We start from the raw sequence: 115,343 nt of genomic DNA, 5'->3' as shown, positions 1-115,343 counted from the left end.
GCTGAATCAGTATTACGGCGAGGCGGACGAGGACGACTGACCCCCGCTCACGAACGCGTGCAACTGATCCGATGGATACGTGAAGCCATGAACGCTGGCGCACGTCTGCTCCCCGCTTGTCGGGAAGTAGGGTTAAGCCTGAGCACCTGGCGGCGCTGGAATCACCAGGCTGAAGACCGTCGTCCCACGGCAGAGCGTCCGCGCTGCTGCACCGCACCGTGTTACGTGAACGGTGTTACCGCCATCCGTTAGTGTTACATGCCGACAATGGTGCGCCGATGAAATCCCAGACGCTGAAAGCGAAACTGGAAGAACGGAGCATCACGGGTTCGCACAGCCGACCACGAGTCAGCAACGATAATCCGTATGTGGAGTCGCTGTTCAGAACGCTAAAATATGTTCTGTCGTGGCCGTCATCAGGCTTCCTGGATCTGGCTGAAGCCCGGCGTTGGGTGGAGGGCTTTAGCCGGTGGTATAACAAGGAGCATCGGCATGGCGCGATCGGTTATGTCACACCAGAACAACGGCATCAGGGAGAAGATATAAGCCTGCTGGCAAAACGAAAAGCCTTGTATGACATGGCTAAAAAAGCCCGACCGGAACGGTGGTCAGCCTCATGCCGTCAGTGGCAGCGGGTAGATGTAGTAATGTTGAATCCAGACAAGCCAGAAACCGGGCTAAAATCTGCAGCGTAAAAAACGAATAAGGGTGTCAACTTCGTTGACAGCTACCGGTTGCCATAGAACCTTGTTTGCGTGATTGACCGCGCATGTAATACATCGTTGTCCAGTATTCGAACACCAATGTATTACCCCGGAAGAAAAGTCAGAGTGAGTGAGGTTGGGGGGTAGCCTTTACCTGTTCTATCTGCGATATAAAAATAATTATCCTAGTAGGATTACTCTTAATATAAAGACAAAAATTTCATAATGATAGATTACAGTACAGCCACGAAAGATCAGTTAAAACAAGAATTTTTACGCTTGACTAGAGTGGCCTCAGCCGTGCCTTTTGGTACGAAAACAGAGTTTTTCCATCGGCCCAGCATCCTCAATGTAGGTAGCAGCCTTTGGCCGTAGCCAGTGGAATAATGAATGGCAACACCTGGCTTGTCGATGAAAGAGAAAGGGAATTAGTCTAATTGGACTTTGATGGAGCATCGCTCACAGACGGAGAAGAACCAGCTAATTCTCGAAGAATTACGTTAACAACGTAACGCCTTCACTTTCTTCGAAATATACAGATTTAGCAATGACTGAGCATCACGCAAACGCCGCGCTATTTTATTTAAATGGAACTGACGTATCGATTCCCGACATCAACACGTTAGTATCACATCAATGATTTACAGCACTGTTTAAAATAATGGCAGTGATGACTCCCGTAGTAGCCGCAATCAACACATAATTCCCGTCGATGTAGCTCCAATAGTGGCCTGAAGGTGGCTGCTGAAGGCCCCGGGCGCGCCAATCATGAACCCGATAACGTTGCCCTTGAAAATGACTGGGCATTGGTCGTCCTTTTCTGAAATCATGACCTTTCCATGTAAAATGATCACGTTCAATAGCGACAGGTCCGCTATGATGCTTTCTATCATTACCATTATTATGCCTGTCTGCCTCTGCCACATGAGCGATGGGCTTATGATTAGGTCCAGTTTCACCATAAGGATAGCTCCCAGGCGACCGCATCTGTTCTCGATTATCCAACTGATCGGCCCAGGATATCGTGGAAAAAGCACTACTCCCTGCAAATACCATCATTACAAGTGCCAACATTTTTTTCTTCACTATATGTTCCTCAATTTGCTAACAGCCACCTAATCTCTCAGATAATAATATCTATTAAAAAGGCTCAAGAATAATGAAGAAATATCCTAAAAATTAATCAATTAACGACAAAAAAAAATCCATATTGATTATTTTCAGTTTTTTACATCATTAAAAAATAATGGAAAGGATGCCAGTACGTGCGCAGATAAAAGATAGGAAATGGCACTCACGCCGATGTTCTGAAACCAACTTTATCTATGAAAAAATACCGCTGGTATTAGTCCATCACTTATCCAGCAAATAGTGATAAATAAAACCAGCGGCTTCAGTTGACTTGGATTATTATTGCGCTTTAGGTGCCGGGGTTCCTTGGTTTAGACGATTGTCAAAATTTGCATTGAACTGCTTTTTCTGCTCAGGAGTCAGAATATTGTACATATGGTTTTGTTCTTCCAGACGCTGCATCATACGCGCTTTATTAGCTGTTTCCATGCTATCCACGATGCTCTGCGCTTTCTGCTTATCGAAATTATCGCTAGCTATGATATTATGTAATTGACGACGTTCTTCAATTGAAGGCCATTGTCTATTATTTCTATAGCCTTGCATGAATTTCTGCATTTCTTGCTGTTGCTCATTAGTCAAATTCATTCCGTTAAACATCCTGTTATGTGGTGCCCATTGTCCACCACATGGGGATTGTCCCATCATGTTACCAGAACCCTGTTGACCATAAAAATTACCATGAGCATCAGCAATACCCACAGCACCTAATGCCAGTGCAGAGGCAACTACAATAGCGGTAAATTTAGACATAATATATTCCTCGCGTTTCAGTTTTAGTTATCAACACATCGTATTAACCTATGTGACTCAGTATAGCCCTCTGAGCTTAAGGTAATGAGAGAAACGGTAAATATGTGCAAGAATAGTACTCACAATTACGTCAATTATGGAGAATATGGAAATACTATGTAGGTCATGATTGGAATATACTGATGACGAAAAGAATGGCCATGATGACCCATATATATCTTACACTGCCTTTTATATTACCCCCCAAACGTCAGACTGGATGATTGGATGATTGGATGATTGGACCCCAGCATAATTACTGGCGAAGGTTTTTGCAGCAGAAACCGATTTCAGGCTGTAGCTATAGTTAGATGATGGTGACCACTTGCTTTGTGATGAAGTCTGGTTGGTAATAGATGGCGTGCTTCCCGTATCAGTGAACGTTCCGGTTCCTTTATCATCCAACATGCCATTTGTACTGCTGGTTGTGTCAAAATAGTTATACCCAGAAACAATTTTGGCATCCTGAGCCAACGTAAAGCCCAGGTAATAATTTTCAATATAGTTATTGTAAGCATAAAAATAACTATACCGCATCAAACCGGGGGCACGAACATAAATATCATTAAAATAGCAATGACAAATAGTTAAATGAGAGTAGTTATCATAAGTAGAGGAATAACCGCCACCATCTGCCAGCGTATAACCATCGCCGGAGAAAGTCAGATGATCACGCCAATATTTATTACCATGTGACAAATAAATTTGAGTATCATCATTAGCATTAATAGTGTTTGCATGCTTAATAGTAAGGTTCTGAAAAATTATATTCGTTTAACTTGACGCAGCCCTGAAATGAATATTAGTCAATGTATTATTTGAATAGGATCCAATAATAGACTTATTGGTTTCCATTGTGACTTTTGTTAAAGAACTTGCGGAAATGCTCGCATTAATGACCAATATTTTCGAAGTCGGTACCAGCAATATGCGTTTTTAATACACTCAGGCTAGTAATTGAAACGACAGTACCACCAGCACCACTCGTTGTGCTACCCGCTTTTGCAAAACCAACCATATCTGCAGTGCCATTATTAGGATATGACATAACTATACTCATGTACTAATTAACAAATAGTAAATAATAAAATGAAACAAAAGCTTTCATTTGCAGGTATCTGATTTATCAGACAAGAGAACACGACAATAGTGCTTACGCATCCTCATAACTATATTATGCCGTTAATTACCACACAACAAATTCGATAATAAAAAAAAGAACATTGATAAAATAAAGAAAAGGATGTGTAAGGATAATGAATTTGAATCGTTAGTTTTTCAAAAATGCTACAAATTAATAGTCAGTTAATATTATCTAATAGGCATAAATGTGAATAATTAACAATGCAAATAGAAATAGAAATAGAAATAGAAATAGAAATAGAAATAGAAATAGAACGATTATCTAGACAAAGACATCATTGTTTTTAGATAAATATCACCGATGCCCACAATCATGGCAGAGTACGGACAAAAGCAGACGCGTCCTTCGCCAACGCATCAATATGCATTCGAATTATATTAACCTTTTGCAGCAAAGGATTACGCTCGGGCGAGGCATCTATTGCATTCACTTGATTAACGAGTAGGCTAATTTGCGCACACAAATCAGCCTCCCGTTTCCTGGCCTGTATCAATTGCAAATGAAGATGCTGATTATCACGCTGCCAAACTTGCTGTTGCCTCTGAACACTGTATTCCAATGCTTCCAATGCACTTTCCAAGCGGGCGCCTAACTCTTCAATATAAGACATAGAGATTCCTTCATTTACTTATCCAGCGAATTATAATGATTGTCTAGCATGACAACAAATGATCTCAACGCGTCAGACTTCATCATCGGTAACTGCCAACGAAGTTGACACCCTTATTTGTTTTTACGCTGCAGATTTCAGCCCGGTTTCTGGCTTGTCCGGATTCAACATCACTACCTCAACTCGTTGCCATTGACGGCATGAACTTGACCACCTTTCTGGTCGGGCTTTTCTGGCCGATTCATATAATACTTTTCGTTTTGCCAACAGTCTTATATCTTCCCCCCGATGCCGTTGTTCTGGTATGACATAACCGATGGCGCTATGCCGATGCTCCTCGTTATACCACTGGCTGAAGCCTTCGAACCAACGCCGGGCTTCAGCCAGATCCTTGAAGACCGACGAGACAACGTGTATCAAGCCGCGAGAGCAGCGAGCCGCAAACGTTGGTCACGGCAAACGCGGAACTGGCACCGGCAGGATAGCGTCACGTTAAACCCAGAGCGGGAAAAACAGGCCGTCTAAATTAACCTGGAATGACAACTTCATTGACACTTACCGGGGTGTTGCTAGGATAACGCCTGTGCGAAAGCTTTTTCCACAGTCTGAAAGTGGCGTTTATCCACGGAGAACGGTTCAATACGCGCCAAGAGATGAAAACAGCGGTATTCGGGTACACTGAAATTGATTACAACCGGCATCGACAGCATATGCCAATGGCGGGTTGAGTCCGATACAATTTGAGGAAAGAAACCTCGCTTAAGGCTATGTCCAACGTTACTGGGCAAGATCAGTTAGCAGAGGTAGTAAGAGACCGGACAAAAAGGAGTTATTTATGTTTTTCGAAATGCGAACTTATACAGTAAAAATAGGTCAATTGGCAAATTATATAAAGCTGTTCGAAGATGTAGGTCTTCCTATAATATCTAAATATTCAAAGCTCATTGGCTACTGGCAGACAGAATCAGGGGAATTGAACCAAGTCATTCACATTTGGGAATATGAAAGCCTTGATGAAAGAATTCAAAAACGTCGAAAACTTTATCAAGATGATGAATGGATTACTCAATTTATTCCATTAGCCCTACCAATGCTAGAAAAACAAGAAAGTAGAATTCTTATACCAAGCAATTTCTCGCCGATTAAATAAAAATCATCATGTGAACAGTCCACATCAAGAACTGTTCACAAATAATATATTTATCAATTTTCGGCACTTCGCTTTTCCAAAGCATCCCGATAACGCTGTTGCTCAACAATATTGATGTTTGGATCAAACAAAACACTTCGTCCTTTCACAGCAATATCATAATCAATTTGAGATTGTGTTTCATATTTCTTGGTAGGCTTATAATAGTCTGGTTGTGTGGTTGATGATGGCGCGAAAGAACCAGAATATAACTTATTCCCAGCACATCCAAGATAAGCCAGCAGACAGGCAAACAAGAAGAAAAATGGCCATGCTGTATTGTATCCATTAAGCGTGTATCCACTACCGTTCCCAAATAAAAATACGCCATGAAACCTTACGGCATAGATAATCAAAAACGATGACAGAATAACAGCCCGGCTTTTCCCTATGGATGAATACTTACGCACAAATTTAACCGTTGGAACCAGCATGACCATAAACAGTCCAATAGCGGCAAAGACCAGCCATATCGGGAACAGCCCGTATTTTTGCGTGGTGTTCTGAGATAACGTGAGCAGCGACAGCACCAAGAAAGCATTAAGAAGATAGAACCTTATCGCCACAGAGACTTTCACGTTCTTTTACGACTTTCTCAGAAACAGCACGGGAGCCATTGCTGGTATATTCATCGGCAGACCAATGAAAAACGCCCAATGCATAGAGTTCATAGCGTATTTTCCTGAAATTACCGCGCCTGCCAGCCATTATTGGTTTTCACCAGAACAATTTTGACTCTTCCGGCTGAGCCATACCTTTCACACCTGAGAAAGCATCTTTAGCGTGCCGAGATGCTTCGCGCATTCGTATGCTGCCTCATCCAGACTTTGAAGAGGTTAGAAGGTCTGATTGTCAGCAACACTGATATAAGACCGTAAAAAAGGGATGTGGACGATTTTCTGGACTCTCAGGAGATTGTTTATGTATTCATTCGAGGAACGGCTCAGTGCCATTGAGCTTTACATTAAGTATGGGCGAAAGGCTGCTATGGTTGTTCGTAAACTGGGTTATCCCTCTGAAAGAAATCTTAGGCGCTGGGTATACGAGTGGGAAGCTACCGGTAATGTAGTCGACAAAGAATGATGAAAACCCCGTTATTCAGACGTGCAAAAACACGCTGCTGTTGAGAACTATCTTAATCACGGCTATTGGCTTTTACCCGCAGAACGCTTGGATACCCATGTAGTGCGCTTCTGATACGCTGGATTGACGAGTTGTACCCCGCCGTACTACTGAGTGGAGTGCCGGTTTTACCACTATAGTTGCCTGGTATTAGTGATTATCTGTTCAGGTCAGGGACCGAGGTGAGAGTTATACCGGCCACTGCTGGGTGTACCTTCTTTTTGACGGTGCGGATATATCACAAGGGCTGGATGCCCGCCAGGCGATTCATCAGTCGACCCGACGGCATTGAACATTTAAGCTTGGCGACGTTTATCTGCTGTTTTCACTGCCTTTAACACCACGAATTTAGCATTACTGGCGACGATCTCGCAGTTACCGAACAAGCGCTTCAGCTTGTGAAAATAATCAAGATGGCGGTTGCCGACAATGCGCAGTTCACCGCCAATGTCCAGACAACGCCGGGAATCACGGAACATCTGCCAGGCAACGCTATCAGTTACCGCCTGTTGTTGATGGAACGGAGGGTTACACAGTACGACCTGAAGACTCTCGCGCCCAATCCCCGTCAACGCATGATTGACGGCGAAACCACATCGATCACGGTCCTGTGGCCGATTGATTTCCACATTCATACGACTGGAAGCAATCGCCATATAAGATTCGTCAAAAAAGCTGACATAAGCCTGCGGATTAAGCGCTAGCGCACCAAGGCCGATTACGCCATTACCACAGCCTAAATCCACTATTTTTCCTTCGACTTGCTGTGGCAAATGCTGCATAAAAAAACGGGCACCAATATCCAGATTATTACGAGCAAAAACATTGGCATGGTTATGGATGCAATACCCATACTCTTCTATCGGCCATGTTATTGTAAGTGACTGCTCACTCACTTCATGCATATCTGGTTGGCAATGGATCAGGCGAGCTTTTTTCCACGCCAGAGAGGTGCGGGTCGGTCCCAGAATCTGCTCAAATAGTTGCAGTGTAGAAGTATGAATGTCACGTGCCTTGGCACTGGCAATAACCACCGTTTGTGGCACAACAACTTTTTGTAGCATTCGTAATTGATGCTCAAGCAATGCCAACACTTTAGGAATCTTAATCACCACCAGCGCGGGTGCAGATGGCAATTCAGTCAGGCTATCCAGCAAAGTTACCGAATCCTCACTATAACCATTCAGTAATAGATTATGATGTGTCGCCAATTGGCTTAAATACGAATCGCTGATGCAATAAGGTGACTGGGCCTGAAGTCCACAAGCCAGTGCGCCAAACGCATCATTAAAAATCAACTTTGGCCCAAGGCCAATGGACATGGAAGCAATCTCCCGCAGTAAAAATTCATCTGCAGCTTCCCATGCCTGCAACACCGTATCGTCCTCAATGTGAGGATAACGGGCCAGCGTCAGGTTATGTGTTTCCAGATTGAGTTGGCTCATCGCCTCTCCTATCATGCAAAATTTTGTGCCGTTTATCCCTTAAAACGATACAACAGTAAATGGTTTTCTCCGCCCTGCCCGGTAATTGGCTTTAAGAGAGCATCAGTATCGTAAAATTGCCTTGAGATTCCATCATGATAATCTAGATTTATACTTACCTGTCAGAACCGTATGGTGAACCATAGTGATACGTTTTGCTATTGTAGGAACTAGTTGGATAACCCGTCAGTTCATTGATGCCGCCCATGAAAGTGGGAAAATGAAATTGACCGCCATCTATTCACGTTCACCAGAAAATGCCCGACAGTTTCAGACCGATTATTTGGTTGATGGTCTATACACATCACTGGAAACCTTGGCTGGCTCTGACATCATTGATGCAGTTTATATTGCCAGTCCAAATTCCTTGCACTGCGAACAGTCTCAATTATTCCTGCGTCATGGTAAACATGTCATCTGTGAAAAACCGCTGGCATCAAACCTCAATGAAGCGGAGCAGATGATTGCCAGCGCCAGGCAGCATCATGTGGTGTTATTCGAGGCGTTTAAAACCGCCTATCTACCAAATTTCAGTGTAATTACTCAGGCCTTACCGCGTATCGGACGGTTGAGAAAAGTGGTTCTCAATTACTGTCAATACTCATCCCGTTACCAGCGGTATCTGTCAGGCGAGAATCCCAATACGTTTAACCCGGCCTTTTCCAACGGCTCAATTATGGATATTGGTTACTACTGTCTGGCGTTTGCGGTTTCGCTGTGGGGCAAGCCACGTAGTGTACAGGCCAGCGCCACATTACTTGAAAGCGGTGTCGATGCCCATGGCAGCGTCATTCTCAACTATGGCGACTTCGATGTGAGTATTGCACATTCCAAAGTCAGTCAATCCGCTATTCCAAGTGAAATTCAAGGTGAAGACGGAACACTGGTCATTGAAAAGCTATCGGAATGTCAGCAGGTATTGTTAGTTTCCCGTGATGGGAAACGGCTGGATCTGTCTCAACCGCAACATATTAATAGCATGCTGTATGAAGCCGAAGTCTTTAGCACCTTGGTCGCCAATAGTGAGGTTAACCACGTTGCACTGGCCCGTTCCCGCGCCGTAGCTGCGCTGTTGACGGAAATACGTCGGCAGACAGGGGTAGTATTCCCGGCCGATACCCTCACCTCCGTCAGCGGAAAGTAATGTCACTATCGCGACACTTCAGCAAAGTGAACAAATTTCATCCACTGACGGACAGCTACTGCATATCTCCAACGCCGGTCTTTCCCCTGATAACGCGCTGACTATCATGGCTATCGTCCTCCTGTAACGGAGACTTTTTACGTATTTTATTGTGCTTTCTGTCCAAAAAAACGCGACTTCCCTTCCCTCAAACTTATATTTTCATATACTGATACACGCAAACGCACTTGGTAACAGGTCATGAAGTCATCCAGTTCCGTCAGAGAAGGCAAGCCTGTTAATCACAATCATTCCTCACAAGCGGTACCACCGTTAATATTATGAAAACACAATCAAGATTTTTTAATTATCTGATTCAGGGAAGTCTGGTAAAACAGATCCTGATAGGACTGGCACTTGGCATTATTTTGGCCTCGGTTTCCAAGCCAGCGGCCATTGCAGTAGGGTTACTGGGAACATTGTTCGTTGGGGCACTTAAAGCTGTAGCACCGGTATTGGTATTGATGCTGGTTATGTCCTCTATCGCCAACCATAAGAAAGGCCAGAAGACCAATATCCGTCCAATTTTGGCGTTGTATATCATAGGTACACTCTGTGCAGCATTGGTGGCAGTAGTTCTGAGCTTTCTTTTTCCGTCCGTACTGACACTCCACGCACAAGCGACCGATGTGGTTCCGCCATCAGGCATCGTCAGTGTCCTTAAAGGCTTGCTGATGAATGTGGTGTCGAACCCAATCAATGCGCTGCTGAATGCTAACTATATCGGCATTCTGGTATGGGCTGTAGGTCTGGGTGTCGCATTACGTCATGGTTCTCAAACCACCAAAACCGTTGTCACTGACATATCTCATGCGACGACATTTATCGTGCGCGTAGTTATCCGTTTTGCTCCGCTAGGAATATTTGGCTTGGTCTCATCCACACTGGCGGCAACCGGCTTTAGTGCTCTGTGGGGCTACGCCCATCTGTTGGCTGTTCTGATCGGCGGGATGTTGATAGTTGCATTAATTACCAATCCATTGATTGTTTACTGGAAAATCCGGCGTAACCCATATCCACTGGTCTGGACCTGTCTGCGTGAAAGTGGGGTAACCGCTTTTTTTACCCGTAGCTCTGCCGCTAACATTCCCGTCAATATGGAACTGTGCCGTAAACTGAATCTGGATGAAGACTCCTACTCTGTTGCGATTCCGCTGGGTGCCACCATCAACATGGCGGGCGCAGCGATTACCATCACAGTGCTAACATTGGCAGCTGTTCATACACTGGGCATTCAGGCCGATATCCCTACGGCTTTGTTGTTAAGCGTAGTTGCATCCATTTGTGCCTGTGGTGCTTCGGGAGTCGCTGGCGGTTCTCTATTACTGATTCCGCTGGCATGCAGCATGTTCGGTATCTCCAACGATATCGCTATGCAAGTGGTGGCGGTGGGATTCATCATCGGTGTATTGCAGGATTCAGCAGAAACTGCCGTCAATTCATCCACCGACGTAATATTTATCGCGGCAGTTTGCCAGGCTGAAAACACTCACCAGACAGAGCAGGAGCGTTTGGACGTACTGTAATCTTTTCCAGGGTAAGGGACTTTTCCTTACCCTGTTCTACATGCTGATCAGGCATGTTTCGATACTTGTTTTTCCACTTTAAACGGATCGATACCTCTTCGTTGCATACGTCGGAAACGAATAATATTAAAGCCATTCATCAGCAGGAAACTGCTTTCAATCAATGATCCGCCAATCGATCCTAACCAGATATTGTGCATAACCCACATTGCTGTGGCACACCATATAATGCAACGTGTGGTCAAGCCATGAGTACGAAACAATGCCCAGGTGCTGGCTACGGTAGCGATAATAGGCAGTAGCTCCATCGGATGCTTTAACTCAGACAAGCCAAACACCAGTGTCAGGACGATAAAGACAAACATCACCGCAATATTGTTAGTTTTCAGAGTAATGAGTGTGCGGATGGAATTCAGCGTGGCACTGATGCCCGCAGAATTTGCCCCCATTAGAAAAAAATGACAACCAATAACCACACTGTAAAGCGAGAGCTGAGTTTTGAATTTTTTATCGTCACGGTTGAAAAACATGGTGATACCGACAAAAAAAGCCAGTACCCCTACTGCCTGGGCAAACCAGTAGTATGTCATGATCCCTGCCTTGGAAAGTGTGACAAAAACGAACGGCGCTTTACAAAACGCCGTTTTATTTTATTCGGAATCGGATGGGTTTACAACGTCACACCACTCTTGAATATTGCCAGTTCGCGGAAATCATTGACTTCGTTTCTGGTTTGTTTGCCATTAGCGATCTCAACAATCAAATCCACAAACTGCGCCAACAACTCATCCATTGGCATGCCATGAATCAGGCGACCCGCATCAAAATCAATCCAGTGTGGTTTTTTCTTCGCCAACTCGCTATTGGTCGCCAATTTTACCGTTGGAACGAAACCACCATAAGGCGTACCCCGCCCGGTACTGAACAGTACCATATGGCACCCGGCCCCAGCCAGAGCGCTGGTCGCTACCGCATCATTCCCCGGAGCACTAAGTAGATTAAGGCCCGGTGTATGTAACCGCTCACCATACTTGAGGACATCAACAACATTACTCTGTCCAGCTTTCTGCGTACAACCCAATGACTTCTCTTCCAGTGTAGTAATACCACCAGCTTTATTACCTGGTGAAGGGTTCTCGTAAATCGGCTGATCGTGGGCAATGAAATATTGCTTGAAATCGTTGACCATATTCACCGTTTTCTCAAACGTTGACTCATCACGACAGCGACTCATCAGGATACGCTCTGCACCAAACATTTCCGGCACTTCCGTCAATACGGTCGTCCCGCCATTGGCTATCAGGTAATCAGAAAAACGGCCCAGCAGCGGGTTAGCGGTAATCCCGGATAACCCGTCAGATCCACCACATTCCAGACCAAACTTCAGCTCACTGAGTTTACCAGCTTCACGGCTATCGTTGCGCATAACCTGATAAAGCTGATGCAGACGTTCAACGCCGGCTTCCACCTCATCATCCTGTTGCTGACAAATCATAAAATTGACGCGCTCTGCATCATATTCACCCAACGTGGTACGAAAAGTATCAACTTGATTATTTTCGCAACCCAGACCGATGACCAATACCGCACCAGCATTCGGATGACGTACCATGTTCTGCAACATGGTGCGGGTGTTTTCATGATCCTGCCCCAATTGTGAACAGCCAAACGGATGGCTGAACAGATAGACACCATCAATCCCCTGAGCATCATTTGTTTCTTTCAGAAAACGCTGCTGAATCTGGCGGGCAATACCATTCACACACCCAACAGTAGGTAGGATCCACAATTCATTACGAATACCGACCCCCCCATTTTTGCGGCGATAAATCTGTACCTCACGGTCATCCATCTGTGCCGGCAGAGAGATAACCTCCGGTTGATACTGGTATTCATCCAGATCGCTCAGGTTAGTCTTGGCATTTTGCGAATGGATGTGCTCACCGGGAGCAATAGCGACCAATGCATGACCGATGGGCAACCCATATTTAATAATCATCTCCCCCGGCATAATGGTGACCAACGCAAACTTATGTCCGCGTGAAACGGGCTGTGCCAACGTTAAGGTGATATCATCAATCGTTACCGTTTCATCCTGCGCCAAATCGCGCAAGGCTACGGCAACATTGTCCAAAGAGTGAATTTTAATGATGCTTTGCATGGATAAGCCTTTTGCGATTAGCAGTAACTCTCTAGCGCCGCACGCATACCGCGTTCAACGATAGATTGCAGTTGTTCAGTCACCTGCTCCACCAGTCTCGGCACATTAATCAGGTCCTGTTCCCAATGTTGAGCATTACCTAATACCGCAGTAACCACTTGTGCCAAGGTAGTAGTATTGTCTTTTACGCCACTCCATAGCGCCTGATAATGTTCCAGCCACTGCGCATCATCCTGTAATGGGTAACTCTCTCCGTTACGCTCGCCACGGTAAAAAGCGATCAACGCCGCCAGAGCAAAAGTAAGACGATGCGGCAACTCTCCGTTACGCTCACGGTAGGCCAGCAATTGCGGCAGGATACGGGTACGGAATTTTGTCATGCCGTTCAGGGCAATAGACAACAACTGATGCTGAATAAACGGGTTTCTGAATCGGCTTAATACCGCTTGGGCAAACGACATCAATTCGTCGTGCGGTAAATCCAGTACCGGGACAATTTCTTCGGCAATGGTTCTTTCCACAAATTTACTAATCTGGGCATCATTCATGGCCTCACCAACAGTATCCAGGCCCGCCAGAAACGCAACCGGTACCAGCGCTGTATGAGCACCATTGAGAATCGCCACCTTACGTTCTTTGTAGGGTTTGATGTCATCTACGATACGTACATTCAGGTTCAGTTTATTAAGGCGTAGTTCTTCCGCCAACCACTGTGGTCCCTGAATTACAAACAGATAAAAATATTCGGCAGTATCCAGGAATGTATCCTGATAACCCAGTTCCTGTTGCAGCGCCTCGACTTCGGCTCGCGGATAACCGGTGACGATACGGTCGACGAGCGTAGAGCAGAACGTATTATGTTCATTCAGCCAGACAGTGAACGCCGCTGGCAGATCCCACTGCTTGGCATAACGCAATACCAGCTCTTTCAGTGCTACACCGTTGTAATCGATCAATTCACACGGCAGTAATATCCAGCCTTTGTCCGCTGCTCCGGCAAAATGGTTGAAGCGCTCATACAGCAACCGAGTCAGTTTGGCCGGGAAGCTGGCAGGTGGCGTATCGGTAAGACGGTCTTCAGCGTGATAGCTAATACCTGCTTCTGTCGTATTAGAGAAAACAAAACGAATGTTAGCATCATGCGCCAACGCCAGATATTCATCGAATTGGCGGTAAACATTAATTTCACGATTAACAGAACGAATCAGCCGCGGTTCACGTACCGCGTCCCCTTGTTCGTTAAGCCCACGGATAATCGTGGTATACAGACCATCCTGAGTATCAAGAGCAGGTGGGAAATCAGTGTCTATCGGACGAACAACCACAACACCCGCATCCAAATCAGTATGTTCGTTTAACAAGTCCAGTTGCCAATCGATAAAAGCGCGAAGGAAATTGCCTTCACCAAATTGAATGACGCGATCAGGGTGATGACGCCCAGGAAAATCACGGCGATTTAACGTTTGCATTAACGATGCTACCTCATGACATGAATAACAATCAGGGATAGGGTTGATACAAACCATCACTACCCCAGAACAGAAATCGTGGATAGGGCACCATTAATGATGCCCGTTTTTACCCTTACAACTCGATGGCGAAATAACGCTTGGCGTTATCAAAACAGATGTTTTTTACCATTTCGCCCAGTAGCGGCAGGTCAGCTGGCGCCTCCCCGTTTTCTACCCAATGGCCAACCATCTGGCACAGAATGCGGCGGAAATACTCATGGCGGGTATAAGAAAGGAAGCTGCGGCTGTCTGTCAGCATACCAACGAAACGACTCAACAGGCCTAACTGAGCCAACTGCGTCATTTGACGTTGCATACCGTCTTTCTGGTCATTGAACCACCAGCCGGAACCGAACTGCATTTTCCCCGGCATACCCTCACCCTGGAAATTACCAACCATCGTACCGATTACTTCGTTATCCCGCGGATTCAGGCAATATAGGATGGTTTTCGGCAGCAGATTTTCTTCATTTTGTTTACTAAGCAGACAGGACAGTTCCTGGGCTAACGGACGATCGTTGATCGAATCAAACCCCACATCCGGCCCCAACAGCTTGAACTGACGTAGGTTGTTATTACGCAGTGCACCAATGTGATACTGCTGGACCCAACCGCGGCGTGCGTATTCCGCGCCCAGCCATACCAGTACAGCTGTTTTGAACTGCGCCACTTCATGTTCATTCAGGGTTGCACCGGACAGACGACGCGCCAGAATGCTATCCAGCGTGGTCTCATCCGCTTCGGCGAACAACACAACATCCAGTGCATGATCAGATACTTTGCAGCCATGCGCAGCGAAGTGATCCAGCCGCTTGGTCAATGCTGCCTGCAAATCACTGAAACGACGGATATCGGTATCAGACACTTCACCAAGCTTCACCATATAATCATTGAAGGCCGGTTGTTCGATATTAAACGCTTTGTCTGGTCTCCAGCTTGGCAAAACCTTAATAGAGAAACTGCTATCTTGGGAAATCGTTTTGTGATGCTGCAAATCGTCAATCGGATCGTCGGTAGTACCGACCATTTTCACATTCATCTGCTGCATAATGCCGCGAGCCGTAAATTCATCTCGTTCCAGCAAGTCATTGCCACGCTGCCAGATAGCTTTGGCTGTCGCCGGTGACAACAGCGTACCTGTGATACCAAACGGACGACGTAATTCCAGATGGGTCCAATGATATAGCGGATTACCGATGGTGTGAGGAACTGTTGCTGCCCAAGCCTCAAATTTTTCCCAGTCGCTGGCATCACCGGTACATAAACGTTCCGCCACGCCGTTAGTGCGCATAGCACGCCATTTATAATGGTCACCCTTCAACCAGATGTCATACAAATTTTTAAAACGATAATTCTCAGCAATCTGCGCCGGCGGCAAATGACAGTGATAATCAAAGATAGGTTGATCAACCGCATATTCATGATACAGACGGCGAGAAAACTCGGTGTCTAACAAAAAATCTTCACTCATAAACTGGGGCATGTTTCGCTTCCTCACAATGCTTTTACCAACCAACGTGGTTGTTCTCACAAAGATATCACACCAATTATGTTCGATAACTTATCTCATTAGTGAGGTCATGATCGCAAAAAAAAGGCATTCTGCCGTAAAAAGCCGCATTCCCTATGCATAAACCCACTTTATGAACACATCAGGACCAATTTTTTTATTCCGTATGAAAATAATGGTTTTGTGATATCACTCAATTTTTAAATTGGTATGACAAATTATTGTAGCGCTGTATGACACAGGGATTCAATCTCAATATTGTCAACAAGGTTGGTTTTCCTACTAAGAAAACGATGACGTAGATAACAAGACAACGATGCAACCCGCCATTCGGACAAAAAATCACCGCATGGTTTAACGCTCGGTAGCTGCCATGGTTTACATCTTTATGTCGGAAATGATGTTTTAGTGGAAAGTTATACCAGCGAGTCGACAAAAAAAACTATTCATCCCGTCACTTTCGGCGTGGTTTGTACAACATCGTGGCAGTACTTGTTCCGCTACGGTGATTTAACTCGGAGAGATTTTTGAAATGCGTAAAATTAAAGGGTTACGCTGGTACATGATCGGCCTGGTTACCATCGGTACCGTACTCGGATATCTGACGCGTAACGCAATTGCTGTCGCCGCACCAACGTTGCAGGAACAACTTCATATTACTACCCAGCAATACTCCTACATCATTGCTGCCTATTCTGCCTGTTATACCATCATGCAGCCCATCGCAGGCTATGTACTGGATATGCTTGGCACCAAAATAGGCTATGCCGTGTTTGCCATCTTATGGGCGCTCTTTTGTATAGGAACCGCACTGGCAAACAGTTGGGGTGGGTTGGCTGTTGCTCGTGGCGCGGTCGGTATGGCTGAAGCAGCCATGATTCCAGCAGGTTTGAAAGCCAGCAGTGAATGGTTCCCGGCCAAAGAGCGTTCCGTCGCCGTAGGCTACTTCAATGTAGGTTCTTCTATCGGTGCAATGATCGCTCCACCACTGGTGGCCTGGGCAATTATCATGCATAGCTGGGAGCTGGCGTTTATCATTACCGGTGTATTAAGTCTGGTCTGGGCATTAAGCTGGCTCTATTTCTACAAACACCCTAAAGATCAGAAGAAACTGAGCGATGAAGAACGGGATTATATTCTGAGCGGTCAGGAAGCACAGCACCAAACCAACAACGCCAAGAAAATGTCGGCCTGGCAGATTATACACAACCGTCAGTTCTGGGGTATCGCCTTACCGCGTTTTCTGGCTGAACCGGCCTGGGGTACATTCAACGCCTGGATCCCGTTGTTCATGTTCAAGGCATATGGCTTTAACCTGAAAGAAATCGCCATGTTTGCCTGGATGCCGATGCTATTTGCAGACCTGGGCTGTGTTATCGGTGGTTATCTGCCCATGCTGTTCCAGAAATATTTCAAGGTTAACCTGATAGTCTCCCGTAAACTGGTCGTCACCATGGGTGCCGTGTTAATGATCGGCCCAGGGATGATCGGTTTGTTCGCCAGCCCTTATATCGCTATCGCACTTCTATGTGTCGGTGGTTTTGCCCACCAATCACTTTCTGGTGCGCTGATTACCTTGTCCTCAGATGTGTTTGGTCGTAATGAAGTTGCTACTGCTAACGGTTTAACCGGTATGGCAGCATGGACGGCAAGCACAATGTTTGCTCTGGTGGTGGGTGCGCTGGCGGATACGATGGGCTTCAGTCCACTATTTGCCGCACTGTCCGTGTTTGACTTGCTGGGTGCCATCGTTATCTGGACCGTACTGCAAAACCGCCCAGCAGACGAAGTCGCTGCAGAAAAAACCATATTACATGCTGCGCACTAACACTGATAAATTTTAGTTTCCTGCCTTTCATCCGGTATCATCTGATGCCGGATGAACCTTCCGCATATATTTTTACCACAATGAATAACTGTGACCCGTGATGTTGGTTGCAACTGAGGATAAGTGGTATAACAAATTATTTCAGCGTTCAACAAAGATAGTATCCGTAGCACTAATAACCAATTAGAGCTCGTCATCTATCTAAAGGCAGGCATCATGGCACTCACAGAATCTCGACGACTTTATCAACAATTAGCAGCAGAATTAAAACAGCGTATTGAAAACGGTGTTTATCCGGTTGGCGAAAAATTACCGGCTGAACGTTATATTGCTGAAGAAATGAATGTCAGCCGCACAGTAGTGCGTGAAGCAATTATCATGCTGGAAGTTGAGGGTTATGTTGAAGTCCGCAAAGGTTCAGGTATTCATGTCATGTCCAATCAACAACGCCACCTCTTGCCTTCCAGCAGTGAAACCGAATTTATTACCGCCGGTCCGTTTGAGCTGCTTCAGGCCCGTCAATTGATCGAAAGCAATATTGCGGAATTTGCGGCGACACAGGTGACTCGGCAGGATATCTTACAATTGATGGAAATCCAGGAGTACGCCCGGCAGGAAGACCGCTTCCGCGATTCAGAGTGGGATCTGAAGTTCCATGTACAGGTTGCTCTGGCCACACAAAACTCAGCAATGGCGACCATTGTGGAAAAAATGTGGAGTCAGCGTGTGCATAACCCCTACTGGCGCAAGTTGCACGAACACATTGACGATCGATCCATTGAAAGCTGGTGTGAAGAACACGATCAAATTCTGAAAGCATTGATCCGTAAAGACCCTTATGCCGCTAAGCTCGCTATGTGGCAACACCTGGAAAACACTAAGCAGATGCTTTTTCGTGCCACTACCGATGACTTTGAGTTCAATGTTGATCGCTACATGTTCGCTGAAAATCCAGTAGTACATCTCGATCAAATGCCCCACAGTAAACTCTGATTTTTCCCGTTTTTGCTCCATCTTTGTGGGGCAAAACATTCATTAATCATCTAGTTTTGTCAGTAAGTGTAAATATTACATGGTTCACCTCTCCTCTCCCAATAAACCGCGCCTCATAGACCTTCCAACGTAATATTCCCCTGTCTCATTTCCACCTATTTTGTTACAGTTAGAACTCCTTTTTTACGATTAATCGGCCGTGATGGCATAAAACCGCTGAAATAAGATGTCGCTTTCAATCAGGAAGACTAAAACACTATGTATCAGCGACATTGAGCGTAAAAAATACAACACCATCGGTTAATGAAATGAACAACAGAATTAATAAAACATGCCGAGACATACGAAATACGCCGCCCGATGAATAGAAGATTGATTACCCTAACGTGGTCCCATCAATGCCGCAGTACAGGAATACCGGATGGATATAATTAAAGAACTTTTGCACGCACTTTGGCACCAGAATTTCGAGGTACTTGCCAATCCAAAATTGATCGGCACAGTCTATCTATTGCTATTTTTGATCCTGTTTCTGGAAAACGGTCTACTACCTGCTGCTTTTTTACCTGGTGATAGCCTGCTGATTTTAGTCGGTGTGTTGATTGCTAAAGGCACGATGAATTATCCCTTTACTATCCTGTTACTGACTACCGCCGCCAGCCTCGGGTGCTGGGTCAGTTATATTCAAGGGAAATGGTTAGGGAATACGCGCATTGTTCAGGGTTGGCTGTCACATTTGCCTGCACATTATCATCAACGCGCACATCAACTTTTCCATCGTCACGGTCTTTCAGCACTACTTATTGGCCGCTTTTTGGCATTTGTGCGTACACTATTACCCACTATTGCAGGGCTGTCCGGCTTGAATAGCACCCGCTTTCAGCTGTTTAACTGGATCAGTGCATTACTGTGGGTATCCATTCTGGTTTCATTGGGTTTTGCGTTAGGGAAAACACCGATATTTCGGAAATATGAAGATGAGCTGATGTTCTGCCTGATGTTACTGCCACTGTTGTTACTCTGCATCGGGCTCGCTGGATCGTTAATCATTCTTTGGCGTAGGAAACGAGCCACCAATGCTGGAAAAGGAAATTGAGATGATCGCCCACTGTCTGAAACACAAATATGTCTGGCGTATCCTGTTGATCGTGTTACCCGCCATTATCCTGACACCTTCGTCACGACACCCACAGGATGATGCGATGTTACACATCACGCCTCAGTATCAGGGCGCGACACTTCCTGATGGTTTTTATATCTACCAGCGGTTGAATGAGCGGGGCATCGGTATCAAAAGCATTACGCCTTCCAATGACAGCATTATTGTTCGCCTTTCTTCACCAGAACAAAGCAGTGCAGCACGTGAAATATTGAGTATGTCGCTCCCTCAGGTGAATGTGGTTACACAGGCACCAGATCCAACACCTTTCTGGCGACATAAACTCATTCAGCAACAGTCCAAGCTGGGCTGATTTTCTCAACCTTACACCTGTTTTTTCTCTTTAGATCATTCTTGGCGTCTTGTTCCTATCTTCCTGTTTTTTTGCCCACAGCATTGCCTGCTATCAGCACTGTATTGACTGTCCGTTTTACTGCGTTCTATTGGAATTATCATGATGAGCGACCAGGCAAGTCGAGAAATTTTGAACTATAGTTAGGTTTTAAGATTCATCATATTAGGGAGTTTTCACATGACTCAAGAATCAAGCTCTGACCAATTACGCGCGGAATTGCGCTCATTGAGTGACACACTGGAAGAAGTGCTGCGAACTTCCAGTGACAAATCCAAAGCTGAAATGGAAAAGCTACGCGGAAAAGCAGAAACAGCGCTCAAAGAATCACGTGAACGACTGAATAATGCCGGAGAACACATCGCCACCCAGACTCGTGAAGCAACGGAGCACGCGGAAGAATACATTCGTCAGAACCCCTGGACTGGAGTGGGGATCGGTGCAGCTGTCGGTATTGTACTGGGTATACTGTTGGCTCGCCGCTAGTACTATGACAGAACAACAACGACAAGGTCCTGCCAGCAGCGCCATCACCTCAGCCCAGCGCATCATTACGATTATAGTCGGAATGGTAGAAACCCGGGTCCGGTTAGCGGTCATTGAGTTGGAGCAGGAAAAAACAGCGCTGATCCAGTTACTGTTAGTGGTCGAGCTGACACTGCTATTTACTGTCTTTGGCTTAATCGGCTTAATTACACTGATAATATGGAGTGTAGAACCTCAATACCGCCTCATGACTCTTGGCTGGATTACTGGAAGTCTGTTTATTCTTGCGCTGATCGGTGGAATATGGACGCTTAGGCATATTCGTAAATCGACACTGCTAAAAGCAACCCGCAAAACGCTAGAAGCTGACCGAGCATTGCTTGAAGGCAAATCAAAATGAACCGTCGTCTACAGTTAGAACAGGAAAAGGCACATTTGCTCCGCACCATTGAACAGCAACGTCTCGATCTGTCTGCTGAAAAGACACGGTGGCTGTATTCCACCCGCCACGCTGACCACTATTGGCGCATGATGATGGACGTACGTAAATACCTGATATTAGGATCTGGGCTCGCGGTGCTGTTAGGCTTCAAACACCGTAGACGGTTAAACCGATGGTTACGCAAGGCGGTTCGTATTGGGGAAGCGATAATACTTATTCGAAATACCTTCACCAACCACTCGTGACACCTGCTTCATTGTTTCTGCATACTACCTATATCTCCCAGATATAGGTACTTTCTCTTATCGCCCGCATAAATAGTCAATTTTTCTGAAAAAAAACGACAGTTTTACTTACTGGCTTATCGTTTCTCCTACATCTAATATCATCATCGCCTGTTACAGGTAGCCTCTTGATATACGCTATTGCTGGATGAATGACTTATAACATCGTACCGGCTTGCACAAAATAATTGGAGATAATGTTGATGAAAAAATTAGACAATAGCCTGCTGCTGATCGCTCGTATTTTAATGCCAATACTCTTTATTGTTGCTGGTTACGGCAAACTTGGTGCCTCGTACGCGGCAACTCAGCAATATATGCAGGCTATGGGTGTTCCCGGTACGCTGCTTCCATTAACCATCCTGCTGGAGCTGGGTGGTGGGCTGGCAGTATTGTTCGGTTTTCTAACCCGTACTACAGCACTATTCACCGCTGTCTTCGCCCTGCTGACCGCTTTTCTCTTCCACAGTAATTTCGCTGTAAGCGTAAACCAAGTAATGTTCATGAAAAACCTGACCATTGCGGGTGGTTACCTATTGCTATTCGTGACTGGCCCGGGTGCTTTCAGCATTGACAACTTACTGAATAAAAAGTGGTAGAAACGGCATTACCCCCGCCGGTATTGCCTTTATTTTACAAATACCATGGTGGTAAACAGATGAACGTTGCTGTCATGGTTTCATGTATTTTCAGGAAGGTATTCAAAATGGGACAATTAGTTGATGGTGTATGGCACGACACATGGTATGAAACTCGGTCGACCGGTGGTCATTTCAAGCGCCCGGAAACATTTTACCGCAACTGGGTTACACCTGATGGTAAACCAGGCCCCACAGGCAAAGGTGGTTTTAAGGCTGAGTCCAGACGTTACCATTTATACGTGTCGCTAGCCTGTCCCTGGGCACATCGCACACTGCTATTCAGAAAATTAAAAGCACTGGAAGAACACATTGAGGTCTCGGTAGTACATCCGTTAATGCTGGACCAAGGCTGGACATTTAATACTGACTTTCCCGACACAACAGGAGACAAGCTTTATCAGCACGAATTCCTTTACCAGCTCTATCTCCATTCACTGGCTGATTACAGCGGACGCGTTACCGTTCCCCTACTGTGGGACACGCAACAACATACTATTGTCAGCAACGAGTCCGCTGATATCATCCGCATGTTTAACAGCGCTTTTGATGATATGGGTGCTGCACCTGGTGACTACTATTCGCCAGCGCTGCGTCAGCAAATCAATGAGTTAAATGAATGGATTTATCATCAGGTAAATAATGGTGTCTATAAAGCAGGGTTTGCAACCAGCCAGGCTGCTTATGATGATGCCGTAACCAACTTATTTTCTGCATTGGATAAACTGGAAAACAGGCTCAGTTATCAACGTTACCTGACAGGTGAACGACTCACAGAAGCTGACCTTCGCTTATGGACAACACTGATCCGTTTTGATCCTGTGTACCATACCCACTTCAAATGTGACAAACACCGCATAACTGATTACTTCAACCTGTACGGTTTCGTAAGGGATATCTACCAACTACCTGGCATCGCCGAAACAGTAAACATGGATCATATCCGTCACCACTATTACCGCAGCCATCCCACCATCAATCCACACGGCATCATTTCCATTGGTCCCGAAAGATCATTTTCTGATCCACATGATCGATCCACCCGATTTTATGAAAAATTTTTAGGATAACCGGGGAATAGGGAAATCAAAAACACCCGTATAGCCTCTTGAATCTACCGTGCAATGTAGATTCAAGAGAGTTATCTACAAGTAGTAAAAGGAGTACCCGATGCTCCTTCTACTTAATGATGAATAACCATCACTTCTGAATAAGCAATTTTGGAATCTCACGTAAAAACCAGGACTTTGCCTCACCCATACTATCCCGTCGCCACGCCATAATAATCTGACTTTCAAATGTGTTCTCTGGACTGACAACACGCAACCGTCCCTCAGCGATATCTTGAGCCACCATATCATAAGGCATAGTTGCCACACCTAACCCGGCCAGCAGTGCACGGCGTTTATCATCCATAGAACTTACGGTAAGACGAGGTTGTTTATCCAACAGTTGTACTGTCAATACCGGACGTTCACGCGCAGTATCCGCAATAGCAATCCCCCGGTATTTAACACGAGTAACCTCGGACAACGGCTCTGGTTCATCATGAATTGGATGGTCTGGACTTGCTACACAAACACTTTTCATCAAATACAGTTTACGTGTATTGATTTCAGATGATGCGCGGAAATGCATGTCGGGTGCGATGACAATATCGGCCCGACCTTGTTCCAGACATTCCCAGGCACCAGCCAGCACCTCCTGAATTAGCGACACCTGGGTGTTGGCCTTCAAGGACAGCTTATTCAGTAACGGAAACAATCGTTCAATCGGAACCAGTGCTTCAATCACAATCGTTAAATGCGTTTCCCATCCACGCGCCAGTGCTTCTGCATCAGTGGTGAGCTTATCCGCCGCATCCAGCAAAATACGTCCGCGTTCCAGCAGCATCCGACCAACATTGGTGAATTTGGTACGATGTCCGGAACGGTCAAACAGAACCACATCCAGCTCATCCTCCAGTTTTTGCATGGTATAACTCAGGGCTGAAGGCACCCGCCCCAATTCGTCCGCTGCAGCGGCAAAGCTTCCCCGACGGTCTATGGCATCCATGACCCTTAAAGATTCTAACGTTAATGCCCGCTCTTTTGCCATTTTATACTCATTCAGAATTTTTGAACGTACAGACCAGATTAACTGGCTAGCAATCCAGCGTCCAGCCAATTACTATCTAATACATGGATAATTTTACAGGCCGAAGACCATGATCATTAGCAAAGCAGCAGAACATTGCGGTCAGGCTGACTATGGCTGGTTACAGGCACGTTATACATTCTCTTTTGGTCACTATTTTGACCCCGAACTACTAGGTTATGCTTCTTTGCGCGTGCTTAATCAGGAAGTCCTTGCCCCTGGCGCGGCTTTTCAACCTCGAACCTACCCACAAGTAGATATTCTCAATATTATATTGCAGGGGGAAGCCGAGTACCGCGATAGCAACGGTAACCATGCCAGAGCAAAAGCAGGCGATGCGCTATTATTGGCCACGCAGCCCAATGTCAGCTATAGCGAACATAATGCTTGCCATAAAACATCACTTACGCGCCTGCAATTATGGCTGAATGCCTGCCCCACACAAGAAAACCGCACCTTGCAACGAGTCTCTCTGGATAAAAAAGGCTGTCATTTGCTGGCGTCACCTGAAGAAGCTCAGGATCAGCATAGTCTGTACTTACGTCAGCAAGTATGGATCTATCATCTGGATCTCAATATCCACGAGCAAAACACCATTACACTAAACGGTAATCGCGCTTATTTACAGTCAATAAATGGAACAATGCGAATTAATGGCATCACGCCAGAAAATAGCAGAACGTTGCATTGTGGTGATGGTGCCTTTATCCAGCAGGAAGCCAAAATAACCGTTCTGGCGGAAACGCCAATACGAGCGCTGCTCATCGATCTGGTGGTCTGATACTCGGACCAGGTTGTCTTTTCGGTATTTTTGTCCAGGCATGATAAGATAAATCATAATGCTCTCAGACTCGCTTCGGGGTTACTGCAATGGATTCAATCAATCCGGTAAAACTTCTTGCCTTGGCCGAACAGCTTTGTCAGCAGCGCTGCGTGCGCCTGACACCTCAGCGGCAGGAGGTTCTGCGTTTGATGGCGCAACAGCCTGGCGCTATCAGTGCTTACGATTTACTGGATCTGCTCCGTGTTTCTGAACCTCAGGCAAAACCACCTACAGTTTACCGTGCTCTCGACTTTCTACTGGAGCAGGGATTTATTCATCGAGTCGAGTCCACTAACAGTTATGTGTTATGCCATCATTTCGAAGAGCATAATCACACATCCGCATTATTTATCTGTGACCGATGCGGCCAGGTAACAGAGCGACAAACAGTCGGTGTTGAGGAAAATCTTCAGCAATTGGCTAAGCAGTCAGATTTCATTTTGCGTCACAGTGTGGTGGAGGCTCATGGATTATGCAGTGCATGCCAGCAGGTTGAATCATGCGACCACCGAGAAAATTGCAATCACGATCACAGTATCACCACTAAAAAACGATAGTTGCGGCTCAATTTTCCTATCCCCCGAGTATCCCACGGTGAACCACACAATCAGTGTCCGCTAAGTACTGGAGGATTATTCAAAATTTATATTTTTGGAGAACGCTTTAGAAAGTAAAAACTGTAATATGAATTGCTGAAATAGATGGCTGGTAAAAGGGAGGGAATAAGTAAAATAACGGCATCTCACTTGAAGACGCACCCGCCCATATTAGAAGAGCGAGCGCTACATTTTAAAGGCCGAGATGAATAAAGGAAATGAAGGAATATATCAGTTCCAATCGCTGTTACGAATGACACCAACCGCCAGTCCTTCAATAGAAAAACTCTGTTCACGCAAGTCAACAACGATAGGTTTGAATTCTCTGTTTTCCGCCAGTAACTGTATGATGTTACCTTGTTTTTTTAGACGTTTAACAGTAACTTCGTCATCAATACGCGCTACAACAACCTGACCATTATATACATCTTGCGTTTTATGCACGGCCAGTAGATCACCATCCAGAATACCGATATCTTTCATCGACATTCCGCTGACTCTTAGCAAAAAATCCGCGCTCGGTTTAAACATGGATGGATCAACCTGGTAATGGCACTCAATATGCTGTTGAGCCAGCAAGGGCTCACCGGCCGCAACCCGGCCAATCAAAGGCAATCCAAGATCTTCTTCTTCCATCAACAAGCGGATACCACGGGACGCGCCGGTAACAATCTCGATCACACCCTTGCGTGCCAGTGCCTTTAAATGCTCTTCTGCGGCATTAGGAGAACGGAATCCCAACTGCTGCGCAATCTCTGCCCGTGTAGGCGGCATACCGGTTTGTGAGATATGATCACGGATAAGATCATAAACCTGCTGTTGTCTGGCTGTTAACTCTTTCATCCCGCCCCCTGGTTGTTTATACAGTTTAGCTGTGAGTATATACAGGGAAGGTGTCGATGGGAACCGTGATATTGCCATTCAGCGCTTTTTTCTCCGATTCTGGAAGCCGTCATGCAAAATGATTCCACAGTAGTGAGATCCAGACGACAGCAGCCAACAAACAGGCGACGAAAACAGCTGCCGAGCCAATATCTTTCGCCCGTCCCGATAATTCGTGATACTCCAGCCCCACTCTGTCGACTACCGCTTCGATAGCGCTATTGACCAATTCAAATAATACAATCAGTACAACTGACCCGATGAGTAATAGCCTTTCAATTGTTGAAACTGGCAGCCAACAAGCAATAATAATAGAGGCAAGAGTGAGTAATGACTCCTGACGAAATGCAGCTTCATGCCGCCAGGCCTGCTTCAACCCCTGGAGGGAATATCCCGTTGCTTTGATAATACGGACTATTCCAGTTGCTTTATTCATACTTACTCCATTCCTTTATTCGTGATTGAACGCAATTTTAACGCGCTATCATCGTCTCATCACCACAGATCTCCAGTGAGGTTTCTGGTATCCTTGCGGCGAGTTGCTAACAAGAGGCTTCTGGTTGTTATGTCAGGTTGGCGTAGAATTTACTATAACTTACTGAATTTCCCCCTTAAACTCTTGGTAAAGAGTAAGATTATCCCTCATGATCCTGTCGCTGAGTTGGATTTAGATCCTTCACGTCCGGTTTTCTATGTGTTGCCCTATAACTCTAAAGCGGATCTACTAACGCTGCGGACTAAATGTCTGGCGCTGGGGCTACCAGACCCTTTACAACCATTGGTTATTGATGGTGAAGAGTTGCCCAGCTACGTATTTATTAATGATGGTCCACGAGTATTCCGCTACTACGTCCCCAAGCAGAAATCCATAAAACTGTTTCACGACTATTTGGATCTGCATAGTAGTAACCCGGCGTTAGATGTACAGATGGTGCCAGTTTCAGTGATGTTTGGTCGCTCGCCAGGTCGCGAAAATCAACATCAAGCCACACCACACCTGCGTTTGTTAAACGGCATTGAGAAATTTTTTGCTGTTTTATGGTTAGGACGTGATAGTTTTGTCCGTTTTTCCAGCCCAATATCGCTCCGTTATATGGCGACAGAACATGGCACTGATAAAACCATCGCTCATAAGCTGGCCCGAGTTGCGCGAATACACTTCGCCCGCCAACGTTTGGCCGCTGTCGGGCCTCGGCTACCAGTAAGGCAAGACCTTTTCAACAAATTATTGACGTCAAATGCCATCACCAAAGCAATTGATGATGAAGCTCGTGTAAAAAAAATCCCCCATGAGAAGGCACAACAGAATGCCATAGCGTTGTTGGAAGAAATTGCCGCGAATTTCTCTTATGAAGTGGTACGATTGTCGGACCGGGTGTTGAGCTGGACCTGGAACCGCCTTTATCAAGGGATTAATGTTCACAATGCTGAACGGGTACGCCAACTGGCGCAAGACGGTCACGAAATTGTTTATGTCCCCTGCCACCGCAGCCATATGGATTATCTGCTGCTCTCCTATGTGCTTTATCATCAAGGGTTGGTGCCACCCCATATTGCTGCTGGCGTTAATCTGAATTTCTGGCCAGCTGGCCCGATTTTCCGCCGCCTGGGCGCGTTTTTTATCCGCCGTACTTTCAACAACAAACTTTACTCTACCTTGTTCCGAGAATACCTGGGTGAACTATTCACGCGTGGTTATTCCGTAGAATATTTTGTCGAAGGTGGGCGTTCCCGTACCGGACGACTGCTGGAACCTAAAACCGGCACGCTATCGATGACAATTCAAGCTATGCTGCGTGGTGGTACCCGAGCAATCACCCTGGTGCCTGTCTACATCGGCTACGAACATGTGATGGAAGTGGCTACTTATGCCAGAGAACTTCGTGGCGCCACTAAAGAAAAAGAGGGTTTCATACAGATGGTGCGTGGTTTACGCAAACTACGTAATCTCGGACAAGGGTATGTGAATTTTGGCGAACCCCTGCCTTTAATGACTTACCTAAATTCGCACGTACCACAATGGCGGGAAGCCATTGATCCTATAGAAGTCCAGCGCCCAAGTTGGTTGACACCCACAGTGCAGGACATTGCCATGAATATCATGGTCCGCATTAATAATTCGGCCGCGGCAAACGCCATGAACCTATGCTCTACGGCGCTGTTAGCTTCTCGTCAGCGTGCTTTGACCCGCAAGCAGATGGAAGAACAGCTGGAGTGTTACCTGCAAATACTGCGTAATGTTCCTTATGCTACCGACATCACCGTTCCCAACAAAACAGCGGCCGAACTGCTCGACCATGCATTGAGCATGGATAAGTTTGAAGTCGAAAAAGATAATGTTGGTGACATTATCATTCTCCCGCGTGAACAAGCGGTATTGATGACCTACTACCGTAACAATATCCAACACTTGCTGGTATTGCCCTCGCTGATTGCCAGTATCATTATCCATCATCGAACGGTTACCCAGACAGAACTGTTGCGTCAGGTCATATTGGTTTACCCACTCCTGCAAGCTGAACTTTTCTTGCACTACGAAAAATCCCAGTTGAGTGATGTATTGGCTGCACTAACAGAAGAACTGGCTAGCCAGCGCCTGATTTTGATAGAAGAAAACGGGTTGGTACTGAATCCAACACGGATAAGAACACTTCAATTGCTATCGGCGGGTATTCGCGAAACCCTTCAACGTTACGCCATTACACTCTCATTACTCAGCACAAATCCGAGTATCAGTCGCGGTATGCTGGAAAAAGAGAGTCGTAACATGGCTCAGCGCTTGTCAGTATTGCATGGAATCAACGCACCGGAGTTCTTTGATAAAGCTGTTTTTTCCACGCTGGTTAACACGCTGCGGACAGAAGGTTACATCAATGATACTGGCGATGCCATTCCGGAAAATACGTTGGAAATCTATAGCATCCTGAGGGACCTGATCACCCCAGATGTCAGACTGACAATAGAAAGCGCCAGCGCGTCAGAGAAATCGGCAACACCGGAAATCCCTCCATCAGTGGCATAAAGCCACATATGACTGCGGTAGTGTCCCTACCGCAGTCATTCGATTACAAACCGAGCAAAATGCCAGCAAACAACACCATACCAACATAATTGTTATTTCTGAAAGCACGAAAACAACTTTCACGCTCACGCCCGGCAATCAATCTCTGTTGGTAAGCAAACAATCCGGCCGCAATCAGCACTGACCAATAAAATATTTCACTTAATCCGGCCAGATGCCCTAATGCCAACATGGCCATCAGCGTGAACAACTGTAACAGCCCGACAATCAATGTATCATGACGTCCGAAAAGAATAGCGGTCGACTTGATGCCAATCTTCAGGTCATCGTCACGGTCCACCATGGCATATTGAGTATCGTAAGCGACAGTCCAGCAAATATAAGCCAGGAACATAACCCAGCAGGACACCGGTAATGACTCGCTTACCGCCGCATAAGCCATCGGAATAGACCAGCCGAAAGCCATCCCCAGCACAAATTGGGGAAGATGACTGACGCGTTTCATGAAGGGATAAACCCATGCCAGCGCCAACCCGGCCACAGAAAGCCAGATAGTCATATTATTCATGGTCAGCACCAGCCCAAAGGACAGCAATACCAACACGATAAACAGCACTTTAGCGGATTGCTCACTGACCGAGCCACTTGGCAATGGCCGCGAAGCAGTGCGTTTGACATGGCCGTCAAAATGACGATCTGCATAATCATTAATCACACATCCTGCTGCACGCATCAGAAACACGCCGGCCACGAACACCCATAGTATCCAAGGTTGTGGTACTCCCCGCCCAGCCAGCCACAACGCCCATAGGGTTGGCCATAATAACAGCAGAGAACCTATCGGCTTATCAATGCGCATTAAACGGCAATATGCAACCCAGCGTCCTGCCGTTAAACTTCTTTCCAACTCGGTATTCTCCTCTCTGCTGGTCAGAATGTTTTACTGACCATCGAATAAAGTGGGGCATCCGGTAAAAAAAGCTCAGTGATCAACAGCGGATTACCGGAAAGTACCAGGCATGAACGACGAACCCAAAGTGAACCACAACGCCCGAGATGGATAAAATTACGCTTCGGTGGACCTTGCAAAAACAGATAGCGTCCCAGTGGCGTATTACCTATCTGTGTCAGATCTATCTCAGCCTCTTCCAACGTTTGCTGTGGTATCACAGTGCGACCAAATAACCAGGGTTTCCCATCCCCGAACAGCGTCACTTCACGCAACCAGTAACGGTTGCTTAATGGCAACAGTGGTTGTTCATTCTGCACATCAAGTGTGGAGATAAAATGTTCCGTACTCACGCGTACTGAAAGACGAAGGCAATGCCGTTCCAGACGACGCGTCATAGAATCATTATAGATTAACCAATCAGCAACCGTCGCGGGTACATCAGTAGGCTCACACCACTCCACTGAGCGTAGCTGTGCCAAAGCCTCATCAGACATTTTTCCCTGCTCCACCCGATATGTTTAGTAAATAAAATAAACGCGATCCATTGTAGCGCAGAATAACGGGCTGATAACACGGTCTGAACCAATTGTTAGTAATGTGAATACTATTTGTACAATATTTAACGTGTCAACCAGTGTGGATGACATGGGTCCGAACATGGACCTGTGATATCAACGATGAACCTGAATGCAAGAGGGGAAACGTAGCTAAAACAGACCAAATAAAAAACACTACCCGACCTACAGACCGGATAGTGTTTTAATTGTGACAAAACAGAATGCAGCGGATATTACCGTGTCGCCATCAGTCAGTAGACGGCGACAGCAGTTATTACATCATACCGCCCATACCGCCCATACCGCCCATGCCACCGGCTCCGCCTAAGTCAGCTTTGTCGTCTTTTGGCAGCTCGGTCACCATACATTCAGTGGTAATCATCAGACCAGCAACAGATGCGGCATATTGCAGAGCAGAACGAGTTACCTTGGTCGGATCCAGGATACCCATTTCGATCATATCGCCATACACTTCAGTGTAAGCGTTATAGCCATAGCTACCTTCACCCGCTTTCACCTTGTTAGCAATAACGGAGGCTTCTTCACCCGCATTAATCACGATCTGACGCAAAGGTGCTTCCATTGCACGCAGTGCAACTTTGATACCTACGTTCTGATCTTCGTTTTCACCTTTCAGGCCAGACGCCGTGACAGAAGATGCCGCACGAATCAATGCCACACCACCGCCAGCAACTACGCCTTCTTCAACTGCCGCACGAGTAGCATGCAACGCATCTTCAACACGTGCTTTTTTCTCTTTCATTTCGACTTCAGTCGCAGCGCCAACTTTGATAACTGCAACACCGCCAGCCAGTTTGGCCACACGTTCCTGTAGTTTTTCCCGGTCATAATCAGAAGTGGCTTCTTCAATCTGCTGACGAATCTGGGTAACACGACCTTGAATAGTTGACTCATCACCCACGCCATCAATAATGATAGTGGTATCTTTGTTGATCACTACACGTTTAGCCTGACCCAGATCTTCCAGCGTTGCTTTTTCCAACTCCAGACCGATCTCTTCAGAAATTACAGTAGCGGCAGTCAGAGTAGCGATGTCCTGCAGCATGGCTTTACGACGATCGCCAAAGCCTGGAGCCTTAACGGCAGCCACTTTCACAATACCACGCATGGTGTTCACTACCAGAGTAGCCAGTGCTTCGCCTTCTACGTCTTCAGCGATAATCAACAGTGGCTTGCCGGCTTTTGCGACAGCTTCAAGTACCGGGAGCATTTCACGGATATTGGAGATTTTCTTGTCAGCCAACAGGATATATGGGCTTTCCAATTCAACAGAACCGGTTTCTTGCTTATTGATGAAGTAAGGAGACAGATAACCGCGGTCAAATTGCATACCTTCAACCACATCCAGTTCGTCTTGCAGACCGGTACCTTCTTCAACGGTGATAACACCTTCTTTACCCACTTTCTCCATGGCTTGTGCAATCAACTTGCCCACAGTTTCATCGGAGTTAGCAGAGATAGTACCTACCTGAGCAATAGCTTTGGAATCAGAGCAAGGCACAGACAGTTTTTTCAATTCTTCAACTGCAGCGATAACCGCTTTATCTATACCGCGTTTCAAATCCATCGGGTTCATACCCGCAGCAACGGCTTTCAGACCTTCATTAACGATGGACTGGGCCAAAACGGTAGCAGTCGTGGTACCGTCACCTGCTGCGTCATTCGCTTTAGAAGCGACTTCTTTCACCATCTGGGCACCCATGTTCTCAAACTTGTCTTCCAGTTCGATTTCACGCGCAACGGATACGCCGTCTTTAGTGATAGAAGGTGCGCCGAAGGATTTGTCCAGAACGACATTGCGCCCTTTCGGACCCAGAGTAACTTTCACTGCATCAGCCAGTACATTCACGCCGCGTAACATTTTTACTCGTGCGTCATTACCGAATTTTACGTCTTTAGCTGCCATTGGTTATTTCCCTTAAATTCGTTCAGTTCAGATGATTACACGCGATTAAGCTTCAACAATTGCCAAAATGTCGCTTTCAGACATGATCAACACTTCATCGTTGTCGATCTTTTCTGTCTTAACGCCATAGCCATCATTGAAAATAACGATATCGCCTACTTTCACGTCCAGAGGTTTGACCTCACCATTTTCCAAGATGCGGCCATGGCCGATGGCCAAGACTTCACCACGGGTGGATTTACCCGCTGCAGAACCGGTTAAAACGATACCGCCAGCAGACTTGGACTCGACTTCTTTGCGCTTGACGATTACGCGATCATGTAGTGGACGAATTTTCATTGATAGCTCTCCTTTGAGAAAGTCCATATCAGTTTAGGTAAACGCCGGATATGCCATCATACCCGGCCTTGTGGAGTTGTAAGTGGGGACGTTTCCATGCGCTTCAAGGGAGGAAATAAATTTTTTTTGCTTTAAACCTGTATTTTTCACGAAGAGCACAAAAAGCAAGCTAAATTCAACCAAATATCAGTGATTATCTCGATCATTATCGCGGGGTTCGATACGGTCATTATGTTCCTTATCCTTCCGCTGATATTCACCTTCAAAAGTATTTCCTTCAGAACCTGATGTGCCGGTTCCTGTTCCGGAACGAGCGCGCCAGATATACAGATGAGGCATCAGTTTCAGTGTCAGATGCTTTTGCACCGGTGGCAATAACAACATCAAGCCAAGAAAATCGGTGAAAAAACCGGGAAGCAACAACAAGAAACCAGCCAGCACCAGTGATACACTTTTTACCATTTCCACGGCAGGACTTTCGCCCGCTTCCAGTTTCTGCTGCATCTGGAGAAAGGTTCTCATTCCCTGATTACGAACCAGGGATACCCCTACACAGGACGTAAACACGACCAACAGTAATGTCATCGCCACACCAAAGACTTCGGCGACCCGGATAAAAATGGAAACTTCGATGTAAGTAAAAAAGAAAATCAGTAATAACGGTAACCAGCGCACCCGTAACTCCTGTGGTTAAAATTCGATGCGCCAACAGGAAATACTCCTCCGAATGACATCGTCGTAATATTTTACACAACGCACCGTAACAAACGACTGGAGGAAAGATTCGATCAGTCGTTAAGATAACGAACCATATAACGAAAGAAATGGTAGCTCGGTAGCGGATTTTCAACCTGCATGCGACGAGTTTTTTTACTCTTAGTGGTAAGTCGTGACTATTATCACAGTTCGTAGCGAAGGAGGAACGTGTATCTACAGATAGTGATCCATTCGACGAAATTTCTCACTTAGCCAGAATATCATCACGATAACAAAGGCAGTTATGGTCAAACATTCTGAAATTGTTATCCACGGTAACACAATAGGTGAGCATAAATGCTAACCGACAAAAGAATAAGAGAAGGCTTCTATGTCAGATAACATTCGTATTGAAGAAGACCTGTTAGGTACCCGAGAAGTCCCCGCCGATGCATATTACGGTGTTCACACCCTCCGAGCTATTGAAAACTTTTATATTAGCAACCAGAAAATCAGCGATGTTCCCGAGTTTGTACGCGGTATGGTGATGGTTAAAAAAGCCGCAGCATTGGCAAACAAGGAGCTGAAGACCATTCCCCACCAGATTGCCGATGTTATTGTCAAAGCCTGTGATGAGGTGCTGAACAATGGTAAATGCATGGACCAGTTCCCTGTTGATGTGTTCCAGGGCGGCGCGGGCACGTCTCTCAACATGAATACCAACGAAGTGCTGGCCAACATCGGTCTGGAACTAATGGGACACAAAAAAGGGGAATATCAATATCTTAACCCAAACGATCATCTCAACAAATGCCAATCTACCAATGATGCCTATCCCACGGGGTTCCGCATCTCAATATACAATGCCATTCTGAAGCTGATTGATGCAGTCACACAGCTGGGTGAAGGCTTTGAACATAAAGCCAAGGAATTTGAGAACATTCTGAAAATGGGTAGAACCCAGTTACAGGATGCCGTCCCGATGACATTGGGACAAGAGTTCCACGCATTTAACATATTGCTGAAAGAAGAAAATAAAAACCTGTTGCGTATCGCCGAGTTATTACTGGAGGTTAACCTCGGGGCTACCGCTATCGGTACCCGACTGAATACCCCGGATGGCTACCAGCATTTGGCGGTCCAAAAGCTGGCTGAAGTCAGCGGTTTGCCTTGTATCCCCGCAGAAGATCTGATCGAAGCCACCTCTGATTGTGGTGCTTATGTCATGGTCCACAGTTCACTGAAACGCCTGGCGGTGAAACTTTCCAAGATCTGTAATGACCTGCGTCTGCTCTCTTCAGGCCCCCGCGCAGGCCTGAATGAAATCAACCTGCCGCAATTGCAGGCGGGTTCATCCATCATGCCAGCCAAAGTCAACCCGGTGGTACCCGAAGTAGTCAACCAGGTGTGTTTCAAGGTCATAGGTAACGACACCTGCATCACTATGGCGGCAGAAGCAGGTCAATTACAGCTTAACGTAATGGAGCCAGTCATTGGCCAGGCCATGTTTGAGTCTACCCATATCCTGACCAACGCTTGTTACAACCTGTTGGAAAAATGCGTGAATGGTATCACCGCCAATAAATCGGTGTGTGAATCCTACGTGTTCAACTCTATCGGGATTGTGACGTACCTGAACCCATTCATTGGCCACCACAATGGCGACATTGTGGGAAAAATCTGTGCAGAAACCGGTAAGAGCGTGCGAGAGGTAGTACTGGAGCGTGGGTTGCTGACTGAAGCCGAACTGGATGACATATTCTCGATACAGAACCTGATGCATCCGGCTTACAAAGCAAAGCCTTACACAGATGAAAACGAACCGTCATAAGACCGCGCCATAAGCCATGTAAGGCACGACAGTCCCGCACCGACTGCGTGCCTTTTCTATAAGGCAATATAGGCTGTGTGCCCGGCATTGTCCGTGGTGCCATCGCTGCCCCAATTGCTATCTATCAAAACAAAGGGGCTAGTCTAGATAACTATAAGCGGCAACAAACATTTTTAAATTTTCCCATCTTATCAAGGAGCATAATCATGCTTACCATGGAACTCATTGTTGTTCTGCTCGCCATTTATCTGGGCGCTCGTCTCGGGGGGATCGGGATCGGTTTCGCCGGTGGCATTGGCGTACTGGTTTTAACACTCGGTTTCCACATAAAACCCGGCGTCATTCCCTTTGACGTGATTGAAATCATCATGGCGGTTATCGCCGCTATTGCCGCCATGCAGGTTGCTGGAGGGATGGATTATCTGGTCAGCCTGGCGGAAAAACTGCTGCGCAAACAGCCCAAATATGTCACTTTTCTGGCACCGTTAGTAACCTATTTCATGACGCTGCTGGCAGGAACCGGTCACACAGCATTCTCCACGCTACCGGTCATTGCGGAAGTCGCTAAAGAACAAGGTATTCGCCCTTCCCGGCCGCTCTCTATCGCCGTCGTCGCATCGCAGATTGCCATTACCGCCTCCCCCATATCTGCTGCTGTGGTTTTCATGGCCAGCATCCTGGAGCCTAAAGGCGTCAGTTATTTGGCACTGTTAGGTATCTGCATCCCCACCACGCTGACTGCCATCATGCTAACGGCTATCCTTACCAACTTTCTCGGTAAAGATCTAAAAGACGATGAAGTCTATCAGGAACGTCTTCGCAAAGACGAAGTGACGCTACGCGGCAGTAGTAAACTGGTGTTAAAACCCCGAGCAAAACTGTCTGTTCTTCTGTTTCTCATCGGTATTGTCGCCGTGGTGCTTTATGCCACAGCTATCAGTGATACTGTCGGCCTGATCAGCAACCCGGTATTACCGCGGAATGAAGCCATTGTGGTATTTATGCTGACCATTGCCACGCTAATTAGCTTGACTTGCAAAATCGACACCGCACAAGTTCTCTCGGCCAGTACTTTCAAATCCGGCATGAGTGCCTGCGTGTGCGTTATGGGTGTGGCCTGGCTGGGTGATACTTTCGTGAAAGCACATATCACCGATATCCAGAGCACAGCGGGTGCACTGCTGCAAAGTTATCCGTGGATGCTGGCAGTAGTTTTGTTTTTCGCCGCCACCCTGCTCTACTCTCAGGCGGCAACAACTAAAGCCCTGATGCCTGCGGCCTTATTGCTCGGCGTATCACCAGTGACTGCGGTAGCTTCTTTTGCTGCGGTGTCAGCGCTGTTTGTACTACCGACTTACCCAACTCTACTGGCGGCGGTCGAAATGGATGACACTGGCTCAACCCGTATCGGCAAGTTCGTGTTTAACCATTCATTCCTGATCCCAGGGGTTGTGGCAATTGCACTCTCTGTCATCTTCGGATTTATCCTTGGCAATATTGTACTGTAATTGGTCTGCGGATCGGTATTGAGGTATCGATCCGCTCTTACGCTCATCATCCGGGCAAGGTATAGTGTCTGGTGTTCAAACTCCCATCGCCGAGGTCACCATGTCCGAACAGATTGTCTGTGATGCGGTTGTCGTACTCTGTACCGCCCCCGACGAAAACAGTGCACACGCATTGGCCACTTCTGCGTTGGAAGCCCATCTGACAGCCTGTGTCACGTTACTGCCAGGAGCGACATCGCTCTATCATTGGGAAGGGAGGCTGGAACGACAGCAGGAAATTCAGTTACTGCTTAAAACCGATGCTCAACATCAGCAGTTACTAATCGATCACCTAAAGCAACATCACCCTTACCAAACACCGGAACTTCTGGTGATACCGGTTACTGGTGGTGACAACGATTATCTCTCATGGCTCAACGCATCTTTACGCTGATTGTTCTGTTCTGCGCAGCAGTTTTCACCACTGACGCTGCGGCACAGAGCCCATTCGGACAGAATACACAATCACAATTTTTGCCGGTGGATCAAGCATTCGCCTTCGACTTTCAACAACATGGCTCGCAACTCACACTGCAATGGCAGATTCACCCCGGCTACTACCTTTATCAGCAACAGATCAAGCTGGTCGCTAAAAATGCCACCTTGGGAAAGGTAGATTTACCCACTGGGATTAGCCATCGGGACGAATTCTTTGGCGAGGTTGCCATTTACCGGCAACCATTGTCCTTGAATATTCCATTGACTGCCGCCCAGCAAGGCGCGCTGGTCAGAGTAACCTATCAGGGATGTGCCGATGCCGGATTTTGTTATCCACCGGAGACCCGTGAAGTACCACTCAGCGCAGTCAACGCAAGTAATACCAACCCACTGCCCAGCGCGGAAACAAAACCTGAAGCGCCATCCAGCACCACTGAGAAACCCGAACTGCCGTTTTCACCATTATGGGCTCTGCTGATTGGTATTGGTGTCGCATTTACACCGTGTGTACTGCCGATGTATCCGTTGATATCCAGTCTGTTACTCGGCAACCAGCAACGTCTCTCCGCGAGACGGACATTTTTACTCGCCATGACCTACGTACAGGGCATGGCGCTCACCTACACCATGCTTGGTCTGGTGGTGGCCGCCGCCGGGTTGCGCTTTCAGGCTGCACTGCAAAACCCGTATATGCTCATTGGCCTGTCATTGCTTTTTATTGCGCTGGCACTTTCCATGTTCGGGGTCTACAGCCTGCAATTGCCGTCTTCATTGCAAACCAAACTAGTGGAATGGAGCAACCGGCAGCAACAAGGCTCTCTGGCAGGTATTTTCTCCATGGGAGCGTTAGCAGGGTTGATCTGCTCTCCCTGTACCACTGCTCCGCTTAGCGCTCTGCTGCTGTATATTGCCCAAAGCGGTAATCTGCTGGCCGGGGGCGGTTCTCTCTACCTGTATGCATTGGGCATGGGGCTACCATTGATAGTAGTGACACTATTTGGGAATCGGTTACTGCCCAAAAATGGCCCCTGGATGGTGACGGTTAAAGAAGCATTCGGTTTCATTATTCTTGCGTTACCGGTGTTCCTACTGGAACGGGTACTGGGAGACGACTGGGGATTACGCTTATGGAGTCTGCTGGGTGTTACGTTTTTCGGCTGGGCTTTTATCCTCAGCTTACGAAACCACACAGGCTGGATGCGGGGAGTACAGATATTATTACTATTGGCTGCATTGGTAACCGTGCGCCCGTTGCAGGATTGGCTATTTGCTCCAGCCCAGACAGCGGACAACACATCGACAAAAAGCCTATTTGCGCCAGTACGCAACCGAACTGAATTACAGACGGCACTGGTACGCTCTGGTCGGGCGACTATGCTCGATCTGTATGCAAACTGGTGTATCGCCTGCAAGGAATTCGAAAAATATACCTTCAGCGATAGCGCTGTTCGACAGCAGCTGAAAACAATGCAGCGACTACAAATTGATGTAACCGCTAACAGCAAAGAACAAAACGCGTTGTTGAAGCAATATCAGGTACTCGGCCTACCCACTATTTTGTTTTTTGACGCCAGTGGCAAAGAAATATCCGGTTCACGGGTAACCGGCTTTATGAATGCCAAACAATTTCAGTTACATTTGCGCAAACTGGGGCAATAAACAACAGTACGCGTTATCGGATACCCATCGTCAGAAGGAGGCGTTATGCAGCGAGAAGAAGTTCTGGAACACGCACTTATTTTGCTGGAACAGCACGGTTTAGCCGTCACAACGCTGGATATGCTGGCAGACAGATTGAATATGACGACCGATGAACTGCGTCCTTTCTGGCCAGACTGCGAAGCGTTACTGTACGACAGCCTGCGTTATCACAGCCAGCAAGTAGATATTTGGCGCCGCCAGGTGCTGTTGGACAGCACGCTCAATACCCAACAAAAATTACTGGCTCGATATCAGGTACTGCATAAATCGGTACAACAACAGCGTTATCCTGGTTGCCTGTTTATCGCGGCATGCAGTTTTTTTCCTGATGTTGAACATCCTATTCACCAGATTGCGGAACAGCAGAAGAAAGCATCTTACCAGCACACTAAAACGCTACTGGAAACACTGGAAACCGACGATCCCGAAATGGTTGCCCAACAGTTGGAATTGATTTTGGAAGGTTGTCTTAGCAAATTGCTGGTAAAACGCCAGTTGTCTGACATTGCCATCGCAAAACGGCTGGCAGAAGACGTATTACGCCTGGCATTGTGCCGCAAGAATGGGGCGCTGACCTGAGTCACAGTGTCGATGCAGCTTAAAATCAACGCCTCTGGCTGAAAAGTCAGCAGTCGGTGTTATTTCCCCAAAACAGGCTCACAAAGCCGTTGACGCCACACCACCAATACGGTTTAATGCGCCCCGTTGCCCGGATAGCTCAGTCGGTAGAGCAGAGGATTGAAAATCCTCGTGTCCTTGGTTCGATTCCGAGTCCGGGCACCACTTATTTAGAAACGGACGTCTACTGACGTCCGTTTTGCTTTATAAAGTCAACAAGTTATCTACTTTACTCCCTTCACTAACGTTCGCTAACATTCTTCAACATCCACATTGTTTTGATGGTATATCTGTTAGTATTGTTAGTTCGATACGTTTTGTACCATCACAGGGAGGGGTAACAATGGCTCTCACTGATGTCAAAGTAAAAAATACAAAGCCCACTGACAAGCCTGTAAAGCTCACCGACAGCAACGGCTGCATCTTCTGATTCATCCCCTAATGGGTCCAAATATTGGCGTCTACAATACCGTTTTGCAGGAAAACAAAAGCTACTGGCTCTTGGGGTCTGCCCTGCCATATCACTTACTGATGCACGCAACCGCAGAGATGATGCCAGAAGATTAATTGCTGCTGGTATTGACCCCGCCGAAAAGAAAAAATTAGATAAGGTTGAGCAAAGCGGCGCACTTGCTTTTGAATCCGTTGCCAGAGACCTGGCATGCAAGCAACATCAAATGGTCAGAAACTCACGCTGAAAAAGTGCTAAAAAGCCTTACCAACCATGTATTCCCTGTTATAGGTAAACGAAACATTGCCGACCTCAAAACTCGCTACCTACTACAGCCAATTAAGGCGGCTGAAAAATCCGGGCATCTTGAGATTGCAGCTCGTCTCCAGCAACGTATCACCGCTATCATGCGATAGATACCTAAAAGCAATAATTCGACAATTAATGCTCGCTTTACAAATCAGGAATAAACCCTTCTTCACGCAGGACCTTAATCACCCCACGAATCAGATATGAGTTAGAAAACTTCGCCGTATAGGAACGAGCCCCTTCTTCCACGGGCTGGAGCAGTCCCCGGTCAATCAATTTACCAAGTTGATAAGTCACCTGCGCCGGTTTTAGGTCAGGTAAAGCTGCGCGTAGATCACCCGCTTTTATCGTCCCTAGCTCGACAGCCCGTTTCAGTACTTTAGATTCCAACGGGTTTATTAGCCCTCTTTCAGATGAAAAGTCGATCGCCGGATACAGTATTTTTGTACTCAAAAAAGCATGGTTTGTCAGTTGATCGACTTTCTTCAACTCAGATGAAATTCCCGAAAGTACATATAAACACCATTCTTCTAAGCCCCGCTCTGTTCCCTTATCCGCTAACGACAGCATGGCGTAATAACGCTCACGATCATTACAGAATACCGCTGTCGGATTAAGGACCCGGCCACCTGACTGCACATTAAAACCATACTTGATCAATAACGCATAGGTCAGCAGTCTGACCGTGCTGCCATTACCGTTGCCAAAGGGGTGTATCCAGCCGAAGCGGTGATGCACCAGCGCAATTTTCATCAGATCATATTTTGGTTTATCAGCACGGTTAATAAAGGCGGTCAGTTCTGACATATAGTCAGAAACATGGATATGATCCGGCGGTAAATGGTCAGACTGAGCGATGCTGACGTTATGTTGCCGATAGGCACCAGGCGTTTTATCACCTTCCTGTTGCAACCCGATAACCGCCAGACTATGTAGCTCGCGGATAAAATATTCCGTTATCTCATCAGCATTCTTTAGATGCTCGTCGATGAATTCCATCGCAGCTTCAATATTGTTGATTTCTTTGAGCTGATCCGTCGAACTCTGTGTTCCTTCAACTTTGCTTTCAACATAGTCGGCAAGCGTGGTGTGGTTTCCCTCAATCCTCGCAGAGCCAAGACTCTCCAGCATGTGGAATACGGCCTTCAACTGCGCGAAAAGGATAGGGTGAACATCCGTTTCCAGCCTCAGATGCCGGAGTAACTCCAGTTCCGTCAGCACATCGACCAAAGGGGAGTCAAAACTGGGGTTCAGGAGCGAGAGTTCAAAGTGATTAAATTGAGCCATGATATGTAGTTATCTCAAACCGAGCATGACGACATCTCAAAATGATAGAAAAAATACCAATATAATCAATAGATTATAGGTAACCCCATTTTTTATTATCTCAAAAATAACAAATCCAACATATCAAACCTACGTTTAAAAGATCTTCAATGCAGAGAGGAACAAGCCATTGCCTGCATAGGAGATGAAACCACGGTTTTAGCGCCGTTAACCGCAAAACGCCCATTCATCGTGATAACCATCACAAAAACAAAGCGATTTTTTATGGGGGCTTTCGTGGGGGCGCTGCTTACGATAAATATCAACAAAATAGATAATTAACAGCAAGTTAATCGTGAGTATGATCCCGAGTCCGACCATATTTTTGTTTTGGGGCGTTCCTATCCGTCCGGGAACATAGAAAAATCAGTAAGTTGATAAAAATCTAGAGTCCCCCCCCGAGGTACTACCCGATTTTTTACATCCTTAGTTTTTTAGGGGGCTTAATTGAAGGGCCTGTCGGTTCGATAAACTACGGAACCCCAGCCATGCCTCTGACTGATACCACCATCCGCAACACCAAGCCGCTCGATAAACCTTACAAACTCAGCGGCGTACAGGGTCTGTACCTGTTGGTTAAACCCAACGGTTCAAAACGGTGGCACCTCAAGTACAGCTTTGGCGGTGAGCAAAAAGATCTCATTGGACGATATTGTCGAACAAGGGCTTGAAACTCTGGTGCGTGAAAAACAGCAGGTGAAAATTCTAGTGCAGTTGCTGATATAGCGCATGTTTACCCCATGCTGGGGGAGTATCCGCCACCAGGTTTGCCATACACGTATTAACGCAGGCCGCCGCCAAAGGATATGCCCGTGCAGGCATTATGATGAATGCCTGCTTCCCAGGCGTTGTCGATACCAATATAGGGGTCGAGATCGACCGGCGGTTTGCGGAGGTTAACGGTACGCCGGTTAGCGAAACCTACAAAAATTCGTCGACGGCGTTGCGCTCGGTCACGCGTAACCGCCAGAGGATATGGCCGTGCTGGTGGCGTTCCTCGCCAACAACAATGTGGATTAGATTACCGGCCAATTTATCCTGAACAACAGCGGCCTGATTTACCACTAAGTAACAAAGGGCTAACGGGTAGTAAAAGGTGCTGCCCGCTGGCGTACTATCTCCCCCAGCGCCACACTGACCTGCTGGCATAAAGCCTGCTGTCGTTCTAGGTTGGCATTCATCAGCGCCGCCATATCAACAGTTTTTGCGGCATCATAATGATGACCGCTGCCAATCTGCTGTTCAAAATCATTAGCCCACTGGTGTACCTTGGGCAAATCCACCGCTACCAACAACACCGCGTGTGCCAGCACGATGTGCCGCCGTGGTTCGCCAGGCTCCTGTCCGGGCAACGACTGCCAGTATTGTGCAGTACCGGAAATTTTGCGCGCCGTAGCTTCGGTGCCACAGGCCAGGTTAAAGCGGCCGTCGCAAAAGGAGCCACTCACTGCCTGAAAGTGGCTGGCAATGCCAAAGGTTTGCAGCGTATCACGCAATATTTCACATAAGTGAAGATAAACCGGCGTTGCCGCTTCTCCCAGACTTTGCTGTATCGGGTAAGCCAGGCTGAGGTTGATAATGCCCGGCCCCTGAGGCACCAAGCCACCGCCGGATTTGCGCAGGAAAACGGGGCAGCCCTGTGCAGCAAAGCGTTGACGCACCTGCTCTAAAAGCGCATAGCGGGTGTAGGTGCGCGGTGCAACCAGCGCCTGCGGCGCCTGCCAGATTTTAGCCACCGCGGTGCCCGCCGCCGCATAGCCAAACAGCTCGTCCTCGGCGGTTGTGGGATCGTCACAGTGTTGTAATTGGTTGTGCAACCAGTGAAAAAGGCCGCAGCGTGCGGTTGCGGCCGATGAGTGCGGCATTCGTTCACCATCCAGTTGTTAAATGGCGCCCAGATGTTGTAGCAGTAGCTGGTTAACTTCCGCTGCCTTTTCCATCTGCGGCATATGGCCAGCAGCACTGAGGATCTCTACTCTGGCATACGCCTGCGCCTGTTCTGCGTGTTGTACAGGGATAATCTGATCTTCCGCGCCCCAAATCAACAGTAGTGGTATGCCAGCGTCATCCAACTTCAGGCCCGGTTGCGTGCTCTGCCTGCCATCGGCAAAGAGGCTGTTTTGCAAGGTAGTGAGTGCGTCGCCCACGCCGTCCAGCCGTTTGTACCTGAGCAGATCGTCCAACATTTGCCGGCTAACCAGCGCGGGATCGGAAAACAGCAGTTCAACCACCGGTTTCAGATCCCGACGCACCTGAGCGTTGATAAAGCCTTCAGTGTAACAGTGATTAATCTCCTGGCCGAAGCCGGCGCTGCCGATCAATGCCAGTGAGCGCACGCGCCCGGGATGACGCACCGCCAGTTCGGCGGCGATAGCGCCGCCCAGCGAATGGCCCACCTGGTGGGCGGTGGGCAGTGACAGCGCATCCATAAAAGCAGTGATAAAGTCAGCCAGATCGTTCAATTGGGGACCCGGTAATTGGGTGGCTGATTGCCCGTGCCCTGGCAGATCGAGCGCTATCACCCGGTAGTGTTCGGCCAATGCGTCCAGGTTGAACAACCAGTTGTCCAGATCGCCGCCGAAGCCGTGGATAAACAGCACGGTTTCTTCGCCTGCGCCGCGGCTAGCGTAACGGATACGTAGGCCGTTTACTGTGAGAAAAGCGGCGGCCGCCTGCTCGTCTTCGCTCTCCTCCTCGCTGTCGGGCGGAGTTTCCCAGGCGGCGATAAACGCGTTGATGTCCTCTTCGCCGATCTGCGATGGCGCCAGCACACCCAGTAGAGCTTTCACCGGCAGAATATCACCCGGTTCTGCCACTTTGCGCCGCAGAATACCGGCATCGGTGGCTTCAACCGCATTGGCGATTTTGTCGGTTTCTACATTGAGAATCGCCATTCCCGGAGTGATCTCACTGCCTTCGTCAACCAGCCATTCATTGACTGTGCCTTCACGCATTGATAGCCCCCACTTAGGCATGACAACGGGAATAATGGTGTTATTGCTCATATCAAAGTTCCCCCTTATGGCTAAGCGTATGCTGTACAGCACTGATAATGCTGTCTACGCCAGGCAGGTAGCGGTCTTCCAGCGCCGGAGAGAAAGGAACCGGGGTATGCGGGGCGCTAATCATCTGCGGCGGCGCTTTCAGTGCGCCGAACGCATGCTGCACCACCTGGGCGATAATGTCGGTGGCAATGTTACAGCGCGGGTGGGCTTCATCCACTACCACCAGGCGACCGGTGTTTTCTACCGTTTCGATAACGGTATCGAGATCCAGTGGCGAGAGCGAGCGCAAATCGACAATCTCGACGCTGACCCCCTGTTTCGCCAACTGTGCGGCGGCGTCGAGGGCACGGTGCACCATCAGTCCATAGGTGATGATAGAAACATCGCTACCGTCGCGCACGATACTGGCTTCGCCAAATGGAATTGCATACGGGTGCTCAGGGACGTCGCCCTCCATGCCATACAGGTTTTTATGTTCACAGAAGATCACCGGATCATTATCGCGGATGGACTGGATCAGCAACCCCTTGGTGTCATACGGGGTGCTGGGGCAGATGACCTTCAGCCCGGGAATATGGGTAAACAGCGGCGTCAGCATCTGGGAATGCTGCGCGGCGGCACGAAATCCGGCACCGACCATGGCGCGGATCACCACCGGTGTTTGCGCCTTGCCGCCGAACATATAGCGGAATTTGGCGGCCTGGTTGAAAATTTGATCGAAACACACACCCATGAAGTCAATAAACATCAGTTCGGCGATCGGGCGCATACCGCAAGCGGCGGCACCGATGGCCGCGCCGACGTAGGCCGATTCCGACAGCGGGGTGTCCAGCAGGCGATCGCCATGCTTGGCGTATAGCCCTTTGGTAACGCCGAGCACACCGCCCCAGGCATCTTTTTCCCCGTCAGTTCCCATGCCGCCGACGATATCCTCACCGAGCATAATCACGCTGGGATCACGCGTCATTTCCTGGTCTATCGCTTCATTGATAGCGAGCTTCATACTAAGTTTACGAGCCATGTCCATTCTCCTCTCGGGTGAAATTATCGTCAGTAGCTGACATAAACGTCGGTTAATAAATCGTCGGCGCTGGGATCGGGTGCAGCTTTGGCTTCTTGTACCGCCTGTTCGATTAGCGCGGCCACTTCACGATCGATGGCGTGGAACTCTTCAAGGCGGAGGATCCCGCTCTGTTGGACGTGGTTGATAAAATGCTTCAGGCAATCCTGGTGCTTGCGAATCGATTCCAGTTCGTCCGGTGCTCGGTAAGTTTGCGCATCCCCTTCAAAGTGACCGTAGAAGCGCACCATTTTGCACTCAAGCAGCGCAGGACCGCCGCCGGCGCGCGCATGGCGGATCAACTCACCGGCGGTTTCGTAGACGGCGAAAAAGTCTGTGCCATCGACGGTGACACCGGGGATACCAAACCCGGCGGCGCGATCGACATAACTATCTACCGCGGTGGCGTACTGGCGTGATGTAGCTTCGGCATAGCCATTATTCTCGATCACGAACAGCACTGGCAGGTTCCAAACCGCAGCCAGATTCAGGCTTTCGAGAAACGTCCCCTGATTGGCGGCACCATCGCCAGCGAAGCTGATGCCGATTTCACCCTTGCCGCGGAATTTGGCTGCCAGCGCCGCGCCGCACACCAGCGGTGCGCCCGCCCCTAAAATGCCATTGGCGCCCATCATGCCTTTGCTCAGGTCAGCAATATGCATTGAGCCGCCCTTGCCGTTGCAAGCGCCGCCAGTTTTACCGTAAATTTCTTTCATCATGGCGATAACGTCGACACCTTTGGCAATGCAGTGCCCGTGACCACGGTGGGTACTGGCGATGCGATCGCCATCGGTGAGGTGGGACAAAATACCGACCGCCGTCGCCTCTTCACCAGCATACAGATGGACAAAACCAGGAATGTCGCCGCGTGAAAAATCGACGTGTAACCGCTCTTCAAAATCTCGGATGGTACGCATGCGGCGATAGGCGCTCAACAAGGCTTCGCGAGTGAGCGGCAGGGAAGCAGAGTGTGGATTATTATCGGTATTGTTCATAGCCATCTCCAGACAGTGAGTGGTGATTAAAGTGGGCCGTCGCTACAGCTGACGGCGGCTCGTAATAATTTGTGTTCTGCGGCGTAATGCAGGCAGGCTTCGATGTTGAGGGCGCAGAAAGCGTGTTCGCGCAGCGTGATCTGTACAATGTCCTGTGGGCCGAACATCATTTCACGTTCGCCGTCCAGGGCGATGACACCCTGTCGCAAATGCGGGGTGCCTGCGACGCCATGTTCGATGCGCTGCCAGTGAACGATGGGTACGTTACGCACCAGGCCTGGCGCCAGCGGGGCCAGCAGTGTTCCAGCGCCGGTGCCGAAAGTGACGCTAAGCCCGCCGGATGCATGGCGGCCAAGCGGCATCAATAAGCCGCCGATGGAAGACAGGCCCACGGTATGGGGCTCGGCAAAACACAGATAGAGCTGTGACAACTGTTCGGGGCGCCACACCGAACGGGCGCCAACGAACTGTTCGGCCAGAATTGCGACGTCAACAATGGCGATATCGTGGCGGGCATCGGGGCGACCAGCATTGATGGTGATATCCAGCCGTTTGTTCCATTGCAACACCTGTGCATTGGGAACTTTTCCGCTGGCATACAGCCCCACCGCCAGCCCGACGATAGTGGGTTCGCGCAGTTCCGGCCAGGCGTTATTGGTGCCAGTCGAGATACCGGCAATCGGTACGTTGCCGCACTCTTTCGCTACCGCCCGATGGGTACCGTCACCACCGAGAACCACGATGGCACGGGCTCCTCCGGCGCACATCATGCGGGCTGCCTGTAGGCTATCATTGACCGTGGCGCTAACGGCAAGCGGCAACCAGCTTAGCTGGGGAAGAGGAATGTCATGGCGCTGCGCCAACATGCGGGTGAGGATCGCCTGCAATCCTTCTCGATCCGGCATCATACGCACATCACCGATGCCGACAGCACCCAGTGCGGCCAGTAGCCGGAAAATTAAGTTGGCGCGTTCAGCCAGCGTCAGACTGCCGGCATGGCCTACCACGCGGCGGATATCACGGGCCGAAACCGGATTGGCGATAATGCCGACCCAAGCGGTGGATACGGAATTTGTACTGGCGGAGCCATTTACAGGATCAGACATAGGGGAACCTCTTGTCATCAACTGCAATCTCTATGGCAAATTTCGGGCCAGGTTTTATTATTGTTTTGAATCAGTGTATTAGCGGTTATTTCCCGACGGACACCGGCCGGAGCAATACAGGTGTCACCGGCCAGTTGATACAGGTCAGTTGTACGTGTCCGTTTGGTTTGGGGAGCGGATACCCAAACGCTGCATGCGGCGGTAGAGCGTCATCCGGCTGATCCCCAACTGGCGGGCGACCGCGCTGTGGTTCCACTGTGCCGCACGCAGGTGCTGTATCAACGCAAGCCCCTCGGGGCAGGTGGCAGGTGGTGATATGTTATTCTGAAGAGCGGTTTTGCCTGTTTCGGTAGGTGGCAGCGGCCGGGTGGACAGGTGTAGCTCCTCGGGCAGATCTTCGGGGTGGATACAAGCGTTTTCGCAGATAGCACAGGCGTATTCCAATGCATTGCGCAGTTCGCGCAAGTTTCCCGGCCAACGGTGGCGGTGCAGATGCACCCTGGCCTTGGCGGTGAGCACACAACGCTTTCCTGCCAGCATGTTGTCAATCAGCCAGTCCAGATCGCTGCGCTCACGCAATGGCGGCAAAATTATGCGGGCGCCGAGCAGCCGGTAGTAGAGATCCTCACGGAATGATCCTTCAGCGATCAGCCGTTCCAGCGCACGGTGCGAAGCGGATATCACCCGGATATCAACCGGTATCGGGCGAGTGGCGCCCACCGGCAGCACTTCGTGCTCGGACAGCACGCGCAGCAGGCGCGTCTGCATTTCCAGCGGCATATCGCCAATTTCATCCAGGAACAGAGTACCGCCATCAGCGTCCTGAATCAGCCCACGGCGCGGTTTATTACCCGCGCCAGAAAAGCTACCCGGCATGGCACCGAACAGTTCGCTTTCAATCAGGGTGGGAGGGATTGCCGCACAATTGACGGCGATAAACGGCCGCTGGCGACGGTTGCCCGACTGGTGCAATGCCCGGGCAAAAAACTCCTTACCGCAGCCGGTTTCGCCATGGATAAACAGATTAACCGGGGTATCCACCAGCTTCATCGCACGCTGTAACTGCAACTGTAACGTCGGATCACCGCCGCTGATGGCTCTTAACGGCGCGGGCAAGCTGGCTGATGCGCCGGCCACGCGCCAGCCGCGACGGTTGATCGGCGGTTGGGCGGTAAGAAACAGCGTGTTGTCACTGTTAACCAGATTGATGGTGCGTTGCCGCAGGCCCTCGGTATGCATATAGTCCGGCAGCTTATCGAAGCTGGCGTTGAAAACCTGTTCAAAGTGCAACCCCAATAGCGGGCTGGCCGCATGCTGTGCCGACACAGGCAAACCAAGCTCATTTTGCAACAGTCGCCAGGCGTCATGGTTATGCCCCACGATTTTGCCGCTGGCGTCAAAGGCGAGCAGATAGTCCGGGTTGACGTTAACCAACGAGTATGACGCGCTGAACTTAAGCATCCAGTCGCTGCGGTGCAGGTGCTCAAAATAGGCGTTTTCAATCTGGCCGGCGTAAATGCGGGCGATTTGCAGCGCCAACTGCTGGCTGGTTTTGGGCTGCGGCGAGTTAAGCGCCGAGATATCCAGTACGGCATGCAGTTGCCCTTGCGGATCAAACAGAGGCACTGCGGTACAGGTCAGTGGGATGTGGGTAGCGTCGAAGTGATCGCCCTGGTGCACCGTCAACGCTTCGCCAGAGGCCAACGCAGTGCCAACGGCACAGGTGCCGGCGCTGGCCTCTGACCATTCAGCGCCCAGAAATAGCCCCGCGCGCCGCAGGCTGATTTCAGTATTGGCGTCGCCGAGATAATCAACGGTGATACCTTTGGCATTATTCAGCAGAACCACATAGCCGGCCGGTGCAATCTGCTGAAAAAGTCGCTCCATGCCCTGATGGGCGATACGGCGAAACTCTTCCAGATTTCCCTGGTGTTCCCGCAATTCGTGCCAGGTGAGAATGCGAGCATCCTGCATGCGGCCAGGGTCGAGCCCATGATCGTTAACGCAGCGTAGCCAGGAATCGCGGATGAGCCTATCGCAGCACTGCAAGGTTGTTGAGACGGTGTTTCCGTTAATGGTTTCGACTACCGCGTCAATATGATCACGCTGGTGTTGATTCACGGTCGTGTACTCCTGAATTGCGTTTTGCCCACAGCGCCAAAACGGATATCAAGATGAGCAGTAATTGTCTACCGCTATTTATTCACTTTTTATTAACAATAAATTAACAATGCGAGTATTACAGATAGCCGCCGTTTTTTCTGTGATCGAATGCAAAAGGCAGTTATTGTGCAGGGCACTGACCGTTAAGCCAGGCATTTTTCTGATAGTTACAGGTAATGACTTTAAGGCTTTTAAATTCATGCCTCGCATGGATTTAAACATCGCCTCAATGCAATGAATCAGGCGTGCTTCAGATAATCTTTCAATATCCGTTACCTCATTTACTCCTGGTTCTCTTGCATATCTGTGGGTTATAGCCGAGATCAGCTATTCATCTCTAAGTAATTAAATCGAAGAAAGGAAATATTATGAGCAAGTACAATCTTGTTATCAAACGTACACAGCTTGTCTGTCCCGGCACACAGACAGAGGGTAAACCGGTAAATCAAGCCTACCCTGCTGCATTTACGCCGATATGGGCGATACCGGTAGCATGATGATTACGTGTTCAATGCGGCGACGTGCCCCACGATGATCAGGCACGGGCTACTGAGATCTTGTGCCAATCGAGCCAGCGCTTGCAGTGTCCCCCGAACCACCCGCTGCGATGGCAGCGTCCCCTGTTCAATCAACGCTACTGGCATATCACCCGGCACCCCCTGAACGTGCAGCTGCGCCTGAATCGCCGCAGCCTGATGCAGCCCCATATAGAACACCACCGTCTGCTCGGGATGGCCCAGCCCCTGCCAGTCTGGCAGTTCTTCACCTCGCGGATGACCGGTAACCAGCGTCAGCCGATGAGCACAATCCCGATGAGTCAGCGGGATCCCGGCCGCCGCCGCGCAACCCGCGGCGGCAGTAATTCCTGCCACCACATGGACCCGAATACCCTGCGCCGCCAGACTTTCCATTTCCTCGCCGCCGCGCCCGAAAATAAAGGGATCACCACCTTTGAGCCGGACTACACGCCGTTTAAGAGCGGCCTGTTCAACAAGCAACGCGATAATCTCACGCTGGGCAATACAGTGGTGGCCAGCTTGTTTACCGGCAAAGATCCTCTCAGCCGATTCAGGAATCATCGCTAAAATCTCCGCCGAAACCAGTCGGTCATACACCACCACATCTGCGCTGTGTAAATACCGCAATGCCTTTAGCGTCAATAGTTCCGGGTCGCCTGGTCCGGCACCAACCAATGCGACCTCACCGGGCTGAAGTGGTGTTTGATTTAATCCACTCATCGGCCATTTAACCTGCATACGATTTGATGTGAATATTGCCGACTGTTTCATCCTCGGCCCAATACATCTGTTCTGCCACCATGGCGCCCGGATTAAGCTTAACGCCCTGTAGTACCCGTTCCTTAAAGCGCTTATAGCCGCCGCGATCAATCAAGTGGCCCATATGCAGGTATACTGGCTTACCATCAAGCATCTCTTTTTCAAACTCAAAGATGTTTGGAATCATCTGGGTGATCACCTCTTCGGTGACCCAATTGAGGAATATTTTACCAACTCGCGGAGTTTTCTTACTGGTCCGTCCGCCAAGGCGTACCTGATAAAGCTGTTCCGGTTCGCGCTGCCAGGCCAGCGTCGGGCACGCCAGTACACATTCACCGCAACCGATACACTGAGATTCCTGTTTCACAGCCTTACCATTTTTAAGTGACAGGCATCCCACCGCATGGTGACCGCAACTGGCCACACAGGCCCCGCAACCAATGCAACGTTCGGCGTTAAAGCGCATCCGCGCTACCCCAAGTATCCCAACATCGCACATGGTGGCTTTGGCGCAGTCATTGGGGCAACCGGCCAATACAATTTTTAGGTGATAAGGGCTCGGATAGATCAGCTTCTCCAGCCGACGGGCCAGCCCAGTGGTATCGGTATTACCTTTCTGGCAGATTCGATTACCCTGACAGGCCACAATATTACGCCCGCCAATGGCCTGATAACCGGCCTTGGTATCGTCCACCGGAACCTCACACAGTTCCATCTCGATTTCGCGAATGAAGGGTTCCAGTGCCGCATTCACTTTATCCATATCCTCATAACGGATCCCCGGCATCGCCAGTTTTTGCCGTGTGGTCAGATGGATCTGCCCGTTGCCATAGGTTTCGGCGATATACTGGGCAACGGACAACAAATGTGCCGGCAATATTCCCCCGGGAATCCGGACGCTGATCATCGCCTCACCGCGGACTTTGGACAGTCGGAATTCGTTTTGTGCCCGGGCCTTGATAATATCTACATCAACACTCATGACGGCTCCCCCCTAGTCGATTAAGTGCCGTGCATCGGCATAGTTAAACACCGGCCCATCGACACACACATACACCTTACCGATCCGGCAGTGGCCACATTTTCCCGTGGCGCAGGCCATTCGCCGTTCATAATCAACCCAGATCTGCGCTGGCGCGATACCACGCTCCAACAACATCCGAACGGTAAACTGAATCATAATTGGGGGCCCGACCACGATCGCCTGCATCTGCTCGATATCCGATAGCGGCAACGTCGCCAAAACATCCGTCACCCGACCAATCTGGAAGCGTTCATCCGCCTCCCCTTCATCGAGTGTCAGAATCAGATGGTCAACGTTAGACCAATTCGCCATCTCCTCACGATACAGCACGCTTTGGCGGTTTTTATATCCGAGGATCATATCCAGTTGGCTGACCAACCCCGGATGTTCATTGAAATGGCGCAATAACCCTTTGACCGGAGCGACTCCCGTGCCGCCAGCGACCACCAGCAGCGGACGGCCATAAAACCGCTCCAGCGGATAGCCATTACCATAACTCCCGCGGATCCATACCGCATCGCCCACATCCAGTTGGAACAAGGCCGACGTTACCTTACCAACGTCGCGGATCAGCAGATCCATCCAACCCGGACCACAATCTGAAACTGAAATAGGGGCTTCGCCAACCAGTGGCAGAGAAACTTCAACAAACTGGCCAAACCGAGCCGGCAAATCCGTACTGATCCGAAAATTCCACTCCAGTTCCGTGTGCTTTTCAATGGCGAGGATAGTGCATGGCTGGGGCATCAGGCTGTCCTGAACGCGTTCGCACTGACATTGTTCACTCATGATTTGCCTCCCCGACCAGTGCCTGACGCACCGCGTCCGTCATTCGGTTGAGCACGGCTGAAAACTTAATATATTGAGGGCAGCGATCATCACAGCGACCGCAGCCAACACACATATGCTCAATCCCAAAGCGGTCCTTGAAGTCGTTGACTTTATGCAGCGCCCGGTAACGCAATCGCGTCCCGGTATTGGCTCTGAACCCATGGCCACCGGCCATATCACTAAAGCCCGGCACCATGCAGCTGGCCCACTGTCGACGGCGCTCGCCGCGTTGTGGCTGCTCCTGATAGGCGACATCAAACACACTGTAGCACGTGCAGGTCGGGCATCCCGTCGTGCAGCGGCCACAGCCAATACAGCGTGATTGATAGTCCGCCCAAAGCGGATGATCCACCAAGATATCGCGGATTTGTTGCGGATCATCGCAAACACTGTCGGGTAACTGCACTTGTTGCAGGTTTTGTTCAACAAACTGAACCTGGTGTTCACAACGCTGCCCTAAGCCATCAAGATAACCAGACAATCTCTCATCATTAAGTGTCAGCCGTGCGCCGGTCGCATCAAAATGTACGGCGGCCGCATAATCATCGGTGCGGTTGGTCCCCATAGATACACAAAAACAGTTCTCAAACGACTGCTCACACTCCATGAGCACAAACTGGATCCGATCACGAATCGCCTGATAACGGTTATCCGCTGCCGGTCCGTTGTGCAGATACATGGCATCCAACCGCGACATCGCATGAATATCGCATGAGCGGGCGAATATCAGTAATGGTCGAGTGTCCGTTTCAGCAATCTGAATAGTTTGCTGGTCGAAATAGAATAACGTTTCCGTTATTGGCGTGATCACCGTATTTGGCGACATATGTGATTTTTCCCGCCAGACTATCTCATCAAAGTGACTGACAGGTTGATAAATAATATTGTCGGTATCGGAAAACCGACCGCCTCGATATTCGGCTTTAGGCGCATAGACACGCCAGGATTCATTCAACCGTTTTAATAATTGACTAAATTCATCAGCAGTAAGTTGTATCGCCATAACCTGCCTCATGTGTGGATACAGAAATAAATAATCTGTATTTAAACTATTCCTGAATCACATGGCAGACCAATGGAAAAAAGTGATATACAAACTCACTATAATCGATAGATTAACAATCACTTAGAGATATTAACAATAGATACTGAATATATCCTAACCGGTGCTAACCAATATTCTGGAGAGACTAAAATCCGGATCATTAGCTAATGAAGCCAATATTCAATGTTTCACCAGACTGAAATAGCGCAGCGAAAACCACGCTACTTGTCATTATTTATTAGCCAGTTCCGTGGTACGTTTTACCGCTGCCAGTACGCTGCGTTGCAAACCAGCGGCAAAGTCACTGTTATTAAGTTCGTACAAGCCATGCATACCGACGCCCGCAGGAGAATTGTTGATATCCAATAGCTGACGCGGATGGCGACCGCTAATTTTCAGCATTTCAACCGTTCCCACCAGATTTTCATAGGCGACCTCGGTTGCCTGCACACGAGGTAAACCGGCCAGCACACCGGCATCCACCAGCGATTCGATAAAATAGTACACATAGTTAGGTCCGGCGACACCATAACCAGTAAAGACATCCAGCAGGCGTTCCTCCAGCAACATCACCTTGCCAAAACTTTCCAGAAACGCGTGGAATGGTTCAGCCTGCACATGGGCATTCAACACCGCGCCGCTGTAACCATAACCAGTATCGGTCAGCGTATTCGGTATAACACGGGCAATAGCGCGTTTTTCACCCAACAGCTCGGTCAACGTCGCCAACGTGACACCGGCAATAATCGAAATAACCGTGGCATGCGACGCGGCATATTGACAAATTCTCTGCGCCACGGCCGGAATATCATCCTGTGGACGTACCCCCATCACAATATAGTCAGCATTGGCCAGCGCCTGTTCCCCGCTTAGTCGGGAGGAGAGCTGATAGCGGGTTTGCAATGTGGTAATACGTTCAGCATCAATATCTTCAAGGGTGATCTTTTCAGGGGAAAGGTTACCGCTGTTGATAGCGGCGCGGATAATAGCCTCTGCCATCTGCCCGGCACCGATAAAATGAATCTGACTCATCATATACTCCCGCAATCAGTGTTAAGTGAATAAACGGTCTTCAGTGATCTCTCCACCAGCGAAACCCAGACCCGGATCCCATCGGCGATAATCCCGTCATTAAAATCGTAAAACGCATTGTGCAGTGATGCTGATGGCGATACGCCATCCGCTCCCAGCCAAAAGTAGGCACCGGGACAGGCCTGCAACATATAAGAGAAATCCTCAGCCGCCATTGACGGCGGATTATCCCAGTTCACCCGCGATTCCCCCAGTGCGGCGATTGCTGCATCCCGCAGCGTGAGTGCCGCCTCGGGATGATTCGCGGTGACCGGATAGCCATACTGCCAGTGCAACTCGCCATTTACCCCGAACGATGCCGGTAAAGTGGTGACCAAATCAGCGAAGAGCGCCAATACTTTTTCTCGTGTGTCGGCTTGCAGGCAACGCACCGTACCAGAAAGAACCGCCGTATCTGGAATGATGTTCATCGCATCGCCGGAATGGATCTGCGTGACACTGACCACTGCGGTTTCCTGCGGTGAGATTCGTCGTGAAGTGATAGTCTGCAACGCCAGTATCAACTCTGCTGCCGCGATAATAGGATCGATCCCCCGATCCGGCATCGCCGCATGGCAGCTTTTCCCGGTCAGTGTGATACAAAAACTATCGTGCGACGCCATCATCGGACCAGGATTTACCGTGACGTTCCCGGCAGTCAGCCCAGGCCAGTTATGCAGCGCATAAATCGCCTGCATTGGGAAGCGCTGAAACAGGCCCTCTTCCACCATCATCTGACCACCACCAGCGTTCTCTTCCGCAGGCTGAAACACAAAATGTACCGTACCGGAAAAACGCCGGGTTTCACTCAGATAACGAGCCGTCGCCAGCAGTATCGCCATATGCCCATCGTGACCACAGGCATGCATGCAGTTAGCGGTAGCGGATTGATGATCAAACGTATTTTTTTCCTGAATGGGAAGTGCATCCATATCCGCCCGTAAGCCGATACTGGGGCCATCACCATTACGCAGCGTTCCCACCACCCCAGTTTTCGCTATCCCGCGCTGTACTTCCAGGCCAAAAGATTCCAGTAATGTTGCTACCCGCTCTGCGGTGTCATGTTCATGCAGGCCAATTTCCGGCCGGGTGTGAAAAGCCCGCCGCCAGTCAATGGCCTGTGCAAGAATGTGCTGGGGAATGCCGATCATCACTGAACTTCCCGTTGGCTGACGTCAATAAACTCAAGAATGATATTGCCAGTGACTTCTGGCGCGACCAGTATTCGTCCCGGCGCACAGCAATGCGGCAACTGGTTGATCTCCAGGATATCGGCCAGCGCGCAAATATCCCGTGTACCGATAGTAATGGCGATGGCATGGGGTTTGGTATTGGTGGATTGCGGCAGGGCGATCCCATCATACATATCCGCGGCCTTATCAGGATGCACGGCTCGCAGCAGCCCGGAGTGAGTGTCGGCGATCAACATATCCGCCTGCCAGGTAACACGATCGCCATAATCCTTGCGCCAGCGCGATTCCAGTACGGCCAGCTCTTCATCCTGTGCCATATAGGTCACGGCTTCAATACGGGTTGCGCCGTTGGGATGATGACGCCATTCTTCGACCCAAATCAAATCCGGACGATGCTGCTGACAAATAAAAGCGGACGCTTCCGGATAGTCGGGATCGATCAGTAATCCGATGGAAACCACCACTTCATCCGTCTGGCCGTTATCCATAATGATTTTACGACGAAAATCCATCAGTCCCTGCTGATGTGGATGCTGTTTTACCAGGCGAGCATAATCACCACAGGCATCCTTGCTATGCAGGGCAATCAACGAAACACCATCTTCACCCCGATCAAGAAATGCCCCCATCTGGTGGCCGAAACAAAACCCATTTACCGCATTGGTACCGAATTTAGAGGCATCATTTACCCCTATCAGCTCAATAAAATTGTCACCAAACATCATAAAGCAGGTGACTGTACCCCACGGGTGATAACTGACCGGTGACGGGGAAAACCCCATTTTACGGTAGTTGTCTAATGCCTGCTCATAGTGGTTCACGGTAACCAGCACATGGTCAAGACTCAATGTCGCTTTCTGGCTAATATTCATGGTCATATTCCTTTCCCTGAAAAAATTTCAGGATTTACGCATCAATGTATTTCACCGGCCATTATTTCCCTTGACTGAAAATAATGTTTTTCACCGGTAACAGCAGGCTCCCTGATGGGCGCAATCAATAACACTTCATCGTTTGCATTGATGAAATAATAACAAGATATATATATTCGCTATCCTTCCAATCGCAGGTACGTTGACTGCACTCTCGCCTCCGAATCACTTACTTGAGTGAATTCATCAGGGTTTCTTCGCTTGTCGCCGTCCTGCCATCCGAATTATTGAGAGTATAAATACATGCCGTCTCATTTATTACCGGCAATAGCACTCCTGACGGCAGATAAATATATCTGCCGGGTATTTTATTTTTTAGATCATTCTCAGATTAATTTTCTAAAATAAATCCGCGCCAGTCCCTCTTTGGTAACTTCAACAGCATGCTCCGCACTGAGTGAAACGTGTGTTTCAATTAACGGTATCCCTGTTTCCACATCGCGCTGACGTAATGCCGCGATAATTTCCACGTGTTCATCGTAAGCGTTGTTACGTCGACTCGGGGTTTCCAGATCGATCCGACGAAAGAAACGAATCAAAGAATTCAGGCCATCAAGCGTTTCATACAATCGGGAATTCTTGGCAATTCTGGCAATCGACATATGAAATGCCTCATCAGCCTCGGCGACTTTTGTCCAATCGGTGATGGTGTCAGGGTCTGGCAATTCACGGCAACTCTGTTCCCAGATAGCCACCGTCTGCGCAATGTCACTGTCGCTGGCTCGCTGGCAGGCAAAGCGGAACGCGGCCTGTTCAATCACCGCCCGCAATTCATAAAGCTCGCGCACACCATCGGGCGTGATATCCCGGGAATAAAACCCGCGGTTAGGAACAAAGTTCATGAAGCCATCTTGCGCCAAACGATTCAACGCTTCACGAACTGGCGTACGAGAAACCCCCAACCGACTGGCCAGCTCAACCTCATTGACCCGTTCACCGGGCTTGAAGTGATAATCAATCGCCAGCGCTTTCACCACCTCGTAGACTTTTTCAACACTGTCCGCGCTCCGCGCGGTTTTCTGGCTGACTGACACGTTATATCCTCTTTATGGTTCACCAACGGTTAATCACATTTTACGCTTAGGTCATCTTATTACCGTGGCAGAGAAATGGTTACATTGCCCTTTAATTCAATTCATAGCATGGCTGAATTCATAACACAATCATAATGTGAATACACTTCTATCTACACATTAAAATCCAATCCTGCCACTATAAAAAGTCATTGCCAGAGAACAGGTTAAATCTATTATTTTCTTTTCTTATTACTCACCGGGTGATTAATCACATTGCACCATAATGAATTCCACCGCACCAAACAGAAGCAGATCTGTCTTTCACTAAAAACCATATTCAGCCTTTTTTTTCTCTTTTTTCTGTCGCGAATAAAAAATAATGATAGGTGAAAATCTCCGTCATGGCATATCTATTCCTTGTTATTTCAAACAATCTTCTAGCGATATTTCACTTCTCTCAATGCCCGCTTAGCCAGAATTCCACCTGTTTTTTCTGAGATGGCATAACAATTGCTGTCTTTTGAATAATCAAAGTGTATTCACTTCATCATTCACTTTGTTATTCACTTCAAGATAACAACCTGAAGTGGCTTGAATACAGCAAAGCACACCACGCGGGTGGTGATTGATGACAACACGGCAACGCCCCACATGATGACAGCCGCCATAAACGCTGCCTCATTTCATCCAGACAGGAGACGCAGTATGACAGTGCACATTCGTAACGCTTTCTTTGCTTCAGCGCTGATGAGCAGCGCACTTTTTGGCTTATCCAGACCCGCGATGGCCGATATCACTGTCGGTGCCATTCTGCCGTTGACCGGTACCAGCGCCAGCATTGGTGAAGATCAACGCCGTGGGGTGGAACTGGCGGTTGATCAGGTCAATGCCCAGGGTGGCGTCGACGGGCAAAAACTGGCGGTGATAGTCGAAGATTCTGCCGGCAACCCGGTTACAGCGTTAGATGCCGTGCGCAAACTAACACAAGTGGATCATGTACCACTGGTGGTCGGCGCCTTTTCTTCCAGTGTCACTATTCCGATCGGGCAGTATCTGGTGAAAAACCATTTAGTGCACATCAACATCTCTGGCACTAGCACAGATATCCGCAAAATAGGCAAGTTCTCCTACAGTGTTATCGGGCTCGATGATCTGTCCGCCCGCTTCTCCGCCAAAGATGTCTATGCCATGGGTTACCGTAAAGTCGCTTTCATCGCGCCGAACGGCGCTTATGGTCAGGGTATGGCGGAACAGTTCACCAAGTTCTTCCAGCAGCTAGGGGGCAAGGTCGTAGCCAAAACACTGTATACCAGCGGCCAGTCATCATATCGGCGTGAGTTGGAGCAGTTATCTCGCTATAAGCCTGACGTCTATGTTTACACGACTTACGGCCAGGATGCGGTAGTCCTCAACCGCGAGTCTTACGAGCTGGGACTGAATAAAACCCCTTGGTATGGCATGTATCTGACCATGTGTACAGCCAATTCACCGGCACAATACACCCAGGGGAAAATGGGGATGGAAGTGGCCGGACTGAGTGACAAAGGCCAACGCTATACCGAACAGTACCGCAAGCGCTATAACGAAAACCCAAAATCCGCCTATGGCAGTTATGCCTATGACAGCATCATGCTCGCTGCTGCCGCCATCAACAAAGCAGGTAGTGCCGACCCCGCCGCATTGCAGACAGCGATGCTAGCAGTGGCGCCGCACTTTGTCGGTGTGACCGGACCACTGAATCTGGATGCTGATCATATGCGCCAGACACAACCATACGAAAAAGTGAAATCAGTAAACGGTGCCCTGGCACCTCGTTAAACGGCGAGTGAGCCTGCTCACTGCACGATAGCCCTGTACAGGAAAGCATTATGTTCCAGTTCATGCTTGATACATTAATACGTACCGCCGATCTATCCTTGATTGCGCTGGGATTAAGTCTGGTTTACGGCCTGGTCCGGTTCGCCAATATTGCGCATGTGCAATATGCCATGGTCGGCTCATTTCTGACCGCTGCGCTGTTGCGGATTGGAGTGCCGTTTCCACTGGCGGTGATCATCTCCAGTGGCTTATGCGGCGTCATCGCCATGTTATTACACCACTGGGTATTCCGGCGCCTGGTGAAAGCGGGTTCCGCCAATGCCATGATCGGCTCACTGGCGGTGTCGATGATCATGCTGGCCCTGGTTTTGGGCATTGCCGGTTCGTCACCGGTGGGCTACGGCCTACCGATAAGTCCGGCACTCTCGCTGGATGGCACCCGCGTATCGGGTGATCAACTGTGGACAATCGCCATCACCCTACTGCTGTTATCAGGCTTTAGTTGGTTGTTGTTTCATTCCACTCTGGGCCGCGCTATCCGCGCACTAACCAGCAACCGCGATTTGGCGGCAGCTTCCGGACTTAATGCTAATGCTATCGTGCATGTGGTTAATCTCATTGCCGGTGCACTGGCCGGACTGGGCGGCTCTTTACTGGCTATGAACTCCAGCGCTTATCTCAATCAGGGTAATGATCTGCTGTTGCCCGTGCTGGCTTCCGCCATTTTGGGCGGATTGGGTAATCCAATGGGCGCGGTGCTGGGTGCCTTGTTGATCGCCGTGACGGAAACACTGGTGACCAACCTCAATTTTGGCTGGCTGACCGGTGGTGGTTTGGCATTTATTCCAGTGACTTACATCAATGCCGCCTCATTCATCATACTGTTGCTGGCACTGTTGTTGCGCCCGTACGGCTTATTTAACCGGGAGGTTCGCCGTGTTTGACTTTCTGCTGCATATCATCACGATTGCCGGTATCTATGCACTGGTCGCACTGTCTTTGAACATACAGGCGGGCTATGCCGGGTTACTGAATTTTGGTCACATTGCATTTGTGGGCATCGGGGCTTATGCCGCCGGGATAGGCGCACAACTGGGCATACCTTTTGTGCTATCCGGTGCCATAGGCATTGGTCTGGCGATGCTGTCAGGCGCTGGCATGGCCGTTCTCGGGCGTCAGCTGGCCGCCGATTATTGGGGGATCGCCACGCTGGCGGTGGCAGAAATCATTCGCATTGTGATCATTAATGAAAATGAACTCACTGGGGGCGCACAGGGTATTGGCAACATTGCCGCCCCCTGGTCCAGCGGATCGCAGCAAAGTGACAGTATCATTTTTGCCATTGTTATCCTGCTGGTGCTACTGCTGGTTACCCTGCTGTCACTACAGATAGGTAAAAGCCGATTCGGGCGCGCTCTACGTCTGATGCGAGAACAACCACAGCTCGCCACCTGTATGGGTTATCACCTGCAATGGCTGAAATGCCAAACACTGATGTGCAGTGCAGCAATCGGTGCTCTCGCCGGCATATTGCTGGCCTGGTACACCAGTTATGTCAGCCCGGATTACCTGCTCTCCTCCGAAACGTTTCTGATCTGGAGCATGGTGATGATCGGCGGTATTGGTAATGTTGCCGGGGTATTGATCGGCGTATTGGTAGTAGAAAGCCTGTACAACTTTATTCCTTTTGCCAAAGACATGTTTCACATCAGTTCTGATATCACCGGAGCGCTTCGACTAGGCATGGTTGGGGTTATTTTGCTGGGCTGTTTATTAGGACGGGCGGGCGGGTTACTGCCGGAACGACTGAGGATAATACCATGACGCCATTAATGCAGGTTGACGCCGTATGTAAAGCCTTCGGCGGCAACCGTGTACTGGAAGGGGTGACGTTTACCCTGAAACAGGGAGAAATTCTCGGCTTGCTAGGCCCCAACGGTTCGGGAAAAAGCACCCTGTTAAACGCTATTTCCGGTTTCACGCCCATTGACAGCGGCACCATTACTGTCAGCGGGCAGCGTATCGACCGACTGGCGACACACCATATTATTGAAACGGGTGTTGCCCGCACGTTCCAACTACCGGCAATGCCAGAAAAAATGACCGTGATGGAAGTGGTGATGGCTGCCGGGACACAACAGCACGGCTTTTGGGGCAGCCTGTTATCGTTACCGGCCACCCGGCGGGCAGAACAAGCCGGCAGAGAAAAAGCCGGGGCATTAATCGACGAGCTGTTACTGACACAGGTACGTGATCTCCCCGCTGCCGCCTTGTCTGGCGGACAGAAAAAACTGCTGGGGATCGCCTGCGCCCTGATGGGGAACCCCAAAGTTTTGATGCTGGATGAACCCATGGCGGGCGTTCACCCCAATCTTCGGCGTGATATTGTCGAGACACTGCTGCGACTGAACCGTGATGGCCTGTCGCTGGTGGTCATTGAACACGATATGCATTTTATCCGCGAACTTTGCCAGCGCTGCATCGTGCTGGACAGAGGAGATATCGTCGCCAGTTGCCGTCCGGAGGAACTGGCGGACAATCCACAGGTACTGGAAGCCTATCTGGGGCGCAACACGCAAGTATTACAGGAGGCGGTATGATTACGCTGAACGAGGTGATCGCTGGTTATACGCCGGGTATCGATATTCTACAGGGCATTTCCCTGCACGTTGAACGGGCAGAGATCGTCACATTACTCGGCCCCAACGGTTGCGGCAAATCCACCCTATTGAAATGCATTGCCGGTTATTTACGACCACGCCGTGGTCAGGTCATGCTTGATGGTCAGGATGTCAGTCAAATCCCGATTCACCGTAAAGTTCGTGAGTGCTCACTGGGGTTCGTACCACAAACAGACAATGTGTTTAACAATCTGACTATCAAGGAAAATCTGCAAACGGGCGGCCAGTTTTTATCGGATACCGAACGCCAGCAACGCATGGAAGCGCTGTGCGAACGCTACCCATTACTGCGCAAAAAATGGCGAGCCACCGCATCAGCACTCTCCGGTGGAGAACGTCAGATTCTTGCCCTGACCCGTGCCCTGATGCCGAAACCCGCCACTTTGCTGCTGGATGAACCTTCTGCCGGGTTATCACCGAAAATGCTCAGCGATGTCTTTGCAGCGATTCAGGACATCCGGCGCCAGGAAGATGTAGCTATTCTGATGGTGGAGCAAAATGCGATGGAAGCATTGCATATCTCTGACCGTGCCTATGTCCTGGCGCTGGGCAAAGTCGCCCTGACTGGCAATGCTGATGAATTGTTATGCGACCCCCGCATGCGGGAATTGTATTTGGGAGGCCGGGCGGCATAACGGAAGCACAGACGCAGTAAAGCTGATCATCATAGTAAGTAAGTGCTTACACAAATGACAAATACCATGATACTTAAACGATAAGGCGGCTATGCCGCCCCAGACCGTTGACAAACCTACGTATAGCGTCAGAACGGTGATAATGAGAGAGAAGAGTAAAGCATCCGCGCCAGGGATGGCGCGGCTTGAGCTTACAGGGAGGGACTTGCAGCGTCTTTACGATCTTCTCATTATCGCCGCTATATAGACGTTGTCATCAAACTCAGGCGGCTATGCCGCCCCATCGTTTATGATGGGTTAAAATGTCTCCCAGCCATCCTGACTGACTGGGGTTTTGATCACAGATAACGACGGTGTTTTCAGTAATACCCGCTTTAGGGTTGGCGATATGGAAACCTGCCCCTCGGTCGACAATTCGCTATCAAGGCGGAAAGCAGATACGGCCTGATTTAATCTTTCTGCCTGTTCAGTCAGAGATGCTGCGGCTGATGTCGCCTCTTCCACCAGCGCGGCATTTTGCTGCGTCACATTGTCGATGGAATGGATCGCCTGCCCGACTTGATCAATACCTTTGCTTTGCTCCTGCGAAGCAACAGAGATCTCCGCCATAATATCTGTCACGCTAGTGACCGCGTTCACAATCTCCTGCATGGTGTCACCCGCTTTACCTACCTGCTCAGAACCCGTTCTGACCAGAGAAACCGATTCGCTGATCAGGCCTTCAATCTCCTTTGCCGCCTCGGCACTGCGCTGCGCCAGTGTTCGAACCTCACCGGCAACCACGGCAAAACCACGCCCTTGTTCCCCTGCCCGAGCCGCCTCTACCGCCGCATTGAGCGCCAGAATATTGGTCTGGAAAGCGATACCATTGATAATGTTGGTGATTTCGGAGATTTTTTTCGAGCTGCGATCAATGTTTCCCATGGTTTGAACCACACCGGCGACAATATCACCGCCTTCGCGGGCTTTGCCGGACGCATTGCCTGACAATTGCGTGGCATGATTCGCGTTATCCGCATTATGTTTCACCGTAGACGTCAACTCCTCCATGCTGGCAGATGTCTGTTCCAATGCCGACGCTTGCTGTTCTGTCCGAGCGGACAGATCGGTATTCCCTGCCGAAATCTCGGTAATTCCCTGATAAATTGACTCAACCCCCTGGCGCACATTACTGACGGTTTTTACCAGCGATTGCTGCATATTTTGCAGATAATGCCCAAGTTGCCCTATCTCACCTCGTCCCCATTGCATCAGCGGCATTGTCAGGTCGCCAGAAGAAATATGCTCGATACGGGTCACCAAATCTTTCATCGGCTGGATCACGACACGACTCAGACACAGGAAAGTAAACAGTGAAACCAATACTGCGGCCACAAAACTCCCACCCATCACCATATAACCAAGCCGTGACTCACTCTGCGCTTTGCTATTCAGGATTTCTGCCCGTTGGGTACGGATAGCCACCACCTTCAACAACACCTCATTGTATGCAAGATCCAGCTTACGGGTCTTTTTCCATTCAATATCAATAACATCAGCATAGCGACCATTTTTTACCGCATCCAGCATGGGTTTAAGGCCAGTATTAACATAATCGTTATAACGTTGCTGCAACGCCTCATCCAGCGCGGCATCTGCCGGGGTTTTTACTGCCCGTCCCTGGTAGGCCGCAAAGCTCTCTGCCGACTTTTTCAGCCGTGTTTCGGCCTGGGCAATACTGCTATTGGCCGTTTCCATGTCGCCTTCACGTGCAGCCGCAGCCGCCTGAATCAACATTAGCCGGGCAGCACGCAAGTGATTCGAACTATTTGAAACACCCATCCGTACCTGTATTTCAGCAGTAACATCGTTAAGAGAATGGTTACTCAGCATCAGAAAGTGAACGGCAAAGCCGATCGACACAGCAAACAAGAGCAGGATGAGACCAATAATGGCGTTAAACAGAGGCATCAGTCGCCAGTTATGCCAAAAACTCATATCTGACGAACCCGATGAAATGGCTGAAGTATTCAATGTCTTTTCCTTTTCAAATAGAATAGCTGCCTGAATAAAATCAAAGTGGTCTGGCCGCCAGAGAACACAATCCATTGATTTAAAAGAGATTATAAAAAACAAGCATGACTGTATATAGATAAATGCCAGAATAATAGGGTCATTATTTTGGCAATATCACAATCACTAAGAGTAATACTTACAGCACCATATAATAGAGTAGCTATGTGGGTATTTGCCCACTAACTTAATAGATTTAAAAGTTCAGAAAAACGGAAAAAATAATGCGTTACGCGGAATTAACATAATTAAGTGATTCAAATTTATTCCAATCACTTCTTCACCATAAAATAATAAGGATGATAATATTAACCAGTACTGGCAGTACAATACATATTCAAGCAATGGCTTGTCGCAGATAAAAGCACCATACTTGGATAATAAAAAAAATAAAATACCGTAAAAGTCAAATAAACCGGAACCATGGTCCATTTTAACCATGACCATAAGCATGGTATATCTTATTACCCCAAAACAGGCGTAAGATTAATAAAATGATAAAGCCGTTATATATCTATCAACATGATCACATATTTTATTTTGATCTTTGCTACAGCGATATCTGCATTAGCAACCGACATGCTAGTTCCGGCATTGAATATTATCAAGGAAGATCTCTCTGTCAGTTATTCTACCGTACAGGCCACAATCAGTCTCTTTCTGATATTTTTTGCTGTCGGACAATTATTAGCGGGCTACTTATCTGATCGCGTAAAAAAACTGTATGTGCTTAATGGTGGAATGACTGTTTTTATCATCGGCAGCATTATTTGCAGTTATGCTGATAATGCCGCTGGATTATTGGCCGGACGGGCTCTACAGGCTATCGGTGCCAGTACGGGCCCGATTGTTGCACGGTCACTGGCGAAAGAGTGTTATGACGGCAAAAAACTTCAGCGTGTCATTGCTGATATTGCAACCGCCAGTGCAGTGATACCGCTTCTCGCGCCAGTATTGGGTGGTCAAATGGTGGAGCCGTGGGGATGGCGTTCATTGTTTTATTTTATGGCGCTATTTGGGGCAGTCACCATACTGCTGAGCTTATTCGCACCATTTAGACATCAAATAGCAGCGGCAACAGAACAAACATGTAATTACAACGATCTAATCCATAACCGTGCTTTCATTCATGGCACGTTGATCGTCACACTGACATTTTCCGGTTTGCTGTGTTTTATTTCTTTATCACCGGTGATCTATCACATCAGTATATTTTCATCACCCGCTTATTTCTCGTTTATTTTCTTTGGTGCGGTAGCCTGCTATATGCTGGGAACCCAATTAGCAAAAACAACAATCGCACATAACGTATCAATGGTTATCTCCGCACAAATCATCAGTGGTTTATTATTCCTTTTCAGTGGATTATTTTTCCCGGAAAGCCTGTCATTACTGATCATTGCTGGCATCGTTTTTAATATCGCTTCTGGTGTTATCTATCCGCAAGGCCATACCCAGGCGCTCAATGTCAATATAAAAATAGTTGGCACAGCCACTGCAATTACCGGGTTTACTCAAATGATCATCGCCGCTGTGCTCAGCTACCTTGCTGGTCTGGTTACTGACTATGTTCCACGAACAGATATTGTGCTGGGACTGTTTATTATTATTATTACTTCAGGTCAATTTTTATTTATTTTTAAATCAAGGGGAAAAACCGATGATGTAAATTGTCTTAATTAACAAAAGGAATAATTATGAACAATTGGCAAGCAAAAAAAATACAACAATCTAGAACCCATCAGAACCGGGCTTTCAATGAACATGTAAACGAATTGGAAGTTTCAGAACGACACGGTAAAGTAATTACGCTGAGCGATGGCCGACGTATGGTTGAATTTGTTTCCTGCTCTTATTTAGGATTGGAAACACATCCTGATCTTGTCGCAGCAATACATAAAGCGGTTGATAAATTTGGCGCTCAACTTTCCGTTGCCAGAACCCGAATCAAAGTCGATATTTTTAATCGCCTTGAATCATTGCTTTCGTCTATTATAGCAGGGGTGCCGGTATTATCATTTAATGCAGTAACCCCCTGCCATTTGGCTGTATTACCTTTATTGGGTTCAGGGGAATTACCTCACTTTACTTATAATAAAGGTCCGATATTTCTTTTAGATAAAACGGCCCATGCCACCATGCAAATCAATCGGGGATTATTATTGCAGTTCGGTGAAGTCCGTCGCTTTGATTTTCAGGATACTGACAGGCTGGAAAGCGAGTTTGCCGGAGCCGAGTCAAAAGGCCTGACGCCCGTATCCATTTCCGACAGTGTTGGTTCTATGGGTGGAGTGGCGCCGGTAAACCTTCTGCTGCATCTGGCTGAAAAACATAATGGCTATGTCTATCTGGATGATGCACACGGAACCAGCGTTTTCGGCAAAAACGGGGCGGGATATGTGATGGAATGTACCAATAATCACTTCCCCGAACGCCTTATTCTTGTGGGTTCTCTATCGAAAGCGTTCGGCTCTCATGGCGGTTTTGTCGCCTGCCAGAAAGAAGACACTCATCTATTTATCAAGCAATTTGGTACGACCTATGCCTTTGGCGGCCCACCGTCACTGCCAGGTATTGCCGCATGTGTTGCCGCTGCCGAGCTGCATTTAAATGGTGAAGTCACCAGGCGCCAACAATTGTTGCAAAAAATGATCAACGTCTTTGATGAGGCGTTCAACGCACATCACGTCATTAATCACAACGCGCTGATGCCAATACGTGGGCTGTTTATCGGCAACGAAGATCGCGCCATTTCAGTTTGCGCGGCACTTCACGACAAGGGATTTGCAACGACAGTTGCCATGTTCCCAACCGTTGAACAGGGCAAGGCGATGTTGCGTTGCGCTATCTCAGCCAACCATAGTCCGGAACAAATCAACGCTTTCGCCTCCGCGTTTAAAGACGTGTTAGCGGTTCATTGATTCGTTCGTCCCACAGGACTGATGCGGCGTGTAATCAGCCCTGTGGTCGGTTCCGCACTAAACGTCAGTCAGGTTTCGTTGAACGCCCGGAATAATACTTCATAATTACCGTTTCGCTGGGCAAATCGGAAGGGTTGCGCCCGCTGCACCACAATTTCACCGGCAGTTGGCTGTGAAGATAATAACATCATGGTTTCACTGATAAATGCCTGTAATGGCATCGCCTGAGGATCGAACCCCCACTCGCCCTGTAAGCCGGTTTGTACCCAGGGAGGAATGATTTCAATCACCTGCACCGGGCTATTACGTAATTGGCAACGCAGTGATTGAGTGTAAGAGTGCAACGCCGCTTTGGTGGCACAATACGTCGGTGTGATAGCCTGCGGCAGGAAAGCCAGCTCAGAGGTCACGTTCAGAATTGCCGCCTGAGATTGCCGCATCAATTGAGGCAATAAGGCGGTGGTCAGATAAATCGGTCCCAGCAAATTGGTGGCTACCGTTTCCTCCACCGCTGACAACTGTGGACGAATAAGGTCTTCCCGGCGCTGAATTCCGGCGTTATTGATCACTACATTCAACTGAGGATATCTGGCAGTGAGAGAGGCGACGAAAGCGCTCACGTCACTGGCGTTGCGCTGATCCAACACTTGATAACTCATACCCGGATTAGCTGCTGCCGCTTGTTGCAGCGGCGTTTCGTGGCGACCCGCAATAATCACCTGATTTCCTGCCACATGGAACGCTTCTGCCAACTCCCGGCCGATACCAGAACCACCGCCAGTAATCAGTATCGTATTACCCGTCATCCTCATTGGTCGCTCCGTACTCACCTGCCGCTTTTAAGCAGAATATTACGCCATGATCGCCTCTCGCTGCATATATCTGTCACAAAAACAGCGTGATGGCGTTATCCACCACGCAGGTTGGAATTCAACAGCAAATAAACGTGGTCACATCCCGCTCACGCATCCGGTAAATACCACGAAAACAGCGCCCTGCCGGGTAATCAGGAGCCAGTGCAGTGCGCAATTCCAGCGTAAAAATCTGTTTAATGATATCTAGTTCGACCATTCGGACATCCAGAAAATCAAAATAGCGCTTCACATGTGGATACAGCGCCTTATACAAGCTCTCCTTTGCCGAGAAATTCAGCGTCAACATCTCAGTAACGGTGATCTGATCCTGTGAACGCAGCCAGTTGTATTCAACCTCATCCACGATACCTGGCCACAGGCTATCCGCCCGTTCAGTAGTCATCACAGTTTCAACGTCCAGCCCGATACAAGAGAAGGTCTCACTGTGGAAATGGGCGGCACAAAATGCGCTGTCCACATTGTGACTCAGTGAACCTGACACCGTTGCTGGCCATTGCGGAGAACGATCACGCCCGTTTTGCAGGACAAAGCCACTAATACCGAGACGTTCCAGTACCTGTTTCGCCAAATAGCGCCCCGCCAGAAACTCTGCCCGTCGCTTGGGTACCGAACGCTCCATTTCCGCCGTGAGAGGAATGCCAGCGAGGAAGAACATATCGTCCCGATACGCCGGCAGGTAAAAATAACAGCGAGCACTAAACCCTGGATAAATGGTGTTGTTATCAGCCAGGTGGAATGTCATCCACTCTATTTCTTTAATAAAATCAGAAAGCATGTCACTAAACTCTCAACCGGTATGTCGAACCATCCGGTTATGTTGCTACACCACAGGGAAATGCAGGATGATAAAACTACACCTCACCCGAGGTTCGACTTACAAAGCCAGAAAAAAACCCGCAATACTGGCGCTCATTAAATTGGACAACGTACCTGCCGCTACCGCTTTCAGCCCTAGTCTGGCAATATCATGACGGCGTTGAGGCGCCATACTGCCCAACCCGCCAATCAAAATAGCAATCGAGGACAGGTTGGCAAATCCGCACAACGCAAAAGAGATAATCGCCTTGGTATGCGCTGACAAAACCTGCAACCCGGAGGCAGTCACCACATTATCCGGTTTCAAGTAAGCACTAAAATTCATGTAAGCCACGAATTCATTGAGTATCAGTTTTTGTCCAATGAATGAACCCGCCACCATCGACTCATTCCACGGCACCCCAATCAGGAAAGCTATAGGCGAAAAAATCCAGCCGAGGATCATCTCCAGCGATAACTGCGGAAAATTGAACCAGCCGCCGACACCGCCAAGAATACCGTTAAGCAGCGCGATCAACGCAATAAACGCCAGCAACATAGCACCAACATTCAGTGCTAACTGCATACCGGAAGCCGCACCGCTGGCAGCAGCGTCAATGACGTTGCTCGGTTTTTCTTCATCCCCGACAAAACTGCCGATCACATCCCGGTCATGCGTTTTTTCAGTCTCCGGCATGATTAACTTGGCAAACAGCAATCCACCCGGTGCCGCCATAAACGATGCGGCAATCAAGTATTCCAGCGGCACGCCCATCTGAGCATAACCAGCCAATACTGACCCAGCGACAGACGCCAACCCACCACACATCACGGCAAACAGCTCAGACTCAGTCATATTGGCAATATAAGGACGAACCACCAATGGTGCTTCGGTTTGACCAACAAAGATATTTGCGGTAGCAGAAAGCGACTCCGTACGCGATGTTCCGAGTACTTTCTGTAAACCACCGCCTAGAACACGAATCACCCATTGCATAATGCCCAGATAATAGAGCACCGCTATCAGTGAAGAGAAGAAGACGATAATGGGCAGAACCCGGAGGGCAAATACGAAACCGCCGCCACCAAAGACCTCAAACATTTTGCTCGATACCAGACCACCAAACATGAATGAGATTCCCTGGTTGCCGTAGGAGATCACATTGGCGACGCCTTCCGACATGCCGTTCAGGACTTCGCGTCCCAACGGAATATATAATACCAAGGCACCAATCCCGACCTGAATCAGAAACGCACCACTGACAGTACGACGGTTAATGGCCTTACGGTTGCCGGAAAGCATGACCGCAATCAATATCAGCACAGCCATACCCAACAGACTCATTAAGAGTTCCATGCGAAATTCCCTGTAGCGAGAGTGAACATAAAAATACCCGCCCAACAAAGCGGGAATACAGCCTGCCAATGGTAGCAGTTGATAACAAACACCCACGACGCAACATAGGCGAGTGGGATGCCACAAACTCATACAACATCAGGCAAAGAAAAACATCAGATAATGAGAGTCATCACCTTTTTTTGGCACAAAATTTCATTTTAGCAAAGATTTCCATACGAAACTCCCGCTCTACGGCCATTAGCCACAAAAGAAAAATAAGTTATAGTTATGAAAATAATACCGGGAAACCGAGGAAAAACCAGAAAAGCGACAGATAGCACTCATTGGCAGGACACCGTCAACGGGAAAAGACGGTGAGTATTCTCATATAATACCGCCGCAAGCACCTCTGGCGATTCAGTACGCAGATCACATAACGACTGAAATACGGAACGGATACGTTCAGGTCGGTTAGGTTCCCCTTGATAACCACACACGGGCATATCTGGCGCATCAGTTTCCAGTAGCAAACGATCCAGCGGCAAACGGGCGATAGCCTGCCGTGTTTTATTGGCTCGCGGATAGGTAATGACACCGCCGACGCCAATATAATATCCCAATCGAATAAACGCCTGTGCCTGTTCAAAACTGCCCGAAAATCCGTGCACCACCCCGGTACGTGGCAGTTGAGCCTGTTTCAATAATGCGGCCAACGGATCGTGACTCCGGCGTGAATGCAGAATAACGGGCAAATCGTATTGCTTGGCCAGTTCCAACTGAGCGTTAAGGAAGACGCATTGCCGTTCAAACTGCGGATCGTCCCGGTAAAGATCCAAGCCTATTTCACCAACCGCAACCAATCGGTGGTCACGATCATGAAGCCGAGATTCCAGCAGCGCCAAATCTGCCTCGTGATGACGCTCAATATAAAGCGGATGTAACCCAAGTGCCGCATACAACACCGGCCAGCTGTGGGCCAAATGCAGGATACGATCAAAATAATGGGACTCAACGGCAGGAATAATAATTCCTTCGACACCAGCTTGCGCCGCACGATGCAAACTTGCCACTTCGTCCGCCGCAAAAGGTGGAAAATCAAAATGACAGTGGGTATCAATAAACACAACAGACGCGGACTGCGCAATGTTAATGGCAATATCTGAAGATGCAGGAATAGCTGAAACGCGGGTTTGCAATGTTTAAACCTTCAGGACAGTGCAGGATAAATCGAGGATACCTTTTTTAGTACGTCATCGTCATGCGCTTATAACACATCGGAAAGCAATTCGTGATCGTCCGCTAACCCGACTGCACAGCCGAATCGACGCTTCAGGACAATAACGGGCCACGCGCCAGAAGCATACTGGGTGAACATGACGGCACGGAAGACATGCCATCATTGGCCGCAATATCACGGACTCGCTATCCACGATAGGCAGCCCGCATCCGACCCGGCCTTAGGATTTTACTGTGAGATCGTTTTTAACACTCTTAACGCCATCAACCGATTTTGCTATTTTTTCAGCACGATCAGACTGCGCTTTGTTACCCACCTGCCCTGTTAACTGTACGACACCATCAACAGTTTCCACTCTGACATGGCGTGAAGGCACAATGTCATCCGCCAGCAATTTGGCCTTGATCGTACTGGTCGTCACTGCATCCCCGGCATAGGACATCAATGATTGGGAGCTGGCATCCTTTACTTGAAGCTTGTCGCTGACCGACTTAACACCTTCCGTTTTAGTGGCAATTTCTACGGCGCTGATGGCCAATTTCTGACTGGTCACAAAACCGCTGAGTGTTACCACTCCCTGGGTTGTTTTAACAGAAATATCATCACTGTCGAGGGTTTTAGACGCCAATAATGCCGCTTTCACTTTCGCGGTGATCGCGCTGTCATCAACATAACCAGATGCCGTCTGGACCGAGCTATCGATTTTATTCCCTGTGGTTTCTGCGATATTTTTCGCTTCTTGCCCGATAGTTTCCTCCGCTAGCACATAGCTACTACCGGCCAGAACCGTCACCAAAACAACCGCGATCCGCGATAGTGCAATCTTGTTAGTCTTTTTCATCAACATCGTCCTTACAGTTATCCTGTTTCATCAACAGGTTTCACTAACACCTTCCCGCCAGGATAGGCCGTCGTCATTAGCCTTGTCCCATCACAACAAACAGATTATAGAATTACAAAAAATAAAAAAATTAATATAAGAATCCACTCAAAGTCACATTGGCAGTCAAAAAAACCAGACCGCCCTACACGCAATTAACTATAGACGACAAAAAACAAAAACCCAGGCCGTTTATGAGAAAAAAACATTTAGAGAACGATTTAAGATTTGTCTGTGAATTAACTCAGTGGGAAAGGCAGGAAGGGAAATGCAGTTAATGTAATGATTATAAAAAAAAATAATAATACACAGGCTGATAACGGGAAAAGTCATCAGCCTGTCATCAACAAGCTTAGTGTTCGCGGGTCTTATGAAACTGGACCTCAGGATAACGTTCCTGAGTCAGGTTAAGGTTTACCATGGTGGGTGCGATGTACGTTAAATTATCACCGCCATCCAACGCCAGATGCTGTTCATTCTTGCGTTTAAATTCTTCAAACTTCTTAACATTATTACACTCCACCCAGCGCGCAGTGGAAACGTTGACCGATTCATACACGGCCTCTACGTTGTATTCAGTCTTCAGGCGCGCCACCACGACATCAAACTGTAGCACCCCAACCGCCCCGACAATCAGATCGTTATTGATTAACGGCCGGAACACCTGCACAGCCCCCTCTTCGGACAGCTGTACCAACCCTTTCAGTAACTGCTTCTGCTTTAACGGATCACGCAGCCGAATACGACGGAACAGTTCCGGCGCAAAGTTAGGAATACCGGTGAACTTCATATCCTCACCCTGGGTAAAAGTATCTCCAATCTGGATCGTGCCGTGATTATGTAACCCGATGATGTCGCCAGGATAAGCTTCTTCCACATGGGAACGGTCACCTGCCATGAACGTCAAGGCATCAGAGATAATAACGTCTTTGCCCGTACGCACCTGACGTAGCTTCATGCCTTTTTCATACTTACCGGACACTATCCGCATGAACGCCACGCGGTCACGGTGTTTCGGGTCCATGTTAGCCTGAATTTTGAACACAAAACCGGTGAATTTTTCTTCACCAGCGTTCACCACACGAACGTCTGTTTTACGCGGCATCGGTGATGGCGCCCAGGACACAAGACCATCCAGCATATGATCCACGCCGAAATTGCCCAACGCAGTACCAAAGAATACTGGCGTTAATTCCCCGGACAAAAAGTCTTCTTCATCAAATTCATTGGAAGCGCCTTTTACCAGATCCAGCTCTTCACGCAATTGAGCCGCCAGGTCTTCCCCGACCGCCTTGTCCAGATCCGGGTTATTCAACCCTTTGACAATGCGTACTTCTTGAATGGTGTGCCCCATACCACTCTGATACAGATAGGTTTCATCTTTATAGAGATGATAAACACCTTTGAACAACTTACCGCAACCAATCGGCCAGGTAATCGGCGCGCACGCAATTTTCAATTCCCTTTCAACTTCGTCCAGCACTTCCATCGGATCACGGATATCCCGGTCCAGCTTGTTCATAAAAGTCAGGATCGGCGTATCGCGCAGACGCGTAACTTCCATCAACTTGCGAGTACGATCTTCAACCCCTTTTGCCGCATCGATCACCATCAGACAGCAATCCACTGCGGTCAGAGTACGATAGGTATCCTCCGAGAAATCCTCATGCCCTGGTGTATCCAGCAAATTGACCAGACACTCGTGATAAGGAAACTGCATTACAGAGGTAGTAATAGAAATACCGCGCTGCTTTTCCATCTCCATCCAGTCGGATTTGGCATGTTGACTGGACCCACGCCCTTTTACCGTGCCGGCGATCTGAATGGCCTGCCCGAGCAACAGTACTTTTTCAGTAATCGTCGTTTTACCGGCATCGGGGTGAGAAATAATAGCAAAAGTCCTGCGGTGGGAAATCTCTTGCAAAAATGAAGGATTTGACATCTTTTTAAATCTTCTATTTTAAATAGCGAGTTATATAAAGTTCTAATGGAGTCTACTGCAAATCGCTCCAAACATGGCCTCGTTTTATGAGGCCCAATTGGCGCTTATTCTTACTGATCTTGGCAGTATAAACAATCAAGGATGAGATAAATGCGCTCAAGGCTTAGTGTGGAAGAGAGTGTAGACAAGTCCAATAAGCAAGCTGATTACGTTGATTTGGTGTTATTGCATCGCTGATCACACGGAAGTAAAACCTCTTTTGGGTAAAGCGTGTTGACATCGACCACAGAGAATTACCAGTAGCACTGATAAACATGGATACTATCCAACCACTGCCAGTATTACTCTTTCTTAATATGTTCTGACGGCGCCGCCTGCTCATCTGTATCTGCATCGGCATCTGTAGGCTCGTCCTGCACTGATGTATTGGCTGTGAGTAGATAAGGAGACTGCTGCCAGCGGGTACGTCGGTTTTGCAACAATGTTCGTGCCAGAATGATCCCTATCGCCAATGCCAGAAGAATCATTAAACGCAGAATATTGGTGGTGTTATCTACCTGCGTGGCTTCTGTCACCAATACGTGAGTATCCAGCGTGATACGCAGGAAACCTATCGGTCCGTCTTTACCATTCACGGGTTCCACTAGTTGATGATTAAAGTAGCTGCCTACCCTATTTCCATCCAGCGCCAACCGATCCCGGACATCAATCTTTTCGCCGGATCGCGCGACCAGCGTCCCATCCTGCTGATAAATTGCAGCGTCCAGAATACGGCTATGATCCGTTAAGTTCTTTAGCATGGCGTTGATTTTCTGGCTATTATCATCACTACTTTCCATCAAGGGCGTCAGTGTATAAGCCACCTGTTTTGCCAATGTGCGCGCCAGTTCTTCAACCTGCTCTGAACGTGCCATCTGATGGTTCAGGCTGAAGTAAGAAGCTCCCTGCATCAATATGACCAGCAGAGCCAAACAAATCAGAACGATGGCTGTGCGATGTAAACGAAATTTTATCCGGGTCCGAACCATGGGAATACCTACGCGATTTGGATACTTTAATGTTGCCAGAAGCGCCGACGATAGGATAGCTTGTTGCGTTGATTTATGATCGTCCTTTTTGTGACCATCCAACACACCATCAATTCATCGTTACCCGCTGGAAAGGATTTACCCATGTCGAACCATTTAACCTATCGAGATCTACCGACAGAGATCAACTGTTGGCCGAATCTGCCGCTCTCACTGAGCGGCGATGAAGTCATGCCTCTCGATTATCGGGCTGGCTACACTGGTTGGTTGCTGTATGGGGATGTGCTCGATAAATATCTACTCTCCCGGGTTCAGCAACACCTTGGCGATCCACTGGTCATCGTCAGCGCCTGGAGTGTAGATGATTATCAGGTGGTGCGACTGGCCGGTATATTGACACCTCGCGCCACCAAAGTCGCCCATGAACTGGGGCTCGATGTCGCTGAAATGGACAATACGCCCAGTCTGCGCGCGCCAGGTTTACTGGTGATGGATATGGACTCAACGGCCATTCAGATTGAGTGTATTGATGAGATTGCCAAACTGGCCGGTACTGGCGAGATGGTAGCCGATGTTACCGAACGGGCCATGCGTGGTGAACTGGATTTTGCTGCTAGTCTGCGCCAACGGGTAGCAACCTTAAAAGGTGCCGATGCCAACATACTGCGTCAGGTCCGGGATCGTCTGCCTTTAACACCCGGACTGAAAGTGATGGTGAAACAGCTACAGGACGCTGGCTGGCATATTGCTATTGCCTCTGGTGGCTTCACCTATTTTTCCGACTATTTGCGTGAAGAGCTCGATCTGGTCGCCGCCGTGGCAAATGAGATGGGTATGCGCGACGGTAAACTTACCGGTGAAGTGGTTGGCCCGATTATTGATGCCAGATATAAAGCGGATACGCTACGCCAGTTAGCAGAAAAGCTGGAAATACCGGTGAAACAAACTGTGGCTATCGGCGATGGTGCCAATGATCTGTTGATGATTAAAGCTGCCGGACTCGGCATTGCTTATCATGCCAAGCCCAAGGTTAACGCCCAGACATCAATCAGCATTCGTCATGCTGATCTGACCGGCGTATTGTGTATCCTGAGTGGCAGTCTTCGACACGAAATCCGTTAATTTATCGAGGTAATCCGTGGCAAAAGCAGCCAAACGCGCATTTGTGTGTAATGAGTGTGGCGCCGATTATCCACGCTGGCAGGGGCAGTGCAGTGCCTGCCAGGCCTGGAACAGCATTACTGAAGTTCGCCTGGCCGCGGCCGTATCCTCATCGCGAAACGACCGTTTCTCTGGCTACGCCGGAGAGAACGCCGGCATCAGCCGGGTACAAAAGCTTTCCGACATCAGTTTGGAAGACCTGCCGCGCTTCTCCACTGGATTCCTGGAGTTTGACCGTGTACTCGGTGGTGGTGTCGTTCCCGGCAGTGCCATTCTGATTGGCGGAAATCCGGGAGCCGGCAAAAGTACGCTGCTGCTGCAAACGCTGAGCAAACTGGCCGGACAGATGAAAACATTGTACGTCACGGGTGAAGAATCCCTGCAACAGGTGGCAATGCGTGCCCATCGTCTGGGATTACCGACTCAGAATATCAATATGCTGTCGGAAACCAGCATTGAGCAGATCTGTCTGATTGCCGAACAGGAACAACCCAGACTGATGGTGATCGACTCCATTCAGGTGATGCATCTTGCCGATATCCAGTCCTCCCCCGGTAGTGTGGCGCAGGTGCGGGAAACCGCAGCGTACCTGACGCGCTTTGCCAAAACCCGTGGTGTCGCCATTATTATGGTCGGGCATGTGACCAAAGACGGTTCGTTAGCCGGCCCGAAAGTACTGGAACACTGTATCGACTGTTCCGTCATGTTGGACGGCGATGCCGATTCTCGCTTCCGTACCCTGCGTAGCCATAAAAATCGCTTCGGTGCGGTTAATGAGCTGGGCGTATTTGCAATGACGGAACAAGGATTGCGGGAAATCAGTAATCCATCGGCTATCTTCCTCAGTCGCGGCGATGAAGTGACTTCCGGCAGTTCGGTAATGGTGGTATGGGAAGGCACCAGGCCATTATTGGTGGAAATTCAGGCACTGGTAGATCACTCCATGATGGCTAACCCACGGCGAGTAGCGGTAGGTCTGGAACAAAATCGTCTGGCTATTCTGCTGGCGGTGTTGCACCGTCACGGTGGTTTACAGATGTCTGATCAGGACGTATTTGTGAACGTCGTTGGGGGTGTGAAAGTCACCGAAACCAGCGCTGACCTGGCACTATTGCTTTCACTGGTCTCCAGCCTGCGTGACCGGCCACTGCCGCAAGATTTGGTAGTGTTTGGGGAAGTCGGCCTGGCGGGAGAAATTCGTCCGGTACCCAGCGGTCAGGAGCGTATCGCCGAAGCATCAAAGCATGGTTTCAAACGTGCGATTGTGCCTTTCGCCAACATGCCGAAAAAACCACCCACCACTATGCAGGTATTTGGTGTAAAAAAACTGGCCGATGCGCTGGCGATACTCGACGAGCTGTAACGGTGTATTTGCTTTGGATTGTCGTGGGCACTCTGTGATATTTTGTTTAGTTAGCTAAACAGGAGTGTCGGACAATGTCACCATACGATTATCTTAAATCTGCTATCAGGCAAAAAGGATGCACCCTACAGCAGGTAGCTGATGCCACGGATATGACAAAAGGCTATCTCAGCCAGTTAATCAACGCCAAAATAAAAAGCCCCAGCGCCCAAAAACTCGAAGCACTACACCGTTTCCTCGGGCTTGAATTCCCCTATCAGCAAAAAAGCATCGGCGTGGTGTTCGGTAAATTTTACCCGCTACATACCGGCCATATTTATCTGATTCAACGCGCTTGCAGTCAGGTGGATGAACTGCATGTGGTTTTAGGCTATGACGAACCGCGGGATCGTCTGTTGTTTGAACACAGTTCCATGTCTCAGCAACCTACCGTTAGTGATCGACTGCGTTGGCTGTTACAAACTTTTAAATATCAGAAAAATATTCATATTCATGCCTTCAATGAACAAGGTATGGAACCTTATCCGCATGGCTGGGATGTGTGGAGCCGGGGTATCAAGAATTTCATGGCCGAGAAGGGAATCGAGCCTAACTACGTCTACACCAGCGAAGAGCAGGATGCACCACAGTACAACGAACATCTGGGCATCGATACTGTGTTGGTCGATCCTAAACGCTCATTCATGAACATCAGTGGCACACAGATACGCCAGGACCCCTTCCGTTACTGGGAATATATTCCCACCGAAGTGAAACCGTTCTTTGTCCGCACGGTGGCGATTCTGGGTGGTGAATCCAGCGGAAAATCCACGCTAGTGAACAAACTGGCGAATATTTTCAACACCAGTAGTGCCTGGGAGTACGGCCGTGACTATGTGTTCTCCCATCTTGGGGGAGATGAAATGGCACTGCAATATTCCGATTACGACAAAATTGCACTAGGTCAGGCGCAATATGTTGATTTTGCAATAAAATATGCTAATAAAGTTGCTTTTATCGATACGGATTTCATTACTACTCAGGCGTTTTGCAAAAAATACGAAGGACGAGAGCACCCATTCGTACAGGCGCTGGTTGAAGAGTACCGTTTCGATCTGGTGATCCTGCTGGAAAACAATACTCCATGGGTCGCGGATGGCTTACGCAGCCTCGGCAGCGCATCAGACCGGCAAGCGTTCCAGGATCTGCTGAAAGCCATGTTGATAGAAAACAAGGTGTCGTACATTGATGTCAGCGACTCTGACTATGATAGCCGTTTCCTGCGTTGTGTTGAGCTGGTGCAGAACATGCTGGGACACCCACATAGAAATCAATAACCTAATAGTAGCATCCTCAGGATTTACCACTGCCAGCAATGAGAAGGTGTAATAATCTCCGGCAACGCAACATCCCAATTATCCACGGGTAATGCCTCTACCTGCTGGCAATCATGTGCCAGCCCGATGGGATAAGGTCCACGCTGCTGCCAGTGTTGTAACGTGCGATCATAGAAACCACCACCCATACCCAACCGTTGTCCCCGCGCATCGAACGCCACCAGCGGAGCTAGCAAGATGTCCAGTTGCGTTGGCGGCAATACCTTGCGGACATCCAGACGTGGTTCCATCACCTTCAAACGGTTTTGCACCAACTCGGTTTCACTGTCATAGCGTAAAAAAAGCAGATGTCCCGGGCTGAAGGGGTGCAGCACCGGCAGATAAACCTGTTTTTGCTGTTGCCAGAGCGCCTGAATCAATGATTGGGTATTTAATTCACCATCAAACGAAAGGAAGACCGCCACGCGCTGTGCATGTTGTAAACGGGGATGGCTCATCACCCGTTCTGTTGCCTGGCGGGCAAATGCAGCCTGCTGTTCAGCACTGAGTTGACGGCGACGCTGTCGCACTTCCTGACGAAGAGACTGACGTAACGACTGGTTGGAAAGAGGATTAACTGTAGGAGCGATCACTGGCATAGAAATCAACTACCGCACTGAGTAATTCAGGAAAAAAGAGAGGGAATGGAATCTCCGAGATGCCGCCGTAGGCTGTAACCCTTGAACCCATGGTTCAAGGTGAACGCAACGTCGCAATCTTAAGGCTTCTCGGCCGAACCGAGCGTGCTCACCAATCACGGATCGTTACATTCTATTGGTATAAATATCGGCTCAGGGGACTGGCCCACTGGCAAACATCTCAGAGAAATTTTGTTCTTTACTCGGATTAACTTTAACACGTCTGGCAACGTAGTGTTACCACAAAATACCGGACTTTTGTCAAAACGCGATGTTACTCAAACTGTGGGCCTTGGCGCTCTGTAATTTGCCCTTGTTCCAACAACGCCTGTTCAATGGTTTGTTGCAACATACGAATCCGCTGTTCCATGTTGGTCGCATAATCACGGGTTTTTAACCGTTCCTGCGCCAGTTCATGACACACATTGAGTGCGGCAATAAACACTAATTGCTCAGTGTTCGTGACTCTAGTGCGAATTTTGAGGTCTTGCAACCGCTGGTTAAGATCTTCCGCCGCCTGATTCAACGCATCTTGTTGTTCTGGCGGGCAATTAACTCTTAACGAACGACCAAATATTTGAATATCTACCGGTTGTGCAGACATGTCACCTTCCTGCCTTGTTTCATCTCACGCCCGCATAAGATTTTATCCTGTGCCGCCTGGTAATGGGCCGGTTAAAAGCGGACGCTACTATATATATCCCAAAATATAAGATACAAGCCCTTTCTGGTGTAGCAACGGAGCTTGGTGGTAGCATAACACGAACTCTTTCTGCCAACGACGACGAATGCGCATGTCTATAGTGAATACATTCCCAGGCTACGAAGCCATTGACCATTTGCTGCAACAACAACAAGTCGCCCTGACGGCCGCCGAAATGCACGGCCTAATCAGCGGTGTACTCTGTGCCGGTAACCAGGACGACAGCTGGAAAACGCTAGTTTCCGAATTAACCAATGAAGGATTGGCTTTTCCGCAAACGCTGGCGCAACCACTGCAACAGCTCTATCAAGTAACCCGCGATACGCTGGAAGATGATGGATTTATGTTCCGGATGTTCCTGCCGGATGACACGCAAAATGATGTCAGCGTATTTGATCGCGCCGATGCGTTGGCCGGTTGGGTTAATCATTTTTTGTTGGGGCTGGGCGTTGTGCAGCCACGGTTGGACAAAGCCCAGGGTGACCTGAAGGAAGTGATTGACGATCTACGAAATATCGCTCAACTGGGCTATGACGAAGACGAAGACAAAGAAGAACTGGAACAGTCGCTGGAAGAAATTATCGAGTATGTGCGGGTCGCCGCCATCATGTGCCATAACGAATTTACACATCCGGCAGCCACGGCGCCAGAACAGAAAAAACCGACACTGCATTGATCACCGCATGCCGCACCACAAGATATGTTCGATGCTGACTATTCAGGAGCAGATGATGAATCAACAAGAATACCTCCGCCGCCGTCTGGCTTTGCTGGATAAAATGGTTCCCGCCAGTGCTGCGGTTATTTATGCTGCTCCAGAAGCCCAGCGCAACGCCGACAGTGATTACCCCTATCGGCAGAACAGTGATTTCTGGTATTTCACCGGTTTTAACGAACCTGAAGCGGTACTCCTGCTGATTAAGAGTGATGAAAACCACCACCATAGTGTACTGTTCAACCGCGTTCGCGACCTTACGGCGGAGATCTGGTTTGGCCGTCGTTTGGGCCAGGAAGGCGCTCTCGCTACGCTGGGAGTAGATCGTGCCTTACCGTTCGATGAAATCAAGGACCAACTGCACTTATTACTGAATGGACTCGATGTGGTCTATCACGCACAGGGGCAGTACCGCTACGCGGATCAGCAGGTGTTCCACGCGCTGGAGATATTGCGTAACGGTACCCGTCAAGGCCTCAGTGCACCACCAACCATAACTGACTGGCGCCCGTTGGTGCATGAGATGCGGCTGTTCAAGTCACCACAGGAAATCGACATCATGCGCAAGGCGGGGGAGATTACCGCACTGGCGCATACCCGTGCGATGGATAAGTGTCGTCCAGGCATGTTTGAGTACCAGCTTGAGGGAGAAATCCACCATGAATTTACGCGTCATGGTGCCCGTTATCCTTCTTACAACACCATTGTGGGCAGCGGTGAAAACGCCTGTATTTTGCACTATACCGAAAATGAATGTCAGATGCATGATGGTGATCTGGTACTGATCGACGCAGGTTGCGAGTATCAAGGCTACGCAGGCGATATCACCCGCACCTTTCCGGTCAATGGTAAATTTACCGCCCCACAACGGGCTATTTACGACATCGTCCTGGCGTCTGAACGCCGGGCAATCGAACTGTTCGCGCCAGGTCGCAGTATCCGGGACGTGAACGAAGAAGTGGTGCGCATCATGCTGAACGGGTTGATAAAACTCGGCATTCTACAAGGTGAAATAGAGACACTGATTTCAGAGCAGGCCCATCGCCCGTTCTTTATGCATGGTCTGAGCCATTGGCTGGGACTCGATGTGCATGATGTTGGTGACTATGGTTCCACCGACCGCGGTCGCCTACTGGAACCAGGTATGGTTCTGACAGTAGAGCCGGGCTTGTATATATCCCCGAATGCCGATGTTCCATTGCAATACCGTGGTATAGGCATACGAATTGAAGACGATATCGTGATTACCGAACACGGTAACGACGTATTGACCGCCGGTGTAGTGAAAGACGCCGATGCTATTGAAGCGCTGATGGCAAACGCTGTAGGTAAGACCCAATGACCATCATGATTGTCGGAGGAGGTATGGCGGGTGCCACGCTGGCGCTGGCGATATCCAACCTTTCCCAGGGGAAGATCCCGGTTGATCTGATTGAAGCCCAGTCGCCTTTCGAACACCAGCACCCTGGTTTTGATGCCAGAGCCATCGCGCTGGCGGAAGGAACTAGCCAACAACTGGAAGCCATTGGTATCTGGTCATCACTGATGGATGCCGCAACCCCGATTACCACTGTACATGTCAGTGATCGTGGTCATGCAGGATACGTTTACCTGAACGCCTCAGATTATCGGGTTCCGGCGCTGGGACACGTGGTGGAACTACACGATGTGGGCAAACGGTTATTCTCCCTACTGCAACAGGCTCCCGGTGTCCGACTACATTGCCCGGCAACCGTGGTGGACGTCGCCCGTACAATAGATAACGCCACGTTGACGCTAAATAACGGTATCCGACTCACCGGCCAGTTACTGGTGGCCGCCGACGGTTCCCGTTCTATGCTGGCGCAGGCGTCCGGTATCGGTTGGCAGCAGCATCCTTATCATCAGATTGCCGTTATCGCTAATGTCACGACCTCACAACCTCATCAAGGACGGGCGTTTGAACGCTTTACCCAGCACGGCCCACTGGCACTGCTGCCGATGAGCAAGAACCGCAGCTCGCTGGTATGGTGTCATGCACAGGAGCGTCAGGGCGACGTCGACAACTGGAGCGAAGCCGAATTCCGTCATCAGCTACAGTTGGCCTTCGGCTGGCGGTTGGGTGCCTTTACCCATATTGGTGAGCGTCACAGTTATGCGCTAAATCTGATTACCGCTACCCGCCACATCAGCCATCGTCTGGCGCTGGTGGGCAATGCGGCACAGACACTGCATCCCATTGCCGGTCAGGGTTTCAACCTCGGATTACGGGATGTGATGACGCTGGCAGAAACGCTGGTGGACGCGGTTCAGCGTGGTGAAGATCCCGGCTGTTATGCAGTGTTGCACCGTTATCAGCAACGACGCCAATCTGATCAGGACACAACTGTCGCCATTACCGACGGTCTGGTGCGCATGTTCGCCAACCGCTATTTTACGCTGGAAGTCGGTCGTAATCTGGGCTTAATGGCCATGAATAGCCTGCCAGTGCTACAGGATGCGCTTGCGCGCCGTACTCTGGGTTGGGTGGAACGATAAACCGCCACAGACGCGGACACACAGGAATTCACTCTTTATGCAATCATTTGACGTGGTAATCGCGGGCGGTGGCATGGTCGGTCTGGCGCTGGCCTGTGGTCTACAAGGCAGTGGACTGCGCGTTGCCGTGCTGGAAAAGCAGCCGATGGACGAACAACCGTCAGGGCCAGACCACGCCTTGCGCGTCTCGGCCATCAATACCGCCAGTGAGTATCTGCTGCGACAACTGGGCGTCTGGCAATCCATTACGGAACAACATGTCAGCCCTTATAACGACATGTTCGTCTGGGACCAGGACAGTTTTGGTCATATCAGTTTCAGCGGTAAAGAATTTGGGTTTTCCCATTTGGGCCACATCATTGAAAATAATGTGATTCAACGCGCGTTATGGCAACGGGCATCCCATGCCAGCGACATCACGCTGATGGCGCCAGTCACGCTGAAACAGGTGGTATGGGGCGATAACGAGGCGTTTATCACCCTGGAAGATGGCGGGATGTTAACCGCGCGGCTGGTGGTGGGTGCCGATGGCGCGCATTCCTGGCTACGCCAGCACGCTGATATTCCGCTGACATTCCGGGATTACGGTCATCACGCGCTGGTGGCGAATATCCGTACTGTCAACCCGCATCAGTCTGTCGCCAGACAAGTTTTTCATGGTGATGGGATGTTGGCGTTTCTACCGTTAAGCGATCCTTACCTGAGCTCCATTGTCTGGTCATTACCTCCCACGCGAGCCCAGATGCTGATGGCTCTGCCTGCGGACGAATTCAACAAACAACTGGCAATGGAATTCGATATGCGTCTTGGGCTGTGCCAGATAGAGAGTCAGCGTCAGTCCTTCCCGCTGACCGCACGTTATGCCCGCAGTTTTGCTGCTCATCGGCTGGTGCTGATGGGAGACGCCGCCCATACCATTCACCCGCTGGCCGGTCAGGGTGTGAATCTGGGTTTTATGGACGTCGCCGAATTGATTGCCGAACTGAAACGACTGCAATCACAAGGTAAGGACATTGGGGAATATCTCTACTTACGTCGCTATGAACGCAAGCGCAAGCACAGCGCCGCGCTGATGCTGGCCAGCATGCAAAGTTTCCGCGATCTGTTCGCAGGCAACCATCCCGCCAAGAAATTACTGCGTGATATCGGTCTGAAACTGGCGGATACCCTACCAGGGATAAAACCCACGCTGGTGCGTCAGGCCATGGGGTTAAACGACCTGCCGGCCTGGTTGGAAGAAAAACAGTAATCGGTTGCCATAGTGGGGCGCGATCCCCACTATGGACACGCCCCCACAAGTTATCCTGATACTCGCTTCGCTTTTTCACTCGATTCGTCATTGTGTTGTAAATCTGTGACATTTCCCCGGCATTCCTTTCACCCACTGCCTGCTTGACGAAAGAAGTGGCACGCATCGGAAGGTCAGCTACATTCCCCGCTCCCTATACTGTGACTGCCTGATGTCACTGGCTCTATTCATACATTGCGCACCTGAGTTTATTGAATATAAAACAAGGGGTTACAGACAATGAGTTCATCTATTCTTCTTGGTATTTTCTGGCATTTTATCGGTGCGGCCAGTGCCGCCTGCTTTTATGCCCCCTTTAAAAAGGTAAGAAACTGGTCCTGGGAAACCATGTGGTCGCTGGGAGGATTTTTCTCCTGGGTTATTCTGCCCTGGGTCATCAGCGCACTGCTGCTGCCTGATTTCTGGGCTTATTACCGGTCATTCAGTCTGTCCACCCTACTGCCCGTGTTTCTTTTCGGCGCCATGTGGGGAGTGGGCAATATCAATTACGGCCTGACAATGCGCTACCTGGGGATGTCGATGGGTATCGGCATCGCCATTGGTATTACCCTCATCGTCGGTACGCTGATGACACCGTTACTACAGGGCAAATTTAGTCTGCTGTTCGGTTCAGTCGGTGGAAAAATGACACTGCTGGGCGTACTGATCGCCGTGATCGGCGTAGGCGTCGTCAGCTATGCAGGCTTATTGCGTGAACGCGCCCTGAAAATTCAGGTAGAAGAGTTCAATCTCAGGAAAGGATTAATCCTGGCTATCCTGTGCGGTTTTTTTTCTGCCGGTATGTCATTCGCTATAGCCGCCGCCAAACCCATGCACGACCAGGCACTGACGTTAGGTATCAATCCACTTTATGTCGCCTTACCCAGCTATGTGGTAATTATGGGTGGTGGTGCGATCATTAACCTTGGTTACTGCTTTATCCGGCTGGCAACCTGTAAGAACTTGTCCCTGAAAGCGGATCTCTCTCAGGCCAGGCCGCTGCTGATTGCCAACATCATCTTTTCCATCCTCGGCGGCACAATGTGGTACCTGCAATTTTTCTTCTACGCCTGGGGGCAAGCCAACATTCCCGCCAACTTCGCCTATATCAGTTGGATGTTGCACATGAGCTTCTATGTGTTGTGTGGTGGAATTGTCGGACTGCTGCTGAAAGAATGGAACGGTGCAGGAAAACATCCCCGTAGAGTGCTGATTATTGGTTGTCTGGTGATTATTTTGGCTGCCAATGTAGTGGGTATCGGCATGGCATCCTGATGGATAGGATTCTGAAGATTATTCACGGACACGGCTGAAATAAGTTTGGCAATATCAGTACGCGGTATCCCGCCATTAGCTGGGATACCGCGCTATCAACTCACTGTCTGAAAGCGCTGTCGGTAGATACTGGGAGAAACACCAAACGCCTGGTGAAATACTACCGAGAAATAATTGCTGTCTTCAAAACCACACTGTGCCGCCACTTCACCAATTGTCCGCTGGTTATAGCGTAATAACTCCATGGCCCGACATAGACGCAGTTGACGCAGATAGTTCGACACACTCATGCCAGTCTGTTGTTTGAAACGCGCACCTAAGCTGCGCATGCTAAACCCGTGCAACTGGCAAAATACGTCAAAACGGAAAGGCAACGCGATACTGGCACGCAGTGCGTTCATCAGTAAATCCAACTGATGGGCATCCGCCAATTGTGGGCTATCCGGATCATGACGATAACGCAGCGCCAGCAGGGCTATCTGCAATAACAGCGCTTCGCTGAGTTGGAGTGACAGCGCATCTGACTTCATACATTCCTGCGCTAATATATCCACATTGCCCCGCATGATATCCATGCTTTGCAATCCAAGGCGCCAGTAGCGCTGATGTTGTGGAATATCGACGCCCGGAAGCAGGTTTTGCCAGTCGGCGAGCAGCGTCAGACGATCGCGGATATACAGGATATTGTCCAGCTCCAGCTCGTGGACAGACTCATAACTGTGACGATCACTGGACGTCACGTAGAACAAATCGCCACAAGTAATGCGATACGGTACATCATTCCAGATATGCAATCCGTTACCGCGCCAGACAATCACCAACTCTTCAAAATCATGATGATGCATCGGAAACGCCGGTTGTGGACTACGTTCCGCTACCGTGACCCGCATTTTATCGGTTAGAAAATAATCTTCCGTACGTAACATTAAGTCGCGTGAATTCACCTGACTCACCTATCGCCTGTAACTGAATCAATCCTCATTAAGCGCCTGATGGCGCAGCGATTTAGGTGCCAGAGAAAACGCTTTGCGAAACTGTGTCGAGAAATGGTTACTGTCGCCGAACCCACAAGCGTGAGCGATGGTCGTGATAGAGTCATCGCTTTGCTGCAAACGACGACGGGCCTCCAGCAATCGCAACCGGTTCAGATAACGTTGCGGCGTCATACCAGTATGCTGCTTTAACTGCCTATGCAGCGTGCGCAGCGACAGAGAAAACCGATCAGCCAGCACATCCCAGTTCACGTCTTCACTGAAATTGTTCTGCAACCATCCCAGCAACGCCTGAACGCCTTGTTGCTGGCTGCCATCACCCTGCATCTGAAAACATTTCTGCTTCAGCAGTATCAGGGTCTGCAAGAACAGACTTTCACTGGCCGCGATATCCTCAGGCAGAGCGCTATCGGCCAGAGTGGCCAGCCGGGCAATCAACTGTTTGAGCTGTTGCATCACTGGCGTATTCACCTGCCACTGTCCCAGCCATTCCCCATTGGCACCATAGGGCAGAAAGGGTGCAATATCAGAAAGGAAACAAAAACCACGCGGTGAACGATACAGCACATTAGTCAAATGTAGCTCCTCCACCTGTTCAAACAGGTGACGATCGTTGTCTCGCACAAAAAACACTGCACCACTGCACAACGCGTAAGGTTGGTCATTAAACACGTGCACACCAACCCCCTGGTCTACCAGCACAATCTCCCAGAAATCATGATGATGTTCAGGGAAAGCGCACTGCGGCATCCTGGGTTCAACAGCGACGGTCGCTGCCTGTGAAGCAAAAAATTCATCGCCACAAAGTAATGTCATTTCCAGCCTCCTTCTTTTTACTGCGTGACACCGATAGTAGTCAGAAGCTGGGCACCTACGCCTTAAAATAGCGCCACACAGAAGCTATCTTGATGTCATTTTTTCAAGATCTGGCGTTTAAATCGCTGAAGTGTGGTTAGGATCACAGGCTATGGGCCGCCACAACCATTCAAACTTCATCGCCGGAATAATCAGTAATGTGAGCCGGTTCACAGTCAACTTTGCCATTTTGCCAATCTCTCTCATTCTGATGGCACTCACCGGAAGGTTGTTTCCCCTGCATGTACCTACACTGCCGACATAGGTTCAGAAAGGGGAATGGCAATGACGGTGAAAAATATTGTGGCGATCGATCTCGGCGCCTCCAGTGGACGAGTGATGCTGGCCGTCTTACAAACGACCACCCGACATCTGACACTCAAAGAAATCCACCGTTTCACCAATCAACTGATTTATCAGAACGGCCATCATGTGTGGGATCTGGATGCACTGGAACGCCATATCCTCATGGGCCTGAATCAGGTGGACATGATGGGGATTCGTCCCGACAGCATTGGTATCGACACCTGGGGCGTGGACTACGTCTTGCTGGATAAAAACGGTAGCCGGGTGGGACAATCCTATTCCTATCGTGATCACCGCACCGACGGCATCATGGCACAGGTAACGGCCGCACTCGGACAGCAACATATTTACCAGTGCACCGGTATTCAGTTCCTGCCGTTCAATACGCTTTATCAACTCAAGGCACTGCGTGAACAAAACACCAGTGACTGTGAACGCGTAGAACATCTGTTGATGATGCCGGACTACTTTCACTACCGGTTGACGGGCAAAATCAATTGTGAATATACCGATGCCAGCACCACCCAATTGCTGAACCTTAGCAATGGCGACTGGGATAAAGGGTTGCTGGATTATCTGGGTATTCCGGCGCGCTGGCTAAGCCAGCCAGTACAACCAGGACACCGCATCGGCTACTGGACGGCACCCAGCGGTCGGCAAATCCCGGTGGTAGCCGTCGCCACACATGATACCGCCAGTGCCGTGGTCGCCACCCCTCTTGAGAGCAAAGACAGCGCCTATTTGAGTTCCGGTACCTGGTCGCTGATCGGTATTGAAAGCCCGGTGCCCTATAACCATGCTGCCGCACTGTCTGCCAATATCACCAATGAAGGGGGTATCAACGGTACATTCCGCGTGTTGAAAAACATCATGGGGCTTTGGTTATTACAACGCGTCTGTCAGGAGCAGAACATCAACGATCTGCCCGCGTTAATCCGCCAGGCTGCGGCATTACCGGCCTTTATCAGCTTGATTAACCCGAATGATGATCGCTTCATCAATCCGTCTTCGATGAGTGAGGAAATCCACGCCTTCTGCCGTGAACATCAGCAACCAGAACCGCAGAGTCACGCCGAGCTGGCACGCTGTATTTTCGACAGCCTGGCGATGTCTTACCGTCAGAGTCTGCTGATGCTGGGTAAACTGCGTCAGACACCGATCAGTCGCCTACATGTGGTAGGTGGTGGTAGTCAAAATGAATTTCTCAATCAGCTTTGCGCCGATGTCTGCCAGCTACCAGTACTGTCCGGGCCGGTGGAAGCCTCTACTCTTGGCAATATTGGCTGTCAGCTCATAGCGCTGAAAGCCGTAACCGATCTTGACGAATTCCGTTGCCTGTTAACCCACAACTTTCCCCTGCACCGTTACAACCCTGGTCAGACTATTGATTTTGCTGGTCACTGGCGCCGTTTTCAGGCGTTGTGCCACTCCAAAGAGGAACTCACCGTATGAACACTGCTATTGAAACCGCCTGGCGTCTGGCGAAAGAACGCTACGCCAAACTGGATGTGGATGTGGATGCCGCGCTACAACAATTGGATCTGATACCGATCTCCATGCATTGCTGGCAAGGCGATGATGTCACTGGTTTTGAAAACACGGGCGGTACACTGACCGGCGGTATTCAAGCCACCGGTAACTATCCGGGAAAAGCCCGCACTGCCGATGAACTGCGGGCCGATCTGGAACGGGCGTTTACCCTGATTCCCGGCCCCAAACGACTCAACCTGCACGCCATCTATCTCGAGTCTGACACACCGGTAGCGCGCAATGACATCGAACCCAAACATTTCAGCAACTGGGTGGCGTGGGCCAAACAACATCAGTTGGGACTGGATTTCAACCCGACCTGCTTCTCTCATCCGCTCAGCAGTGACGGCTTTACGCTGTCTCACCCGGATGAAAAAGTACGCCGTTTCTGGATCGAGCACTGTCAGGCCAGCCGCCGTATTTCAGCCTATTTCGGTCGCGAACTGGGGACCCCCTCAGTCATGAATATCTGGGTGCCGGATGGTATGAAAGATCTGACTATTGACCGTCTGGCATTTCGTCAGCGCTTGATGAACGCGCTAGATGAAGTGATCGCCGAACCGCTGGACGCCGCACATCATATCGATGCCGTCGAAAGCAAATTGTTCGGACTGGGTGCCGAAAGTTTCACCGTCGGCTCCAATGAATTCTACCTGGGTTACGCCAGCAGCCGCGGCACCGCATTGTGTCTGGACGCTGGCCACTTCCATCCGACGGAAGTCATATCCGACAAAATCTCCAGCGCCATATTGTATGTCCCGCGATTGTTGCTACATGTCAGCCGCCCGGTGCGTTGGGACAGCGACCATGTCGTGCTGCTGGATGACGAAACCCAGGCTATCGCCCACGAAATCGTGCGCCATAAACTCTTCGATCGTGTACACCTCGGCCTGGATTTCTTTGATGCCTCAATCAACCGCATCGCCGCCTGGGTTATCGGTACTCGTAATATGAAAAAAGCCCTACTGCGCGCACTGCTGGAACCAACCGACGCCCTGCGTGAACTGGAACTGAAAGGCGATTACACCACTCGACTGGCGCTGTTGGAAGAACAGAAATCCCTGCCCTGGCAGGCGGTCTGGGAACACTACTGTCAGCGGCATGATGTCGCGCCGGGCAGCGAATGGCTGCAAGACGTGCGCCAATATGAAGAAACCATCCTCAGTCAACGTTAAGGGTCACATGATTATGCAATCGATACAGTCTTCCTGGTTCGTGCAGGGAATGATCAAAGCCACCAGCGATATGTGGCTCAAAGGCTGGGATGAACGCAACGGCGGCAACATCAGCCTGCGCCTGACGGCAGAAGATATAACACCCTATGAAAGCGATTTTTGCCCACTGCCCCGCCATGAATCGTTATCACAACCGATGCCGGACCTGGCGAACTGCTGGTTCATCGTCACCGGATCCGGCAAATTTTTCCGCAATGTGCAATTGGATCCCGCAGAAAATCTGGTGCTGCTACAAGTGGATCATGACGGCAAGGGCTATCAGATCTTCTGGGGACTGACGAGCGGTGGACTACCGACCTCCGAACTCGCTGCACATTTTCAGTCTCACATCGTGCGTATGGGCGTCAGCCGAGGACACGACCGCGTAATCATGCATTGCCATGCCACCAATTTGATTGCACTGAGCTACGTATTGGAGCTAAACAATGCCACGTTTACCCGCGAACTGTGGGAAGGCAGTACCGAATGTCTGGTGGTGTTCCCGGACGGTCTGGGGATTGTACCCTGGATGGTGCCGGGTACGGATGGTATTGGCACCGCCACGGCGGAGCAGATGCAGCGACATCCTCTGGTACTGTGGCCATTCCACGGTATCTTTGGCACGGGGCCGACATTGGATGATGCTTTCGGTCTGATTGACACTGCCGAGAAATCCGCAGAAGTCATGGTTAAAGTGCGTTCAATGGGGGGTAAAAAGCAGACCATTTCCACCGAAGAGCTGATTGCGTTGGGACAACGTTTTGGCGTCACGCCGATGGAAGCAGCCCTGCGCGTATCAAAGTAAATACCAGGCCTGGGCGCGCGCATCATCCCCACAAACACAGGGGGTGACACGCGCGTCCGCATTAAATAACTGCCGGAAACCGATTACGCCCAGAGCTATTGTCCATGCCCCGCGACGATGCAGTGACCACAGAACAACAGGAGCCGCTATTATGTTACGAAAAGCGTTTGTCATGTCTGTTTTCCCGGAATGCCATGAAGAGTATCAACACCGTCACAACCCGATCTGGCCTGAGCTGGAAGCAGAGCTGAAAGCACACGGAGCCCATCATTACAGCATCTTTCTGGATAAAGAACGCCACCTGCTATTCGGGTATGTGGAAATTGAATCAGAAGCACGCTGGAATGCCGTGGCACAAACCGAAGCTTGCCAGCGTTGGTGGAAATACATGAAAGACATGATGCCTGCTAATCCCGACAACAGCCCGGTCAGCACCGAACTACAGCCAGTTTTTTATCTGGAATAACCCTGGTGCAGCCCTTCGGCTGCACTGAAATAACCGGCATGATTGCCTGGTTATAATAAAAACCGGCATATTATTTTATTACCCACAGTAAATCATTCCGCGGTGATATTATTCGTTCAATTAATTATCAAGGGAAATGGCTAATTACTAATAAGTGTAAGAATAAAAAGTCCTTAAATAAAATATTTCCCGAACTCTCATCACAAAATAGGAAATAAAAATTCCCTGCATTTTTATTGATATCGTTATTTCCATACTGAGATAAAAAATAAAGTTACCACACCCTTCGCCGTTAATATTAATACCCTCTTTGACTAAAGAAGTGCTTATGAAAAAATTATCTCAACTCACTGTGCTCGCCAAACTCTTGTCTGGTTTTTCTGTGTTGGTCGCCATGATGCTGCTGCTGGGTGTGGGGTCTTTGTACCTGCTCAACACGAATAATGACCGTATTAAGGCATATAGCGACAGCAGCCTACCAGGGGTGCGTTATAGCCTGGAGATGCGAGGAGTGCTCTCAGAACTACGTTTACAGCAGATACAGTATATTGATTCAAAAACCCCTGAAGAGCGTGAAGGGCATCGCCGAGAACTGTTACAAAATCAGGATCTGTTCCTCGCCTCCCAGGCGAGTTATGGAAAACTGGACAAAAGCCCGGAAAAACAAGCCCTTTTCCAACATATCGCGGATAACTTTAAAAATTTCAGCGATGTTAACGTCAAGGTGATAGAGGCCGTCAACCGTGGCGATGTAGCGCAAGCAGCACAAATAAGCGGTGCCGTCTCTTCCAAGTATCGCAGCCAGATGATGAAGGACTTGGCTAAATTGGTAGAAGCGGAGGTTGGTACCGCCAAACAGGCCGTAGTCGAGGCTAACAAGACCTATGACACCGCCAAATATTCCATGTTGGGCCTGCTACTGCTGGCACTGCTCGCCACCGGCATCATCGCGACCATTATAGCCCGCAGTCTATCGCGTCAATTGGGGGGAGAACCGTATTACGCAATGGATATCATGGCACAGATCGCCGCCGGTAATCTGAACACCGAGATAAAACTGCGTCCAGGTGACGAAAGCAGTCTGCTGGCGACCATGAAATACATGAACCAGCAGTTGAAGCACATCATTCATGGCATTGTACGCGGCAGTGAGTCCATTTCGCTGGCGGCCAATGAAATGGCCCAGGGGAACAGTGATTTATCCCAGCGTACCGAAGAACAGGCGGCGTCGTTGGTTCAAACCTCATCCAACATGCAACAAATCACCGAAACCGTGAAACGCAATGCTGACAACGCCAGTCAGGCCAGCGAATTGGCGCGTAGAACGTCAACAACCGCGACCAATGGCGGCTCTATCGTAGATGACATGCTGAAACGGATGCATGAAATTTCCGACAGTTCACAGAAGATTGTCGACATCATCTCCGTGATTGAAGGTATTGCTTTTCAGACCAATATCCTGGCACTGAATGCGGCCGTAGAAGCGGCCCGCGCCGGAAGCGAAGGTAAAGGTTTTGCGGTAGTTGCCGGTGAAGTGCGAACACTGGCGCAGAAAAGCGCCGACGCAGCCAAAGAGATCAAAGCGCTGATTGAAGGCACCGTGGACAAAATCACCGATGGCTCACGACATGCCGACAACGCCAGTCATGCTATGGCGGATATCGTGGAATCCGTCAATAAAGTGACTGACATCGTGGCTGAAATTTCGATGGCGTCCAATGAACAACATGTCGGCATCAAAGAGATCAGTGTGGCGATTGATCAAATGGACCAGGTAACCCAACAGAACGCCGCTCTGGTGGAACAGGCAGCGACCGCGGCCCAATCAATGACCGAACAAGGTGAACAGTTGCGGGACTCCGTGCGTTTCTTCCAGTTGGAACAAGATGACCTGTTACGCATCGGCTAACATGGCCCAGCCCGTCTGTCCATACAGACGGGTTCTTTTATACAGACAATCCCACCACCGCATCCAGCAACCGACAGGCCATAGGGTGACGAACCTGATGTAACGCGTGAATATCGTCTACCTGCTCGACAATGCGCCCCTGCGCAAGAAAAAGTACCCGCTGGCACAAGTAGGTAATGGCGGCCACATCATGGCTGATGAACAGATAGGTCAAGCCGTGCCGCTGCTGTAATTCTGCCAGCAAATCCAGAATTTGTACCTGTACCGTCATGTCCAGCGCGCTGACGGCTTCATCCAGTACAATTAACTGTGGCGTACTGGCAAGCGCTCTGGCGATACATACACGCTGCATTTGCCCGCCACTTAGCTGATGGGGAAACCGCTGACACAGTGACGCCGATAAGCCGACTTGCTCCAGCAACCTATTCACCTGTGAGTGCACCACCGCTCTATCAGGACACAACCGCTGTAATCGCAACGGTTCGGCGATGATGCGCTCAATGGTCATCACCGGATTGACGGATGAGGCGTAGTCCTGAAACACCGCACTCACGGACAGTGGCAGCGATACCGGACGCCAGCTGCGCCGTCCGGTGTACAACACCTGTCCGGCCAGTTTTACCTCGCCACGCTGTGGCGCTTCCAGCCCCAGTAAAATACGGCTCAGGGTGCTTTTTCCACTGCCGCTCTCACCCACTATCCCCACACATTCACCCGCCTTCACCTGAAAAGAGACATCATCAAGGATCAGCGTCTTCCCATAGTGATGATGCAGTCCCATGACTTCCATCAGCATTCGTGTTTCTCCTGTGCAGACGCTGTCAGCGCGGAATAGCGCTGTTGCAGCATCTGTCGGGACGCCACCAGCTGTCGGGTATGTGGATGGCAAGGCTGATGTAAAACAGATGCCGCCGAACCCTGCTCGACGGTTCGTCCGTACTGCATCACCATCACGTTATCGGCGATACGGCTAACCAGCCCCAAATCGTGCGAAACAAAAATCAGGCTGGTGCCCCACTGCTCACGGATAGCCATAAACTGCCGCATAATGTCCTGCTGTGTCACACTGTCCAGTGCCGTGGTGGGCTCATCCGCAATCAGTAGAGTCGGTTTCAGCGCCAGTGCGATGGCAATAGTAATCCGCTGCAACATGCCGCCGCTAAGCTGGGCAGGGTAACGGTGGTAAATCTGCTGTGGTTGCCGCAATTGAACCTGTGCCAATGCGTCCAGCGCCAGTTCGCGGGCGGCGCGCCTATCCAGCGGCAGATGCGCCCGCAACGTCTCGACCATCTGCCCGCCGACCGATTGCAGTGGATCAAAAGCCGTCATCGGCTGCTGCGGAATCAGGCTGATCATGCGACCGCACAGACGGCGCATCGCGACGTCATTCAGCGATAGCAGTTCAGTACCATCCAGCCAAATGTCGCCACGACGGATAAATTCCGGCCCCAGCACGCCCATCAATGCCTGACAGACAAGGCTTTTGCCGCTACCGCTCTCTCCCACAATACCGACACAACCATGTCGAGACAGGGAAAAGCTGACCTGATGCAGCAGGCGTTGTCCACTCTCCGCCAGCTCAAGCTGCAAGTCATTGACCCGCAGTAAAATCTCTGGCGGTGTATCAGCACAACGAGGAGGGGATAGACTTTCAGACATCAATAAGTTGCCCCAAATCATGGGAAATCGCTTCGGCGGTATGTTTTAACGCCACTAACAACGCCTGTTCACCCAACTGCTGCAATTTGACCGTAGGCAACGAGATGGATATCGCATAGTTGACTCGCTGATGAATATCGAAAACCGGCACCGCCAGACAGGAAACACCCAGTTCATTCTCTTCCCGATCCATTGCCATGCCAGTTGCCCGAATTGCTGCCAATTCGCGGTACATATGCCCCAGATCAGTAATGGTATTACACGTTAATGGCTTGATGTCGTTTTCATGCCGCAGCCAGTAGGCGGGGACATCGTCCGGCGGACCATACGCCAGATAAATTTTCCCCATCGCCGAGCAGAACAGCACCAGATGCTGACCGATATAAGCTCGAGTACGCAGCATTCCGGTCGTCGGTTCCAGCTTATAAATCAGAATGCCATGATCATTCTCTCGGGTAGAGAAATTGACCGTTTCACCGATCATGACATTCAGTGCATCAAGATGGGGGGAGGCAAGGCGGATAACCTCTGGCGAAATAAGTGATTTCTGCCCGACAGTAATAAACTTGGTCGTCAGGCGATAGCTTCCCGCGGCAGGTGCCGTTGTTACATAACCACTGGCCTGTAATCCCTGCAATAACCGATGTACCGTACTCTTGTTCAGTTGAGCCAATTCGGCCAGATGTGCCAGTGGGCACCCGTTAGGATAATTGCTCAAAATCTCGATCAACTGGAATCCACGAAACAGGCTTTGACTCCCCGTTGGCTTTTCTTTGCTGGAATTGACACCTTTCATCAACCGCTCCCTTCTCACATATTCCGACACGCAAATAGGTTAGCGCAAAGTGTTCCGCGACGCGACGCGCGACGCATGATCTCCGCTTTTCATCCGTCAAACCATGACATCAAACATGCCGTTCTTCGGTCTTGTCGCTGTGAGCCGAATTTGTGGCCGCTATCACATTACTGATATTAAATTGCTATTGCATTGATTTTACTTGATTTTAAAAATCCGTATCGCTTTGACTTGCGAAATGCAGGCTTGTATTATTTTTGAAATTAAATATCACATAGTGGAATTTATAGAATAAAAAACGGACTATTCCATCAGCGGGGGTAACAGGAGAGCCCAATGAAACTGACGTTTGAGCAGTTAAAACTGGAATTTGAACGCGTACTGTTAGCAAGAGGTGTCGCAGCTGACACTGCCAATGAGTGTGCCACCATGTTCGCTCAGACCACCGAATCCGGCGTTTACTCCCACGGGGTTAATCGCTTCCCGCGCTTTATTCAGCAACTGGATAATGGCGACATTATTGCTGACGCCATACCGGAGCGAAGACTGACGCTGGGTGCCATTGAACAGTGGGACGCTCACCGGTCTATCGGTAATATTACCGCCCGCCACATGATGGAACGGGCGACCACATTAGCCGATCAACACGGTATCGGACTGGTGGCGCTGCGCAATGCCAATCACTGGATGCGTGGTGGCAGCTATGGCTGGCAGGCTGCGGAAAAAGGCTACATCGGCCTGTGCTGGACCAACTCCATTGCCGTGATGCCGCCATGGGGAGCCAAAGAGTGCCGTATCGGCACCAACCCATTGATCATCGCCATTCCTGGCGATCCCATCACGATGGTAGACATGTCGATGTCAATGTTCTCCTACGGCATGTTGGAAGTAAACCGGCTGTCCGGGCGCCGATTGCCAGTCGATGGCGGATTCGACGATGATGGGCAGCTGACCCGGGAACCCGGCGTGATTGAGAAAAACCGTCGCATTCTGCCCATGGGATACTGGAAAGGCTCGGGACTCTCTATCGTGCTGGATATGATTGCCACCCTGCTATCGGATGGTGCCTCAGTGGCGGAAGTAACCCAGGAAAACAGTGATGAATATGGCGTTTCTCAGATTTTTATTGCCATCGAAGTTGACCGACTGATTTCAGGTGAAAGTCGCGACGCCAAACTTAAACGCATTATCGAGTATGTAAAAACCGCTGAACGAGCCGATTCGGATATCGCTATCCGCCTGCCAGGCCATGAGTTTACCCGATTACAGGCGGAAAACCGTCGCAACGGTATCGAAGTAAATGACAGTGTGTGGGCCAAAATTCAGGCACTGTAACGGTAACAGAGGAATGGAAAATGCTATTCGGTCACATTAGTCAATCACCACCGTTTCCATTGCCAACCGCGCTGGTGCGAGGTTTAACATTTCTACGCACCACGAACTTTCAGATATTGCCCACCGGCCGCGTCGATATTGATGGCGACAAACTGTATACCCAGATTATTGACCTGACAACACAACCTAAAGAACAGAATTTTCCTGAGGTTCATCGTCGTTACCTTGATATTCATTTTCTGGTCAGCGGTGAAGAAACAATTGGTTACGCCCCCGACAGTGGAGAAAACACCATTGCGGAATCTCTTCTGGAGGAAAGAGATATTATTTTTTACAGACCGATGGAAAACGAATCATTATTGGTGATGCGACCGGGAAATTACGCCATTTTTTTCCCGCAGGATGTGCATCGCCCGGCCTGTATTTATCGTCAGGAACAAGAAATAAGAAAAGTAGTGGTAAAAATAGCCCTGACAGAAATAAATGCCAGTGGATAAACCAATATTATTCACTGGCATTTATGGTCAAGGAAGCCCTGGATGATATTCCAGCACAATACCTCACCGTGCTTTATAAATATGTGCAATAGATTTCAAGATGCAGGGTATGGCGAGAAAAAGCCCTTAATAACTTACCGGAGTAAGTTATTCGGCTGAAAAGTTGCCGGGAGCATATTTTAGCGCTACTGACAGAGGTCCTAATGGGGCGAGTCCCAGGGATGGTCTGAATAATTAAACGTTGCTAACACATCTGCAATTGGAAAGATGACGAATATATACAGAATAAATTTCAATATAACGGGCATAGCTCACAGGTTCATTTGCCCTGCTTTATTTCCGGGCAGCTTCATAGCAGTTCATTTCCATCAGATGGGAATATAACGCATCTCCGTATTGATAAAAGAAAATAACATGGCATGGAGTAATATGAATATGAACGCAACAACACTGCAAAATACTATTCCTCATCATCGCTGGCTGAGGATTATTCCACCGATTCTGATTACCTGTATTATTTCCTATATGGACCGCGTGAATATCGCCTTCGCTATGCCGGGCGGCATGGACCAGGAATTAGGCATTACCGCGTCAATGGCCGGGCTGGCAGGCGGTATCTTTTTTATTGGCTATCTGTTTTTACAGGTGCCCGGCGGCAAAATCGCAGTACATGGTAGTGGCAAAAATTTTATCGGTTGGTCGCTGGTGGCCTGGGCAATCATTTCCATACTCACCGGACTGGCTACCCATGCCTGGCAACTTCTGACACTGCGCTTCGCACTCGGCGTGGCGGAAGGCGGTATGTTACCCGTGGTACTGACCATGATTAGCAACTGGTTCCCCGATAAAGAGCGGGGCCGGGCCAACGCCATTGTCATCATGTTCGTGCCGATTGCCGGTATAGTGACTTCCCCGCTTTCAGGCTGGATTATCGCCACACTGGACTGGCGCTGGCTATTCATTATTGAAGGCCTGCTCTCCATCGTGATACTGACACTGTGGATGCTCACGGTCAGCGATCGTCCGCAAGAAGCCCGTTGGATAACGCCTGCCGAGAAAAACTGGCTTATCCGCGTACTGGAAGAAGAGCAGCACACCATCACCAGCAACAACATCAAAAATGCCTCTCTGGGAACAGTGCTGTCTGAACCCATCATCTGGCAATTGATTGTGCTGAACTTCTTCTACCAGACTGGAATTTACGGCTACACCCTGTGGCTGCCCACCATCCTCAAAGGATTGACACACTCCGGCATGGAGAAAGTGGGAATGTTGGCGATTCTACCATTCGTCGGCGCCATGCTGGGAATGTACGCCATCTCGTTGCTCTCGGATCGCTCCGGCAAACGCAAAGTTTTCATCTCTCTACCTTTACTGGGTTTTGCTCTGTGCATGCTCCTTTCCGTGGTTCTGAAACAGCACATCTGGTGGTCCTACGCTGCACTGGTGGGCTGTGGCGTATTCCTGCAAGCCGCTGCCGGGGTGTTCTGGACTATCCCGGCCCGGTTATTCAATGCTGAATTGGCCGGGGGAGCACGCGGTGTCATCAATGCGCTGGGAAATCTGGGTGGCTTCTGCGGCCCCTATGCTGTTGGCCTGCTGATTACCTACTACAGCAAAGATGCGGGTGTCTACTGCCTGGCTCTGTCATTGGCAGTTGCCGCGCTACTGGCACTGCTGCTGCCGGCTCGCTGCGATCAGCCGCATACCACCACTTCATCTTCACGCACTGCTCCTGAACATATTGGCGAACCACACCCGCAGGGCGCTGAAACAAGGTAACGATCATGGACTACTGGTTAGGCATCGACTGCGGCGGCACTTACCTGAAAGCCGGACTGTATGACAAACAAGGACAAGAGCGCGGCATTAGCCGCCGCCCCTTGCCGGTCATCAGTAACCATCCCGGCTGGGCGGAACGTGATATGAACCAACTATGGTCCATCTGCGCAGAAACCATCGCCGACGTACTGCAACACCATCAGGTAGCGGGAGATCAGATCCGCGCGATTGGGATCTCAGCGCAAGGCAAGGGATTATTTTTGCTGGATAAACAACAGCGACCACTGGGAAATGCCATCCTATCGTCCGATCGTCGGGCTATCACCATTGTGCAGAACTGGCAGCGTGATGATATCCCCCGAAAACTTTATCCGCTGACCCGCCAGACACTGTGGACCGGCCATCCGGTTTCACTGCTGCGCTGGGTCAAGCTGCATCAGCCGGAACGTTACCACCAGATTGGCGCCGTCATGATGGCCCATGACTATTTGCGGTTTTGCCTCACCGGTCAACAAGGTTGTGAAGAAACCAATATCTCCGAGTCCAATCTCTACCATATGGAGGAAGGCCGTTATCACCCCACTCTTGCCCGTTGGCTGGGTATTGAGGAAATCAGCGATGTCCTGCCGCCAGTGGTCGGCTCGGCGGAAGTCTGTGGTGAAATCACCCGCGACGTGGCCACCCGAACCGGACTCGTCGCCGGCACACCGGTGGTCGGCGGTCTGTTTGACGTGGTTTCCACCGCATTGTGCGCGGGTCTGAAAGATGAATCGGCGTTGAACGCCGTGATGGGTACCTGGGCGGTGACCAGTGGCCTGACCGACAGCATTCTCAGTAATGAACCCCATCCCTATGTTTATGGCCGCTATGTCACGCCGGGGCAATACATCGTGCATGAAGCCAGCCCCACCTCATCCGCCAATCTGGAGTGGCTGACGCACCAATGGGGTATCAACGGTTTCGATGAAATCAATCGAGCTATTGCCAGCCTGCCCAAAGCAGGTAGTGACGTACTGTTTATTCCCTTTCTCTATGGCAGCAATGCCGGGCTGGAAATGACTGCCGGGTTTTACGGCCTGCAATCAATCCACCAGCGAGAACATCTGTTACAGGCAGTCTATGAAGGGGTGATTTTTAGCCACATGACGCACCTGCAACGAATGCGCGAACGTTTTAACCACGCCACCACACTACGGGTGACCGGCGGACCGGCACATTCCGACGTGTGGATGCAAATCTTCGCCGATGTCAGTGGTCTGCCAGTAGAACGGCCACAAGTGGAAGAAACCGGTTGTCTGGGTGCAGCACTGGCCGCGCTGGTCGGTAGCGGTGCCTATCCGGATTTTGCCAGTGCGCAAGCACACCTGCGCCATCCGGTCAGTGTGATCGAACCTGATCATCACGCCCAGAGCGCTTATCGGCACAAGCTGGCGCACTACCAGTTTCTTATTGAGGCGCTACAGGATTACCACACTCGATGCGCCGTACTGACTACCCCAAGGAGTACACCATCATGAGTCGACCATTGCTGCAACTGGCTCTGGACCATACCAGTCTTGACGCCGCGTTACAGACCACCGAAACATTGAAGCCGCATGTCGACATTATCGAAGCGGGCACCATTCTCTGTATTTCTCAGGGCATTCGGGTGGTTCGCCATCTGCGCGAACGTTGTCCTGACCATATTATTGTGGCGGACCTGAAAGTGGCGGATGCCGGAGAAACGCTAGCCAAACAGGCATTTGACGCTGGGGCCAACTGGATGACCGTGATCTGCGCTGCGCCGCTGGCGACCGTGGAACGTGCGCATGATATCGCCCAACAGTATCAGGGGGAAATCCAGATCGAACTGTTCGGGCGCTGGACACTTGACGACGCCGAAACCTGGCGGGATATCGGCGTGAAACAGGCGATCTACCATTGCGGGCGTGATGCTCAGGCCAGCGGGCAAACCTGGAGCAAAGACGATCTGAACGCCATGACGTTACTTGCTGAGCTGGGTATCGAGCTTTCTATTACCGGCGGTATTACACCGGCGGATCTGGCGCTGTTCAGGGATATTCCGGTGCGGGCATTCATCGCTGGCCGGGCACTCTCCGATGCCGTCGATCCGCCCGCCGTGGCAGCCGATTTTCATCGGCGCATTTGTTCTATCTGGGGTTAACCGCCATGAGACAGCATCCATTAGGCATCTATGAAAAGGCTTTACCAAAAAACCTGACCTGGCCGGAGCGATTGGCACTGGCAAAAAGCTGCGGTTTTGACTTCGTGGAAATGTCGGTGGATGAAACCGACGAGCGATTGTCCCGCCTGAACTGGACGCGAGAACAGCGAGCTACACTGGTCAGATCCATTCTGGAAAGCGGCGTCACCATTCCGTCCATGTGCTTGTCGGCACACCGTCGTTATCCGTTCGGCAGCCGAGATGAAGCCGTGCGTGAACGAGCGCGAGAGATCATGCTGCAAGCGATTCAACTGGCGCGGGATATCGGCATTCGCACTATTCAACTGGCCGGCTATGATGTTTATTACGAACAGCAGGATGACAGCACCCAACAACGGTTCGCTGAAGGACTGGCCTGGGCGGTGGAAAAAGCGGCCGCCGCACAAGTGATGTTGGCGGTGGAAATCATGGATACCGAATTCATAAACTCGATTACCAAATGGAAAGAATGGGATCGGCGCTTATCTTCCCCGTGGTTCAGTGTTTACCCGGATATCGGCAATCTCACTGCCTGGGGCAACGACATCCCCCATGAGCTGACTCTCGGTATCGACCGTATTGCTGCCATCCATCTGAAAGATACTTACCCGGTTACTGCCACCTCGCAAGGGCAATTCCGCGATGTACCTTTCGGGCAAGGCTGTGTCGATTTTGTCGGTTTGTTTCGCAACCTGAAAAAGCTCAATTACCGCGGTGCATTCCTGATTGAGATGTGGACGGAGAAATCCAGTGAGCCACTACTGGAAATCATCAACGCCCGCCGGTGGATTGAAACTCGCATGCAGGAAGGAGGTTTCACATGTTAGAGCAACTGAAACAGCAGGTATGGGAAGCCAACCTGATGTTACCCCGGCACCATCTGGTCACCTTTACCTGGGGTAATGTCAGTGCCGTCGATCGGCATGTCGGGCGGATGATAATCAAGCCTTCCGGTGTGGAATATGAGCAGATGAACGCCGAAGACATGGTGGTGGTGGATCTGGACAGCGGGAAAGTAGTGGAAGGCGACAAAAAACCGTCATCCGATACCGCCACCCATCTGGCACTCTATCAACGGTTTCCCGGCATCGGTGGTATTGTGCACACCCACTCCCGTCATGCCACCATCTGGGCACAGGCTGGGCTGGATTTACCCGCCTGGGGAACCACTCACGCCGATTACTTTTACGGTGCTATCCCTTGTACCCGGCTGATGACCGATGACGAAATCCATGGCGACTACGAGCGAGCCACCGGCGATGTCATTATCGAAACGTTCGTCAATCGCGGTATCGACCCGTTACAGATTCCCGCGGTGCTGGTCAACGCCCACGGCCCTTTTGCCTGGGGAAGCAATGCCGCTAATGCAGTACACAATGCCGTCGTGCTGGAAGAGTGTGCTTATATGGGCATTTTTTCCCGTCAACTGACACCCGCAATCGGCCCGATGCAATCCAGCCTGTTGGATAAGCATTACCTGCGAAAACATGGCGCTAACGCCTATTACGGACAAAAATAGAATTGATACTAAACCCGTTCCCCTGGAACAAATCAGGGGGAACGGACGTGATCGGAATCGATCGCAACATCACCGTCAGGGATGCAATAAAAATAGGCGTTCACGGACTTCAGCGTCCGGTTCAAGCGGATCAGCGCCAAGCTCACCGGCCAGTTTGGCCAGAAAATCCACCAGATAGGCGGCATTACCCCGGGCAATGCGTTTCCCTTCCACGGTATGCATGGTTTGCGGCAACCCCAGCAGCTTCACCCGGAAATGATCGAGCGTATAAGATTGATCATCCAGCGGACGATCAAACGCAAAGGGATCTTGCGGTTCAAACAACGGTCTTTCCATCAACCCTGCCACATAGAACACCCGAGCCAGGCCCAATGCCCCAAGCGAATCCAACCTATCAGCATCCTGTACAATTTTCGCTTCCAGCGTTTCCGGTGTTATGCCAGCACTATAGCTGTGCGCCGCCACCGCATGAGACACCGCACTGTACAGCGTGACCGGAAAATGGGGAAATTCGGTACGCAAAATCCGCAAGGTTTCTTCCGCCGCCATTCGTGATCCATTTTTGCGTTCAGGATGATTCTTCGGCAGTGAAATAATATCGTGCAAATAACTGGCCGTGATAATCACCCGCAAATCGCCGCCTTCCGTTTGCTGAATACGTCGGGCGTTGTTCACTACCCGCACCAGATGGCTATAGTCGTGTGCACCATCTTTTGAGTTCGCCAACCGCTGCACTATATAACGGCTTAAATCCTGTTCGAAGCTCAGAAAATCCACACTTTTCTCCTATTACTGTAAATAAAGTATGACCTCAAAACATTTAGCCTGACACAGTTCTGTGACACTACGCGAAGGGAAGAGATCATCTTTTATAGCACCTATTGTTATACCTCAGATAACTTGTGTAACAGGAGCACGATAACTGAGTGAACCCCCAGGCACTTATATAAGTTAGTGACTGAGGTGGCACCTCGGCCAAGAGCAGATTGGAACGCTACGTGCAGCGTTCCCAAAGGGGCGAGGCTCAAGGATGGACCAGGTAACCAAGGGCGATTAACACACCTGCAACTTAAAGTATGTAAAGGGCATATATTAATTCCAGACGAATTTCCTATGGCTATAGACTAATTATATAATAAGCAAGTAAATGGTTTTAATCCGCAACAGATAAATATGACCAACTTAATAAATTGATATTTACTTTTCACACCACAAGTCACTATATTAGGTATAATCTGCAAAGCCGACTTATTTCCCGCTTATCGTGCGTTTCACTTTTGCGCAATTCTGGATTAAGTTATTTTTTTAATTAAAAAAATTAGCCTGATGAGAAATATCATTGGTAATTAAATCATGAATCGTGTTTTACTCTCTTTTTTATCTCTGGTTTTTATTGCCGATGGTTTAATGGTTTTTCTTATCCCGGTATTGGTTTATACCGAGACACAAAGTTTAACCTATTCCGGCCTCGCTTACGCTTTATGGTGGCTTCCCAGAATTATTCTGATTCCGACATTGGGATCATTTATTGATCGTTGGGGCGTCAGACCAATATCGATTGCTACCGATGCTATCAAATCACTGGGTTGTTTATTGCTCTGCCTGGTGTTGAACTTCGCGGACCAACCATTAACCATCGCCGTGACCGCCGGCCTGCTCGGCGCAGCTATATCCATTGGTAATGCTCAGACCATCGTCTCGTTTGAAAAATTGATCGCCACACTCAGCCATCATATCGAACGGGATTCAAACCGGCTGACACGGTTGGACTTACTCGGCATGGTCGTAGGCCCGTTATTGGGTATGCTGCTTTATGAATACGGTTTTATGACACTGCTGTTCATCGCAGCAACACTCTATTTATGTAACGCTTACTATTTTCTTACTTTCAAAATGACTCCCGCATCAAATGACAGCGATTTCATTGCCCGGCCATCTTTCATTTCCTTACTTACTCTATTGAGAAAACCATTTCTTCTTTTAATGGTGTTACTTGTTATGGGTAATAATATGTTTGATGGGTTAATTGAATCCGCGGGATCAGCAGTAATAGAAACCAGCATGGTATTGCCGGTAAAATATTTTGGCCTGATTGACATGTGTGTTGGTGCGATTGGTTTCCTGGCAACTTTTTTTTATAGCACACTAATAAATCGATTAAACAAAGAGAGTCTGTTATTTATTGGACTTTGTACCATTATTGTTTCTTCCCTACTGCTATCCCGAACGCTGAATAATTTGATCGCGTTTCTCATTTTCTACTCACTGAGTATCGCGGGCAAAGTATTCACCGGTAACATTATGCGTGTTATGCGTATTGCCATCATCCCCCATGAAAAACTGGCCAGTGTTTCTTCAATCATGGTGCTACTGAACCAATCCATTCTACCGTTTATGTGGTTGTTTCTGTTTTTGTCAGAACATTATTCATTGCCCATAACGTTATTTCTGCATATCGCCATTACTATTTCCCTGCTGGCCGGTCTGGGAATGCTCTTTGCCTTGAGAAAAATAGATACAACCGCCCCCCATACTTTCGCCACAGACAAAGTAAAAACAGGCGGTTTTTAGCACATGGCGAACTCAGAAAAGCAATCATACTTTTTGTTACTTATTGGCCGGTTCAATTAATTTGGAATGTAATAATACAACGTTATTATCATCCACCTGTTTTCTTTCTCTCACCACCCAGGAGCCAATATGTTACGGAAAATGTGCCTTTTAACCTGCCTCATCAGTACCAGTGTTTTGGCCAGTGCGGCACCCGATTTGTCGTCGCTCATTGACCAACGTCTGAGCTATATGAAAGACGTCGCAGGATATAAAGCCGAACACCATCTGGCGATAGAAGATTTACAACAAGAAGCCAAAGTCCTCGAAGCTGGCCGTCAACAAGCCACGCAATATGGGCTGGATGCCAATTCGATAACGCCTTTCATCCAGACACAAATGGATGCGGCCAAAGCCATTCAGTATCGCTACCGCGCCGACTGGCTGTCCGTGCCGGAGCATGGCTGGCACCCCCGGCCACTAGCCGATATTCGAGTCCAGCTTGGCAAACTCAATGGCAGCATTCTGCAACAGATTGCCCAAACACTGCATAAAGACGGCAATATGAATAGCCTGACTCACAGCCACTTTATGCATGTCATTTCCCAGAAAAACCTCAGTAACCACGACAAAGAGCGACTGCTTTCCGCACTGAAACAGGCGAAACTGAAGAAGGATTAAAAATATTCCCCCCGGCAATCAGTGCCGGGGCTGATGCCCACCTATCCCCCTTTCACTTATGCCGTAACATGCTTTTTGGTGTTGTCATACCGGATGCGCGGAGAACATGCCATGCGACAATTTACCTTAATCGCATCAGACGTAAATTCTGAATTCAGGATAACGTGGCAAAGATGATTAGCCGAGCATACTGCCCACGGTCAGCTTCTCTTAATGCGTCAATGTACGCTTTCCGGTGCTGATCCGGTGAAACCAGGTCATTTCCAGCATTACCCCATGTAAAAAATCCTGAGCCCAAAACAACGCGTAAGGCATCACAAAATATGCGTGAATGGCGCCCATTCCCATTGGGAAAAGGATGGACCCAAACAATATCCCGGTGCAATCGCAGGCAAATCTCATCGACCGGAAATGTTTCATTTTCAACCCAGAATTTGACGTTATCCAGAATATTCCGTACTTGCGTAGAAATCATATGTGGTGGAGTGTTGCCGATGTTCACCTCTTTCTGCCGTAAGTGGCCTGCCCATTCCCACGTTTTATTAAACATCTGAAAGTGCAACTGCAAGCAAAAATCTACTGTTAAAACATCCGTATAGGTCAATTTTTGCCTGCGAAACCAAGTTAATGCTTGTTGTATGTTAGATTTTTCGAACTCATTCAGATCCTCTCGCGTTTCGATATAAGAAGGAATAAGGCCTACCAGATCATCTGGGCTGAGTTCAGTCGCACCATCAGGCAGATTATCGTTGATTCCTTCGCTCATTTTATATCCCAGAAATCACGTGGCCATTTTTTGAGAAGTTCTTCTTTAATCTTGTCTCTATTGGTGCTCTGGAAAGTTGGCGAAGTCGACTGCTTTTCCAGGGACATATGAATTTCAGTGTAGCTGTTAAGAAAATCGGCTTTTTTGAAAGCCTGTTTCTCTCTTAACCCTTCAAGCGTATCGCCCTCTTTTGGTACAAAATAATAAACCACATCACAATTCAGCCCCTCAGCGACCTTCTCAAGGGTGTTTAACGTGAGTGAGCCCTCAACTTCGCCCTTCTCAATAAGCGAAATTCGAGACTGACTTAATCCAATTCGTTCTCCAAGGGCGCGGGTACTCATACCCAACGAGGTACGAATCAAGTTAATCCATCCCTTTTTAGGGAAGCGGATCTTTTTGCGGGAGTTCAGTTCAGTAATAATTTTATCTACCTGCTTGATTTGTAGATTTTTATCCCACATACGCCATACCTTTTATATTAAATATGAAATGTATTATGCAGTAATTAATATTATATATACAATTAATAAATAAAATATCATTGTGTATATACAATAAAATAGGTTTAATCTGATGAGCAGACCACGACATTTTCTTACCGAAAGTGAAGACTAAGACCGCTCATTAGGCATCGCTGTAGCCTTAACATGCATTGTTAGCCCACACCATCCGTTCACCCGCTTTCTCCATAATTCGCTAAGTAAGCACTGCTGGCGCAGATCAAAGCCGAACGCGCCGTAGCCAACAAGCCTAAAGACACACCACTGCTGCATATTAGGGGAAACACAGGGGGAGGCTCCCGGCGGGACGCCTCACCCCTGTGGTCGGCCCGTATATCTCGGACTGGCAGCTACGGGCTTTTACTTCGCTTTTGCGAACCGCATTACAAATCCGGCTACAGCACTGCTGTAAATCCATCCAACCACTTTCACCATTCACGCCGCCAGAATAAAGTAAACGTACTGCGGCAACACCCTCGGTCGGGCTTGGAACCCCCGAACATCTAGAACTGAAAACGCTTTGTTTTTTCAGGGGCTACGTGCACACTTTTATTCGTGGCTCAGGCAGGGCAACCGCAAGGTTGGCCGGTCGCTAGATCCGGAGTTCCAAACCTGTCTGGGTCATACCTTTAGTTTGGAACCTGAAGGCGTGATGACATAAATATCTAGCAATGGAAGACACAATCATAACGGACACACACGCCACAACCTCCAACAACTCCATCACCCTTTTCCGCGACCTGATCGCCTCGCTCCCCTTTCACAGCTCGATCACGTCCAACTCTGCGACCTCGGTGCCATTGCCGCCGAATCCGTCGAAGGCCTATGCCGCGGCCTCCACTACCTCGGCGACACGCTGGAAAACAACATCACCATTCCACCGGAAAGCCTCGCCCAACTCAGCGCCTGCCTCAACGCCACCGCACACCTCATCCAGGCTCTGCTGGAAATCCGTGAACAGGCCGAACGCCACATCTCACCCTAACTTCAGATTAACTACACCTAGTTATAAGAAAAAATTAATCAGTGATATGTTCTGTGTTTTTTTTGAAATGAGCCTATTAAGCTGGCGTCAGTTACCACATCTGCGGGCAAGACGTTATGAGGTAAACTACCGGTTTACCTCAGTGCTTCAACCAGCATGAACCTTGCACCGCAGACAATACAAAAATGGTTAAACGAACAATGTCAGCCAATAAATCGATCGATATGTATGCCGTCCACGTCTTTGTGACGATGGCGGAAGCAGGCAGCATGACTGCGGCAGCGACTCGATTAGGCCTGACGCCGTCTGCCGTCTCACAAACGATCAGACTATTGGAAGAGGATTTTGGCGTCATGTTGGTCAATCGGGCAAGACGCCCGGTGGTGTTAACGCCATACGGCATTGCGTTGAAAAACCGGGGAGAAATACTGACTGAAGAGATCGCCAATCTGAAAGCACAGGTGCTGGAAGCTGGGAAAGGGATCAAACCCGACTTGCGCATCGGTCTGGTCGACTCCTTTGCCATCACTTGTGGCTCGGTGTTCACAAAACGCCTGATGAAGAGTTCATCCCAGTTGCTGATTCGTACCGGATTAAGCCCACAGCAGGGTGAAGCACTGATGCGGCGTGAACTGGATCTTATCGTCACCAGCGATCCATTGATAGATACCGACAGTGTGGTGCGTTATCGCCTGTTCTCTGAAGGTTACTTCATTATTACCCCCCCAGATTACCGCAAACGTATCAAGACAATAGAAGATATTCGTGAACTATCTGCCGCGTTACCGCTGGTAAGGTTTAACCGAAACTCACAGATCGGCATGCAGATTGAACGCTATCTACGCAGAATCGATATTCGTGTCCCCAATATGCTCGAATTTGATAACGCAGATACTTTAACGTCGATGGTGGCAGCAGGTATCGGCTGGGCTGTGACCAGCCCAATCAGTTTTCTGCAATCAGAAACCTATTCCCGGCAGGTTTTAACGCATATGCCAGAACAACTGAATATAAAACGGTCGCTGTATATTGTCGGACATCGTGATGAGTACAGCGCTTTCTTTGACGAAGCTTGTGATGTGACACATGAAATAATCAAAACTGTATTTATTCCAAAGCTGGAGAACCTTAATCGGGGAATAGAAAAACTGGTTTCCATGAATTCAGAGAACACGGAATAGAATATTTACTACATCTTCAATAATTAGGAGCATTACAACCAGCACACCTACGAATTGAAAGATATAAGGATGCAGATTAATCGCCCGCGTTTGTCGGGGCTAGTCATCCTGATGAAAATAATTACCCAATCATGATTTGCTGAGAAATCGTGATGGCTGAGTATCACCCTATGAATCAACGAGCCGTATTTCCAAATGTGACTGATTAACGACTCGCGATTTTAATACTATCCAATGTAATCAAGTAAGTTAAAGGAATAATGGTTATGTCAAATAATATTCGTATAGAAGAAGATCTACTAGGTACTCGTGAAGTTCCTGCTAATGCGTATTATGGGATCCATACCCTTCGGGCTATTGAAAACTTTTATATTAGCGACAACACAATCAGCGATATTCCAGAATTTGTGCGCGCTATGGTAATGGTGAAAAAAGCGGCAGCATTGGCAAACCAGGAATTGAAAACCATTCCACGAAAAATTGCCGACACAATTATTCAAGCCTGTGATGAAGTACTGAATAATGGCAAATGTCTGGATCAGTTTCCTGTCGATGTCTATCAAGGCGGTGCGGGAACATCAGTAAATATGAACACCAATGAAGTGCTGGCGAACATTGGTCTGGAGTTAATGGGGCATAAAAAAGGCGAATATCAGTACCTCAATCCGAACGACCATCTGAACAAATGCCAGTCCACCAACGATGCCTACCCGACCGGCTTTCGCATCGCGGTGTACAGCTCCATCCTGAAACTGGTGGAAGCGATCACTCAACTGGGTCAAGGGTTTGAACGTAAAGCCAAAGAATTTGAAACTATCCTGAAAATGGGCCGTACCCAGTTACAGGATGCGGTTCCGATGACACTGGGCCAGGAATTCCATGCCTTCAATATCCTGCTGAAAGAAGAAAACAAAAACCTGCTGCGTACCGCAGAACTGCTGCTGGAAGTAAATCTGGGCGCGACAGCCATCGGTACACGACTGAACACCCCTGATGAGTACCAGCACCTGGCGGTACAACATCTGGCAAAAGTCAGCGGATTACCCTGTGTCCCTGCCGAAGATCTGATCGAAGCAACGTCCGACTGCGGTGCCTATGTGATGGTTCACAGCGCACTCAAACGTCTCGCCGTAAAACTGTCGAAGATCTGTAATGACTTGCGTCTACTCTCTTCCGGTCCGCGCGCCGGTCTGAACGAAATCAATCTGCCAGAGTTGCAGGCCGGTTCTTCCATTATGCCTGCCAAGGTTAACCCGGTAGTGCCGGAAGTAGTGAATCAAGTCTGCTTCAAAGTTATTGGTAATGACACTTGCGTGACGATGGCGGCAGAAGCGGGTCAGCTACAGTTAAACGTCATGGAGCCAGTTATCGGCCAAGCCATGTTTGAATCCATCAAGATTCTGTCGAATGCATGCTGTAACTTGCTGGAAAAATGCGTCAACGGCATTACTGCCAATAAGAGCGTGTGCGAAGCATATGTCTTCAACTCCATCGGTATCGTGACGTACCTGAACCCGTTCATCGGCCACCATAACGGCGATATCGTCGGGAAAATCTGTGCCGAAACCGGTAAGAGCGTACGCGAAGTGGTACTGGAGCGCGGCTTGCTAACCGAAAGCGAACTGGATGATATCTTCTCTATCCAAAACCTGATGCATCCGGCCTATAAGGCGAAACGCTGCACTGACGAAAAAGAATCCGTTTAACTACCTTTTCTTAATCACCACGGCTGGCACAGGGATATCCAATTCCTGTGCCTTTACTAAAAAAATAAAAAACCATAAAAATCAAAATAATATCTATATACCCAATAGATTTCGAGTTGCAGGAAGGTGGCAAGTGAAGGAATCCCGATGCGTTTACCAAGGTAAGTAATTCGAGTGACAAATCTGCCAAGAACAGAGTTGAACGCTGCTTCCAGCGGCCTCAAAGAGGCAAAACCCAGGGATAGGCCGAGTAATTGAGTGATACCAACGCACCTGCAACTTGAAAGATCACGGGTATATTAAATTGTTTTAAGGAGCATTGTATGCTGGTCTTGGAACTCATTGTCGTGCTGCTTGCCATCTACCTGGGCGCACGCCTTGGTGGTATTGGCATCGGTTTTGCCGGAGGACTGGGAGTATTGGTTCTTACTCTTGGCTTTCACATAAAACCGGGCGCGATCCCTTTTGATGTCATCGAAATTATCATGTCCGTTATCGCCGCTATCGCCGCTATGCAAGTGGCAGGCGGTATGGATTATCTCGTCAGTTTGGCTGAAAAGCTGCTGCGTCGTCAGCCTAAGTACGTTACCTTTCTGGCTCCACTGGTAACCTATTTCATGACACTGCTGGCCGGTACAGGGCATACCGCGTTCTCTACGCTGCCAGTAATTGCAGAAGTGGCGAAAGAACAAGGAATAAGGCCGTCGCGTCCACTGTCGATTGCCGTTGTCGCTTCTCAGGTGGCGATTACCGCCTCACCTATTTCA

Annotated in this window: 106 protein-coding genes, 1 tRNA gene, 1 other RNA gene and 7 pseudogenes (2 of these 115 cut by a window edge); 61 read left to right on the top strand and 54 right to left on the bottom strand. The window is 49.3% G+C overall.

Features of this window, described 5'->3' with window-relative positions:
• Positions 1-695: pseudogene (locus PCO85_02980) on the top strand (transposase) (it extends 443 nt beyond the left edge of the window).
• Between the two features lie 642 nt (positions 696-1,337).
• Here the strand turns inward: PCO85_02980 and PCO85_02975 are convergent.
• The 6 genes and pseudogenes from PCO85_02975 to PCO85_02950 all read right to left on the bottom strand — a co-directional run bounded on the left by PCO85_02975 (position 1,338) and on the right by PCO85_02950 (position 4,768).
• On the bottom strand, positions 1,338-1,790 hold the full coding sequence (locus PCO85_02975; GenBank protein ID WJV54443.1) for an RcnB family protein: 453 nt from the start codon (positions 1,788-1,790) through the stop codon (positions 1,338-1,340).
• 324 nt (positions 1,791-2,114) lie between these two features.
• On the bottom strand, positions 2,115-2,591 hold the full coding sequence (gene spy, locus PCO85_02970) for an ATP-independent periplasmic protein-refolding chaperone Spy (GenBank protein WJV55976.1): 477 nt from the start codon (positions 2,589-2,591) through the stop codon (positions 2,115-2,117).
• 228 nt (positions 2,592-2,819) lie between these two features.
• On the bottom strand, positions 2,820-3,356 hold the full coding sequence (locus tag PCO85_02965; protein WJV55975.1) for a hypothetical protein: 537 nt from the start codon (positions 3,354-3,356) through the stop codon (positions 2,820-2,822).
• Positions 3,357-3,519: 163 nt separating this feature from the next.
• Positions 3,520-3,675: a hypothetical protein gene (locus PCO85_02960; GenBank protein WJV54442.1), complete on the bottom strand. Its 156-nt coding sequence runs from the start codon at positions 3,673-3,675 to the stop codon at positions 3,520-3,522.
• A gap of 406 nt (positions 3,676-4,081) precedes the next feature.
• Positions 4,082-4,381, bottom strand: a complete 300-nt coding sequence (locus PCO85_02955) for a hypothetical protein (GenBank protein ID WJV54441.1) — start codon at positions 4,379-4,381, stop codon at positions 4,082-4,084.
• 123 nt (positions 4,382-4,504) lie between these two features.
• Positions 4,505-4,768 (bottom strand): annotated as a pseudogene (locus tag PCO85_02950) (IS3 family transposase).
• Between PCO85_02950 and PCO85_02945 the strand changes: the two are divergent.
• The 3 genes and pseudogenes from PCO85_02945 to PCO85_02935 all read left to right on the top strand — a co-directional run bounded on the left by PCO85_02945 (position 4,712) and on the right by PCO85_02935 (position 5,531).
• Positions 4,712-4,906, top strand: a complete 195-nt coding sequence (locus tag PCO85_02945) for a hypothetical protein (protein WJV56187.1) — start codon at positions 4,712-4,714, stop codon at positions 4,904-4,906. The pseudogene PCO85_02950 and the gene PCO85_02945 overlap by 57 nt on opposite strands.
• 36 nt (positions 4,907-4,942) lie before the next feature.
• Positions 4,943-5,144: pseudogene (locus tag PCO85_02940) on the top strand (IS3 family transposase).
• A 72-nt stretch (positions 5,145-5,216) separates the two neighbouring features.
• Entirely contained in the window at positions 5,217-5,531 is a 315-nt protein-coding gene (locus tag PCO85_02935; GenBank protein WJV54440.1) for an NIPSNAP family protein, read from the top strand.
• Between the two features lie 53 nt (positions 5,532-5,584).
• On the opposite strand, the gene PCO85_02930 is transcribed toward PCO85_02935, so the two are convergent.
• Positions 5,585-6,100 carry a hypothetical protein gene (locus PCO85_02930; GenBank protein WJV54439.1) on the bottom strand — a complete coding sequence of 172 codons (516 nt, stop codon included), beginning with the start codon at positions 6,098-6,100 and terminating at the stop codon, positions 5,585-5,587.
• Between the two features lie 391 nt (positions 6,101-6,491).
• Here PCO85_02930 and PCO85_02925 point away from each other — a divergent pair.
• Positions 6,492-6,793 (top strand): annotated as a pseudogene (locus tag PCO85_02925) (transposase).
• Between the two features lie 195 nt (positions 6,794-6,988).
• Here the strand turns inward: PCO85_02925 and rlmG are convergent.
• Positions 6,989-8,137: a 23S rRNA (guanine(1835)-N(2))-methyltransferase RlmG gene (gene rlmG, locus PCO85_02920; protein ID WJV54438.1), complete on the bottom strand. Its 1,149-nt coding sequence runs from the start codon at positions 8,135-8,137 to the stop codon at positions 6,989-6,991.
• Positions 8,138-8,321: 184 nt separating this feature from the next.
• Between rlmG and PCO85_02915 the strand changes: the two genes are divergently transcribed.
• Entirely contained in the window at positions 8,322-9,320 is a 999-nt protein-coding gene (locus tag PCO85_02915; GenBank protein ID WJV54437.1) for a Gfo/Idh/MocA family oxidoreductase, read from the top strand.
• Between the two features lie 320 nt (positions 9,321-9,640).
• Entirely contained in the window at positions 9,641-10,885 is a 1,245-nt protein-coding gene (gene sstT / locus PCO85_02910; protein ID WJV54436.1) for a serine/threonine transporter SstT, read from the top strand.
• A 47-nt stretch (positions 10,886-10,932) separates the two neighbouring features.
• On the opposite strand, the gene PCO85_02905 is transcribed toward sstT, so the two are convergent.
• The 4 genes from PCO85_02905 to uxaC form a co-directional block, all read right to left on the bottom strand.
• Entirely contained in the window at positions 10,933-11,475 is a 543-nt protein-coding gene (locus tag PCO85_02905; protein WJV54435.1) for a YgjV family protein, read from the bottom strand.
• A gap of 80 nt (positions 11,476-11,555) precedes the next feature.
• On the bottom strand, positions 11,556-13,046 hold the full coding sequence (locus PCO85_02900) for an altronate dehydratase family protein (protein ID WJV54434.1): 1,491 nt from the start codon (positions 13,044-13,046) through the stop codon (positions 11,556-11,558).
• A 17-nt stretch (positions 13,047-13,063) separates the two neighbouring features.
• Positions 13,064-14,515, bottom strand: coding sequence for a tagaturonate reductase (locus tag PCO85_02895; GenBank protein ID WJV54433.1), 1,452 nt, complete (start codon positions 14,513-14,515; stop codon positions 13,064-13,066).
• Between the two features lie 115 nt (positions 14,516-14,630).
• Positions 14,631-16,040: a glucuronate isomerase gene (uxaC, locus tag PCO85_02890; GenBank protein WJV54432.1), complete on the bottom strand. Its 1,410-nt coding sequence runs from the start codon at positions 16,038-16,040 to the stop codon at positions 14,631-14,633.
• A gap of 559 nt (positions 16,041-16,599) precedes the next feature.
• Between uxaC and PCO85_02885 the strand changes: the two genes are divergently transcribed.
• From PCO85_02885 to PCO85_02845, 9 genes are all read left to right on the top strand, one after another.
• Positions 16,600-17,895, top strand: coding sequence for an MFS transporter (locus PCO85_02885; GenBank protein ID WJV54431.1), 1,296 nt, complete (start codon positions 16,600-16,602; stop codon positions 17,893-17,895).
• Between the two features lie 216 nt (positions 17,896-18,111).
• A complete protein-coding gene (exuR, locus tag PCO85_02880) occupies positions 18,112-18,888 on the top strand; it encodes a transcriptional regulator ExuR (GenBank protein WJV54430.1) in 777 nt (258 codons plus the stop codon).
• A 421-nt stretch (positions 18,889-19,309) separates the two neighbouring features.
• On the top strand, positions 19,310-19,984 hold the full coding sequence (locus PCO85_02875; GenBank protein WJV54429.1) for a DedA family protein: 675 nt from the start codon (positions 19,310-19,312) through the stop codon (positions 19,982-19,984).
• Between the two features lies 1 nt (position 19,985).
• Complete coding sequence (gene mzrA, locus PCO85_02870) at positions 19,986-20,360, top strand: EnvZ/OmpR regulon moderator MzrA (protein WJV55974.1); 375 nt, start codon at positions 19,986-19,988, stop codon at positions 20,358-20,360.
• A 219-nt stretch (positions 20,361-20,579) separates the two neighbouring features.
• A complete protein-coding gene (locus tag PCO85_02865) occupies positions 20,580-20,885 on the top strand; it encodes a YqjD family protein (GenBank protein WJV54428.1) in 306 nt (101 codons plus the stop codon).
• 4 nt (positions 20,886-20,889) lie between these two features.
• Positions 20,890-21,285, top strand: a complete 396-nt coding sequence (locus PCO85_02860) for a phage holin family protein (GenBank protein WJV54427.1) — start codon at positions 20,890-20,892, stop codon at positions 21,283-21,285.
• Positions 21,282-21,572: a YqjK-like family protein gene (locus tag PCO85_02855; protein ID WJV54426.1), complete on the top strand. Its 291-nt coding sequence runs from the start codon at positions 21,282-21,284 to the stop codon at positions 21,570-21,572. The genes PCO85_02860 and PCO85_02855 overlap by 4 nt, the downstream gene beginning before the upstream one ends.
• A gap of 242 nt (positions 21,573-21,814) precedes the next feature.
• The gene (locus tag PCO85_02850; GenBank protein WJV54425.1) at positions 21,815-22,210 is read left to right on the top strand and encodes a DoxX family protein; all 396 of its coding nucleotides are present in this window, start codon (positions 21,815-21,817) and stop codon (positions 22,208-22,210) included.
• Positions 22,211-22,317: 107 nt separating this feature from the next.
• Complete coding sequence (locus tag PCO85_02845; GenBank protein WJV54424.1) at positions 22,318-23,319, top strand: glutathione S-transferase family protein; 1,002 nt, start codon at positions 22,318-22,320, stop codon at positions 23,317-23,319.
• Positions 23,320-23,449: 130 nt separating this feature from the next.
• On the opposite strand, the gene PCO85_02840 is transcribed toward PCO85_02845, so the two are convergent.
• Positions 23,450-24,346, bottom strand: coding sequence for a LysR family transcriptional regulator (locus PCO85_02840; protein ID WJV54423.1), 897 nt, complete (start codon positions 24,344-24,346; stop codon positions 23,450-23,452).
• Positions 24,347-24,455: 109 nt separating this feature from the next.
• Between PCO85_02840 and PCO85_02835 the strand changes: the two genes are divergently transcribed.
• A complete protein-coding gene (locus tag PCO85_02835) occupies positions 24,456-25,166 on the top strand; it encodes a pirin family protein (GenBank protein WJV54422.1) in 711 nt (236 codons plus the stop codon).
• 89 nt (positions 25,167-25,255) lie between these two features.
• Positions 25,256-25,765 carry a zinc uptake transcriptional repressor Zur gene (gene zur, locus PCO85_02830; protein WJV54421.1) on the top strand — a complete coding sequence of 170 codons (510 nt, stop codon included), beginning with the start codon at positions 25,256-25,258 and terminating at the stop codon, positions 25,763-25,765.
• Between the two features lie 270 nt (positions 25,766-26,035).
• Here the strand turns inward: zur and lexA are convergent, their stop codons facing one another.
• Positions 26,036-26,647: a transcriptional repressor LexA gene (gene lexA, locus PCO85_02825; GenBank protein ID WJV54420.1), complete on the bottom strand. Its 612-nt coding sequence runs from the start codon at positions 26,645-26,647 to the stop codon at positions 26,036-26,038.
• A gap of 109 nt (positions 26,648-26,756) precedes the next feature.
• Positions 26,757-27,122 (bottom strand): diacylglycerol kinase, encoded by a 366-nt coding sequence (locus PCO85_02820; GenBank protein ID WJV54419.1) that lies wholly within the window; start codon positions 27,120-27,122, stop codon positions 26,757-26,759.
• 129 nt (positions 27,123-27,251) lie between these two features.
• On the opposite strand from PCO85_02820, the gene plsB reads away from it, so the two are divergent.
• The gene (plsB, locus tag PCO85_02815; GenBank protein WJV54418.1) at positions 27,252-29,708 is read left to right on the top strand and encodes a glycerol-3-phosphate 1-O-acyltransferase PlsB; all 2,457 of its coding nucleotides are present in this window, start codon (positions 27,252-27,254) and stop codon (positions 29,706-29,708) included.
• Positions 29,709-29,751: 43 nt separating this feature from the next.
• On the opposite strand, the gene ubiA is transcribed toward plsB, so the two are convergent.
• The 5 genes from ubiA to PCO85_02790 all read right to left on the bottom strand — a co-directional run bounded on the left by ubiA (position 29,752) and on the right by PCO85_02790 (position 34,158).
• A complete protein-coding gene (ubiA, locus tag PCO85_02810; protein WJV54417.1) occupies positions 29,752-30,615 on the bottom strand; it encodes a 4-hydroxybenzoate octaprenyltransferase in 864 nt (287 codons plus the stop codon).
• 23 nt (positions 30,616-30,638) lie between these two features.
• Positions 30,639-31,154 (bottom strand): chorismate lyase, encoded by a 516-nt coding sequence (gene ubiC / locus PCO85_02805; GenBank protein ID WJV54416.1) that lies wholly within the window; start codon positions 31,152-31,154, stop codon positions 30,639-30,641.
• Between the two features lie 337 nt (positions 31,155-31,491).
• Complete coding sequence (groL, locus tag PCO85_02800) at positions 31,492-33,144, bottom strand: chaperonin GroEL (protein WJV54415.1); 1,653 nt, start codon at positions 33,142-33,144, stop codon at positions 31,492-31,494.
• 45 nt (positions 33,145-33,189) lie between these two features.
• Positions 33,190-33,483, bottom strand: coding sequence for a co-chaperone GroES (locus PCO85_02795; protein WJV54414.1), 294 nt, complete (start codon positions 33,481-33,483; stop codon positions 33,190-33,192).
• A gap of 186 nt (positions 33,484-33,669) precedes the next feature.
• A complete protein-coding gene (locus PCO85_02790) occupies positions 33,670-34,158 on the bottom strand; it encodes an FxsA family protein (protein ID WJV54413.1) in 489 nt (162 codons plus the stop codon).
• Between the two features lie 412 nt (positions 34,159-34,570).
• Here PCO85_02790 and aspA (PCO85_02785) point away from each other — a divergent pair, with 412 nt between their 5' ends.
• From aspA (PCO85_02785) to PCO85_02755, 7 genes and pseudogenes are all read left to right on the top strand, one after another.
• On the top strand, positions 34,571-36,010 hold the full coding sequence (gene aspA, locus PCO85_02785) for an aspartate ammonia-lyase (GenBank protein ID WJV54412.1): 1,440 nt from the start codon (positions 34,571-34,573) through the stop codon (positions 36,008-36,010).
• 206 nt (positions 36,011-36,216) lie between these two features.
• The gene (locus PCO85_02780; protein WJV54411.1) at positions 36,217-37,518 is read left to right on the top strand and encodes an anaerobic C4-dicarboxylate transporter; all 1,302 of its coding nucleotides are present in this window, start codon (positions 36,217-36,219) and stop codon (positions 37,516-37,518) included.
• A gap of 100 nt (positions 37,519-37,618) precedes the next feature.
• Positions 37,619-37,951 (top strand): divalent cation tolerance protein CutA, encoded by a 333-nt coding sequence (gene cutA / locus PCO85_02775; GenBank protein WJV55973.1) that lies wholly within the window; start codon positions 37,619-37,621, stop codon positions 37,949-37,951.
• Positions 37,927-39,654 (top strand): protein-disulfide reductase DsbD, encoded by a 1,728-nt coding sequence (locus tag PCO85_02770; protein ID WJV54410.1) that lies wholly within the window; start codon positions 37,927-37,929, stop codon positions 39,652-39,654. The genes cutA and PCO85_02770 overlap by 25 nt, the downstream gene beginning before the upstream one ends.
• Before the next feature lie 45 nt (positions 39,655-39,699).
• Positions 39,700-40,275: a transcriptional regulator gene (locus PCO85_02765; protein WJV54409.1), complete on the top strand. Its 576-nt coding sequence runs from the start codon at positions 39,700-39,702 to the stop codon at positions 40,273-40,275.
• 128 nt (positions 40,276-40,403) lie between these two features.
• Positions 40,404-40,479, top strand: a tRNA-Phe gene (locus tag PCO85_02760).
• A gap of 178 nt (positions 40,480-40,657) precedes the next feature.
• A pseudogene (locus tag PCO85_02755) lies at positions 40,658-41,178 on the top strand (integrase arm-type DNA-binding domain-containing protein).
• A gap of 40 nt (positions 41,179-41,218) precedes the next feature.
• Here the strand turns inward: PCO85_02755 and PCO85_02750 are convergent.
• Positions 41,219-42,361 (bottom strand): Fic family protein, encoded by a 1,143-nt coding sequence (locus tag PCO85_02750; protein WJV54408.1) that lies wholly within the window; start codon positions 42,359-42,361, stop codon positions 41,219-41,221.
• Between the two features lie 527 nt (positions 42,362-42,888).
• Between PCO85_02750 and PCO85_02745 the strand changes: the two are divergent.
• Positions 42,889-43,041, top strand: a pseudogene (locus tag PCO85_02745) (Arm DNA-binding domain-containing protein).
• A gap of 438 nt (positions 43,042-43,479) precedes the next feature.
• On the opposite strand, the gene PCO85_02740 reads toward PCO85_02745, so the two are convergent.
• The 6 genes from PCO85_02740 to PCO85_02715 form a co-directional block, all read right to left on the bottom strand.
• Positions 43,480-44,265 carry a lipoate--protein ligase family protein gene (locus PCO85_02740; GenBank protein ID WJV54407.1) on the bottom strand — a complete coding sequence of 262 codons (786 nt, stop codon included), beginning with the start codon at positions 44,263-44,265 and terminating at the stop codon, positions 43,480-43,482.
• 18 nt (positions 44,266-44,283) lie between these two features.
• Positions 44,284-45,405 (bottom strand): acetoin dehydrogenase dihydrolipoyllysine-residue acetyltransferase subunit, encoded by a 1,122-nt coding sequence (locus PCO85_02735; GenBank protein ID WJV54406.1) that lies wholly within the window; start codon positions 45,403-45,405, stop codon positions 44,284-44,286.
• A gap of 1 nt (position 45,406) precedes the next feature.
• Positions 45,407-46,426, bottom strand: a complete 1,020-nt coding sequence (locus tag PCO85_02730) for an alpha-ketoacid dehydrogenase subunit beta (GenBank protein ID WJV54405.1) — start codon at positions 46,424-46,426, stop codon at positions 45,407-45,409.
• Between the two features lie 29 nt (positions 46,427-46,455).
• Positions 46,456-47,460, bottom strand: a complete 1,005-nt coding sequence (locus tag PCO85_02725) for a thiamine pyrophosphate-dependent dehydrogenase E1 component subunit alpha (GenBank protein WJV54404.1) — start codon at positions 47,458-47,460, stop codon at positions 46,456-46,458.
• Between the two features lie 26 nt (positions 47,461-47,486).
• Positions 47,487-48,566, bottom strand: coding sequence for an NAD(+)/NADH kinase (locus PCO85_02720; protein ID WJV54403.1), 1,080 nt, complete (start codon positions 48,564-48,566; stop codon positions 47,487-47,489).
• 144 nt (positions 48,567-48,710) lie between these two features.
• Positions 48,711-50,687 carry a sigma-54-dependent Fis family transcriptional regulator gene (locus PCO85_02715; GenBank protein WJV54402.1) on the bottom strand — a complete coding sequence of 659 codons (1,977 nt, stop codon included), beginning with the start codon at positions 50,685-50,687 and terminating at the stop codon, positions 48,711-48,713.
• Positions 50,688-51,097: 410 nt separating this feature from the next.
• Between PCO85_02715 and PCO85_02710 the strand changes: the two genes are divergently transcribed.
• A complete protein-coding gene (locus PCO85_02710) occupies positions 51,098-51,226 on the top strand; it encodes a hypothetical protein (GenBank protein ID WJV54401.1) in 129 nt (42 codons plus the stop codon).
• A 3-nt stretch (positions 51,227-51,229) separates the two neighbouring features.
• On the opposite strand, the gene cobA is transcribed toward PCO85_02710, so the two are convergent.
• From cobA to PCO85_02670, 8 genes are all read right to left on the bottom strand, one after another.
• Positions 51,230-51,967: a uroporphyrinogen-III C-methyltransferase gene (cobA, locus tag PCO85_02705; GenBank protein WJV54400.1), complete on the bottom strand. Its 738-nt coding sequence runs from the start codon at positions 51,965-51,967 to the stop codon at positions 51,230-51,232.
• Positions 51,968-51,974: 7 nt separating this feature from the next.
• On the bottom strand, positions 51,975-52,988 hold the full coding sequence (gene asrC / locus PCO85_02700; protein WJV54399.1) for a sulfite reductase subunit C: 1,014 nt from the start codon (positions 52,986-52,988) through the stop codon (positions 51,975-51,977).
• A 12-nt stretch (positions 52,989-53,000) separates the two neighbouring features.
• Positions 53,001-53,819, bottom strand: coding sequence for an anaerobic sulfite reductase subunit AsrB (gene asrB, locus PCO85_02695; protein WJV54398.1), 819 nt, complete (start codon positions 53,817-53,819; stop codon positions 53,001-53,003).
• Positions 53,812-54,864, bottom strand: coding sequence for an anaerobic sulfite reductase subunit AsrA (gene asrA / locus PCO85_02690; GenBank protein WJV54397.1), 1,053 nt, complete (start codon positions 54,862-54,864; stop codon positions 53,812-53,814). The genes asrB and asrA overlap by 8 nt, the downstream gene beginning before the upstream one ends.
• Before the next feature lie 273 nt (positions 54,865-55,137).
• The gene (locus PCO85_02685; GenBank protein ID WJV55972.1) at positions 55,138-55,938 is read right to left on the bottom strand and encodes a pyrroline-5-carboxylate reductase; all 801 of its coding nucleotides are present in this window, start codon (positions 55,936-55,938) and stop codon (positions 55,138-55,140) included.
• Positions 55,938-57,128 carry a M20 aminoacylase family protein gene (locus PCO85_02680; protein ID WJV55971.1) on the bottom strand — a complete coding sequence of 397 codons (1,191 nt, stop codon included), beginning with the start codon at positions 57,126-57,128 and terminating at the stop codon, positions 55,938-55,940. Before PCO85_02680 ends, PCO85_02685 begins: the two co-directional genes overlap by 1 nt.
• Positions 57,128-58,048, bottom strand: a complete 921-nt coding sequence (locus PCO85_02675) for a VOC family protein (protein WJV54396.1) — start codon at positions 58,046-58,048, stop codon at positions 57,128-57,130. Before PCO85_02675 ends, PCO85_02680 begins: the two co-directional genes overlap by 1 nt.
• Before the next feature lie 380 nt (positions 58,049-58,428).
• Positions 58,429-59,136, bottom strand: a complete 708-nt coding sequence (locus PCO85_02670) for a GntR family transcriptional regulator (GenBank protein WJV54395.1) — start codon at positions 59,134-59,136, stop codon at positions 58,429-58,431.
• Positions 59,137-59,823: 687 nt separating this feature from the next.
• On the opposite strand from PCO85_02670, the gene PCO85_02665 reads away from it, so the two are divergent.
• From PCO85_02665 to PCO85_02645, 5 genes are read left to right on the top strand one after another with little or no spacing between them, the layout of a single operon-like run.
• The gene (locus tag PCO85_02665) at positions 59,824-60,936 is read left to right on the top strand and encodes an ABC transporter substrate-binding protein (protein WJV54394.1); all 1,113 of its coding nucleotides are present in this window, start codon (positions 59,824-59,826) and stop codon (positions 60,934-60,936) included.
• A gap of 50 nt (positions 60,937-60,986) precedes the next feature.
• Positions 60,987-61,880, top strand: a complete 894-nt coding sequence (locus tag PCO85_02660; GenBank protein WJV54393.1) for a branched-chain amino acid ABC transporter permease — start codon at positions 60,987-60,989, stop codon at positions 61,878-61,880.
• Positions 61,873-62,760 carry a branched-chain amino acid ABC transporter permease gene (locus PCO85_02655; protein ID WJV54392.1) on the top strand — a complete coding sequence of 296 codons (888 nt, stop codon included), beginning with the start codon at positions 61,873-61,875 and terminating at the stop codon, positions 62,758-62,760. The genes PCO85_02660 and PCO85_02655 overlap by 8 nt, the downstream gene beginning before the upstream one ends.
• On the top strand, positions 62,757-63,536 hold the full coding sequence (locus tag PCO85_02650) for an ABC transporter ATP-binding protein (GenBank protein WJV54391.1): 780 nt from the start codon (positions 62,757-62,759) through the stop codon (positions 63,534-63,536). The genes PCO85_02655 and PCO85_02650 overlap by 4 nt, the downstream gene beginning before the upstream one ends.
• Positions 63,533-64,252, top strand: a complete 720-nt coding sequence (locus tag PCO85_02645; GenBank protein WJV54390.1) for an ABC transporter ATP-binding protein — start codon at positions 63,533-63,535, stop codon at positions 64,250-64,252. Before PCO85_02650 ends, PCO85_02645 begins: the two co-directional genes overlap by 4 nt.
• Positions 64,253-64,549: 297 nt before the next feature.
• Here PCO85_02645 and PCO85_02640 read toward each other — a convergent pair whose 3' ends face one another.
• Positions 64,550-66,265, bottom strand: coding sequence for a methyl-accepting chemotaxis protein (locus PCO85_02640; protein WJV54389.1), 1,716 nt, complete (start codon positions 66,263-66,265; stop codon positions 64,550-64,552).
• A gap of 561 nt (positions 66,266-66,826) precedes the next feature.
• On the opposite strand from PCO85_02640, the gene PCO85_02635 reads away from it, so the two are divergent.
• Positions 66,827-67,987 (top strand): MFS transporter, encoded by a 1,161-nt coding sequence (locus PCO85_02635; GenBank protein WJV54388.1) that lies wholly within the window; start codon positions 66,827-66,829, stop codon positions 67,985-67,987.
• A 14-nt stretch (positions 67,988-68,001) separates the two neighbouring features.
• Positions 68,002-69,225, top strand: a complete 1,224-nt coding sequence (locus PCO85_02630; GenBank protein WJV54387.1) for an aminotransferase class I/II-fold pyridoxal phosphate-dependent enzyme — start codon at positions 68,002-68,004, stop codon at positions 69,223-69,225.
• A gap of 68 nt (positions 69,226-69,293) precedes the next feature.
• Here PCO85_02630 and PCO85_02625 read toward each other — a convergent pair whose 3' ends face one another.
• The 7 genes from PCO85_02625 to PCO85_02595 all read right to left on the bottom strand — a co-directional run bounded on the left by PCO85_02625 (position 69,294) and on the right by PCO85_02595 (position 77,321).
• On the bottom strand, positions 69,294-70,037 hold the full coding sequence (locus PCO85_02625; protein ID WJV54386.1) for an SDR family oxidoreductase: 744 nt from the start codon (positions 70,035-70,037) through the stop codon (positions 69,294-69,296).
• A gap of 118 nt (positions 70,038-70,155) precedes the next feature.
• Positions 70,156-70,875, bottom strand: a complete 720-nt coding sequence (locus tag PCO85_02620; GenBank protein ID WJV54385.1) for a 4'-phosphopantetheinyl transferase superfamily protein — start codon at positions 70,873-70,875, stop codon at positions 70,156-70,158.
• Positions 70,876-70,974: 99 nt separating this feature from the next.
• Positions 70,975-72,252: a NupC/NupG family nucleoside CNT transporter gene (locus tag PCO85_02615; protein ID WJV54384.1), complete on the bottom strand. Its 1,278-nt coding sequence runs from the start codon at positions 72,250-72,252 to the stop codon at positions 70,975-70,977.
• A gap of 323 nt (positions 72,253-72,575) precedes the next feature.
• On the bottom strand, positions 72,576-73,379 hold the full coding sequence (locus tag PCO85_02610; protein WJV55970.1) for a TatD family hydrolase: 804 nt from the start codon (positions 73,377-73,379) through the stop codon (positions 72,576-72,578).
• Positions 73,380-73,691: 312 nt separating this feature from the next.
• Positions 73,692-74,312, bottom strand: a complete 621-nt coding sequence (osmY, locus tag PCO85_02605) for a molecular chaperone OsmY (GenBank protein ID WJV54383.1) — start codon at positions 74,310-74,312, stop codon at positions 73,692-73,694.
• 391 nt (positions 74,313-74,703) lie between these two features.
• On the bottom strand, positions 74,704-76,293 hold the full coding sequence (prfC, locus tag PCO85_02600; protein WJV54382.1) for a peptide chain release factor 3: 1,590 nt from the start codon (positions 76,291-76,293) through the stop codon (positions 74,704-74,706).
• A gap of 341 nt (positions 76,294-76,634) precedes the next feature.
• Complete coding sequence (locus tag PCO85_02595) at positions 76,635-77,321, bottom strand: YtjB family periplasmic protein (protein WJV54381.1); 687 nt, start codon at positions 77,319-77,321, stop codon at positions 76,635-76,637.
• A 144-nt stretch (positions 77,322-77,465) separates the two neighbouring features.
• Between PCO85_02595 and serB the strand changes: the two genes are divergently transcribed.
• From serB to nadR, 3 genes are all read left to right on the top strand, one after another.
• Positions 77,466-78,443 (top strand): phosphoserine phosphatase, encoded by a 978-nt coding sequence (gene serB / locus PCO85_02590; GenBank protein WJV54380.1) that lies wholly within the window; start codon positions 77,466-77,468, stop codon positions 78,441-78,443.
• Positions 78,444-78,459: 16 nt separating this feature from the next.
• Positions 78,460-79,845 (top strand): DNA repair protein RadA, encoded by a 1,386-nt coding sequence (radA, locus tag PCO85_02585; protein WJV54379.1) that lies wholly within the window; start codon positions 78,460-78,462, stop codon positions 79,843-79,845.
• A 74-nt stretch (positions 79,846-79,919) separates the two neighbouring features.
• Positions 79,920-81,161 carry a multifunctional transcriptional regulator/nicotinamide-nucleotide adenylyltransferase/ribosylnicotinamide kinase NadR gene (gene nadR, locus PCO85_02580; protein WJV54378.1) on the top strand — a complete coding sequence of 414 codons (1,242 nt, stop codon included), beginning with the start codon at positions 79,920-79,922 and terminating at the stop codon, positions 81,159-81,161.
• 23 nt (positions 81,162-81,184) lie between these two features.
• Here nadR and PCO85_02575 read toward each other — a convergent pair whose 3' ends face one another.
• From PCO85_02575 to zapA, 3 genes are all read right to left on the bottom strand, one after another.
• Entirely contained in the window at positions 81,185-81,799 is a 615-nt protein-coding gene (locus PCO85_02575; protein WJV54377.1) for a 5-formyltetrahydrofolate cyclo-ligase, read from the bottom strand.
• Positions 81,800-81,846: 47 nt separating this feature from the next.
• A non-coding RNA gene (gene ssrS / locus PCO85_02570) (6S RNA) lies at positions 81,847-82,029 on the bottom strand.
• An 83-nt stretch (positions 82,030-82,112) separates the two neighbouring features.
• Positions 82,113-82,442 carry a cell division protein ZapA gene (gene zapA / locus PCO85_02565; GenBank protein ID WJV54376.1) on the bottom strand — a complete coding sequence of 110 codons (330 nt, stop codon included), beginning with the start codon at positions 82,440-82,442 and terminating at the stop codon, positions 82,113-82,115.
• Between the two features lie 190 nt (positions 82,443-82,632).
• Here zapA and PCO85_02560 point away from each other — a divergent pair, with 190 nt between their 5' ends.
• The 5 genes from PCO85_02560 (at position 82,633) to rhaT (ending at position 88,336) form a co-directional block, all read left to right on the top strand.
• Positions 82,633-83,217: a YecA family protein gene (locus tag PCO85_02560; protein WJV54375.1), complete on the top strand. Its 585-nt coding sequence runs from the start codon at positions 82,633-82,635 to the stop codon at positions 83,215-83,217.
• Positions 83,218-83,272: 55 nt separating this feature from the next.
• Positions 83,273-84,598: a Xaa-Pro aminopeptidase gene (gene pepP, locus PCO85_02555; GenBank protein WJV55969.1), complete on the top strand. Its 1,326-nt coding sequence runs from the start codon at positions 83,273-83,275 to the stop codon at positions 84,596-84,598.
• The gene (gene ubiH / locus PCO85_02550; protein ID WJV54374.1) at positions 84,595-85,773 is read left to right on the top strand and encodes a 2-octaprenyl-6-methoxyphenyl hydroxylase; all 1,179 of its coding nucleotides are present in this window, start codon (positions 84,595-84,597) and stop codon (positions 85,771-85,773) included. The genes pepP and ubiH overlap by 4 nt, the downstream gene beginning before the upstream one ends.
• Positions 85,774-85,810: 37 nt before the next feature.
• Entirely contained in the window at positions 85,811-87,022 is a 1,212-nt protein-coding gene (ubiI, locus tag PCO85_02545; GenBank protein ID WJV54373.1) for an FAD-dependent 2-octaprenylphenol hydroxylase, read from the top strand.
• Positions 87,023-87,301: 279 nt separating this feature from the next.
• On the top strand, positions 87,302-88,336 hold the full coding sequence (gene rhaT / locus PCO85_02540) for an L-rhamnose/proton symporter RhaT (GenBank protein WJV54372.1): 1,035 nt from the start codon (positions 87,302-87,304) through the stop codon (positions 88,334-88,336).
• A gap of 95 nt (positions 88,337-88,431) precedes the next feature.
• On the opposite strand, the gene PCO85_02535 is transcribed toward rhaT, so the two are convergent.
• Together PCO85_02535 and rhaS are read right to left on the bottom strand one after the other, a co-directional pair.
• Positions 88,432-89,262, bottom strand: coding sequence for a helix-turn-helix domain-containing protein (locus tag PCO85_02535; GenBank protein ID WJV55968.1), 831 nt, complete (start codon positions 89,260-89,262; stop codon positions 88,432-88,434).
• A gap of 45 nt (positions 89,263-89,307) precedes the next feature.
• The gene (gene rhaS, locus PCO85_02530) at positions 89,308-90,144 is read right to left on the bottom strand and encodes an HTH-type transcriptional activator RhaS (GenBank protein ID WJV54371.1); all 837 of its coding nucleotides are present in this window, start codon (positions 90,142-90,144) and stop codon (positions 89,308-89,310) included.
• 324 nt (positions 90,145-90,468) lie between these two features.
• Between rhaS and rhaB the strand changes: the two genes are divergently transcribed.
• The 5 genes from rhaB (at position 90,469) to PCO85_02505 (ending at position 96,413) form a co-directional block, all read left to right on the top strand.
• Entirely contained in the window at positions 90,469-91,941 is a 1,473-nt protein-coding gene (rhaB, locus tag PCO85_02525) for a rhamnulokinase (protein WJV54370.1), read from the top strand.
• Positions 91,938-93,194 carry an L-rhamnose isomerase gene (locus PCO85_02520; GenBank protein ID WJV54369.1) on the top strand — a complete coding sequence of 419 codons (1,257 nt, stop codon included), beginning with the start codon at positions 91,938-91,940 and terminating at the stop codon, positions 93,192-93,194. Before rhaB ends, PCO85_02520 begins: the two co-directional genes overlap by 4 nt.
• Positions 93,195-93,207: 13 nt before the next feature.
• Positions 93,208-94,038, top strand: a complete 831-nt coding sequence (gene rhaD, locus PCO85_02515) for a rhamnulose-1-phosphate aldolase (protein WJV54368.1) — start codon at positions 93,208-93,210, stop codon at positions 94,036-94,038.
• Between the two features lie 151 nt (positions 94,039-94,189).
• Positions 94,190-94,504 (top strand): L-rhamnose mutarotase, encoded by a 315-nt coding sequence (gene rhaM / locus PCO85_02510; protein WJV54367.1) that lies wholly within the window; start codon positions 94,190-94,192, stop codon positions 94,502-94,504.
• A gap of 328 nt (positions 94,505-94,832) precedes the next feature.
• Positions 94,833-96,413 carry a methyl-accepting chemotaxis protein gene (locus tag PCO85_02505; protein ID WJV54366.1) on the top strand — a complete coding sequence of 527 codons (1,581 nt, stop codon included), beginning with the start codon at positions 94,833-94,835 and terminating at the stop codon, positions 96,411-96,413.
• 37 nt (positions 96,414-96,450) lie between these two features.
• Here the strand turns inward: PCO85_02505 and PCO85_02500 are convergent, their stop codons facing one another.
• Genes PCO85_02500 through PCO85_02490 form a run of 3 tightly spaced genes read right to left on the bottom strand, consistent with a single transcriptional unit; the run spans position 96,451 to position 98,868 of the window.
• The gene (locus tag PCO85_02500) at positions 96,451-97,209 is read right to left on the bottom strand and encodes a dipeptide/oligopeptide/nickel ABC transporter ATP-binding protein (protein ID WJV54365.1); all 759 of its coding nucleotides are present in this window, start codon (positions 97,207-97,209) and stop codon (positions 96,451-96,453) included.
• A complete protein-coding gene (locus tag PCO85_02495; GenBank protein WJV54364.1) occupies positions 97,203-98,072 on the bottom strand; it encodes an ABC transporter ATP-binding protein in 870 nt (289 codons plus the stop codon). Before PCO85_02495 ends, PCO85_02500 begins: the two co-directional genes overlap by 7 nt.
• Positions 98,065-98,868: an IclR family transcriptional regulator gene (locus tag PCO85_02490; protein WJV54363.1), complete on the bottom strand. Its 804-nt coding sequence runs from the start codon at positions 98,866-98,868 to the stop codon at positions 98,065-98,067. Before PCO85_02490 ends, PCO85_02495 begins: the two co-directional genes overlap by 8 nt.
• Positions 98,869-99,204: 336 nt before the next feature.
• On the opposite strand from PCO85_02490, the gene yiaK reads away from it, so the two are divergent.
• From yiaK to araD, 7 genes are all read left to right on the top strand, one after another.
• Positions 99,205-100,203 carry a 3-dehydro-L-gulonate 2-dehydrogenase gene (yiaK, locus tag PCO85_02485; GenBank protein WJV54362.1) on the top strand — a complete coding sequence of 333 codons (999 nt, stop codon included), beginning with the start codon at positions 99,205-99,207 and terminating at the stop codon, positions 100,201-100,203.
• Positions 100,204-100,223: 20 nt separating this feature from the next.
• Positions 100,224-100,700, top strand: coding sequence for a YhcH/YjgK/YiaL family protein (locus PCO85_02480; protein WJV54361.1), 477 nt, complete (start codon positions 100,224-100,226; stop codon positions 100,698-100,700).
• 429 nt (positions 100,701-101,129) lie between these two features.
• Positions 101,130-102,482: an MFS transporter gene (locus PCO85_02475; GenBank protein WJV54360.1), complete on the top strand. Its 1,353-nt coding sequence runs from the start codon at positions 101,130-101,132 to the stop codon at positions 102,480-102,482.
• Between the two features lie 2 nt (positions 102,483-102,484).
• Entirely contained in the window at positions 102,485-103,999 is a 1,515-nt protein-coding gene (locus PCO85_02470) for an FGGY-family carbohydrate kinase (protein WJV55967.1), read from the top strand.
• Positions 103,996-104,646 carry a 3-keto-L-gulonate-6-phosphate decarboxylase UlaD gene (gene ulaD, locus PCO85_02465; protein WJV54359.1) on the top strand — a complete coding sequence of 217 codons (651 nt, stop codon included), beginning with the start codon at positions 103,996-103,998 and terminating at the stop codon, positions 104,644-104,646. The genes PCO85_02470 and ulaD overlap by 4 nt, the downstream gene beginning before the upstream one ends.
• A gap of 5 nt (positions 104,647-104,651) precedes the next feature.
• Positions 104,652-105,512: an L-ribulose-5-phosphate 3-epimerase gene (locus tag PCO85_02460; GenBank protein ID WJV54358.1), complete on the top strand. Its 861-nt coding sequence runs from the start codon at positions 104,652-104,654 to the stop codon at positions 105,510-105,512.
• Positions 105,506-106,204, top strand: a complete 699-nt coding sequence (gene araD, locus PCO85_02455; GenBank protein ID WJV54357.1) for an L-ribulose-5-phosphate 4-epimerase — start codon at positions 105,506-105,508, stop codon at positions 106,202-106,204. The genes PCO85_02460 and araD overlap by 7 nt, the downstream gene beginning before the upstream one ends.
• A gap of 75 nt (positions 106,205-106,279) precedes the next feature.
• Here the strand turns inward: araD and PCO85_02450 are convergent, their stop codons facing one another.
• Positions 106,280-106,981 carry a phosphohydrolase gene (locus PCO85_02450; protein ID WJV54356.1) on the bottom strand — a complete coding sequence of 234 codons (702 nt, stop codon included), beginning with the start codon at positions 106,979-106,981 and terminating at the stop codon, positions 106,280-106,282.
• A gap of 576 nt (positions 106,982-107,557) precedes the next feature.
• Here PCO85_02450 and PCO85_02445 point away from each other — a divergent pair.
• Both PCO85_02445 and PCO85_02440 read left to right on the top strand, forming a co-directional pair.
• Positions 107,558-108,775: an MFS transporter gene (locus PCO85_02445; protein WJV54355.1), complete on the top strand. Its 1,218-nt coding sequence runs from the start codon at positions 107,558-107,560 to the stop codon at positions 108,773-108,775.
• Positions 108,776-108,904: 129 nt separating this feature from the next.
• Positions 108,905-109,435, top strand: a complete 531-nt coding sequence (locus PCO85_02440; GenBank protein ID WJV54354.1) for a chorismate mutase — start codon at positions 108,905-108,907, stop codon at positions 109,433-109,435.
• Positions 109,436-109,589: 154 nt separating this feature from the next.
• Here the strand turns inward: PCO85_02440 and PCO85_02435 are convergent, their stop codons facing one another.
• Entirely contained in the window at positions 109,590-110,201 is a 612-nt protein-coding gene (locus tag PCO85_02435; GenBank protein ID WJV54353.1) for a mobile mystery protein B, read from the bottom strand.
• Entirely contained in the window at positions 110,198-110,665 is a 468-nt protein-coding gene (locus PCO85_02430) for a mobile mystery protein A (protein WJV54352.1), read from the bottom strand. Before PCO85_02430 ends, PCO85_02435 begins: the two co-directional genes overlap by 4 nt.
• Before the next feature lie 725 nt (positions 110,666-111,390).
• On the opposite strand from PCO85_02430, the pseudogene PCO85_02425 reads away from it, so the two are divergent.
• The 4 genes and pseudogenes from PCO85_02425 to PCO85_02410 all read left to right on the top strand — a co-directional run.
• A pseudogene (locus tag PCO85_02425) lies at positions 111,391-111,689 on the top strand (hypothetical protein).
• A gap of 200 nt (positions 111,690-111,889) precedes the next feature.
• Positions 111,890-112,870, top strand: a complete 981-nt coding sequence (locus PCO85_02420) for a LysR family transcriptional regulator (GenBank protein ID WJV54351.1) — start codon at positions 111,890-111,892, stop codon at positions 112,868-112,870.
• A gap of 266 nt (positions 112,871-113,136) precedes the next feature.
• Positions 113,137-114,576, top strand: a complete 1,440-nt coding sequence (gene aspA, locus PCO85_02415; protein WJV54350.1) for an aspartate ammonia-lyase — start codon at positions 113,137-113,139, stop codon at positions 114,574-114,576.
• Between the two features lie 323 nt (positions 114,577-114,899).
• Positions 114,900-115,343: the beginning of an anaerobic C4-dicarboxylate transporter gene (locus PCO85_02410; protein WJV54349.1), read on the top strand. It continues 858 nt past the right edge of the window; only the first 444 of its 1,302 coding nucleotides appear in the window; the start codon lies at positions 114,900-114,902; its stop codon lies beyond the right edge, outside the window.

The sequence above is a fragment of the Prodigiosinella aquatilis genome, assembly GCA_030388725.1.
GTDB lineage: Bacteria > Pseudomonadota > Gammaproteobacteria > Enterobacterales > Enterobacteriaceae > Prodigiosinella > Prodigiosinella aquatilis.
Note: the sequence above shows the minus strand (reverse complement) of the source record. Positions and strands in the feature narration are given on the sequence as shown.

What these genes read in the sequence shown, in the direction of transcription:
- PCO85_02960 (WJV54442.1), bottom strand. Translation starts at nt 3,675, where the DNA reads ATGTCATATCCTAATAATGGCACTGCAGATATGGTTGGTTTTGCAAAA.
- PCO85_02955 (WJV54441.1), bottom strand. Translation starts at nt 4,381, where the DNA reads ATGTCTTATATTGAAGAGTTAGGCGCCCGCTTGGAAAGTGCATTGGAA.
- PCO85_02945 (WJV56187.1), top strand. Translation starts at nt 4,712, where the DNA reads ATGCTCCTCGTTATACCACTGGCTGAAGCCTTCGAACCAACGCCGGGC.
- PCO85_02935 (WJV54440.1), top strand. Translation starts at nt 5,217, where the DNA reads ATGTTTTTCGAAATGCGAACTTATACAGTAAAAATAGGTCAATTGGCA.
- rlmG (WJV54438.1), bottom strand. Translation starts at nt 8,137, where the DNA reads ATGAGCCAACTCAATCTGGAAACACATAACCTGACGCTGGCCCGTTAT.
- sstT (WJV54436.1), top strand. Translation starts at nt 9,641, where the DNA reads ATGAAAACACAATCAAGATTTTTTAATTATCTGATTCAGGGAAGTCTG.
- PCO85_02905 (WJV54435.1), bottom strand. Translation starts at nt 11,475, where the DNA reads ATGACATACTACTGGTTTGCCCAGGCAGTAGGGGTACTGGCTTTTTTT.
- PCO85_02900 (WJV54434.1), bottom strand. Translation starts at nt 13,046, where the DNA reads ATGCAAAGCATCATTAAAATTCACTCTTTGGACAATGTTGCCGTAGCC.
- PCO85_02895 (WJV54433.1), bottom strand. Translation starts at nt 14,515, where the DNA reads ATGCAAACGTTAAATCGCCGTGATTTTCCTGGGCGTCATCACCCTGAT.
- uxaC (WJV54432.1), bottom strand. Translation starts at nt 16,040, where the DNA reads ATGCCCCAGTTTATGAGTGAAGATTTTTTGTTAGACACCGAGTTTTCT.
- PCO85_02885 (WJV54431.1), top strand. Translation starts at nt 16,600, where the DNA reads ATGCGTAAAATTAAAGGGTTACGCTGGTACATGATCGGCCTGGTTACC.
- exuR (WJV54430.1), top strand. Translation starts at nt 18,112, where the DNA reads ATGGCACTCACAGAATCTCGACGACTTTATCAACAATTAGCAGCAGAA.
- PCO85_02875 (WJV54429.1), top strand. Translation starts at nt 19,310, where the DNA reads ATGGATATAATTAAAGAACTTTTGCACGCACTTTGGCACCAGAATTTC.
- mzrA (WJV55974.1), top strand. Translation starts at nt 19,986, where the DNA reads ATGATCGCCCACTGTCTGAAACACAAATATGTCTGGCGTATCCTGTTG.
- PCO85_02865 (WJV54428.1), top strand. Translation starts at nt 20,580, where the DNA reads ATGACTCAAGAATCAAGCTCTGACCAATTACGCGCGGAATTGCGCTCA.
- PCO85_02860 (WJV54427.1), top strand. Translation starts at nt 20,890, where the DNA reads ATGACAGAACAACAACGACAAGGTCCTGCCAGCAGCGCCATCACCTCA.
- PCO85_02855 (WJV54426.1), top strand. Translation starts at nt 21,282, where the DNA reads ATGAACCGTCGTCTACAGTTAGAACAGGAAAAGGCACATTTGCTCCGC.
- PCO85_02850 (WJV54425.1), top strand. Translation starts at nt 21,815, where the DNA reads ATGAAAAAATTAGACAATAGCCTGCTGCTGATCGCTCGTATTTTAATG.
- PCO85_02845 (WJV54424.1), top strand. Translation starts at nt 22,318, where the DNA reads ATGGGACAATTAGTTGATGGTGTATGGCACGACACATGGTATGAAACT.
- PCO85_02840 (WJV54423.1), bottom strand. Translation starts at nt 24,346, where the DNA reads ATGGCAAAAGAGCGGGCATTAACGTTAGAATCTTTAAGGGTCATGGAT.
- PCO85_02835 (WJV54422.1), top strand. Translation starts at nt 24,456, where the DNA reads ATGATCATTAGCAAAGCAGCAGAACATTGCGGTCAGGCTGACTATGGC.
- zur (WJV54421.1), top strand. Translation starts at nt 25,256, where the DNA reads ATGGATTCAATCAATCCGGTAAAACTTCTTGCCTTGGCCGAACAGCTT.
- lexA (WJV54420.1), bottom strand. Translation starts at nt 26,647, where the DNA reads ATGAAAGAGTTAACAGCCAGACAACAGCAGGTTTATGATCTTATCCGT.
- PCO85_02820 (WJV54419.1), bottom strand. Translation starts at nt 27,122, where the DNA reads ATGAATAAAGCAACTGGAATAGTCCGTATTATCAAAGCAACGGGATAT.
- plsB (WJV54418.1), top strand. Translation starts at nt 27,252, where the DNA reads ATGTCAGGTTGGCGTAGAATTTACTATAACTTACTGAATTTCCCCCTT.
- ubiC (WJV54416.1), bottom strand. Translation starts at nt 31,154, where the DNA reads ATGTCTGATGAGGCTTTGGCACAGCTACGCTCAGTGGAGTGGTGTGAG.
- groL (WJV54415.1), bottom strand. Translation starts at nt 33,144, where the DNA reads ATGGCAGCTAAAGACGTAAAATTCGGTAATGACGCACGAGTAAAAATG.
- PCO85_02795 (WJV54414.1), bottom strand. Translation starts at nt 33,483, where the DNA reads ATGAAAATTCGTCCACTACATGATCGCGTAATCGTCAAGCGCAAAGAA.
- aspA (WJV54412.1), top strand. Translation starts at nt 34,571, where the DNA reads ATGTCAGATAACATTCGTATTGAAGAAGACCTGTTAGGTACCCGAGAA.
- PCO85_02780 (WJV54411.1), top strand. Translation starts at nt 36,217, where the DNA reads ATGCTTACCATGGAACTCATTGTTGTTCTGCTCGCCATTTATCTGGGC.
- cutA (WJV55973.1), top strand. Translation starts at nt 37,619, where the DNA reads ATGTCCGAACAGATTGTCTGTGATGCGGTTGTCGTACTCTGTACCGCC.
- PCO85_02770 (WJV54410.1), top strand. Translation starts at nt 37,927, where the DNA reads ATGGCTCAACGCATCTTTACGCTGATTGTTCTGTTCTGCGCAGCAGTT.
- PCO85_02765 (WJV54409.1), top strand. Translation starts at nt 39,700, where the DNA reads ATGCAGCGAGAAGAAGTTCTGGAACACGCACTTATTTTGCTGGAACAG.
- PCO85_02750 (WJV54408.1), bottom strand. Translation starts at nt 42,361, where the DNA reads ATGGCTCAATTTAATCACTTTGAACTCTCGCTCCTGAACCCCAGTTTT.
- PCO85_02740 (WJV54407.1), bottom strand. Translation starts at nt 44,265, where the DNA reads ATGCCGCACTCATCGGCCGCAACCGCACGCTGCGGCCTTTTTCACTGG.
- PCO85_02735 (WJV54406.1), bottom strand. Translation starts at nt 45,405, where the DNA reads ATGAGCAATAACACCATTATTCCCGTTGTCATGCCTAAGTGGGGGCTA.
- PCO85_02730 (WJV54405.1), bottom strand. Translation starts at nt 46,426, where the DNA reads ATGGCTCGTAAACTTAGTATGAAGCTCGCTATCAATGAAGCGATAGAC.
- PCO85_02725 (WJV54404.1), bottom strand. Translation starts at nt 47,460, where the DNA reads ATGAACAATACCGATAATAATCCACACTCTGCTTCCCTGCCGCTCACT.
- PCO85_02720 (WJV54403.1), bottom strand. Translation starts at nt 48,566, where the DNA reads ATGTCTGATCCTGTAAATGGCTCCGCCAGTACAAATTCCGTATCCACC.
- PCO85_02710 (WJV54401.1), top strand. Translation starts at nt 51,098, where the DNA reads ATGAGCAAGTACAATCTTGTTATCAAACGTACACAGCTTGTCTGTCCC.
- cobA (WJV54400.1), bottom strand. Translation starts at nt 51,967, where the DNA reads ATGAGTGGATTAAATCAAACACCACTTCAGCCCGGTGAGGTCGCATTG.
- asrC (WJV54399.1), bottom strand. Translation starts at nt 52,988, where the DNA reads ATGAGTGTTGATGTAGATATTATCAAGGCCCGGGCACAAAACGAATTC.
- asrB (WJV54398.1), bottom strand. Translation starts at nt 53,819, where the DNA reads ATGAGTGAACAATGTCAGTGCGAACGCGTTCAGGACAGCCTGATGCCC.
- asrA (WJV54397.1), bottom strand. Translation starts at nt 54,864, where the DNA reads ATGGCGATACAACTTACTGCTGATGAATTTAGTCAATTATTAAAACGG.
- PCO85_02685 (WJV55972.1), bottom strand. Translation starts at nt 55,938, where the DNA reads ATGAGTCAGATTCATTTTATCGGTGCCGGGCAGATGGCAGAGGCTATT.
- PCO85_02680 (WJV55971.1), bottom strand. Translation starts at nt 57,128, where the DNA reads ATGATCGGCATTCCCCAGCACATTCTTGCACAGGCCATTGACTGGCGG.
- PCO85_02675 (WJV54396.1), bottom strand. Translation starts at nt 58,048, where the DNA reads ATGACCATGAATATTAGCCAGAAAGCGACATTGAGTCTTGACCATGTG.
- PCO85_02665 (WJV54394.1), top strand. Translation starts at nt 59,824, where the DNA reads ATGACAGTGCACATTCGTAACGCTTTCTTTGCTTCAGCGCTGATGAGC.
- PCO85_02660 (WJV54393.1), top strand. Translation starts at nt 60,987, where the DNA reads ATGTTCCAGTTCATGCTTGATACATTAATACGTACCGCCGATCTATCC.
- PCO85_02650 (WJV54391.1), top strand. Translation starts at nt 62,757, where the DNA reads ATGACGCCATTAATGCAGGTTGACGCCGTATGTAAAGCCTTCGGCGGC.
- PCO85_02645 (WJV54390.1), top strand. Translation starts at nt 63,533, where the DNA reads ATGATTACGCTGAACGAGGTGATCGCTGGTTATACGCCGGGTATCGAT.
- PCO85_02635 (WJV54388.1), top strand. Translation starts at nt 66,827, where the DNA reads ATGATCACATATTTTATTTTGATCTTTGCTACAGCGATATCTGCATTA.
- PCO85_02630 (WJV54387.1), top strand. Translation starts at nt 68,002, where the DNA reads ATGAACAATTGGCAAGCAAAAAAAATACAACAATCTAGAACCCATCAG.
- PCO85_02625 (WJV54386.1), bottom strand. Translation starts at nt 70,037, where the DNA reads ATGAGGATGACGGGTAATACGATACTGATTACTGGCGGTGGTTCTGGT.
- PCO85_02620 (WJV54385.1), bottom strand. Translation starts at nt 70,875, where the DNA reads ATGCTTTCTGATTTTATTAAAGAAATAGAGTGGATGACATTCCACCTG.
- PCO85_02615 (WJV54384.1), bottom strand. Translation starts at nt 72,252, where the DNA reads ATGGAACTCTTAATGAGTCTGTTGGGTATGGCTGTGCTGATATTGATT.
- osmY (WJV54383.1), bottom strand. Translation starts at nt 74,312, where the DNA reads ATGAAAAAGACTAACAAGATTGCACTATCGCGGATCGCGGTTGTTTTG.
- prfC (WJV54382.1), bottom strand. Translation starts at nt 76,293, where the DNA reads ATGTCAAATCCTTCATTTTTGCAAGAGATTTCCCACCGCAGGACTTTT.
- PCO85_02595 (WJV54381.1), bottom strand. Translation starts at nt 77,321, where the DNA reads ATGGTTCGGACCCGGATAAAATTTCGTTTACATCGCACAGCCATCGTT.
- serB (WJV54380.1), top strand. Translation starts at nt 77,466, where the DNA reads ATGTCGAACCATTTAACCTATCGAGATCTACCGACAGAGATCAACTGT.
- nadR (WJV54378.1), top strand. Translation starts at nt 79,920, where the DNA reads ATGTCACCATACGATTATCTTAAATCTGCTATCAGGCAAAAAGGATGC.
- PCO85_02575 (WJV54377.1), bottom strand. Translation starts at nt 81,799, where the DNA reads ATGCCAGTGATCGCTCCTACAGTTAATCCTCTTTCCAACCAGTCGTTA.
- zapA (WJV54376.1), bottom strand. Translation starts at nt 82,442, where the DNA reads ATGTCTGCACAACCGGTAGATATTCAAATATTTGGTCGTTCGTTAAGA.
- PCO85_02560 (WJV54375.1), top strand. Translation starts at nt 82,633, where the DNA reads ATGTCTATAGTGAATACATTCCCAGGCTACGAAGCCATTGACCATTTG.
- pepP (WJV55969.1), top strand. Translation starts at nt 83,273, where the DNA reads ATGAATCAACAAGAATACCTCCGCCGCCGTCTGGCTTTGCTGGATAAA.
- ubiH (WJV54374.1), top strand. Translation starts at nt 84,595, where the DNA reads ATGACCATCATGATTGTCGGAGGAGGTATGGCGGGTGCCACGCTGGCG.
- ubiI (WJV54373.1), top strand. Translation starts at nt 85,811, where the DNA reads ATGCAATCATTTGACGTGGTAATCGCGGGCGGTGGCATGGTCGGTCTG.
- rhaT (WJV54372.1), top strand. Translation starts at nt 87,302, where the DNA reads ATGAGTTCATCTATTCTTCTTGGTATTTTCTGGCATTTTATCGGTGCG.
- PCO85_02535 (WJV55968.1), bottom strand. Translation starts at nt 89,262, where the DNA reads ATGTTACGTACGGAAGATTATTTTCTAACCGATAAAATGCGGGTCACG.
- rhaS (WJV54371.1), bottom strand. Translation starts at nt 90,144, where the DNA reads ATGACATTACTTTGTGGCGATGAATTTTTTGCTTCACAGGCAGCGACC.
- rhaB (WJV54370.1), top strand. Translation starts at nt 90,469, where the DNA reads ATGACGGTGAAAAATATTGTGGCGATCGATCTCGGCGCCTCCAGTGGA.
- PCO85_02520 (WJV54369.1), top strand. Translation starts at nt 91,938, where the DNA reads ATGAACACTGCTATTGAAACCGCCTGGCGTCTGGCGAAAGAACGCTAC.
- rhaD (WJV54368.1), top strand. Translation starts at nt 93,208, where the DNA reads ATGCAATCGATACAGTCTTCCTGGTTCGTGCAGGGAATGATCAAAGCC.
- rhaM (WJV54367.1), top strand. Translation starts at nt 94,190, where the DNA reads ATGTTACGAAAAGCGTTTGTCATGTCTGTTTTCCCGGAATGCCATGAA.
- PCO85_02505 (WJV54366.1), top strand. Translation starts at nt 94,833, where the DNA reads ATGAAAAAATTATCTCAACTCACTGTGCTCGCCAAACTCTTGTCTGGT.
- PCO85_02500 (WJV54365.1), bottom strand. Translation starts at nt 97,209, where the DNA reads ATGCTGATGGAAGTCATGGGACTGCATCATCACTATGGGAAGACGCTG.
- PCO85_02495 (WJV54364.1), bottom strand. Translation starts at nt 98,072, where the DNA reads ATGTCTGAAAGTCTATCCCCTCCTCGTTGTGCTGATACACCGCCAGAG.
- PCO85_02490 (WJV54363.1), bottom strand. Translation starts at nt 98,868, where the DNA reads ATGAAAGGTGTCAATTCCAGCAAAGAAAAGCCAACGGGGAGTCAAAGC.
- yiaK (WJV54362.1), top strand. Translation starts at nt 99,205, where the DNA reads ATGAAACTGACGTTTGAGCAGTTAAAACTGGAATTTGAACGCGTACTG.
- PCO85_02480 (WJV54361.1), top strand. Translation starts at nt 100,224, where the DNA reads ATGCTATTCGGTCACATTAGTCAATCACCACCGTTTCCATTGCCAACC.
- PCO85_02475 (WJV54360.1), top strand. Translation starts at nt 101,130, where the DNA reads ATGAATATGAACGCAACAACACTGCAAAATACTATTCCTCATCATCGC.
- ulaD (WJV54359.1), top strand. Translation starts at nt 103,996, where the DNA reads ATGAGTCGACCATTGCTGCAACTGGCTCTGGACCATACCAGTCTTGAC.
- PCO85_02460 (WJV54358.1), top strand. Translation starts at nt 104,652, where the DNA reads ATGAGACAGCATCCATTAGGCATCTATGAAAAGGCTTTACCAAAAAAC.
- araD (WJV54357.1), top strand. Translation starts at nt 105,506, where the DNA reads ATGTTAGAGCAACTGAAACAGCAGGTATGGGAAGCCAACCTGATGTTA.
- PCO85_02445 (WJV54355.1), top strand. Translation starts at nt 107,558, where the DNA reads ATGAATCGTGTTTTACTCTCTTTTTTATCTCTGGTTTTTATTGCCGAT.
- PCO85_02440 (WJV54354.1), top strand. Translation starts at nt 108,905, where the DNA reads ATGTTACGGAAAATGTGCCTTTTAACCTGCCTCATCAGTACCAGTGTT.
- PCO85_02435 (WJV54353.1), bottom strand. Translation starts at nt 110,201, where the DNA reads ATGAGCGAAGGAATCAACGATAATCTGCCTGATGGTGCGACTGAACTC.
- PCO85_02430 (WJV54352.1), bottom strand. Translation starts at nt 110,665, where the DNA reads ATGTGGGATAAAAATCTACAAATCAAGCAGGTAGATAAAATTATTACT.
- PCO85_02420 (WJV54351.1), top strand. Translation starts at nt 111,890, where the DNA reads ATGTCAGCCAATAAATCGATCGATATGTATGCCGTCCACGTCTTTGTG.
- aspA (WJV54350.1), top strand. Translation starts at nt 113,137, where the DNA reads ATGTCAAATAATATTCGTATAGAAGAAGATCTACTAGGTACTCGTGAA.